The following is an 85,431-nucleotide window of genomic DNA, read 5'->3' as shown; positions in this document are numbered from 1 at the left end:
CGATAAAATTCCACAACAGAATGCTTGAAAGCAGTGCTGTGCCTGGACATGAAAAACCCCCGAAGGTTGACATCCAACTTTCGGGGGTCAGTTCAGCTATGCCGGGCTTTCTCGTGGTTGGTATTTTACCCAGGGATCAAGGACCCTCGCTGGTGTTTTCATGCAGTAGCCTTATGGAATAAGGCCCATTACCATCGCAGCGAGAAACGCAAATGCTGCACAGATCATCAGGACATTGAGCGAACGTGTAAGTCCCATCGGTCTGCCTCCTTCAGACGCCACGGCTCCTTGTGGCGTTGGGTTAACGATGGGAATGTATGCTCAATCATGCCGTAAAAAAAGCCGAATTCGTGTTGCGAAATAGCGACGATGAGGAAAATTTTTTGCCATTTTGTTCTAAACTATTGAAAAACAACACTTCCTTCATTCATTCACTTTTTATGAACCGTAACCCGTAAAGAGCTCGAATGCCGAATTTTGCCATTTTCAAAAGCATCGCATACGTCCATTCCGCCCAAGACCGTCCGACTCGCATGACATTTCCATGACGGCGCATTTAAGGCCTTCGTAATGCACATTGCCTAGAGTTCGCATGAACGGCGCACGGTCACCCGCATGATTTCCCGGCTTCCGGAAAATCTGGCATTCCATTGCAACGGTGCTCGCGCGAGGCATGACGCCGCCCTGCCAAGCCGAATTCCGTCGGCATGTCCCACGATTCTCCCTTTTCAGACCGTCAGGTTGATCGCTTTCCAGCACGATACCCGGACGAGGAATTGCCATGTCTCATTCCCGAAGAGAACCAACGCCATCCCAGCCTGAGGAAGCGATCAATCTTCCGACGGAGTTCGAGGATGTGCGCTACATGCTGCATTGCTGGCAGGCGGCGCGCATCAACACGCCGCTGCCGTCCTATGAGGACTTTACGCTGGGCAATATGGGGCGCTTCGCCGATGAGATCGCGGTGATCCATTGCCTGCCCGGCAAGCCGCCACGGATGCTGCGCGCGGGAAAGCTGGTGCGTTCCATTATTGGCTTGCGCGAGGGTGCGTCGCCCGATCTTCTGGATATGCCGTTCGTTTTCCGCCAGGCAATTGCCTCGGCCATTGGCCGCTCGCGCCATGCCGGATCCCCAAGCCTTGCGCTCTGCCGCTGGCTGATCGAAAACATGGTATCGACGGTGGAGATCGTCGCCTTTCCCTTGTCCTGCCGCTGGAATGGGGAATATTTCCTTCTCACGATGCGCCAGCGCAAGGCGCAACTGGATCTTCCCAGATTGCTGATCAATGCCTCGCAGCAGGGCATTGTGGGCCTGAGCCCGGTAACGGGCGAAGACGGAATTCCGAGCGATTTCTATATCCTGAGCATCAACGATGCCGCCGCGCGCTTTCTGGGCGCGCCGCCAGAACATTTGCAGTTCACGCTCCTCTCGCAAACCTTCATGCGGCTGCGTATCGGCGACATGCCGGAGCGGCTGCTGCGGGCGGCCCGGGGCGAACTGAGTGAACCGTTCGAGCTTACCTATGAGCTAGAAGGGAATTCGCTCGCCTTGCAGGCCGGCGTGAATTCGGCGGACGGTATTCTCACCGTCACGCTGACCGATATTCGTGAGCTTAAATCCAGGGTGACGTTGTTCCGTTCGCTCTTCGACGACAATCCAGCGCCGATGTATGTGCGCGCTCTTGGCGAAGAGGCGTTTCTCAACGTCAACGATGCGGCCTTGCGGCTTTACGGCTATGAGCGCGAAGCATTCCTGAACCTTGGCATGTCGGATATCACGGTTGAGGCTTCGGAGAGTGGAGCGGAGGCAGCCTTGCCCGAAACGGCTCTGCGCCACCGCACGGCCAATGGCCGGGTGCTGGAAGTCATCGAATATTCCAGCGAGGTCATGGTGGAAGGCAGGCCGGCCACGCTTTCGACCATCATGGATATCACCGAGCGGCGCCGTGCGGAGGCGCATGTCACCTATCTCGCCCATCACGATCCGCTGACTGGAGCAGCCAACCGGACCGTGTTTACCCGCGAGATCGAGCGGGCGGCGGCGAAGCTCAGCGATGGCGGGCGCGCCTTCGGGGTGCTGATGATCGACCTCGACGATTTCAAGGTGGTCAACGACACGCTCGGCCATGCCGCGGGCGATGCCGTGCTGGTGGAAGTGACCAAGCGACTGAAAACACGTCTGCGCGAGGCGGATATCGTCGCCCGGCTTGGCGGCGATGAGTTCGCCATTCTCGCGCCAGGGCTTGAATCGCGGGAGCAGATCGAGGTGCTTGCCCACCGCATCGGCCAGGAACTGGCGCTTATCGCCAGCGTCAAGGGCAGGCCAGTCCGCATCGGCGCCAGTATCGGCGGAGCGGTTGCGCCGATCGATGCGACGGAGGCCGACGATCTCCTGCGCTGCGCCGATCTCGCGCTCTATCGCGCCAAAAGCTCCAGCAAAGGCGTCGTGCGCTTTTTCGAGCCGGAAATGGACGTGCAGGTTTCGAACCGCCGTTCGCTGGAGATGGATATGCGAAATGCCGATGTCGCCAGCCAGTTTGAGGCGCATTTCCAGCCGATCCTATCGGTGCAATCAGGCAAATTGTGCGGCTTCGAAGCGCTGATGCGCTGGCGTCACCCAACGCGCGGCATGGTGTCGCCGGCGGAGTTCATTCCGATTGCCGAAGAAACCGGCCAGATCGACCGGCTCGGACGCTGGATGCTCCGCGAGGCCTGTGTCCAAGCCGCGTCCTGGCCTGATCCGCTGATGGTGGCTGTGAATGTCTCTCCGGTCCAGTTTCGCAGCGGCGGCCTGTTTGAGGCCATCGAAGATGCGCTGCGGTTGAGCGGGCTTGCGCCCAGCCGGCTCGAAGTTGAAATCACGGAATCGGTGCTGCTTGCTGACAGCGCGGCCAATCTGGGGCTTCTGCGCCAGCTGCGCGATCATGGCGTACGCATCGCGCTTGACGATTTCGGCACCGGCTATTCCAGCCTGCACTATCTCAAGCAGTTTCCCTTCAATCGGCTGAAGATTGATCGCTCCTTCGTGCGGGAGATAGACAACAGTCCGGAGTCGCTCGCCATCGTGCGCGCGATCATCGGGCTTGGCGCGAGCCTTGGCATCGACACCACGGCGGAAGGTGTGGAAACGACCACCCAGCTCGAACGGCTCCGCGCCGAACAGTGCGGCGAGCTGCAAGGCTTCCTGTTCAGCCCGCCGGTGGCGCCGGGAAATGTCGCTGATATCATCGGCGAGTTCTTCGGTGAGCGGTGAGCAGTGAGCCGTGAGCAGTAAATATAGCTAGTTAAGTTGTTGTATTAATGTATGTTTTACCAATTCCTCACCGCTCACCGCTCACCGCTCACCGCTCACCGCTCACTTTACAGCTTATTCAACAATTCCACCGTCGGCCATGAATCCGCAGGCATGCCGAGGCGTTGCTGTTCGGTGCGCACGGCGTCGCGTGTTGCCAGGCCATAGACGCCGTCGATCTTGCCCATGGCGTAGCCGCGCGCGGCAAGCTTGGTCTGCAATTCTTTCATCTGATCGGTGCTGAGGCCGGGATCGGGATTGCCCAATTCGAAGGCCGGGGCGCCGGCGAGGCGGGTGGCGAAATAGGCGACTGTGGTCGCGTAGACGATCGACTTGTTCCATTCAACGAACACATCGAAATTCGGGTAGGAGAGGAAGGCCGGCCCCTTGCGCCCCATCGGCAGGAGGAGCGAGGCATTGCCGTCATCAGGGCCGAGCGGGCCGTTCATTCCTTCCACGCCCCATGCCGCCCATTTGGAATGGGGGAGGCGGTTGGTGCGGATCGCCTGTTCCCAGGGGAGGTCCTTCGTCAGCCGCACCTCTTCCAGCCAGGGCTGGCCCTTCTGCCAGCCGAGGTCGCTAATCATCCGCGCTGCCGTCATGATTGCGTCGGGCGCGCTGTTCTGCAAATCCACGCGACCGTCGCCATCGCCATCGGTGCCGCGCTCCAGATAATCGAGCGGCAGCATCTGCATCTGGCCGATCTCGCCGGCCCAGGCGCCTGTGGTCTGCGCATTGACGACGCCCTGATCGAAGAGCTTCAGAAGCGCGATCAATTGCGGGCGAAACAGTTCCGGGCGGCGGCAGTCGTGCGAAAGCGTCACCAGCGCATTCAACGTATCGAAATTGCCCTGGATTGCGCCATAATCGGTCTCAAGCCCCCAGAAAGCGGCGATGACGGGACCCGGAACGCCGTAAGTTTCCTCGGCTTTTTTGAAGACATCGGCATATTTGACCAGCATTTCCCGGCCTTTTTTCAGCCGCGCATCGGAAATGAGTTTCCTGGAGAAATCGGCGAAGGTCTGGTTGAACGTGGCGCCCTGCGAGGTATCACGGGCGAGCACCTTTGGGTCGATTTGGGCCTGATAAAGCTCGTTGATGCCCTTGTCGCCAATACCGTCGGCACGAGCTTCGGCGGCTACGCCATCAAGCCACGTTTTCAGGTCACCGCCGCAAGCCGGCTTTGGTGTCGCGGGAGCTTCGGTCGAAGTCGTGGAAGAGGAAGTCGTGGGGGAGGCGGGGGCTTGCTGTGCAACCGCAAGTGCGGTGGAGGCAAGGAACGACGCTGCCAGCAGCAGGGCGGATTTCTTCATTTACAAACTTCTTTCGGGGCCATTGGCTTTTCAGCAAAGCACGATGCGCGCAAATGAGACTATTCTGGGACTACGGTTTCAATCGCCTGCTTCTGCCTTATCGCCATGCAGAAATGAAGTGAAAGTTTGGAAAGGTTCGTTCTCGAGGTAATGGACGGATTAGCGCTTCCGGCGCCCCGCCACCAGGGTGCGCCATTCGTCCGGCGTGCCGGCGAAGACGTTGATATCGGCGTCCCCATCGATGCCCGGTACCTTACCGGTTCCGGTATATTGCCAGAATGTCCAGGGGTGGTTGCCGTATCGCTCGCTCGGATGTCCGGCGACGGAGCGGAGCCAGAAGGGATAGTCCTTCATGCGGCTGAGTTCATTATCCTCGAAGAAATCGATTGCCGTATAGATGATCGGGCGCTTGCCGTAATGGCGTTCAACCGTGTCGAGAAATATCTGCATTTCGCCACGCACGGTCTCGGGGGCCGGACGTCGCTTGCAGGTGGGTGATAACGGGTTCCACTCCATGTCGAGGACCGGCGGCAAGGCATCCGGGTGACGCGGCACATTGCGGATGTACCATTGCGCCTGCTCGATGGCCGGGCGGCAGAAATAATAAAAATGATAGGCGCCGCGCGGCATGTTCACGGCGCCTGCCGCCGCCCAATGTTCGGCGAAGCGATCATCCACCCGGTCGCCGCCCTCCGTCGCTTTGATGAAGACGAAGGAAATGCCGCTTTTATGCGCCGTTTTCCAATCGACGCGGCTTTGGTATTTGGAAACGTCGGTACCATGCACGGTATAGTGCCACGGCGTCTTGCCTTTCCATTCGTGCGGGTCGCGATCGCCGAATTTAGGCGCGCGGACGGCGGGATAGGCGAAGGTCGATTGCTTTTCGATCCTGACGGTGCTTGCCACCGAGGATAAATCATAGTCGACCGACGTGCACGCCGACAGGAGTGGGGCGGACAAAAAGAGGGACATGAGGACAGGGACGATGCGCTTCATGAACCACGCCATAATGGAAACAGGGTTTATGAAGCGTTACGTGATTCGGGGAATAGTGAGATAGGGAATAGTGAGCAGTGAGACAGTGAGCAGTGAGCGGTGAGCGGTGAGATAGAGTTTTCTGCTCACTGCTCACCGCTCACTGTCTCACTATTTTAGATATCCAGGCAAATCCGCGATAGAGCACGCGCGCCTGGGCCTTGGAGCCGGTCTCAGCCGCTATCTTGCCTGCCACCTCGAAGAGATCGTTGCGCGGGGTGACGTGGAACCATTCGAGCCATTGGTAGAGCGCGGCGCGGAACCAGCGCGGCAGCCGTTTCTGGTCGCCGAAATCGACGATGTGGAGTTCGCCGCCGGGGGCGAGATGGCCCACCGCCTCGCGCATGACGGCCTGCCATTGGGGGATCATCGACACCGCGTAGGAGATGAAGATGCGGTCGAAATCCTTGCGTCCGAACAGCGCTTCAGGATCGAAACAGGCGGCATCGGCGTAGGCGAGCTGAAGCCGGTCGGATATTCCAGCCCGCGCAGCCGCCTTTTGCGCCGTATCGAGCATTTCGCGGGAGATATCAATGCCGTAGAGTTTGGCGCTGGGGAATTGATTCATCGTCTTGATGAGGTTTCTTCCCGTGCCGCAACCGATTTCGAGTACGCTGCCGCCGGGCGGGACATGAAGCCCCGCGATCATCTGGTCGCGTCCGAGAAGGTAATATTTGCGCGTTGCGTCATAGACATGCCGCTGGCGGCGATAGACGCGGTCCATCAGGCTGCCGTGATCGATGCCTTTTACATTGCCGGACATGTCAGGCGCCCTTTAGGCAATAGAGGTGAAACCCGCCATAGATGGAGGAGCGATCGCGCGCGTGGAGCGCTAGGGATTGTTCCTCGCGGTAGTCCCAGCGACCCAGAATGGCCGGATCGACGCGGTCGGGCAGGATACTCGGCTCGGCGGCGGTGCGGAAGATGACGCGCGCGCCGGGTGCCGCCGTGCGGGTAATCTCGCGCCAGACGTCATTCAACTGCGTGTCGTTCATCCAATCCTGCGCGTCGAGCAGGATAAAGCGATCGACCGTGCTATCTGCCTTGGCGGCGAGGAGTTCGGTATAGGAGGCGTTGACGACGCTCATGCGGGCTACGCGAGCGCGAACCGTGTCGAAGTTTGCGCGGGAGAGATAGGGCGGGAGCGGGCCGGTCTCGGCGTCACTGCTATAGCCGCGCCCGAAAGCCTGCCAGGCGAAGTAATTATCGGCCAGCGGAAAACCGCAGGCGAGCTTTTCCAGCCTTCCGCGCAGGATCGTCGCCATGTCGCCATTGCCTGATGTCGCCAGCGCATCATATTGCTGCGGCGGAATGCCCAGGCCGAAAAGTGAGGATTTGCGCGTCGTCGCCCAGCGGATCATGCGTTTATCGAAAAGGGGGGCAAGCGCGGTATCGAAGAAGGTGCGCTGCTCCTCGATGGTCCGGGCTTTCAGGATATCGCGCGGGTCGATGCCATAGAGGCGGGCGACGCGGTGGCCCATGCCGATGAACACGCCGAGCAGGCCGTGGCGATAGAGATCGCGCCAGAAGATGGAGATGCGGCGGCGGCCGGAGAGCATCCGCTTTTCCCAATAGGCGCGGCTTTGCGGGTCGAGATGCGGGCGGATGAAACGTTCATAGGCCTGCAAATTGGTCTTGTCATCCGCCGTGCCGTAGAAGCGGTAGAAGGCGTCATAATTGGGCAGATGGGCAAGCGCCGCGAGCTTCAGCCTGTTAAAGGCCACATGCGCCGGGTTCAAATCGACCGCCTCGACGCTAGCCGGATCGGCGGTGAGATAGGACAGCGCGTTGCATCCGCCGGACGCGATGGTGACGATGCGATGGCCGGGGCCGATTTCCAGCGCCTCCATATCGACTTCGGGGTCTTCCCATATTTGCGGATAGACCAGCCCCTTGAACAGATGGGCGAAGAGCCGTTCCGACATGCCGGATTTCGAGAAGAGCGAATTGCGCTGCATGGCGCGTTTCACCTTTTCATTGCCGGGCTGTTTGATCCTGATTGCGGGCATGTCGCGCGAATCCCTTGGTTAAGAGAATTCGCACCGGGTAGCACCGGCGTGTAACAGGCTCGTGACGGCGCCGCCGGGGCCGAAGCTCCGACGGCGCTGGATTTGTCCAGCTTATGTTTCGAGCCGGCGGTTGCGGTCCTGCCATAGTTGCAGGGCGGCGATCAGCGCGACGAGCACACCGAGCGCGATATGCCATGTGCGCAACGGGTCCATATAGCCGATGACATAGGGCGAAGCGATCGTCCACAAGCCGGCGAGAAAGGCCAGCGCCTCCTCCCAGCGGCGCAGGATTGCCACTTCCATGATGCCGAGAGCCACGATGACGGCGCCGGTGAGCATGGTATTGACCACAACAGCCATGCTGTCGGTTACCGAGAAGAACAGCGACGACAGAAAAATGATGGCTCCGAGCGCCATAATGGCGCTATCCTCCCAGCCCGGATGCCGGACCAGTCGTATGCGGCCAATGTTTTTGGCGCCTATGTGATGGGTGATAGCCATGATAGCTCCTCCTTCAGGCTGCGTCATGCGTAACCGGGTACCCGCGAGGAGTGTCTGGTGCGAATGGCTCGAACTCCTCGGACGGATGCTCTACGCACAACCAGCAATATATAATATACCGGACAATGGGATTTTTTACAATGATTTCAGGGGTAGATTGGCCTCCATCGATGTTGGCAAAAGTCATATCAGCTAATCTTCCTTCCAGGGGAGATGGCCGGCAAGCCAGAGGGGGCACCTGGAACCGGTATTTCAACGCCGCCACCCATCCAAAACAAAATACAATCCCAAAAGCATACTTAATGAAATCTAAGTTATTCAATATTAATTAGTAATAATTTCTAATTATACTATGTAAACTTAAATTTGTTCATGAGGGCAGGCCCAAATGCGCCGGAAATATATGATATTGTCTCCCCCCCCCCCGCGCGCTATTGACGCTGATTGTTGTCCTCGCCAGTTCTGTCTCGAACGCCTCGGCTCAGGTTAGCTGGACCGGCGCGGATGCCGCTGATCCTACCAACTGGCTGGAGGACGGGAACTGGTCAACGGGGAACCGCCCGACCAGTAGCACAAATACGACGATCAACGTGGTGAACAAACCGACTGTACTGGGCCTTTCGGGCGCGGATCAGGGGGAGACGGCGGACATAATGGTTGGCCCCGCCGGCAATCTGACACTTCAGAACGGAAGCACTTTGTCGTCAACGCCTACGGGGGCGGCGGTGGGGGGCGGTATCTCTATTCAGGGCAGCGCGACCGTGACGAGCGGGGCGACCTGGAATGCGACGACGGACAACAACATCGACACGGTGTTTGGCGTCGATGGTACATTGACCGTTTCCAACGGAGGCATCATTGCTGTAACTGGGACTGGTGGTGCCGTGGTTGGCAATTATAGCCCAGGAACGGCAACGGTGACGGGCCAAGGATCGCAGTGGAACGCTTCCATTTTTGTCATTGGATGGAATCCGGGGGCAAGCGGCCAACTCAACATCGAGGATCACGGAGTTGTCACCACAGCCGAGATGGATCTAACCAATCCGGCAGGCAGTGCGATACTGAACATTAATGGCAGCGGCGTACTGGCAACAGCCAGGCTGGAAAACTGGAAAGGAGGCGCGGTCCAGGTCAATTTCGACGGCGGCATTTTGCGTGCGAGCGGCAAGAGCTTAGCGATCGTTGGCTTTTCGGGAACAGAGCTCAACATCGATGCAGGCGGCCTGACAATTGATAGTGCCGGTTTCGGAGCTGACACCGATACGACTTCGGCTTTTACAGGTGCGGGAGCCCTGACCAAAATCGGCGGTGGGACACTCACCTTAGCGGCCAATAACATGTATCAAGGCGGCACTTTCATCCGAGGCGGGACCGTATCGATCTCCGTGGATGGCAATCTCGGCGCGGCGATCGGCGGGATTACATTTGATGGCGGCACGCTCGAAAACACCGCCGCCATCACCAATATGGCGCGCGCGGTCACCGTGAATGCGGGCGGCGGTACGTTTGAGACCGATGCCGACCTGACACTTTCCGGCGCGATCACCGATGGCGCTTCCGGTACGGGCCCGCTCACCAAGTCGGGCAGCGGCGGCAATCTGATCCTTACCGGCAGCAATACCGGCTATACTGGCCAGATGACGATCGCAGCGGGAGAGTTGCAGGTCGGCAATGGCGGCGCAACAGGCACGCTCGGCGGCATAGGCAGTCGCGTCGAAATCGACAGCGGCGCCAAGCTGGTCTTCAACCGCTCCGATGCCTATGTTTATGATGGCGTCATCAGCGGCGATGGCGCGCTGACGCAGGCAGGCGGTACGGGCAGCAAGATCACGCTGACGGGCGCCAACGACCTATTCAAGGGCACGACCACGATTTCCGACGGTACGCTGCAGGTGGGTGATGGCGGCACGAGCGGTAATCTTGGCACCAGCCAGGTCAATCTTGCGGGCGGCGCGCTGGCGTTCAACCGCACAGACACGTTCAACTTCGGTAACGACATCAGCGGGGACGGCAATGTCGAGCAGGATGGCTCCGGCATTACGGTGCTGTCGGGCGTCAACACTTATACGGGCAACACGGCGGTGAATGCGGGCACGCTTGCGGCGGGCGCGGCCAATGTCTTCAGCCAATCTTCCGCCTTCTCCGTGGCAAACGGAGCGACACTGGACCTCCAGGGGCATGACCAGACGATCTCTAGCCTTGCCAATGCCGGCAATGTGCGGCTTCCCGGCGCCATGCCCGGCACCACGCTCACCGTCACTGGCGATTACGCCGGGCAGGGCGGCACGGTCTATCTGGCCGGCACGCTGGGCGGCGATAATACCGTCATCGACAATCTGCACGTCAAAAGGCGGCACATCGGGCAATTCGAACCTCGCTGTCATCAATCTCGATCCAAACAGCGGCGCGCAGACCACCAATGGCATCAGGGTCGTTACCGTCGATGGCGCCTCGGATGGCGACTTTACCCTCAAAGGTCAATTTATCTTTCAGGGCGATCAGGCGGTGGTGGGCGGCGCCTATGCCTACCGGCTCTACAAGGGCGGTCTCGGCGATCCTAATGATGGCGACTGGTACCTGCGTTCGGAACTGACCAATCCGCCGTGCCATGGCAGCAATTGCCCGCCACCTCCGCCTCCACCACCTCCGCCTCCGCATTACCAGCCCGGCGTGCCGGTCTATGAGGCCTATTCCCAGGTGCTGCAGGAGTTGAACGGTGTGGGAACCTTGCGCCAGCGCGTTGGCAACCGTTATTGGCGCGGCGCGACCAACCCTCAACTCAATGAGGGCGACGGGCCCGGTACATCGGCACCGCCTGCGGAGGCCGGTGCGGCGGTCGATGCGGGCACGAATATCTGGGGCCGGATCGAAAGCGCGCATGGCCGCTTCAAGCCCCGCTATTCCACCAGCGCCACGCGGTATGATACCAATACCTATAAAGTAGAGGCGGGGCTCGACGGCAAGCTCTACGAGGATGAAATGGGCAGCGTGATCGGCGGGCTGACCGCGCACTACGGCTATGCCAAGGCCACCATGGGCTCGGTGCACGGACAAGGCGGCGTCGATGCCAATGGCTACGGATTGGGCGGTACGCTCACCTGGTACGGCGATAATGGAATCTATGCCGATGCGCAGGCGAAGACCACCTGGTATGGCAATGACCTGACCTCGGACACGGCGCGGCGCACGCTTGCCGATGACAATGACGCCTTCGGCTATGTGCTGAGCCTGGAAGCAGGCAAGCGGATCGCCGTCAATCCCAACTGGACGGTCACACCGCAGGCACAGATATCCTGGTCGCAGGTGAAGTTCGATGGCTTCACTGACACTTTCGGCGCGCATGTCATCCACGACGAGACAAACAGCCTGAAAGGCCGGCTTGGACTTTCCGCCGATTACGGCCAGGCCTGGCGCGATGCCCAGGGCCGGTTGACCAGGGCCGAGGTCTACACCATCGCCAATCTGAGTTATGAGTTCAGCAAGGCGAGCAAGATCGTGGTGGCAGGCGTTCCCTTCGCCTCGCAGAACGAACGTCTCTGGGGCGGCGTCGGCGTCGGCGGCACCTATAACTGGGCTGATGGCAAATATGCGCTCTATGGCGAGGTTTCCGTCGACACCAGCCTCGAACACTTCGCCGACAGCTACAAGCTTAATGGCAACCTCGGACTCAAGGTGAGGTGGTGAGGTGTAAGTTCATGTAACAGAATGTAACGCAAGTTGAGTGAACCATTCACGAGATTGCCTGTTTTGTAGGCGACGCTACTCTGCCTTGGGGACAACCAAGGAATGGATGAATAGGAGAGTGCCATGAAGAAGTTTCTGATCGCATCGGTTGCCGTACTTTCGGTGCTAGGGCTTTCGGCATGCAATGACAGCGGCAAAAACAACGCCACGCCGCCGGCAGAGCAGCCTCCGGCAACCCAGCCAAGCACGCCGGCACAGCCGCCAGCAAACGATACCGCGCCGTCAACGCCAGCGCAGCCAGGCACGACGACGCCAAGCCAGTAACATTCAAGCCAGTAATAGTTCGTAGAAATACCGTATAGAAAGAGCGCCCAAGTCTAATGGCTTGGGCGTTTTCTTTTGTAAATTTAAATATTTCGCGGTGAAATTAAATATTGCCTTAGAATTATACTTTAATACAAAGCCGATTTCCCGCGTTTCTTGGAAGAACAGACTGCGGAAAATTTAGGAAACCAATTTCGGAGTTGTATCATGAAGAAGATAATTCTTGCGATGGCCGCAGTTTCATTTGTGTTTCTTGCTGGTTGCAGCGAGAGCGAGACGGGCGCGGGCGGCAACACGGCGGCGGCGGTTGCCAACGACGTGACCAAGACCGCCGAGGAGCTGGCAAATTCGATGACACCGGAGCAGAAGGCTTCCGCCGTCAACGATGCGCGCACAGCGGCGGAAGCCGCCGCGAAGGCCGCCGGCCAGAGCGATGCCCTGATCCAGCAGGCCGGTGATGCCGCTGCCGCCGAGGCCAAGAAGGCGCTGGGCGTGCAGTAATAAGCGTTTTGACTTGGTCGCCAGTCACACGGCTGGCGGCTTGACCAGATCTAAAAAATGCAGCATCGCGACGAACGCTTTCAGGCGTTTGTCGCGATAAGCGTTTATATCCATGCCTTCATAATTGAGGAAGCCTTGCTTCGTCTTCAGGCCGATACGGCCTTCAGTCATGTTGCGCCTGATGATTTCGGGGGAGGCGTAGCACGGGCTGTTCAGTTCCTTGGCCAGATCGTTACCGGCATAGAACAGGATGTCGCCCCCGCCCCAATCGATAAATTCCAGCATGCCCAGCACGGCGAAGCGGAGGCCGATGCCGTATTTGGTCGCCGTGTCGACATCGTCGGCGCTGGCGACGCCTTGCTCCACCATGCGCGCCGCTTCGTTCATTGCCAAGGTCTGGATACGCGGCACGATGTAGCCTGGTTTGGCCGCGCAGATGACGGGCATCTTGCCGATGGCTTGAAGCAGCGCCTTCAGGCGCACGGTCACGGCCGGGTCGGTCTGCTTGCCGGGCGACATTTCGACCAATGGCATGAGGTAGGCGGGGTTCAGCCAATGCGCGTTGAGGAAGCGCTCGGGGTGCAAAACGGCGCTGGAGATATCATCCACCAGAATGGTCGATGTCGTTGATGCTATGATCGGCGAGGGGCCGGCGAGTTCAGAAGCGCGCGCCAAGGCTTGCCGCTTGATATCAAGTATTTCAGGCAGGGCCTCGAAGATTGCGGTGGCCGATGAGAGCGCATCTTTTGCATCCTGCATGGGCACGAGGCTGACCCGTGACAGGATTATTCAAGAACTTCCCTGCCTCGTGGTGCTCGCATCTCGATGTGGCGGATGTCGCCGCGCGCCTGCTCACGGATACCAAGATTACGGGCCTCGTGGGCGTCGGCCAGCTTCCGGGCCTCAGAGGGCCGCAATTGGCGGATGGTTTTGCGAAACAGCTTGGGCACGATGTGTCATTCAAAACCATAACCCCGGATGAATTCGGCTCCCTGATGGCGCCCTTACTCGGCGATGGTGCGGCGGCGGGCATAGTCAAGTTCTACAACACCCTGGCAGGTGTGTCCGAAGACATCATCGCAGAGAAGACCAGCGCGCAGCGCCAATTGAACATCGAGCCACGTACTGTCGCAGAGTGGCTAGGTGAGAAGCTGGACCGGACTGGAACTTCTGCCAAGAAGGCTGCGGCTTAGGCGCCGCGTTCAGCTTGGGGTACATCATGCGCTCATCCTGAAAACATTATTCCCGAAATCGGACTCCCGCTTTTTCCCAGCCTCATTTATAGATGAATCGTTCCGTTCTGGTGATTGTCTCGCCATTTCCTTTTAGCAGAAAGCCCCAATGTCGATCTGGGTTCGCGTCGGTGATTTCGTGGCCACTCTGGCGTCGAGTGCTCTCACCAGCCTCGTCGAGGCCGTGCGCACGGCGTTCGAGGGCGATCCTGAGACGCGGCGCCGGGTTTCCTTCTCCATCGCCATGATCGCGCTTTCGGCCAAGATGGCGAAGGCGGACGGGATAGTCACCGATCACGAGATCAGGGCGTTTCAGCAGATATTCTCAATCCCCGAATCTGAACGCACCCATGTGGCGCGCCTCTATAATCTGGCGAAGCAGGATATTGCGGGATACGAGAGCTATGCGGCGCAGATGGCGTCGCTTTGCGGGTCGGGACACCAGAACTGCGCTTGTCTGCAGGATATTCTCGACGGGCTGTTCCATATCGCCAAGGCAGACGGCTATGTGCACGAGAAGGAACTGGCGTTCCTGTCCAGCGTCGGGGAAATATTCGGTTTCGACGAGGCGCATTTCGAGGCCATAGCCGCGAGGCATGTCCATCTGGGCGAGGCCGATCCCTATACGGTGCTGGGGCTTCCGCGCGGGACGAGCTTCGACGAGGCCCGCCGGCGCTATCGCCAACTGGCAAGCGAGAACCATCCGGATCGGCTGGTCGCCCGCGGCGTGCCAAGGGAGTTTCTCATCATCGCCAACGACCGCATCGCGGCGATCAATGGCGCGTGGGAAAAGATCGAGAAAGCGCTGAAAGCGGCATGAGCGGTTTCATTCCCGATTATAAAGGGGCTTCTGTCCGCCCGTCACCCAATTTCGGCCCGCGCAAGGACGGCAAGCGGGTTTCCATCCTGATCATGCATTATACGGGCATGGAAAGCGGGGAGGCGGCGGAGGCGCTGCTGGCAAGCCCCGAGAGCGAGGTTTCCGCGCATTACGTCGTATATGAGGATGGCCGCATCGTGCAGATGGTGGCGGAAAGCGAGCGCGCCTGGCATGCGGGAAAGAGCTTCTGGCAGGGCGAGACCGACATTAATTCCTGTTCGATCGGCATCGAAATCGTCAATCCGGGACCGCTGCGCGATTTTCCTGAATTCGCAGACAAGCAGATCGAGGCGGTGATTGAACTGGGCAAGGATATCTGCGCCCGCCATTCGATCCGTCCGGAACGGGTTCTGGCCCACTCCGATATCGCGCCCATGCGTAAGATCGATCCGGGCGAAAAGTTCCCGTGGCGGCGGTTACATCGCGCTGGGCTCGGCCATTTGGTCGAGCCGTCGCCGATCCGGGGAGGGCGCTTTCTTGCCGCTGGCGACAGGGGGCAACCGGTCGAGGCGCTGCAGTCCATGCTGGCGCTCTATGGCTACCAGACGCCGCTTGACGGCGTGCTCGGAATAGAGACGGAAGCTGCCTTAAAGGCCTTCCAGCGCCATTTTCGCGCCGGCAAAGTGGACGGCGTAGCCGATGTTTCGACCATCGAAACGCTGCATCGGCTTCTTTCTGCCCTTCCGGTATATTCAGCTTAAGCTATTGAAAATTATACGGTTACCGTTCCGCTTGGTTGGCGGATTCGGGCTGTTTGTTACATAGGTTAATGGAAAGTTACTTGGCGGGCCAATCTCTGGCTGCATTTCGCCGTCACATCAACGGGCAGTTTCCTGTGGCATTTTGTCATGCAGGGACAAGCCGGGCCGGCGTTTTTAAGAAAGGGGCGGTCCACTACCGAAAACAGTGAAAACGGTTAGGGTATGAGTAAAAAAATTAATTTTGTGTGCGCCGTTGTTGGCGCAATGGGAATGCTTGGCCTCAATGCGGCCCATAGTGCTCCAATTCACGAGAAGCATCACGTGGCCCAGAAGCGGCACGTTCTCGCAAACAAGAAGACCCAGAGAGAGGGAGTGGCGCACATCGTCAGAACCTCCGAGGTCAAAACGGAACCGCACCGCGCGAAAACACGCGTTGCTTTGCGCAAATCGACTGTGCGGAAAACGGAAAAAGCGCGGGTTGAACCTGTTTCCGACAGGAAGGTTCGCGTGTCCAGGTCGGAAAGGGGCCGGGTCGAGCACGTTTCCTGGGGCAGGATCCCGGTGAATATCAAGGTGCGCGACGATGTCGTGACGCAGAAGGATTCCGATAGCGGACTCTTTGGCAAGCTGTTTCATGCGTCAGCGAAGGTTCCCGCCGCGGCGGAAGACAAGCCTTACTCGGGCATTATCAACCATTACGCCGAAACCTATGGCGTTCCGGTATCGCTCGCTCACGCAGTGGTTCACCATGAGAGCGATTACAACGCGGATGTGCGCGGTTCGGCAGGCGAGATCGGCCTGATGCAGGTCAAGCTCTCGACGGCTCGCAGCCTCGGCTATACCGGAACGGCGCGCGGACTTTATAACCCCGTGACCAATGTGCAGTATGGCATGAAGTATCTTGCCATGGCGCAGCGGCTCTCCGGCGGATCGGTCTGCGGCACGATCCTGAAATACAATGCCGGCCATGGCGCGACGCGCATGAACCCGATCTCGGCCCGGTATTGCAACCAGGTGAAGGTCTATATGCGCTCCTTCTAAGCGTATAATACCAAGATTGTTGGAAAAGCCGGGTTCTCGCCCGGCTTTTTTATTGCATTTCGGGCGCGAAGCACCTTTATACCATCATGTCAGTTGGCCGGGCAGCCGCGCTTGTCATATGCCGAAAGGCGGCAGGCGAGGAAAGTCCGGGCTCCATGGAAACACGATGCCGGGTAACGCCCGGCGGGGGCGACCCCAGGGAAAGTGCCACAGAAAGCAGACCGCCCCGTCTTCCGTCGCGTCTCAGAGGCATGATCCCGAAAAGTTGCAGACTTTTCGGATAAGATCATGCACATAAAAAAGACGCGAGGGATGACGGGGTAAGGGTGAAAGGGTGGGGTAAGAGCCCACCGCGTCTCCGGCAACGGCGACGGCACGGTAAACCCCATCGGGAGCAAGACCGAATAGGGACGGCGTGCCGGGTGAAAGCCCGGCGATCAGTTTCCGGATCAGCCGTCCGGGTAGGTTGCAAGAGGCGGGTGGCGACATCCGTCCCAGATGAATGGCTGCCACGTTGGGCGCAAGCCCAGCCATACAGAACCCGGCTTACAGGCCAACTGACATTTTTATATTTCGGCCTCTACATCTTCTCGCCCGGCAGCAGGCTTGCCTGCTTCACCCAATCGGTGAACCGGGCTTCGTCGAATTCGCCCTCATGGATATCGAGGTAGCGCACTTCCTTTTGCCTGGAGGTGCCCGGAGGGATGGGATCGAGCGATGCGCCCTTGAAGAAGCTCACCTTGATGTATTTCGTGAAGCAATGGATGCCGAGGAACCAGTGGTCTTCGGCGCCGACCCCGTAGAGCGGCGAGTTCCATTTGACCGCCTTGCGAACGCCGGGGACGGTGCGCACGATGATCTCGTCGATCCGGCGTCCGATGGCGCTTTTCCAGCCCGGCATGGCCGCGATATAGGCTTGAACCGGGGCATCGCCATAGCCTTTCGCAATTTGCGGGTTGCCGCCGGAAAGAAGCTTCGGTTGCTCGGGCGTGGTCATGGCTTCTTCTTCCCCTCCAGGTTCAGCGCCACCGCCGCGCGGATGAGATCGGCAAGGGCTGCCTCGTCAATCTTCCCGCCTTCGTGGATATCGATGGCACGCCGGACCTTGCCCTCAAGGCTGGAATTGAACAGACCCATGGGGTCGTCGAGCGACGCCCCTTTGGGGAAGGTCAGCTTGACGGCTTTCTTATAGGCCTCTCCGGTGCAGATAATGCCGCCCCGCGACCAGACCGGGGTTTCCCACTTCCATTCCTCGATGATTTCAGGATCGGCTGACCGGACGATCTCTCGAACCTTTGCGAGAGTCTCGCCCCGCCAGCCGCCCAGTTCCTTTATCCGTCCATCGATCAGCGCTGAAGCCGGATTCTCCTCGCCAGCCATTTGAACCTCCTCCTTGGCGTGTTGGGTCTCACCCCGCACCATAACCCATGACGAAATCGAAGAGGAGCTTCATGTTCAGCACCACGATGATTGCCGCGGTGATGGCGGCGAGAACCGTGATCCAGCGCGAGGCAACGAACGTGCCCATCTTGGCGCGGTTGGCGGTGAACATCACCAGCGGAATGACGGCGAAGGGCAGTTGCAGGCTCAAGATCACCTGCGAAAAAATAAGAAGCTTCGCCGTTCCGCTTTCACCATAGAGCACGGTGATGACGGCGGCAGGCACGATGGCTATGACACGGGTGATAAGGCGCCGCAGCCAGGGAACGAGGCGGATATGCAGGAAGCCTTCCATGACGATCTGCCCCGCCATGGTTGCCGTGACGGTGGAGTTCAGCCCGCAGCACAGAAGCGCAATGGCGAAGAGGCTGGGCGCGATTGCCGAGCCGAGCAAGGGGCTTAGAAGCGTGTGCGCATCGCCCAGTTCCTCGACATTGGTATGGCCAGTGGCGTTGAAGCTGGCGGCGGCGAGAATGAGGATCGAGGCGTTGATGGCGAGCGCGAAGGTGAGCGCGATTGTGGAATCGAGCGTTGCGTAGCGGATGGCGGAGCGCTTTTCTTCCTCCGTCTCGCCGTAGTCGCGTGTCTGGACGATGCCCGAATGGAGATAGAGATTGTGCGGCATGACCGTCGCGCCGATGATGCCAAGCGCGAGATAGAGCATGTCCGGATTGGTGAAGAGGTTCGTCGTCGGCGCGAAGCCGCGTATGACTCCGCCCCATACCGGATTTGCCATAACGATCTGGATGACGAAGCACACCGCGATGACGCCCAGAAGGGTGATGATGAGCGCCTCGACCCGGCGGAAACCCTTGTTCTGCAGGTAAAGCACGAGGAACACGTCGAGCGCCGTGATCACCACGCCGATTTCCAGCGGAATGCCGAAAAGCAGGTTGAGGCCGATCGCCGTGCCGATCACTTCGGCAAGATCGGTGGCGCAGATGGCGATTTCCGCCAAGAACCAGAGCGGCCAGGCCACCCAGTTCGGATAGGCGTCGCGGCAGGCTTGCGCCAGATCGCGGCCCGTGGCGATGCCGAGGCGGGCGCAGAGCGACTGCAGGATCACCGCCATGATGTTGGAGAGAAGGACGACGAACAGGAGCGCATAGCCGAAGCGCGAACCGCCGGCGAGCGAGGTGGCCCAATTGCCGGGATCCATATAGCCGACGGCAACGAGATAGCCCGGACCGAAGAACGCAAGCGCCTTGCGCCAGTTCGGGCCGGTCTTGCGCACGGCAATCGACCGGTGGACTTCCGACAGCGAGGCATCCCCGCGCTCCCGTCGCCACCCCATAAGCGTCATCTCGCGAGGCGGCTCACCCGACGCGTGTTTCACCGGTCCCGATACGTGCTGATCCATGCTGCTCGATCCTGAAAATGCAATTGCAAATTATTTGCAATTAATAATGGGGCGAGGATGGAGTCAAGAGGGTAGGGAGCAGGACGAGGACGATGGATTACAAGCTGCGATGTCTTGCTTAAACGTATATTCAGTCTAGAATGCTTGCATATGCGAGAAGGAGAAAGCCCAATGCCACTCTATATACGCGACGATGAAGTGGATGCGCTGGCACGAAAGGTGCAGGAACTAACCAAGGCCCCGAATAAAACCGAGGCTGTCAGGCGTGCTTTGGAAAACGAACTCACGCGCGCGCGGGAAGCAATACCGCTCGAAGAGCGCATAAAGATAATTCAGGATAGGGTTCAGGCGCGTATGGGACCGCATAAAGTTGATTTCGACATGAAAGCCTTCATGGATGAAGGGTGGGAAATCTGATGTTTTTGGATGCATCGGCAATCGTAGCTGTTCTTGCAAGAGAAAATGATGCCAACTATTTCGCCACTAAAATCAAAAATACCGAGGAAGCCATTTATTATTCTTCATTAACGGTATTCGAAGCGGTCGTGAGCATAGCGAGGATCACGTCCATTCGGCGAAATGGCAATAATTCTCCTACCCCGCCTGAGTTGATCGCTGAAGTGCAGAAGGACGTTGAAGCGTTTCTCGACGATATCGGTGCGCAAGATATCGCCGTAAGCGGCTTGCTATATAATAAGGCGCTTGAGGCGGCGCGGACCTTCGGCCGCTTCGTTGGACATCCGGCGCGGCTCAATTTCGGTGATTGTTTTGCCTATGCTTGCGCGAAAGAACATGGCCTCCCGCTGCTCTTCAAAGGCGATGATTTTTCTCGCACCGATATCCAGCCCGCCTAAACCGCCAGCGCGATGTGGTAGACGATGAACGACGCTACATAAGCCAGCGCGAGCATGTAGCCGAAGGATAGCCACATCCAGCGCGCGCCGCCGGCCTCGCGCTTGATAACCGCCAGCGTCGAGGTGCACTGCGGGGCGAAAATGTACCAGGCCAGGAAGGAAAGGGCGGTGGGCAGGGTCCATTGGCTGGCCAGCACATGGCCCACTTGCAGCGCCGCATCGGCGCCGCCCTGAATGGAATAGACGGTGCCCAGCGCCGCGACGACAACCTCCCGGGCGGCCATACCGGGAACCAGCGCAACGCTCATTTGCCAGGTAAAGCCGATAGGGGCGAGCAAAGGCTCGATCAGGTGGCCGATCATGGCGGCGAAACTATAGAAAATCGCCGGTTGCGTGGCGTTCGCGGGCGCCATCGGAAACGTCGCCAAAAACCAGATGACCACCGTCATGGTGAAGATCGTCGTGCCCGCGCGATGAAGGAACATCTTGACGCGTGTCATCAAGGCGATGAGGACGTTTTTCAGTCGCGGCAGCTTGTAATCGGGAAGTTCCAGCATGAAGGGCGGGGCAGGCTGGTTGCGCCAGAAGATGAGCTTGGCAACCAAGGATACGCCGAGCGCACTGACGATGCCCACCGCATAAAGGCCGAACATGACCAGCCCCTGCAGGCTGAGGAAGCCTGCAACCCGGTGAGCCGGAATGAACGCCGCGATAATGAGGGTGTAGATGGGGATGCGGGCCGAACAGGTCATCAATGGGGCGACCAGAATGGTGGTCATCCGGTCGCGCCGGTTATCGATCACGCGCGCCGCCATGATGCCGGGAATGGCGCAGGCGAAGCTCGATAGAAGTGGGATGAACGCGCGGCCATGCAGGCCGACGCCGCCCATGATCCTGTCCATGAGGAAGGCCGCCCGCGCCATATAGCCCAGGTCTTCCAGCAACAGGATGAACAGGAACATGATGAGGATCTGCGGCAGGAAACTGACCACGCTGCCGACCCCCGCGATGGCGCCGTCCACCAGGAAACTTTCCACCAATCCCGGTCCGAGCAGGTGCTGGATCAGGGTGCCAATGGTATCGAATCCTGATGTAATCAGGTCCATTGGCGGTTGCGCCCAATCGAACACCGCCTGAAACATCAAGAAGAGCACCGTCAGGAGAACGAGCAGACCGGCGACGGGATGCAGCAGCACGGAATCGATCCGTGTCGTCAAATTATCGGGCTTTTCGGGATAGCGAACCGCTTGCGCGATCAGTCGATCGGCTTCGCGTTGCAAATTGCGTAATTGCGTGGCCGACGGCTCGGACCAGTTGTTCTCGCGTTTGGCAAATGTATGCGTCTCGGACAGTTGGTCGAGCAACTGCCACAAATCCGCCATCTGGGCGCGACGGACCGCGCAGGCGGCGACGACGGGAATTCCAAGCTGCCGGGAAAGCGCGTCCGTCTCGATCTCGATGCCACGGTGGCGCGCAATGTCGATCATATTCAGCACCAGCACTAGCGGCTTGCCGGTCTGGACGAGTTCGCATACCAGCCGGAAGGCGGAGCGCAAGTTTGTGGCATCGGCGACGGCGAGCAGCAGGTCCGGCGTATCGGCCGGTCTGCGGTCAAGCACCACGTCGCGGGTGATTTCCTCATCGGGGCTGCGCGCGCGCAGCGAGTAGGTGCCCGGAAGATCGACGATTTCGAGGGAACGGCCACCGGGTGTCAAGGCGACGCCCTTTTTCCGCTCGACGGTCACACCGGCATAGTTGCCGACCTTCTGCCGACTGCCCGTCAGTGCATTGAACAATGCCGTCTTGCCGCAATTCGGCGCTCCGACAAGCGCGATGCGGCGTACAGCCTGCTTCGTCGTATCAAGCATGGTATGGGCTTTCGTGGGTGAGAATGGCCATAGCCTCCTGCCGGCGGAGCGCGACGACTACGCAGCCGACGCGCACGGCAATGGGATCGCGGGCAATGGGGCCTTCGTGCAGCACCAGGACTTCCGCTCCCTCGCTGAAGCCAAGCTCAAGCAGGCGGCGCTCGATTTCATCCGCCGGCAAACTGGAGGTGTTTGCGGAAGGTTCGATGCGATGAATGACGCCGCGATAGCCGCGGGGCGCCGACCCTAGAGGCGTCAGTTCTTGCCGGTCCATGTACAAGGTCCTGTTTACGTTGCGGAACAGGGGCGCACTACAAGCACAAATTAACTTGAACAAAGAAATCAGGTTTTTGTGAGGAGTCGGAGAGCAGCGCTTCAGGCAGGCGGCGGGAGTTCAGGCTAACGGTTCCTTAAGCTTAATATTCGATAAATCAGGAAAGGGGAAAATGCCGCCTTCCGTGGGTGGCCATTCCCGTATCCTGCACCCACATCCCGTTGACGCCCATATCAGCCCATGATACCCATTCGTAACGTCAGAAATTTTCGTTCGTTAGCGCGTTTCCCGGCATCGCCGTGGACGGTGGTTATTCGCGCGCTTACCGGCGAGCCTTTTGCGGCGGAAATGGCGGTAGTCAGTGGTGGACCGGTTTCTGGGTCATGTAACGAACAGGATCGATGCGAAGGGGCGGGTCTCCGTTCCGGCGCAATTCCGGTCATTGATACAGAAGACTGGGATACAGAATGCTGGGATACAGAATGCCGGTCATGTGGAGCTTTACGCATTGCGCTCGCTCCATCTTCCGGCGTTGGACGTCGGTGGGCCGGATTTCCTGACGCGCTACGACGGGCGGCTGACAAACGAGGATCCTTTTGCGGAAACGGCGGACGACATGTCTTTTTATCTCCATGCGGACGGCACGTTTCTCAAGCTCGACCAGGATGGGCGCATCACGATGACGGATTTCATCCGGGAGCATACGGGCATCGCATCGGAGGTGACGTTCGCGGGCGCGAACACGCATTTCCAGATGTGGCAGCCGGAGCGTTTCGAGGAACACCGCGCGCGGGTGCGGGCGAGATTGGCCGACAGGCGGCAAGCCGAGCGGCAAACGGCAGGCGGGGCGGGTATCTACCCGTCCCCAGGGGGAGCGGAATGATGGCGGGCCACGGCGGGGATAATTCTCAGGCCGATGGCGGACCGGCCCGTCACATTCCGGTTCTTCTCGACGAGGTCATTATAGCGCTGCAGCCCGAAGCGGGCAAGCGCATCGTGGACGGCACGTTCGGCGCGGGCGGTTATACGCGGCGCATTCTGGATAGCGGCGCTTCCGTCATAGCGATCGACCGCGATCCCACCGCGATTGCGGCGGGCCGCGCCATGGAACGGGAGTTTCCGGGCAGGCTGACGCTTGTGCAAGGGCGCTTTTCGCAGCTTGATACGCTGGTCGAGGGTGTTACTGACGGCATCGTGCTCGATATCGGCGTTTCCTCAATGCAGATCGATGAGGCGGAACGCGGCTTTTCCTTCCAGAAAGACGGGCCGCTCGACATGCGCATGTCGAGCGAGGGCGTCACGGCTGCCGATGTGGTCAATCGGCTGAAGATGGGTGATCTCGCCCGCATCTTCAATTTTCTCGGCGATGAGAAAAATGCCGGCCGCATCGCCCGGATGATCGAGAAGCGCCGGGTGAGCGAACCGTTCACGCGTACCCGCGATCTCGCCAATGCCATCGAGGCGCTGGTGGGGCGGCATCCGAAGGACCGGATTCATCCGGCGACGCGGGTGTTCCAGGCGCTGCGCATCTTCGTCAACGATGAGCTGGGCGAGTTGGCGCGGGCACTCTTCGCCGCTGAGCGTGTGCTTCAGCCGGGCGGGCGACTGGTGGTCGTCACCTTCCACTCGCTGGAGGACCGCATCGTCAAGCGCTTCTTCACCGACCGGCTGGGCGGCAGCGGCGGGTCGCGCCATCTGCCGCAGGTGGTGGAGCGTCTGCCGAGTTTCACGCCGCTTGGCAAGGGCGTGGTTGGCCCTTCACAAGAGGAAGAGGAGCGCAATCCGCGCGCGCGCTCGGCCAAGTTGCGCGCCGGCATCAGAACCACCAATCCGCCGCTTGCCGCGGATTTTTCCATTTTCGGGCTGCCGAAGCTGCCCGACGCCCACGATTTGAACAGGGGCTGACCAGTGCTGCGTACCTTCGACATAATCCTGATCACGATCATGCTGGCGGCGGCGACCGTGACCTATAAGATAAAGTATGACGCGGAGAAGCGGATGGCCGACATCCGCACGCTGCAGCGCAAGATCAATGCGGAAAAGGATACGATCACGCTGCTCAAGGCGGACTGGAGCCTGCTTACCCAGCCGAACCGCTTGCAGAGACTGACGGAAATCTATCAGTCCGAACTCAACCTTGCGCCGATCGACGCGAAGCAGATCGTCAGCGTCGGTGAAGTGCCGGAACGTCCCGCTGATGATATCCAGAACATCATCTCGTCGAGCGACGAACTTCTGGCAATCATCAACAATGCCGGCACTGACACTATCTCCACCGGCAGCGTGGAGCAGGGCCAGTGAGCGCGCCCGTCCAGAAGAACCTGGCCATCGAGGGCGTTCGCAAGAAGAGCGGCAACCGTGCCCGCAATCGCCTGATCATGGCGATGAGCTGCTTCATCGGCATTTATGCCGTCATCGGCGGGCGGCTCGTCTATTATGCCATGCAGAGCGGCGAGGATGCCGGCTACAGCGGGCCGGCGGTGCAGAACCTTGCGTCGCGGCCCGATATCGTAGACCGCAACGGCGAAGTGCTGGCGACGGATATCAAGACGTTCTCGCTCTATGCCGAGCCGAAGCGCATCGTCGACCCTGATGAGACCATCGAGCTTCTCTCGACGGTGCTGCCCGATCTCGACTGGGAGGCGACCTATCGCAAGCTAAAGGGGGGTGCGGGCTTCATCTGGATCAAGCGCGGGCTGACGCCGAAGCAGCAGAGCCAGGTGATGGCGCTGGGGCTTCCCGGCGTCGGCTTCCGCACCGAAAAGACGCGTTTCTATCCCGGCGGCCCCACCGCCTCGCACATTCTCGGCCTTGTCAATATCGACAATCAGGGCATCGCGGGAATGGAGAAATATATCGACAGCCAAGGGCTGACCGATCTCCAGTCGACGGGCCTTGCCGCGCAGGAATCGCTGGAGCCGGTGCGGCTCTCCATCGATCTGCGCGTGCAGCATATCGTTCGCGACGAACTCGTCCAGGCCTTGCAGCGCTATCGCGCCATCGCGGCGGGCGCCGTGGTCCTGAACGTCAAGACCGGCGAAGTGCTCGCCATGGGGTCGGTGCCGGACTTCGATCCCAACAACCCCGTCAACGCGCTCGACAAGGACCATCTGAATCGCATGTCGGCGGGCACCTACGAGATGGGATCGACGATCAAGAGCTTTACGACCGCCATGGCGCTCGATGCCGGGGCGACATTGAAAACCGTGTTCGATGCATCGCGGCCGTTGCGGTTCGGCCGCCAGACCATCCGTGATTTTCACGGCAAGGGACGCCCGCTGACGCTGACGGAGGTTTTCCTTTATTCTTCCAATATCGGTTCCGGCCATGAGGCGCAGCTTGTCGGCGTCGATGGGCACCGCGCCTTCCTCAAGCGGATGGGGCTTCTCGACCGCATGGAGACGGAACTGCCGGAGATCGCCCGTCCGGTGGAGCCGAAGGTCTGGAAGAAGGTCCATTCCATGACCATCTCGTTCGGTCACGGCATGATGACCACGCCGCTGCAGACGGCGGTGGGCGCGGCGGCGCTCATGAATGGCGGCAAGCTCATCCAGCCGACCTTCCTGCCGCGTACGCAGGAGCAAGCGGCACAGGTCGCCATGCAGGTGGTCAACCCTCAAGTGTCGGAGGACATGCGCTATCTTTACCGCCTGAATGCAAACGCGCAGGGTGGTTCGGGCAAGCGCGCCACGGTTCAGGGCTACCGCGTCGGCGGCAAGACCGGCACGGCGGAAAAGGTGGTGGGGGGGCGCTATTCCAAGGATGTGCGGTTCAATGCCTTCGTCGCGGCCTTTCCGATGGACGATCCGACCTATATCGTGCTCACCATCGTGGACGAGCCGAAGCCGGAACCGGGGCAGGCCGCGGCCACCGCTGGCCTCAACGCCGCGCCGATGGTCGCCAATATTATCCGCCGTTCCGCATCATTTCTGGGGGTAAAGCCCGATTTTAGCCAAGAAGCGGCCCCCATGCTGGTTTCATACGATGCCGCTATCAACGATTGATTCGCGGCGGCGCGGCTAGTGAAGAGCCGCATGATCTTCTCCCAAAAGCCTGCAATTTTTGGGGATCATGCTTATAGAGAACATGTCTGGACCTGATATGAAATTGAAGGATATCGCCGATCTCGTCCCTCTTGCCGGCCAGGCTGCCGGGGAGATGGAGATCGCCGGGCTCACCTCGGATTCGCGTAAAGTCCAGCCGGGCTATCTCTTCGCCGCGCTGAAAGGGGTGAAAGCCGATGGCGGCGCGTTTGCGGCTGACGCTGTTGCCAAGGGCGCTGTCGCGATCATTGCTCCGCGCGATGCGGACATCGGTGTTCCCGACGTGCCGGTCATCCGCGTGGAAGACCCGCGCCGCACGCTGGCGCTTGCCGCCGCCGCCTTTCATGGAAAACAGCCAGAGATGATGGTCGCCGTCACCGGCACCAGCGGCAAGACGTCCATCGCTTCTTTCACCCGGCAAATCTGGGCGGATGCGGGATTTTCCGCCGCCAATATCGGCACGACGGGCGTGTTCTCGCCGACGCGCAGCGATTACGGCTCGCTGACGACACCCGATCCGGTGGAACTGCATCGCATCCTGCGCGAACTGGCGGAAGAGGGCGTCACCCATGCGGCGATGGAAGCTTCCTCGCACGGTCTCGATCAGCGCCGTCTCGATGGGGTGAAGCTCGCCGCCGGGGCGTTCACCAATCTCGGACGCGACCACATGGATTATCATCCGACGGTCGAGGATTATCTCGCCGCCAAGATGCGCCTGTTCGATACGCTCCTGCCCAAGGGCGCGCCGGCGATCATCTTCGCCGATAACGAGTTTTCGCAGCAGGCTATCGAAGCGGCGAAGGCGGCGGGCAATGAGGTTCTGACCGTCGGGCGCAAGGGCACGTTCCTTGCGCTCAAGCGTGTCGAGCATGAACGCTCCCGCCAGCACGCAGAGGTGAGGATCGGCGACGATATCCACGAGATTGCACTACCGCTCGCCGGGGATTTCCAGGTTGCCAACGCGCTGGTCGCGGCGGGGCTTGCCATCGTGACGGGCGTTCCGGCGGCGGCTGCGATGCGGGCGCTGGAGCGGCTGAAGGGCGCGCCGGGGCGCCTCGATCTCGTCGGGGCGACCGAGGATGGCGCGCCCGCCTATGTCGATTACGCGCACAAGCCGGACGCGCTGGAAAACGTGCTCGCTTCCGTGCGCCCGTTCACCACGGGCCGCGTCATCGTGGTTTTCGGCTGCGGCGGCGACCGCGACACCGGCAAGCGCCCGATGATGGGCGAAATCGCCACGCGGCTTGCCGATGTGGTCATCGTCACCGACGACAATCCGCGCTCGGAAGTGCCGGCGGCGATCCGCGCGGAGATTCTGGCGGCGGCGCCCCGCGCTATTGAAATCGGCGACCGGCGCGAGGCGATCCGCACGGCGGTCAATATGGCGAAGTCAGGCGACACGCTGATCATCGCCGGCAAGGGGCATGAGGAGGGGCAAACTATTGGCGGTGTGACCCATCCCTTCTCTGATCACTCGGAAGTCGCGCAGGCATTGAAGGAGCGGCTGAAATGAGCTGGCTTTGGACCTCATCCGACATGGTGGCGGCGATGGGAGGCAGGCCCGTAGGCGCCTTGCCGGAAGGCATATCAGGAATTTCCATCGATACGCGCACGTTGAAGCCGGGTGAGGCGTTCTTCGCCATCAAGGGCGATCAGTTCGACGGCCATGATTTCATAACCGCAGCCATGGTGGCGGGAGCCGGGCTGATCGTGGTGGCGGAGGCGAAGCTTCCGGCGCTGGGCAAGCTGCAGGTGCCGATGATCGTGGTGGACGACGTGCTGGAAGGTCTGACGCGGCTTGGCATCGCCTCGCGGGCTAGGAGCAAGGCTCAGATCATCGCGGTGACGGGTTCCGTCGGCAAGACGACGACCAAGGAGGCGCTCCGGCATGTGCTGTCCGAAGTGGGCAAGGTGCATGCCTCTGCCGCTTCCTTCAACAATCACTGGGGCGTGCCGCTGACGTTGGCGCGGATGCCTGATGATACGGAATACGGCGTGTTCGAGATCGGCATGAACCATGCCGATGAAATTCGGCCATTGGTCAAGATGGTGCGCCCGCATGTCGCGATCATAACACTGATCGCGCCGGCTCATCTTGGCCATTTCAAAAATCTGGAAGAGATCGCGGCGGCCAAGGCGGAAATATTCGAAGGGATCGAGCCCGGTGGCACCGCGCTTCTCAACCGGGACGACGAGCGTTTCGAGCTCCTGATGCAGATGGCGGAAGAGGCGGGCGTGATCCACATCCGCAGCTTTGGCGAGGGGGCCGACGCCGACTATCGCGCGGACAAGACCAAGCTTCTGCCCACCTGCTCCTGCCTGACCGCATCGCTGGCAGGGCAGGAGGCGGTGCTGAAAATCGGCGCTCCGGGACGGCATATCGTGCAGAACGCGCTGGCGGTGCTGGGAGCCGCGCATCTCGCCGATGCGGACATGGCGAAGGTGGCGATGGCGCTCGCGACGCTCACGCCGGAAGACGGACGCGGCGCGCGCCACAGGCTGCGCCATCCCCATGGGGATATCACGCTGATCGACGAGAGCTATAACGCCAATCCCGCCTCGATGCGGGCGGCGCTCGAACTTCTCCATGCGGCGAAGCCGGAAGGCGAGGGGCGCCGCATCGCGGTTCTGGGTGATATGCTGGAGCTGGGCAACCACGCGCCCAAACTGCACCGCGACCTTGCCAGGCCGGTGGCGGAGGCGGATGTGGATGCGCTTTTCATCGGCGGACCGGAAATGTCGGTGCTTGCTTCCGCTTTGCCGGTTGAAATTCATACGGAATACAGGCAGAGCGTCGAAGAATTGCAGCCGCTTGTGATCAAGGCGCTCCGTCCTGGCGATGTCGTTATGGTAAAATCGTCAAAAGGAATCGGGTTCTCCAGAATCGTCAAGGCTCTGATGACCAAATATCCGCCTGCCGAGCCGCGAGAAGCGGCTGAGTAGGATTTTTTGTTATTTAGTCGCATGATCCAGTTTGAAAAAGTGTGCCAACTTTTTCGGATCATGCGCTGAGGGGGCATACCTATGCTGACGCTTCTGACCCATTTCTCCGACCTGATGCCGGGGTTGAACGTATTCCGCTATATCACGTTCCGCACCGGCGGGGCGTTGATCACTTCCGCGCTTCTGGTATTCCTGTTTGGGCCGACGATCATCAATTCGCTGCGCATCCGGCAGGGCAAGGGTCAGCCGATCCGCGCCGATGGGCCGCAGACGCATTTCAAGAAGGCGGGTACGCCGACCATGGGCGGCCTGATGATCCTGTTCGGCATCCTGGTTTCGTCCTTCCTTTGGGCCAATCTCGCCAGTGTCTATGTCTGGGTGGCGCTGCTCGTCTCGGTCGGCTTCGGCGCCATCGGCTTCTATGACGATTATCTGAAAGTCACCAAGCAGTCGGAAAAGGGCTTTTCCGGCAAGGCTCGGCTCGGCATCGAGTTTCTTATCGCGGCGATTGCCGGATGGTTCATCATGCGCGCGGGGCAGGAGCCTTTCTCCTCGTCGCTGACCTTTCCGTTTCTCAAGCAGTTCGTGCTCAATCTCGGGCTGTTCTTCATTCCCGTCGCCGCCTTCGTCATGGTCGGCGCCGGCAATGCGGTCAATCTGACTGATGGCCTCGACGGGCTGGCGATCGTGCCTGTCATGGTCGCCGCCGCCTCCTTCGGCGTCATCGCCTATCTCTCGGGCAACGCGATCTTCGCCGATTACCTGCAAATCCACTTCGTTCCCGGCACCGGCGAACTATCGGTCGTGCTCGGCGCGGTGATTGGCGCGAGCCTCGGCTTCCTCTGGTTCAACGCGCCTCCCGCCGCCATCTTCATGGGCGATACGGGGTCGCTGGCGCTGGGCGGATTGCTCGGCGCGGTGGCCGTCGCCACCAAGCACGAGATCGTGCTCGCCATCATCGGCGGCCTGTTCGTGGTCGAGGCGCTCTCGGTCATCATCCAGGTCGCCTGGTTCAAGCGGACGGGCAGGCGCGTGTTCCTGATGGCGCCGATCCATCATCATTTCGAAAAGATGGGCTGGACGGAAAGCCAGGTCGTGATCCGATTCTGGATCGTATCGATCATCCTGGCGCTGATCGGCCTTTCCACGCTGAAGCTGAGATAAAGAGATGATCGCCGCCCATTCCCTCAAGGACAAGACCGTCGCGCTGTTCGGGCTCGGCGGCTCGGGCATCGCTACCGCACAGGCGATCATGGCTGGCGGGGCGCGTGTGCTTGCGTGGGACGACAATCCGGCGAGCGTGGAGCGCGCTAATGCGGCTGGCATCCCGACGGGTGACCTGAGGCAGGCGGATTGGAAAGATTTTTCCTCGTTCGTGCTTTCGCCCGGTGTGCCGCTCACCCATCCGCGCCCGCACTGGACGGTGGATATTGCGCGCGCGGCGGGTGTCGAGATCATCGGCGACATCGAAATGTTTGTTCGGGAGCGTACTCGATCCGCGCCGGATAGCCCGTTCATCGCCATTACCGGCACCAATGGTAAATCGACGACGACGGCGCTGATTGCGCATATCGTCAAATCCTCGGACCGCGATGTGCAACTGGGCGGCAATATCGGCACGGCGGTGATGACGCTCGATCCACCGGCGCGTGACAAATATTATGTCGTCGAATGCTCGTCCTACCAGATTGATCTTGCGCCATCGATCAACCCCACCGCCGGGATACTGCTCAATCTGACGCCGGATCATCTCGACCGGCACGGCACCATGCAGCATTATGCCGATATCAAGGAGAGGCTGGTCGCGGGGAGCGATACGGCTATCGTAGGCGTCGATGACAGCTACTGCGCGGGAATAGCCGACCGGCTGGAGCGCGCCGGGAAAACCATCATCCGCATTTCCAAGCGCCAAACTTTGGCCGACGGTCTTTTTGCCAATGGGCCGAAGCTGATGCGCTCCGGCGGGGGTACGGTAGAGGAACTCGTTTCGCTTGAAGGCATTGGCTCGCTGCGCGGCGAGCACAATGCGCAGAACGCGCTTGCAGCGATTGCCGCCTGCTTGGCTGTTGGTTTAGGTGTTGAGGAAATCCGCGACGGGCTCAAATCCTTCCCAGGCCTCGCGCACCGCATGGAGCAGGTGGCGCGGCGCGGCAAGGTGCTCTTCGTCAATGATTCCAAGGCGACCAATGCGGACGCCGCCGCGCCGGCGCTGTCGTCCTTCGAGCGCATCTACTGGATCGCCGGTGGCCTGCCCAAGGAAGGCGGCATCGCCTCGCTCTCAGGCTTTTTCCCGCGCATCGCCAAGGCGTATCTGATCGGCGAAGCCGCGCCGCAATTCGCCGCGACGCTGGGCGAGGCTGCGCCCTATGAAATTTCCGGCACGATTGCCGCAGCCGTCCAACATGCCGCGCGCGATGCGGCGGAGGATGGTGTAGCGGAGCCGGTGGTGCTGTTGTCGCCGGCCTGTGCCAGCTTCGACCAGTTCCAGAATTTTGAGAAACGAGGGGAGGCGTTTCGCGAGGCGGTGATGGCGGTTGGGACGGGGAGCGATTAAATGAGCCACGCATCTCTCCCTAGAGCATGTCGCGTTGAAACGGTGACGTTGGTGCGAGGCGCCCCCCTCTGTCCTGCCGGACATCTCCCTTTGTCCCCGTCGTCATCCTCGGGCTTGACCCGAGGATCCACGGCTAGGGAGCACGGAAGTCGCCGCTCCTCAAACGCATTCCAGCGAGTAGAGACGGTATTGGTTCCGCGACCAATATTTCGTTTTGTGATTAATGATCCCGTTGCTGGTGATAGTGCCGTATTCGCCTCCTTGCCGTGGATCCTCGGGTCAAGCCCGAGGATGACGACGGGGGGGCGGGGAGACGGACGGAAGGCAAAGGGGGCGCTGCCCCGCCACCGCTTCCATTTGGGAATCAATCACCCCATCAAAGGAGCCCACCCATGGTAAGCCGCGTCGATCGGGGGCCGGTGGCCAATTGGTGGTGGACGATCGACCGCTTTTTTCTCGCGGCCTGCCTGGCGCTGATGGGGCTGGGTATTCTGTTATCCTTCGCCGCGAGCCCGGCGGTGGCGCAGCGCATCGGCCTGTCGAGCTTTCATTTCGTCGAGCGGCAGATTGTGTTCATGCTGCCCGCGCTTGGCGTAATGATTGGGGTCTCCTTTCTGGGGCAGCGGGATATAAGGCGGTTCGCGCTGATCCTGCTTGGCGTGTCGATGCTGGCGATGGTCGCGGCGCTCTTCTTCGGCATTGAGGTGAAGGGCGCGCGGAGGTGGATTTCGCTTCTCGGCATATCGATCCAGCCGTCGGAATTCATGAAGCCTGCTTTCGTTGTCATCTGCGCCTGGCTTTTCGCCGAGCATGAGCGGCGTCCGGGCATTCCGGGCAATCTGCTGGCCATGCTGCTGTTCGCGCTCGTCGCGGCGCTGCTTGTGGCGCAGCCCGATCTGGGGCAGACGATGCTGACAGCGGCGACATGGGGCGCGATGTTCTTCATGGCCGGGATGCCGTGGTTCTGGATCGTTGTTCTCGCCGGATGCGCGGTCGGCGGCGCCTTTGGCGCTTACACCTTTTTCCCGCATGTCGCGGGCCGTATCGACCGCTTTCTGACCGGTGAAGGCGACACGTTTCAGGTGGATGCCGGACGCGAGGCAATCGTACGTGGCGGCTGGTTCGGGCAGGGGCCGGGCGAGGGCACGATCAAGCGCATCATCCCGGACAGCCATACGGACTTCATCTTCTCGGTGGCGGCGGAGGAGTACGGCATCATACTTTGCCTGCTGATCATGCTGCTGTTCGCCTTCATCGTGGTGCGCGGGCTGGCGATTGCGCTGAAAGAGCGTGACGAGTTCACGCGGCTTGCGGTTTCCGGCATCGTCATCCTGTTCGGCTTCCAGTCGATCATCAACATGGCGGTTAATCTGCACCTGATGCCGGCCAAGGGCATGACGCTGCCGTTCATCTCCTATGGCGGCTCATCGCTGATCGCGGTGGCGATCACGATGGGCATTCTGCTGGCGCTGACGCGGCGCAGGCCGGAGGCGCGCATGTCGGCATCGCTCGATTTTAGCGCAGGCCGTCGCCTTACGCTTGGAAGGTCATAATGTCGAAGGGGGTTATCGTCCTGTGCGCGGGGGGGACCGGGGGGCATCTGTTTCCGGCGGAAGCGCTCGCGCATGAGCTTTCCGCGCGGGGTTGGGAGGTGCATCTCGCCACCGACACGCGGGCGCAGCGCTTCGCGGGTACGTTTCCGGCGAAGGCGGTGCATGTCATTCGCTCAGCGACGATTTCCGGGCGCAATCCCATAGCGCTGGCCAAAACGATGTGGCGGCTGTGGCAGGGAAATCTCGATTCGAGGCAACTCTTCCGCCGATTGAAACCAAAGCTCGTTGCCGGCTTCGGCGGCTATCCGACTTTGCCGCCGCTTTATGCGGCGACGCGAATGGGAATTCCCACCCTCATCCATGAGCAGAACGCGGTGATGGGGCGGGCGAACAGGGGGCTCGCCCCCCGTGTCGATGCGATCGCAGGGGGCTTTTTGCCTGAGACAGGGGGGAACTTTTCCGCCAAAACGGTACAGACGGGCAACCCGGTGCGCCCGGCGGTGCTGAATGAGATCGGCAAACCGTACCAGCCGGTACTATCAGGCGAACCATTCCGCCTATTGGTGTTCGGCGGCAGCCAGGGCGCGGGGTTCTTCTCCACCGCCATCCCGGCGGCGATCCGGCTGCTGCCGGAAAAGCTTCGGGCGCAGCTGAAGCTCACCCAGCAAGCCCGTTCGGATGATGAGCGCCAAGTCAAGGCGGCGTATAAGGAAATCGGGTTCGAGGCGGAGGTAGCGCCGTTCTTCACCGACATGCCGGCACGTATCGCCAATGCGCATTTCGTCATCTCGCGCTCCGGCGCTTCCACCGTCTCGGAAATCGCGGCCATCGGGCGTCCGGCGGTGCTGGTGCCGTTTCCCCATGCGCTCGATCACGACCAGGCGGCCAACGCGGCGGCGCTGGAAGCCGCTGGCGGGGCGCAGGTTATCCGCCAGTCGGAACTGGACCCGGCGCGGCTTGCGCAGATCATCACCGATGCCATGAACCAGCCGGAGCGGCTGGCGGCGATGGCGAAGGCGGCGCAGGGCGCGGGCAGGCCGGAGGCCACGCGGTTGCTTGCCGATCTCGCAGAGGCTATTGCGTCGGGCAAAACAATTCAGGAATTCAAGGAAGGAAACCGGCCATGAAGATGCCGCTGAATATCGGGCTTGTGCATTTCATCGGCATAGGCGGCATCGGCATGAGCGGCATCGCGGAAGCCTTGCACAGCCTTGGCTACCGGGTGCAGGGTTCGGACCAGTCCGACGGGGCGAATGTGCAGCGCCTGCGCGACAAGGGTATCGAGGTGTTCGTCGGTCACAATGCCGAAAACTTGGGCGATGCCGAGGTCGTGGTCGTCTCGACCGCGATCCGCAAGAACAATCCCGAACTGGTGGCCGCGCGGGAGCGCTTGCTGCCGGTCGTGCGGCGCGCCGAAATGCTGGCCGAGCTGATGCGCTTCCGCCAGGCGGTGGCCATCGGCGGCACGCACGGCAAGACGACCACGACCTCGATGGTCGCGGCGCTGCTGGAAGCGGGCAATTTCGATCCGACCGTCATCAATGGCGGCATCATCAACGCCTATGGCACCAATGCGCGGATGGGCGCGGGCGACTGGATGGTGGTGGAGGCGGATGAGAGCGACGGCACCTTCCTGAAGCTGCCCGCCGATGTCGCCGTCGTCACCAATATCGACCCGGAACATCTCGACCATTACGGCTCCTTCGACAATGTGCGGGAGGCTTTCCGACAGTTCGTCGAGAACGTGCCGTTCTACGGTTTCGGCGTGATGTGCCTCGACCACCCGGAAGTGCAGGCGCTGGTCAGCCGCATCGAGGACCGCCGCGTCGTCACCTATGGCGAGAACCCGCAGGCCGACGTGCGTTTCGTCAACCATGCCTTCAAGGGCGCCTCTTCCACCTTCGACGTGATCATCCGTTCGCGCAAGGGCGGCGATCTCATTGAAATCCCTGGGCTCACCCTGCCGATGCCGGGACGGCATAATGTCTCCAATGCGACGGCGGCCATCGCGGTCGCGCATGAGCTCGGCATTTCGGACGAAGACATCAAAAAGGGGCTTTCGTCCTTTGGCGGCGTCAAGCGGCGCTTCACCCATACGGGTACATGGAACGGCGTCGAGATATTCGATGATTACGGCCATCACCCCGTCGAGATCAGGGCGGTGCTTCGGGCGGCGCGGGAGGCGACGCAGGGGCGCGTCATCGCCATCGTCCAGCCGCACCGCTATACGCGGCTTGCGAGCCTCTTCGACGATTTCGCCGCCTGCTTCAACGATGCCGATATCGTCGCCGTCGCGCCGGTCTATACGGCGGGCGAGGAGCCTATCGAGGGTATCGATTCCGAGACGCTGGTCAGCCGGATCAAGACGGCGGGACATCGGGATGCGCGCTATGTCACCGGTCCAGAGGCGCTGGCGCCGCTGGTTGCTTCGGTGGGCGAGCCGGGCGATTTCGTCGTTTGTCTCGGCGCGGGAAATATTACGCAATGGGCGTATGCGCTGCCGAAGGAACTGGCCAATCTCTAGCGCCGGAGAGCAGACGGTGTTTTGATGGAAGCGCCAGGCACCCCCTCTGGCTTGCCTTATCTCCCCCACAAGGGGGGAGATCACGCTGCTATGAACGCCGCTGCTGGTCGCAAACATTGCAGAGTAAGTGCCGTCATCGATGCAGGCCAATCTCCCTCCTTGTGGGGGAGATGCCCGGGAGGGCAGAGGGGGTGCTGTCCCGCCAGCCTTTCCATTTGAAAAGAGAAAACGCCAGGGCGTGGTACTTACAGGAGAAAGTTGATGATCGGTGACGGCGAAGCGCTGATAGCGAAGCTGGGTGACAGGTTTTCCGGGCTGCGGGGCCGGATCACGCCCAATGCTGAGATGGACAAGATCACTTGGTTCCGCGCCGGCGGGTTGGCGGAGGTGCTGTTTCAGCCTGCGGACGAGGAGGATCTGGCGGCGTTTCTAAGGGCGGTGCCGGAGGAAATTCCGGTCATGGTGGTCGGCATCGGCTCCAATCTGCTGGTGCGCGATGGTGGCATTCCGGGCTTTGTCGTGCGGCTTTCGGCCAAGGGTTTCGGCGAGATCGAACGCGTGTCGGAAACGCGGCTTCGCGCTGGGACGGCTGCGCCGGACAAGCGGCTGGCGGCGGCGGCGCTGGAAGCAAACATTGCCGGCTTTCATTTCTATCACGGCATCCCCGGCGGCATCGGCGGCGCGCTGCGCATGAATGCTGGGGCAAATGGCGTGGAGACGCGCGAGCGGGTGGTGGAGGTCAGAGCGCTTGATCGCAAGGGCGACCTGCACGTCCTCTCCAATGCCGATTTGGGCTATGCCTATCGCCATTCCTCCGTGCCGCCAGAACTGATCTTCACCTCGGCGCTTTTCGAGGGAATGCCGGGCGAGCATGACGAAATCCGGGCGGCGATGGATGCTGTGCAGCACCACCGCGAGACGGTGCAGCCAATCCGCGAGAAGACCGGGGGGTCGACCTTCAAGAACCCGGAAGGTTCATCTGCCTGGAAGGAAATCGACAAGGCCGGCTGCCGCGGGAAAATGGTCGGCGGGGCGCAGATGTCCGAGATGCACTGCAATTTCATGATCAACATCGGTAATGCGACCGGGTATGACCTGGAGACACTGGGCGAGACGGTGAGGGCGCGTGTGCTGGAGAATTCAGGCATCCGGCTGCATTGGGAAATCAAGCGGCTGGGGCTGTTCGAGCGGGGGCGGGAAGTGCGGGAGTTTTTAGGGGGAAGTTAAAATGAGTAAGTCTGCAGTCCAGAAGTCCGAAGAACCGCGCACCTTGAAAACAGGCGGCGGTGATGGCACATTCAACGGTATGGAAGAACGTGTATCGGCCCTTGAGAAGAAGCTCGACAAGATGGACTTCAAGCTGGATAGGCTTGTAAGCGACGTCTCCAAGCTCGACAAGGACGTATCCAAGATCGACCAGCTTGTGAGCGACGTCTCCAAACTCGATAAGGACGTCTCCAAGCTGGGTGCCGACGTCTCCAAGCTAGATAGGGACGTCTCCAAGCTGGATAAGCTTGTGAGCGATGTCGCCGAACTTAAAGGGCGCGTTTCCGCCATGCCTACGACATTCCAGCTTTTGGGCATGGTGATGGCTATTATGGGTGCAACGTTTGCGTTCATCAGATTCGGTCTGGCTGGCCTTTAAATCCGCTTCATTTGCGTAAGTTGCTCCGGTAGTTCCTGCCGTAATGATGAGGAAGACAGTGTGAAGGCTTTGCTTATCATCGACATGCAGATGGAGATGCAGCGTCGGATCGAGGGCGGCAGGGATCATGTCAATCCCGATGCTCCGGCCAAGATCGCGGAGCTTTCCGATGCCTTCCGTCAGAAGGGTTTGCCGGTCATTCATATTCGGCATCGCGATGAGGACCCAGCGTCGCCATTCCATTTCGATGCGGCGGGTTATTCGCCTATGCGATGTGCGGAAGCGCTTGATGATGAGCCTGTTTTCTTTAAACGGACTTCATCGGGTTTCGCCTCGACCGATCTTGCAGCCCATCTGCATGACAAAGGCATAGTCGACCTGGTCGTTACCGGCGCGGTAGCCGGGTTTTGCGTTAACTCGACGGTTCGGGCGGGGGCCGATCTCGGCTTCAATATGATGGCTGTGCGAGATGCCGTAATTGGCTTCGATTTGCCTTCAGCCGGCCTATCGGCCCGCACGATCTTTGATGTGACAATGGCTCACCTTGAGGCGGGGTTTGCGAAGGTTGTCAACGCTTCGCCGGTGCTGGCTGGATAATTTCCCTCCACGACAAAAATCGCTCCCTAACGAAAAGGGTTGCCACGGAATCGACTCTCTGATTCTTATAGGTCCAAGCGTTAACTGATTTGAGTCGGCGGGTGATTTGCCTGTCACGGGTGCTTGCGGTTTCTCCGTGGGTGGCCGGTTGGTTGCATTTCGGTGTGCTGAACTCAAAATCTTAAACGCAGAGGGGATTTCTCGCATGGCGAAGAAGCATGTCGCGGTTTTGATGGGTGGATTTTCATCGGAGCGCCCGGTGAGCCTCTCGTCGGGTGCCGCGTGCGCCGAGGCCCTGGAGGCCGAAGGTTATGCCGTGACGCGGGTCGATGTCGGCAGCGATGTTGCGCACGTGCTGGCTGATTTGAAGCCCGATGTCGCCTTCAATGCCCTGCATGGCCCCTTTGGCGAGGATGGTTCGATTCAGGGTATTCTCGAATATTTGCGCATTCCCTACACGCATTCCGGTGTGCTCGCCTCGGCGCTTGCCATGGATAAGGAGCGGGCGAAGATCGTCGCTTCTGCGGCCGGTGTTTCGGTTGCCGATTCGAAGGTGATGAATCGATTCGATTTCACCTCCAGCCATCCGATGAAGCCGCCTTATGTGGTGAAGCCGGTGCGCGAGGGGTCAAGCTTCGGCGTGGTGATCGTCAAGGAAGATCAGTCGCATCCGCCGCAGATCATCACCTCGTCTGAATGGGGGTATGGCGATTCGGTCATGGTCGAGCGCTATGTCGCCGGGCGGGAGCTGACCTGCGCCGTGATGGGCGATGTGGCGTTGGGCGTCTGCGAGATCATTCCGGTCGGTCACCAATTCTATGATTACGATTCGAAGTATGTCGTTGGCGCATCAAAACACGAATGCCCGGCAAAAATTTTACCGAAAATTTACCAAAAAATACAAACAATGGCACTCAAGGCGCATCAGGCGATTGGCTGCAAGGGCGTGAGCCGTTCCGACTTCCGATACGATGATCGTTTTTCGGAAGATGGGGAGCTTGTCTGGCTGGAAATCAATACCCAGCCCGGCATGACGCCAACATCGCTGGTGCCGGATATTGCCAGAGCCGCGGGGCATTCCTTCGGTGATTTGTTGAGTTGGATAGTGGAGGACGCATCGTGCCTGCGTTGAACGGTAGAGCTTATAGCGCCGACAGGGCTGCTGCGATGCGTCATGCATCGGCGGCTCAGAGCGCGTTCGTTCTGCCGAAATTCCTCCGCAAGCCTTTTCGTCTTGTCATGCGCTTGGCAGAGGGCAATGTCGCGGTGCCGCGCTATTTCGGAACCGTCGGCGCGATGGGTTTTCTCGGTCTCACCGGCCTCTACGGCATGACGCTTGGCGGCCATACGCCTGAGGTCGTCAAGGCAACCACCTCCACATTGGGCTTCGCGATCGAGAAGGTCGATGTGGCGGGCAATCGTGAGACGTCGGAGATCGATGTGCTGGGCGCGCTGGCTCTTGACGGCGAGACTTCGCTGATCGGCATGAGCGCGGAAGAAGCGCGCGGAGCAATCGCCCTTCTGCCGTGGATCGAAGCTGTCGATGTGCGCAAGATCTATCCTGGAACGGTTCATGTCGCCATCGGCGAGCGCAAGGCGTTTGCGATCTGGCAGCGCGACAAGGATTTGTCGCTCGTCGACGATGCCGGCAAGCCGATCGTTCCTTTTTCCGGCCGTCATGCGGATTTGCCGCTGGTGGTAGGCGAGGGGGCAGGCCCGGCGGCAAAGGATTTTGTCGCCAAGGTCGCGGCCTTCCCGCATCTGGCCGGCAAGGCGCGCGCCTATATTCGCGTCGCGGATCGCCGCTGGGACATTCTGCTCGAAAACGGCGTCCGGATCATGCTTCCCGAGAATGACGCGGAAGCGACGCTTGCCGCGATCGACAAGCTCGATCAGGAAAATGGGCTTTTGTCGCGCGATATTCTCGCCGTCGACATGCGCTTGCAGGACCGGGTGAGCGTCCGCCTGACGCCCGGGGCGATGGAGCGCCGTGAGCAGACGCTCAAGGAGCGCGACAAGCAATTGGCCCAGGCGAGGAAACGCGTATGAGTATTCTCGGCGGCAAAAATACATCCCAAGCCGGGTCTTCAGGGCGTCGCGTACGTCTGCTGACCGTTCTGGATGTCGGCTCCAGCAAGGTTTCCTGCCTGATCGCACGGCTCAGGCCGCGCGAGGAGAGCACGCTGCTGCCTGGCCGCACGCATCGCATGGAGGTGCTCGGCATCGGGCACCAGAAATCGCGCGGCGTGAAGTCGGGCGTCATCACCGATCTCGACGCGGCGGAGCAGTCGATTCGGCTCGCGGTCGATGCGGCAGAGCGCATGGCCGGGCTGACGGTCGAGTCGCTCATCGTCAACATTTCCGCCGGGCGGCTCAGGAGCGAAACGTTCGGCGCCAGCGTCAGCCTCGGCGGCCACGAAATCGACAAGGCGGATATTCGCCGTGTGCTGACCGCCGGCGCCAAGCAGGCGCTTGCGGCGGAGCGCCATGTCATCCATGCGCTGCCCGTCGGCTATACGCTCGACGGCGAGCGCGGCATCCGTGATCCGCTCGGTATGCTGGGCGACGCGCTGGGCGTCGACATGCACGTGCTGACGGCGGACAATGTTCCGCTGCGCAATCTGGAGCTTTGCATCAACCGTTGCCACCTCTCGGTCGAGGCGATTGTCGCTACACCCTATGCGAGCGGCCTTTCGGTTCTTGTCGACGACGAGGCGGAGATGGGCGCGGCCTGCATCGACATGGGCGGCGGCACGACCACGATTTCGGTTTTCTCCGAGGGGAAATTCATCCATGCGGACGCCATCGCCATCGGCGGCAATCACGTGACGATGGATGTGGCCAAAGCCTTTTCCGCGCGCATGGACGATGCGGAACGGCTCAAGGTCATGTACGGCTCGGCGTTGCCGAGTGGTGCCGATGACCGCGATATGATCAGCGTTCCGCCCATCGGCGAGGACGATCACGACGTGCCGAACCAATATCCGCGTTCGGTGCTGACACGCATCATCCGCGCGCGGGTTGAGGAGACGCTGGAACTGGTGCGCGACCGGCTCAACCAATCCGGTCTTGGCCATATCGTCGGCAAACGGGTGGTGCTGACGGGCGGCGCGAGCCAGCTTGCCGGAATGCCTGAAGCAGCGCGGCGCATTCTGGCGCGCAATGTCAGGATCGGTCGTCCTCTCGGGGTGGCGGGGCTTCCCGAGGCGGCCAAGGGAGCAGCTTTCGCGGCGACCATCGGGCTTTTGATCTATCCGCAGATCGCAGGCATCGATGAGCGTTCCGTGAGCGCGATGAACCGCATGACGGGGACGGGCGGTCCCATCTATCGCATGGGGCAATGGCTGAGAGAGAGCTTCTGAACCAGGCACAACGGACGACCGGGCAATAACAACTTTATTCGGCACCGCGGCGGCGAAGCGGTGGAAAGGCAAAAGGACGAGGAACGATGACTATCAATCTGCACAAGCCGGACATCACCGAGCTTAAGCCGCGCATCACCGTATTTGGTGTGGGTGGCGGCGGCGGCAACGCTGTTAACAACATGATCAATGCGGGTCTGCGCGGCGTCGATTTCGTGGTGGCGAACACCGATGCGCAGGCGTTGGCCATGTCCAAGTCGGAGCGCCTCATCCAGCTCGGTACTGCCGTCACGGAAGGCCTTGGCGCCGGATCGCAGCCTGAGGTCGGCCGCGCTGCCGCCGAGGAGTGCATTGACGAGATCATCGATCATCTGTCGGGTACGCATATGTGCTTCGTCACCGCCGGCATGGGCGGCGGCACGGGCACGGGTGCTGCTCCCGTGGTGGCGCGCGCGGCGCGTGAAAAGGGTATTCTCACCGTCGGCGTCGTGACGAAGCCGTTCCATTTCGAGGGCGCTCGGCGGATGAAGACCGCCGAGATGGGCATCGAGGAGCTGCAGAAGAACGTTGACACTCTTATTGTCATCCCGAACCAAAACCTTTTCCGTATCGCCAACGACAAGACGACCTTCGCGGATGCCTTCGCGATGGCCGACCAGGTGCTCTATTCGGGCGTTGCCTGCATCACCGACCTGATGGTGAAGGAAGGCCTCATCAATCTCGACTTCGCCGACGTGCGTTCGGTGATGCGCGAGATGGGCAAGGCAATGATGGGCACGGGCGAGGCTTCCGGCGAAGGCCGTGCGATGGCTGCCGCCGAAGCTGCTATCGCCAACCCGCTGCTCGACGAGACTTCGATGCGCGGCGCGCGGGGCCTGCTGATCTCGATCACCGGCGGACGCGACATGACGCTGTTCGAGGTGGACGAGGCGGCGACCCGTATTCGCGAGGAAGTGGATCAGGACGCCAACATCATCCTTGGCGCGACTTTCGACGAAGGACTGGAAGGCGTTATCCGCGTTTCGGTTGTGGCAACTGGCATCGACAAGCAGATTGGAGACGCGGCGCCTGCGCCGCTGGAATTTCGCCAGGCGATGAAGCCTGCCGTCAAGCCCGTCGCGCAAGCTCCGCTGCAGCGTCCGGTTCAACAGCCCGCCCCGCAGCCGGATCCGGTTGCCCAGGCGATCCACGCCGCTGAGGCCGATCTTTCGCAGCAGCTGATGGAATCGCTCGCGCAAGAGCAGGATTTCCGCCCGCAGAGCCGGATATTCCATGCGCCCGCGCCTGAGGCCTTTGACAACCGCGCACCGGCACCCGCGCCCGCACCGCGACCGCAGGCACCGCAATTCACGGCTGCTCCGCAGCATCAGCCGCAGCCGATGCAGAGCGCGCCTGCTCCGCGCCCCGCGCCCCGGATGCCGAATGTTGCCGACTTGCCGCCGGTGGCGCAGGCGGCGCTGAACGCACAGCATACCCCGCCCGCGGAAGATCGCGGTCCGCGTGGTCTGCTTAACCGCCTGACGCGCGGTTTGTCCTCGCGCCGCGAGGAAGAGCCGCAGGCACGGCTCGAGCCCGCGCAGCACCGCGAACCGGCGATGCGTCCGGCGGAACCGCGCCGTCCGCTCTCGCAGGATGCGTCGATCTACGCGCCGCGTCAGGGCCAGCTCGACGGCCAGGGCCGTCCGCAGCCACGCCAGGTTTCGGAAGAGGACCAGCTGGAAATCCCGGCCTTCCTGCGTCGCCAGGCGAACTGAACATTCACGACTTGGTTATAATGCAATCCCCGTCCGTGCTTGTCACTGGCGGGGATTTCTTTATCTAATTGAAACAATGGAATAATTTATTGTCCGCCCTTGATGGCGGCGTAACAATCGTTAAAGAAGCGTGATTTTGACGGCCAAGGAGCGAATACTATCTTCTGCTTAAACAGAGCGCCTCCCGATTTCCGCTTGGGGACAAGGGTTTCCTGGGGCATATAAGCGCTGGACATGGCTGTCATGTCCGTCAAATATAATAAAACGCAAGGTGGGCCGTCCATGGGGATCGTTTCGGGATATCAGAAAACGCTCGCAAATCCGATCACGCTTGCCGGAATTGGCGTCCATAGCGGCGATCCGGCAACGGTTCATTTTCTCCCCGCAGATCCGGATACGGGTATTGTTTTTCATCGCGCCGACGCAGATGGCAAAGTGCATGAAATAAGGGCGCTTGCCTCGGAGATCGGCGCGACGGATTTCTGCACGTCGCTTGGGATCCATGGCGTCAAGGTCGATACGGTCGAGCATCTGATGGCGGCGGTGATGGCGATGGAGATCGACAATCTCGTCATCGAGATCGATGGACCGGAAGTGCCGATTCTCGACGGCGCTTCTATCCGTTTCATAGAGGCCTTTGACGAAGCAGGCATTGTCGCTCAAGCGGCCAATCGCCGTTTCATTCGCGTCTTGAAAACAGTGCGCGTTGAAGCAGGGGGCTCCTGGGCAGAGTTTCGTCCACACGATAATATGCGTTTCGAGGTGGAGATCGATTACGATTGTCCGCTGATCGGACGCCAGCGCTTCGCCAGTGACATGAATTCGGAGATTTTTCGCCGCGAGATTGCCCGCGCGCGTACATTCGGCTTCATGAAGGATGTCGAAAAGCTCTGGGCTTCCGGCCATGCGCTGGGTTCCTCGCTCGACAATTCGGTAGTGATCGGCGACGACAATGCGGTTATCAATCCCGGTGGCTTGCGTTTCCCCGATGAGTTCGTCCGTCACAAGACGCTCGATGCCGTGGGTGATCTGGCGCTTGCGGGCAGCCCGTTCATCGGCTGCTTCCGTTCCTATCGCAGCGGCCATCGCCTCAACACGGCCACGCTACGGGCGCTGCTGGCGGATCGTTCAGCCTTTGAGATTGCGGAAACCGCCGGCCAACGGCCACGTGAGCGGCCCGCGGCAAGTCTGGCTCGATAAGGCCGCGTCTGTCGCTGGTCGTCATATCGGGCTTGTCCCGAGAATGATGGCAGAACAAGCGGTCTTGTCCTGCCGGCGTGTCAATCAAGACAATCTCTAAGCTAAATTTTCATGATTATTTTGTGGATTGTTCCTGCCGCAATGATTTGTGGCGGTCCAGCCATAATTGAGCCGTCAACAAATGGCGGAATGATGTGCGCGGAATCATAAAATCAGGGTTAATCGCCGGTTACAGCGTTGCCGATTTTCCTCCGCTGTGGTTTATGGGCGACCGACGCTATCAGAGTTGCGAGCGCCGAAGGGGTAGGACAGCATGACGAGTTCGAATTTGCCGGTGAACATTATGCTTGAAATGCAAATCCGTCCCGATCCCGCTCGACTCGCCATACTGCGCAAGGCGGTTCTCACCGGCCTTATCGCGCTCGCGATCCCGCTTGCTGGTTGCGCCAGCAAGGACGATGATCTCGACCTCTCCAAATATGTCGAGACGATCGATCCCGCTGATACGCTTTACAATCAGGGCCTTGCCAACCTCGAAGCCGGTCGCTTGAGCGAGGCGGCGAAGAAGTTCGCGGCGATCGACCGCCAGCATCCCTATACGGATTGGGCCCGCAAGGCACTGGTGATGGCTGCCTTCACCAACTACCGGCAGGGCAATTACGACGAAGCCATCAGCATGGGGAAGCGCTACACAACGCTTTACCCGACGTCGAAGGAAGCGGCATACGCCTATTATATCATCGGCCTTTCCTATTTCCGGCAGATACCGGACGTGACGCGCGATCAGGCGGCGACGCGCAGGGCTATTGCCGCGATGAACGAAGTTGTCGAGCGCTATCCGCAATCCGAATATGTGGATGACGCCAAGGCGAAGATCCGCTTCGCTCGCGACCAGCTGGCCGGCAAGGAAATGCAGGTCGGACGCTATTATCTGGAACGCAAGGAATATCTGGCGGCGGTAAAGCGGTTCCGCACCGTGGTGGAGGAATATTCCAACACCCGCCACGTGGAAGAGGCGCTGGCGCGTCTGGTCGAGGCCTATTATGCGCTGGGTCTTGCTTCGGAAGCGCAAACGGCGGCGGCGGTGCTCGGCCAGAATTTCCCGGACAGCCAGTGGTACAAGGATTCCTACAAGCTGCTGCAGGGCGGCGGCCTTGAGCCGCGGCAGAATTCCGGATCGTGGTTGGCGAAGGCGTCTGCGCTGATCACCGGCGGCGGATCGTAAGCTTCGCGCCATGCTGTCGCACCTGTCGATCCGCGATATCGTCCTGATCGAGAGGCTCGATCTGGAATTTCGTAGCGGCCTTACGGTATTGACCGGCGAGACCGGCGCGGGAAAATCAATCCTGCTCGATGCGCTTTCGCTAGCCCTTGGCGCCAGGGGCGATGCCTCGCTGGTGCGCCATGGCGCGGAGCAGGGGCAGGTAATCGCCGCCTTCGATGTGCCGGGCAACCATCCGGCCCGGCTTTTCTTGCGTGAAAACGAAATCGATGACGATGGCGATATCATCCTGCGCCGCGTGCAGACGGGAGATGGGCGCAGCCGCGTCTTCATCAACGATCAGGCGGCGAGCGTATCGCTGTTGCGCGAGCTTGGACGAAGGCTGGTGGAAATCCATGGCCAGCATGACGACCGGGCGCTGATCGATACCGACATTCACCGCGCGCTCATCGATGCCTTTGGCGGACTGGAGGCAGAAGTCTCACTTGTTCGCGGACGGTATCGCGTTTGGCGTGATGCTGATCAGGCGCTTGTCCGGCACCGGGCGAAGGTGGAGCTTGCCGCCCGCGAGGCGGATTACTTACGCGCTTCAGCGGATGAACTCTCCAAGCTTGATCCGCAGCCGGACGAAGAAGAGACGCTGGCTGAACGGCGCGCGACGATGATGAAATCGGAAAAGATCGCGACCGACGTCAACGAGGCGGCGGAAATCCTGTCGGGCTCAGCATCGCCCGTGCCGTCGCTGGCGAGCCTGGTGCGGCGGCTGGAGCGAAAGGCGAGCGAAGCGCCGCAATTGCTGGAGCCGGTAATCAAGGCGATAGATCAGGCGCTGGATGCCTTAAGCGACGCGCAAAGCGGCATCGAGGCGGCAATGCGGGCGATCGATTTCGACCCGCGCGTGCTGGAGCAGGTGGAAGAGCGGCTTTTTGCGCTCCGTGCGGCGGCAAGAAAATTCTCCGTGCCGGTCGACGGGCTGGCGGCGTTGCGTGACAAGATGGATGCTGATCTCCTTGATCTCGACGCCGGGTCGGAGCGTCTGGGCAGCTTGGAAAAAGAGGCCGTTGCAGCCCGCGTCGCTTATGACGAGGCAGCCAAGAAGCTTTCCGTGAGCAGGCAGGCGACGGCAGCGCATTTGAAAGCCGCGGTCATGGCCGAACTGCCGGCGCTCAAGCTGGAGCGGGCCGAATTCATCGTGGAGATGAAGAGCGAGGCAGAGGCGCGTGGGCCGGAAGGTATCGACACGGTCGAATATTGGGTGCGCACCAATCCCGGCACGCGGGCGGGGCCGATGATGAAGGTCGCCTCTGGCGGCGAATTGTCGCGCTTCCTGCTGGCGCTGAAGGTAGCGCTTGCCGATCGCGGCTCTGCGCCGACGCTGGTTTTCGACGAGATCGACACCGGCGTAGGCGGCGCGGTGGCAGATGCTATCGGCCAAAGGCTTGCCCGGCTTTCGGCCAATGTGCAGGTGCTCTCGGTCACCCATGCGCCGCAGGTGGCGGCGCGGGCCGGAACGCATATGCTGATTTCCAAGGGGCCGTCGGGCGAGGCATCGGAGATGATCGTCACCCGCGTGGCGCATATGGAGCACGAAGCGCGCAAGGAAGAGATTGCGCGTATGCTGGCGGGCGCTTCCGTCACGGATGAGGCCCGAGCGGCGGCGGCGAGGCTGTTGAGCGGGGCGGGGTGAGCGCTGTCTAAGAACGATTCATGGTTTAACGGAATCACGAGACATACCCCCCTCTGGCTTGCCAGCCATCTCCCCCACAAGGGGGGAGATTAGCCTGCATCGACGACGGCACTTATTCTGGGAATGTTGATGATTGGCGGAAGCGGCAATGACAGCGTAATCTCCCCCCTTGTGGGGGAGATGGCTGGAAGCCAGAGGGGGTGAGATGACGAGCGCTATCCGTCTTTGTCATTCCACCATTTTCGACTAAAACGATTCCGAAATATCGGAGTCTCCAAGCATGTCCACTGATCAAAAGCCCGTTGCCGCTTTGAGCGAAGCGGAAGCCGTTGAGGAACTTGCCTTTCTTGCCGGCGAGCTGGCGCGGCATGATGCGCTTTATCATGGCAAGGACGCGCCGGAGATAACGGACGCGGAATATGATGCGCTGAAACGGCGTAATGACGCCATCGAGGTGCGGTTTCCGGCGCTGGTCCGGCCGGATAGCCCTTCGCGCAAGGTGGGGGCGGCGCCGTCAGGGCAGTTCGCGCCCATCGTCCATTCCCGCCCGATGCTGTCGCTTGAGAATACATTCTCCGATGAGGACGTGCGCGATTTCGTGGGTAGCGTCTACCGGTTCCTGGGCAAGATGCCGGATGGTTCCATCGCGTTTACGGCAGAGCCGAAGATCGATGGGCTTTCAATGTCGCTTCGCTATGAGCGCGGGCGGCTGGTCAGCGCGGCGACGCGCGGCGACGGCACGACGGGCGAGAACGTGACGGCCAATATCCGCACGATCCGGCAAATACCGGAAGTGCTGCCCGCCGGGGTGCCTGAAGTGGTGGAAATTCGCGGTGAGGTCTATATGGCCAAGAGCGACTTCCTGGCACTCAACACGCAGATGGCGGCGGAGGGCAAGCAGACCTATGTCAACCCGCGCAACACGGCGGCGGGATCGCTGCGCCAGCTCGACCCGAAGGTGACGGCGAGCCGGAAGCTTCGCTTCTTCGCCTATGGGTGGGGTGAGATTTCGGTCATGCCGGCCGATACGCAACTTGGCATGGTGGAAACCTTCGGCGCATGGGGCTTTCCGGTCAATCCGCTGATGACGCGGCTCGATACGGTCGAGGAGATACTGGAGCACTATCACCATATCGAGCGGGTACGCCCCGATCTCGACTATGACATTGACGGGGTGGTCTACAAGGTCGACAGGCTGGATCTGCAGACTCGCCTTGGCTTTCGCTCGCGCTCGCCCCGCTGGGCGACGGCGCATAAATTCGCAGCCGAGCAGGCTTTCACGCGGCTGACGGGCATCGACATTCAGGTGGGGCGCACCGGGGCGTTGACGCCGGTGGCGCGGCTGGAGCCGATCACCGTCGGCGGCGTGGTTGTGACGAACGCGACGCTGCACAATGAGGATTATATCAAGGGCATCGGCAATAACGGCCAGCCGCTGCGCGAGGGGCGGGATATCCGTGTCGGCGACATGGTCATCGTGCAGCGGGCGGGGGATGTCATCCCGCAGATCGTCGATGTGGTGCTGGACGAGCGCCCGGCATCGGCGGCGCCTTACGCCTTTCCGCATACCTGCCCGGTTTGCGGCAGCCATGCGGTGCGCGAGGAGGGGGAGTCCGTGCGTCGCTGCACCGGCGGCCTCATCTGCCCGGCGCAGGCGGTGGAGCGCATCCGCCATTTCGTCTCGCGCAATGCCTTCGATATCGAGGGGCTGGGCGAAAAGCAGGTGGAGTTCTTTTTCCATGCCTCGGACCCGGCTTTGCGGGTGCGTTCTCCTGCGGACATCTTCACGCTCAAGGAGCGGCAGAGCCGCTCGCTGACCAAGCTTGAGAACATCGATGGTTTCGGCGCGGTTTCGGTGAAAAAGCTGTTCGACGCCATCGACGAGCGCCGGAACATTGCGCTCTCGCGGTTCCTGTTCGGGCTTGGGATGCGGCATGTGGGCGAGGTCAACGCCAAGCGGCTGGCGCGGGCCTATCGCTCCTACGAAGCTTTCGAACGCGCCGCGCGCGAGGCGAGGCCGCCTCGGGACAAGGCCGACAAGGGCAACGAGGCCTGGGCGGAGCTCAACGATATCGAGGGGATCGGCGCAATCGTCGCGGAGGCGGTCGTGGATTTCTACAACGAGCCGCATAACACGCAAGTTCTTGCCGCGCTGCTGAAAGAAGTGACGCCGCTGGACGAGGAGGTGCGTATCGCCGCCGGCTCACCCGTGGCAGGCAAGACGGTGGTGTTTACCGGCTCGCTCGAAAAGATGTCGCGCGACGAGGCCAAGGCCATGGCGGAGCGCTATGGCGCCAAGGTGTCGGGTTCGGTGTCGAAGAAGACCGATCTGGTGGTGGCGGGGCCGGGCGCCGGCTCGAAGCTCGCGAAGGCGCAGGAATTCGGGGTGGAAGTGATCGATGAAGATGCGTGGCTGGCGTTGGTAGGGGAAAAAGCATGATCCCGAAAAGTTGCAGACTTTTCGGACAAGATCATGCGTGGAGAGAGAAAATATGAGTCGGTTCAAAGGCTTTGGTGAAAAGGCTCTCCCTTTCCTAAAGGCGCTCGATTTTCATCAGAATCGCGAATGGTTTCAGGAAAACAAGGATCTGTTCGAGAGCCAACTGAAGGAGCCGCTGGGCGATCTCGTCGAGGACCTGACGGAACGCTTCGCCGAGGCCGGTCTTCCATTCCGGGGCGACCGGGTGAAATCGCAGTTCCGCATCTATCGCGATGCGCGCTTTTCCAAAGACAAGAGCCCCTATAACCGGCATCTCTCGGCGCTGCTTTCCGCTGATGGCAGCAAGCGGACCGAGAGCGGCTGCTTCTATGTCTGCATCGGCTTGCCCGGCATACGCGATTGCTATGCGGGCGTTGCCTGGTGGCAGGGGCGGCCGGAACTGCTTCTGGCGATGCGCCGGGCGATTGCGGAGAGGCCGGAGGAGTACCGCGCAATGGTCAAGGAGTTGAAGCGCAATGGGCTGGAATTGCGCGATACGGACCGGCTGAAGCGGCTGCCGCGCGGGTTTGAGCATGTCGAGGAGGCGGATATCGCCGAGGCGGTCAAGAACCGGCATTTCTTCGTGCGCATGGAGATCGACCCCGACAGCATCTCCTCGCCGGACCTCGCCGACCGGCTGTTCGATTTCGCGATGCGGGGGAAACCGCTGATCGATTGGGGGAAGAAGATTGAGAAGACGGTGGGGTAGATAAGTAGAATAAAATTCTACCCCGCGTGTCTTCCACGCCAAGCGGTTTCTTACCTGCCGCGCCCAGCGCTTGTAGTTTCGCATGATATTTGCGGCGGCTGCCATTTGCCGCCGGTTTTCATACGAGAGTGCGAACATGTCTCACGCTGCGACAAAATCATCCCCCAAGCCGTTTTACGCGTCGTTTGGATTTCAGGTGCTGGCGGCGATGGTCGTTGGGCTGGTGCTCGGCCTCATCGCTCGCAACATGGGCGTGGATGCGGCCGGCAATCCGAACTGGCTCACCGTTACGCTCCAGACCATAGGCTCCATCTTCGTCCAGCTTTTGCGCGCGCTGGTTCCGCCGCTGGTCTTCACCGCCATCGTCGCTTCTATCGCCAATCTGGCAACGCTGCAGAACGCTGCCAAGCTGGTCTGGCAGACGCTGCTCTGGTTCGCCATCACTTCGTTGATCGCCGTTGTCATCGGCATCGCGCTTGGTCTCATCATCCAGCCGGGTATCGGCTCCGGCGTGGCGCAAGAAGCCGCCAAGGCGCCATCCTATACCGGTTCGTGGCTCGATTTTCTGAAAGGCCTCGTGCCGGCCAACATGCTCGGCCTTGAAGCGAGCACCAAGCTAGCGAATGGCAGCGCCAGCACGTCGCTTAATTTCAACGTGCTGCAACTCCTTGTCGTTTCCATCGTCTTCGGCGTGGCGGCGCTGAAAGCCGGAGAGGCGGCCAAGCCGTTCCTTGCCTTCAACCAGTCTCTGCTCACCATCGTGCGTAAGATCCTGTGGTGGGTCATCCGGTTGACGCCGATCGGCACCGTCGGTTTGCTTGGCCGCGCGGTCGCGCAATATGGCTGGGAAACGCTGGCGCAGCTCGGCTGGTATGCCGCGGCGGTCTATATCGGCCTCGCCATCGTGCTGTTCGTGGTCTATCCGCTGCTTCTTAGCGCTCATGGCTTGAAACCTTCGCGCTTCTTTGCGGGTGCATGGCCGGCGATCCAGCTTGCTTTCGTGTCGCGCTCCTCGGTCGGCACGCTTCCCGTCACCGAGACCGTGACCGAAAAGAGCCTTGGCGTGCCGCGCGAATATGCCGCTTTCGCCGTGCCGCTCGGCGCGACCACGAAGATGGACGGCTGCGCCGCCATCTATCCGGCCATTTCGGCGATTTTCATCGCCCAGTTCTTCGGCGTGCCGCTTGGCATTCAGGAATATGTGCTGATCGTCTTCGTGGCGGTGCTTGGCTCCGCCGCGACGGCGGGCCTGACCGGCGCGACCGTGATGCTGACGCTCACGCTCTCCACGCTCGGCTTGCCGCTGGAAGGCGTCGGTCTGCTGCTTGCCATCGACCCCATCCTCGACATGGGCCGCACGGCCGTCAATGTTGCCGGGCAGGCACTGGTTCCGGCCATCGTTTCCAAGCGCGAGGGGATATTGGACGAAAGGGTCTATAATGCCGGAAAGCTGATTGGGGATGACGAACCGGTAGGAGCCGCTCCGCAGGCTGCGTGAGGATCGACCAAGGGGTCCCTTGGCCCTTGGCGCCTTCTCATTAAGTCCTACTGCGGCTTGCCCTTCTCCCACGTCACGTTGCTGTTGAAGAGCGGGATCGTCGAAATGGAGGTCTTGGCGGAGCCGTCCTGCACCTGCGCCGCGTGGACGAGGTAGACCATGGTGTCGTTCTTCTTATCGTAGATGCGGGTGATGACCAGTTCTTTCCAGATCAGGCTGGTGCGGGTGGAGAAGACGCGCTCGCCTTCCTCGCCAAGCTCGATATCGCCGACGGTGACCGGGCCGGTCTGCTGACAGGAGATGGAGGCGTTGGATGGGTTCTCGAACCAGTTGCCCTTCTGAAGCCTGTCGATGATGCTTCGGTCGAACGAGGCGAGGTAGCAGGTGATGCCCTTCACCTTCGGGTCCTGCACGGCATCGATGACGATGTCATTGCCGAACCAGTCGACGCCGACCTTGCCGATTTCCTCCGCGCCAGCCTGACCAATGAAAGCGCCGGCGAATAGAGCCGTTGCGGCGAGAATCTGCTTCATCGAAACCTCCAGTTTAAGGCAGTAGGGCAATAAGGCAGTAAGGTGCGTTTCTTTAAACATATTGCCCTACTGCCATACTGCCTTATTGCCCTTAACAATCTGGGACGCGCCCACGCACAATACAAGAGAACCCTTCACGACCACTTGTCGAGAAAAGCGGCGATATCGAGCTTCTGCATGTCGGGAATCGCCTCGTAGAGCCGGTTCGCCGGCCAGTCCCACCAGCAAAGCGAGAGAAGCCGCTCAATGATGGCGGCGTCGAAGCGCGGGCGGATGATTCGGGCGGGGCTGCCTGCGACGATCGTGTAGGCGGCCACGTCTCGCGTGACCACCGAATTGGCGCCGATTACCGCGCCATGGCCGATTGAAACGCCCGGCATGATCACCGCGCCATGGCCGATCCAGACATCATGGCCTATTGTGACCCGGCGCGCCTGACGGCGGGCGCGGAATTCGCTGTCCACGCCCAGATAGCGGAAATATTCGTTGGGGCGGTAGCTGACCTTATGCGTCGTGAGGCGCTCCATCGGGTGTTCGAGCGCATTGATGCGCACATTGGCGGCGATGGAGCAGAAACGGCCGATGTCGGCGTAAATTCCCTCACCGTTGCGCTCGAAATAGCTGAAATCGCCCACCGTCACGTCGCGCAGGATCACGCGCTCGCCGATTTCCGCATGGCGTCCGAGCTTGACGGATTTCAGTTGCGCCGTCGGATGGATACGCGGTTCGTCATTCTGGAAGCGCAGGTCGTTTTCGTTGCTCATCGTTGAAACCAATTTATTGCCGTGGCCGCTTTCCGCAGCCGTTCCGACAGCCTATAATAGAGGAATGAGGACAGCGCACGATCATAGTTCACGCAAATTCGCGCTCACTGCCCTGACGGCGTTTCTCGCCGCCGGTGCGACCGGCCTTGCCTTCGCCGGCTGGCTCAACCATGGCGAGGGCATTTTCCAGGCGATGATCCAGACCGGCCTCAGCTGGTGCCTGTGACCCTATCCTGATGCGCAAAGTTTTCCCTGTACTCGTCATCGTCCTGATCGCCATTCTCTCGGGCGCGCTTGCCTTCAATTTCTGGCGGGATCGCACAAAAGCGGAGGACGCGCCGTTCGGCGGCGCTTTCCAGCTTGTCGCCACCGATGGCAAGCCGATCACCGAAGAGGCATTCCGGGGGCATCCGTCGGCCATATTCTTCGGCTTCACCCATTGCCCCGATGTCTGCCCGACGACGCTTTTCGAGCTCGACGGCTGGCTGAAAAAGCTTGGGCCCGACGGCGAGAATATCCGCGCCTATTTCGTCACCGTCGATCCGGAGCGGGACGATGCGGCGACGTTACGGACCTATATCGGCAACGTCTCCCAGCGCATCACCGGCATCACCGGGGCGCCGGACAAGATGGCGGCGATGCTGAAATCATTCCATGTCTATGCCCGAAAGGTTCCGGGTGAGAATGGAGATTACACCATGGACCACACCGCCTCGATTTTCCTGCTGGATAGCCAGGGCCGCTTTCGCGGCACGATTGCCTATGGCGAGAACCCGGATACGGCGATTGAAAAGCTGAAGAAGTTGGCGGCTGGATGATGGAAGCCCTTTACGTTCTCACCCCCCTCTGCCTTGCCAGGCATCTCCCCCTCAAGGGGGGAGATTGGCTGATATTACCCTCTGCCGCTCGTCCTTCAACATATGCTGGTGATGGCGGCATTGATGAAGGTGTAATCTTCCCCCTTGAGGGGGAGATGTCCGGCAGGACAGAGGGGGGTACCTTTCAAACGATTCCTCCTGAATACGAAATGTCCTGAATGCCACAGATCCGCCTGTTCCTCACCGCCGGTAAAGAAGAAGCCGAGCGTATTTATGCTCTCATCGAACAGGAGTTCGAGGAGGATGGCCTGCCTGTCGCCATAGTCGAAATGGACGAGGAGCGGCAGATTTTCGAGGTTTCGCTCTATCTGGAGACGGAAGCGGATGCTGATGCTGCCACCACGCGGATCGCCGACAAGGTCGGCGCGGATGCGATAGGCCGCGAAGTGCTGCCCGATATCGACTGGGTGGTTCATTCGCTTGAAGGGCTGAAGCCGGTGCGCGCCGGGCGTTTCTTCGTCCATGGCTCGCATGACCGCGACAAGCGGCGGCCTCATGATCTTGCCATCGAGATCGATGCGGGGCAGGCTTTCGGCACCGGCCATCATGGCACCACGGCGGGTTGCCTTGAGATGATCGGCGAAATCATCCGCCGCGAGCACCCGCGCACTGCGCTCGATCTTGGAACGGGAAGCGCGGTGCTGGCCATCGGCATTGCGAAGCTCAGCCACATCCCGGTGCTCGCCACCGATATCGACCCGGTTGCCACTGCGGTGGCACAAGAGAATGTCGTGAAAAATGGCGTCGCCACGCGAGTGCGCACGGCGACCGCCATCGGATTCCATCATCCGGCGATGCGTAATGCCGCGCCGTTCGACCTGATCGTCGCCAACATTCTGGCCCGTCCGCTGATGCAGCTTGCCCCCGCCATGCGGCGGCATCTCACGCCCGGCGGCTCGCTGATCCTCTCAGGCATTCTCGATAGCCAGCGCGACAAGGTGCTGGCGGCTTACCGGACGCAGGGGATTTTTCATCAGAAGACCCTGCACCGTGAGGGATGGGTCACGTTGCATTTGAAGTGATCGAAAAAGGGAGTAAGGGAATAGGGGAATAAGTGAGTATGTTTTGTTGAGACCTACTCACTTATTCCCCTACTCACCTATTCCCTTCCTTCCTGCGAGACAAACATGTTCCAGTCCTTCGACGTCATCAGCAATCCGGCCAATGTGGCGCCGCGTGTGGCAAAGCTTCGGGTGGAGATGGAAAAGCTCGGGCTCGACGGTTTCCTTGTCCCCCGCGCGGACGAGCATCAGGGCGAATATGTGCCGCCGCGGGCGAAGCGCCTTGCCTGGCTCACCGGTTTCACCGGCTCGGCGGGCGTCGCGCTGATCTTCAAGAACGATGCCTTCATCTTCGTCGATGGGCGTTACACGCTGCAGGTGCGCGAGCAGACGGATCTCTCCATCTTCAAGATAGAGAGCCTTATCGATACGCCGCCTTCCGTCTGGCTCGCGGAGCATGGCAAGGGCCTGACTATCGGTTTCGATCCCTGGCTCACCACGATCGCGGAAGCGAAGGCGCTACGGGAGGCACTTGAGAAAATCGGTGGCAGGCTGGTGCCGGTCGTCGACAATCTGGTTGATCTCGTCTGGGGTGACCAGCCTTCCGCACCGCTGGAGCCGGTGACGATCCAGCCCATCGCCTTCGCGGGCGAGGAAGCAGCGAGCAAGCTCGATGAGTTGTCACGGGCGGTATCCAAAGCAGGCGCGACAGCCACTGTACTGACCGATCCGTCCTCCATCGCCTGGACTTTCAATATTCGCGGCAAGGATGTGAGCAACACGCCATTGCCGCTTTCCTTCGCCGTGATCGGGAAGGAAGGCGAGCCATCGCTCTTCATCGACAAGCGCAAGCTGCCCATCGAGACCGAGGCCTATCTGACGCAGTTGGCGAAGCTGCGCTCACCGGGTTCGCTGGAAGACTATCTTAGGTCATGCGGAGCGGAAGGCGATGCCATCCTGCTCGACCCGGCGCTAGCGGCGGAGAAGTTGCGCATGATCGTCGAGGACGCGGGCGGTCGGGTGATCGAAGGCACGGATCCGGCGCGCCTGCCGCGCGCGCTCAAGAACGAGGCGGAGCTTGACGGTTCGCGCCGCGCCCATGAGCGCGACGGCGTGGCCATGGTTTCGTTCCTGTCATGGCTCGATGAACAAGTGCCCGGCACGATCGATGAAATCGCCGCCGCGACCAGGCTGGAGGAAACCCGCCGCAGCGTCGCGGAAAGCTTCCAGATGCCGCTTGAGGATATCTCTTTCGATACGATCTCCTGCGCCGGGCCGAACGGCGCGATCATGCACTACCGCGTCAATACGGATACGAACCGTATGTTGAACGAAGGCGAGCTTTATCTGGTGGATTCCGGCGCGCAATATCGCGACGGCACCACGGATATCACCCGTACCGTACCGATCGGTACCGTCTCGGATGAACTGAAGCGCGCCTTCACGCTGGTGCTGAAGGGCATGATCGCCATTTCCACGGCCCGGTTCCCCAAAGGCACGCGCGGCATGGATATCGATGTGCTCGCCCGGATCGCGCTATGGAAGCATGGGCTCGATTACGCCCATGGCACCGGCCACGGCGTCGGCTCCTATCTCGCGGTGCATGAAGGGCCGCAGAATATTTCGAAGCGCGGCGCACACGAACTGATGACCGGCATGATCCTTTCCAACGAGCCCGGCTATTACAAGCCCGGCGCCTTCGGCATCCGCATCGAGAACCTCGTCGCCGTCACCGAGCCGGAAATGCTGGAAGGCGGCGATATTCCAATGATGGGTTTCGAAACGCTGACCTTTTGCCCCATCGATCGTCGGTTGATCGATACTTCGCTCTTGACGAAGGAGGAGCTTGTCTGGCTCGACGCTTATCATGCAGAGGTCCGCGAAAAGCTGCTGCCGCATGTGGAGGGTAAGGCGCGGGAGTGGCTGGTCACGGCGACGGAGACGCTGGGGTAGCTTATGATATCTAATGGGGGCGGAATAAATGAGCTTGGTATACAATGAGCGAACGAAGCTGGCGGCAAACAATCTGGATAGGCTTTCAACGGCTTTTGTCGTTGTTGGCGTCCTTGGGAATACTTACGTCTTTACGCCGGGAACAAACCTGTTCGCACCAGTACTAAGTGTGTCAGCTTGGATTGTTTCTGCTGGTGTGCTACATTTAATTGCACGAAACGTTCTAGGGAGACTGAAACAATGACATCAACTGTCTTTTTCTTATATGTTCTCCCCCTAACCGTGGCTGCCGTGGGCCTCTGCTGGCTCTGGTACGATAAGCATTATAACAATCATTCCGGTTGATCGTGGTCGTTCTGCAAATAAATTGCAAGACGTGTCCTTGAAGACTGAAATCATGACATCCGCTGTCTTTTTCTGGTATGTTTTCCCGCTGATCGGGGCTGCCGTGTGCTTCGGCTGGCTCTGGTACGACAAGCGCTATGGCAAATATTCCGATTAAATCGGGAAAAAATACCGGAGCAGAATAATACACGCCGCGCCGAGGCAGAAAGTCGGCACCATGCTCAAGCGCGTCGCGATCAGCCCGGAAAAGAGCAGCGTTGTGAACTCCTGCCAGCTGTTGGTGAAGGCGGTGGGTGCGACGAGGGTGGTCAGCACCGCTGCGGGAACGGCATTCAACCCCGCCTCCACCCGGTAGTGTATTCTCTCGAAGCGGGAGAGGATCAAATGGCCGCCCACGCGCGTGAGAAAGGTCACGATGGCGCCGGCGAGGATGATCCATGTGATCGTCGACATCATTTGGCCTCCGGTTTTTCAGGCTTCGCCAAAATTGCAGCAACCAGTATGCCCGCGATGGCGCCGAAGCTGACATGCCAGGGCGAGCCGACGGTCTTGTAGGCGAGAACCGAGGCCGCGCCGCTCGCAATCACCACCGGCAGCCAATGCTGGCGTGAGCGGAAGCTCATGACGAGGCCGAGAAAATAGACCGGCAGGATCACGTCGAGCCCTATTGCATGGGGATTGGTGATCAAATTGCCGAACATGCTGCCGACGAAGGCTTCCAGCACCCACATCAGATAGACGGGCAGCGCAAGCCCCATATACCAGGCGAAGGTGACGGGCAGGCCTGCCTCGCCTCGCTTTTCCGTCTCGGCATATTGCGGATCGACCAGCACGAAGAAGGCGGCCATTTTCTGCCAGAAGGTGAAGTGCCGAATGCGCCGCCCGACGGCTGCCGAATAGAGCACATGGCGGAAATTGACGGCGAAGATCGACAGCACGATCATCCATGGGGCGATCTTCTGGCCGAACAGTTCAAGCCCCACCATCTGGCTGGCACCGGCATAGAGCGCCGCGCTCATCAACACCGCCTCGGGCATCGTGAAACCGTTATCGATCGCCACCGCGCCGAAGAGGAGGCCGAAGGGGGCAATGGCGACGATGAGGGGGAGGCCTTTGCGAGCGCCTTCCAGGAAATCGGCGCGCATGCCGCGCTCCACGATTTCGGCGCTGACCGGCTGGTCCATGATGTTTCCTTTGATGGAGGGCCGGAAAAAGGAGACAAGCCGGCAATTCTTGAGTTGGTCTAAATCAGAGGGGAGGCGGTGTCACATCAGAACTGTTGATGGATAGGTCAAAATTTTTGAGACGGTTAAAAAGAATGGACCGGGATCGCTCGTAACATTGACCGTCATCAAAAACATCGACACATTCTGTTGTAACGCTATGGAGGTCGATCATGGCCGCAATCACAGTGACGGCGAAAAGGCAGATCATGCTCAAGAGGGACGTACTTGAGCATCTCGGCGTCAAGCCGGGGGAAAGAATCGACGTTCAGAAGTTGCCCGGCGGCGAATTGCGGATGAGGGCCGCTAGTCCGACCGGCAATGAGATCACAGCGGCGGGTAGGGCCGGTGAGATGGATGACTGAAGCACTTGGTTTGTGCCTTATGCGTATAAATCCCGTTACGGATGACAATGCCGTTCTTGCCCCTTTGCCGTGGATCCTCGGGTCAAGCCCGAGGATGACGATTGTAGGAACGGTGTCGCTAATGGCAAACGCGGTGCCAGGACATTAACGATGCCATCCCTCCCGTCGTCATCCTCGGGCTTGACCCGAGGATCCACGGCAAGGGGGCGTAGACGGTATTGTCATGCCCCGACGGGATCCAGAGGTGCAAGGGGGCTGCCATGGCGGGTTATGTCTATATCGTCACCAACCATAAGCATGGGACGCTTTATATCGGCGTGACCTCCGACCTGTCTGGCCGCATTTATGAGCATCGCGAAGGGATGACGCCGGGCTTTACCTCAAGGTATGGGTGTACACGGCTGGTCTGGTATGAAGAGCATGAGCGGATCATCGATGCCATCCAGCGTGAGAAATCGTTGAAGCGCTGGTTGCGGCAGTGGAAGATCGAACTGATCGAGAGCATCAATCCCGGTTGGGACGATCTCTACCCGAGGCTCTGGTAGACTCAAACCTTCTGCACAAAACTATCCAGCACTCGCTTCTGCCCGGCGCGGTCGAAATCGATGGTCAGTTTGTTGCCGTCGATGGAGGCGACGTTGCCGTTGCCGAACTTGGTGTGGAACACCCGGTCGCCGGGCTTGAAGGCAGAGGGCGTGTCGGAGACGGATTTTGCCACCAGTTCGCCGTCGATCATGCGGCCCTTGACCGAGCCGCGCCCCGCGCCGAAGCCGGAATCGGCTTCGCCGTAGCCGATGCGCTCGACATTGGCGCCCGAACGCGAGCCCCAGTTCGAGCGTGTCGCCTCCGAGCGGTTCGCTTGGGCGCGCTGCCAGCCGGGGGTGGAATAGCTGTTCTGGAACGGATCGGCGGCGCGGTCGAAGCGGGACTGGCCGTAGCCGCCATAGGAATTTCCTGTCTCCGCCACCTCGACATGCGCTTCGGGCAGTTCTTCCAGGAAGCGCGAGGGGATGGTCGATTGCCACAGGCCATGGATGCGGCGGTTGGAGACGAACCAGATGTGCAGGTTTTTCTTGGCCCGCGTCAGGCCGACATAGGCGAGGCGGCGCTCTTCTTCGAGGCCGGAGCGGCCGCCTTCATCGAGCGAGCGCTGGTGCGGGAAGAGGCCTTCCTCCCAGCCGGGCAGGAACACGGTCTCGAATTCCAGCCCCTTGGCGGAGTGGAGCGTCATGATGTTGACGGCGTCGAGCTCCTCGTTCTGCTCGGCATCCATCACCAGCGCCACATGCTCAAGGAAGCTGCGGAGGCTTTCATATTCCTCCATGGAGCGAATGAGCTCCTTGAGGTTCTCCAGCCGGCCCGGCGCTTCCGCCGTGCGATCATTCTGCCACATGGCCGTATAGCCGCTCTCGTCGAGGATCATCTCGGCGAGTTCGGTGTGGGGCTTGGAATCGAGCAGTGAATGCCAGCGGTTGAAATTATCGACCACTTCCTTCAGCGCCGAGCGTGGCTTGGGCTTCAGCTCTTCCGTCTGCACCAGATCGGTGGCAGCGGCGAGCATCGGGATGTCACGGGCGCGGGCGTAATCATGCACCTGCCGGATCGCGGCCTCGCCTAGCCCGCGCTTCGGCGTGTTGACGATGCGCTCGAAGGCCAGATCGTCAGCGGGCTGCGCGACGACGCGGAAATAGGCCATGGCGTCGCGGATTTCGAGCCGCTCATAGAAGCGGGGACCGCCGACGACGCGGTAATTCAAGCCTAGCGTGACGAAACGGTCTTCGAACTCACGCATCTGGAAGGAGGCGCGGACCAGGATCGCCATGTTGTTTAGAAGATGGCCCTTGCGCTGGGCCTGCTCGATCGTTTCTCCGACCGCGCGGGCTTCCTCCTCGGAATCCCAGGCTGCGTGGACATTCACCTTGCCGTCGTCGGGGTTTGGCGCTTCGGTGAAAAGCGTCTTGCCAAGCCGGCCTTCATTATGCGCGATCAGATGCGAGGCGGCGCCTAGGATATGCGCGGTGGAGCGGTAGTTGCGCTCGAGGCGGACGACGGCGGCGCCGGGGAAATCCTTGTCGAAGCGGAGGATGTTGTCCACTTCGGCGCCGCGCCAGCCGTAGATGGACTGGTCATCGTCGCCTACGCAGCAGATGTTTACGCTACTTCCCTCCCCCTTGCGGGGAGGGTGGCCCGCAGGGCCGGGTGGGGGTGGGGCAGGATGTGGTGCGACGTCGCCACCCCCATCCGCCCGCTCCGCGGGCACCTTCCCCGCAAGGGGGAAGGAGGGGCGTTGAGCCAGCAGGCGCAGCCACATATATTGCGCGGTGTTGGTGTCCTGATACTCATCGACGAGGATGTATTTGAACCGGGCGTTATATTCCCTGAGGATATCGGGATTGGCGCGCAGGATGCGGATGGGGTGGCAGAGGAGATCGCCGAAATCGCAGGCGTTCAGCGTCTTCAGCCGGTCCTGATAGGCTTGGTAAAGCTGGCGTCCCTTGCCATTGGCAAACGAGCGGGCGTCGCCTTCCGGGATTTCCGAGGGGCCGAGGCCCTTGTTCTTCCAGCCGTCGATCATATTGGCGAAGGTGCGCGCCGGCCAGCGCTTGTCGTCGAGCCCTTCGGCCTGAATAAGCTGCTTGATCAGGCGGATGACGTCATCGGTGTCGAGGATGGTGAAATCGGACCTGAGGCCGGCGAGTTCCGCATGGCGGCGCAAAATCTTGACGCCGATGGAATGGAAGGTGCCGAGCCACGGCATGCCCTCGACCGCGCCGCCGACGAGAACGCCGATGCGCTCCTTCATCTCGCGCGCGGCCTTGTTGGTGAAGGTGACGGCGAGGATCTGGCTTGGATAGGCGAGGCCCAGCGACAGGATATGGGCGATGCGGGTCGTGAGAACGCGCGTCTTGCCGGTGCCTGCTCCCGCCAGCACCAGAAGCGGGCCTTCGGTCGTCTCGACGGCGAGGCGCTGCTCGGGATTGAGGCCTTGCAGATAGTTCGGACCGGTGGCGCCTCGCGCTTTCAATGCGCGCGCGGCGATGCCGCCGGGCGCAACGGAACCGCCCGTGGCGCGGGGTGCGGCAGGGTCCTCAAAGAAAGGCATGTCGTCGGGGAAGTCTGACATTTGGTCCTGATGTAGTGATTCGGGGCCGAAACACCAGTATTGGCTTGATCAAAACGTTGGGCAGGGTATCGTGAACCATGTGTTTTGCAGAGGAGAAATGCGATGGACAAGCCTGTCATCACCCAGGCCATGATCGATGCCTATGACGAATACACCCATTTGACCCTCGACCGCCGCGGCTTCATGGACAAGCTGGTGAAGCTTGCCGGTTCAGGCGCGGCAGCCGCCGTTATCGCGCCGATGCTGGCGGCGAATGCCGCGCAGGCCGGGATCGTCCCGGCGGACGACAAGCGTATAACCGCCTCCGACATCACCTATCCCGGCGCGGACGGGAGTGAGATGAAGGGCTATCTGGTGCGTCCGGCGGACAGCGCGGCAAAGCTTCCCGCCGTCATCGTCATCCATGAAAATCGCGGGCTCAACGAGCATATCCGCGACGTGGCGCGGCGGGTGGCGCTGGAGGGGTTCGTCGCGCTTGCGCCGGATTTCCTGTCGCCTTCGGGCGGAACGCCCACCGATGAGGACAAGGCGCGCGAGATGATCGGCGCGCTCGACTCAAAAGCCACCATCGCCAATGCTGTTGCGACGGTGGCCTATCTCAAGAAGAACGACCTGACGACCGGCAAGGTCGGCGCGGTCGGCTTCTGCTGGGGCGGCGGGCTGGTCAACGATCTCGCCGTTAATGCGCCGGATCTCGATGCCGGCGTCGCCTATTACGGACGCCAGCCAAAGGCTGACGAGGTGGCGAAGATCAAGGCGCCGCTGCTTCTGCAATATGCCGGGCTGGATGAGCGCATCAATGCAGGGATTCCGGCCTACAAGGCAGCGCTGGAAAAGGACGGCAAGACATTCGAAATCTATGTCTATGAAGGCGCGAACCACGCCTTCAACAACGACACGTCGGCGGCGCGTTATGACAAGAAGGCGGCTGACCTGGCGTGGGGGCGGACGACCGCGTTTTTCAAGAAATATCTGGGGTGAGGGGCGGACTCACCCCTCCAGTTCAGTCATCCGGCGGTCGGTGAAGTTCAGCCGGTGGGCGGCGAGGGCTTCCACCAGCGGGCGCAGTTCCGGCTCGCGTGCCAGAAGGCCGTCGAGTTCCGTCATCTGGTTCATGGCGATAAGGCGCAGGATATCGTCGCGCACCGTGCCGTCGGCGCGGCGCGGCAGGTGCGCCACCGGCTGGATGAGCTCGACTTGCAAACCTTTCAGGCGCGCGCGCAAAGACCGCTCGTCGGCCTCCGTTTCCACGAAGGCATAGATGCCGACGCCCTTGGCGGGCAGTGAATAGACCGTCAGCGCCACGTCCTTGACCCTGGCGTCGGTTTTCAGCGCGGCTGTTATCGCCGGGCCTTCGCGGTCGATGCGGTCGCCGGTGCCTTCGCCATCGGACCAACGGAACAGGCCGCGGGTGATGAAATTATAGACCTTCTTGCCGGTGGCCAGCCAGATGCGCGAGGGCAGCGAGCGGCGCGCGAGAATGCGCTTTTCCGTCGGCGTCATCAGATGCGCGGCGAAGGCCCGCTTCTGCTTGATCAGATGGCGGAAATCCTCGTATGCCATCAGGCGATAGAGCGGCCCGCGACGTTTGTGCACTGAGGCGAGCTGGAAATCGATCACCGCGGCTTCGCCATCCGGCGTCATCAGCCAATTCTGTGGCTTGGCCAGATCATTGTGGGTAACGCCGAGACGGCGCAGATCGCGCAGGATGCGATGGGCGCTGCGGTACCATTTCAGGTCCGTCGGACGTGCCAGATGCAGCGGCGCGCCTTCGGTCCATGTGCGGTAGAGGCCGTGCCGGTCGGTGCCGATAAGCTGGGGTACACCCTTCAGCCCGCGCACGGTCTTGAGACCGCGTATCTCGCGCTTCGCCAGCAGCCATGCGAGCGGACGCGACCAGCGCGGCGCGGCGCTGACCAGCCGGTGGATGATCCGTTTTTCCGGATCGCCGGCGAAATAGCCGGCACGGGTTTCCGAAAACACGTCGCGCTTGAAAACGGCGGTCGCGATGAACTCCGGCAATTCCGGATTGTCGGGCAGGCGACCCTTGTATGTTCCATTCTGCATATGGCGTCACTAGCCGTAACAGGCTTATCAATCAAGTCGGAAGGGAGTAGGGGAGTATGGCAATAAGGGAATATGTTATGAGCAAAACATACTCCCTTATTGCCATAGTCCCTTAAGGAGCTGCGCATGAGCCATCGCGAAGATATCGAGAAAATCCTTGTTCAGGAGCAGATGCTGGTCTTCGACGCCTTCGATGAGGCGGTGGCGTTTGATCTGGGAAACCGGATTCGCGATGTCGCCCTGCTTGAGGGGTTAGGGATAGCCATCGAGATCGGCCTGTGGGACCGGCGGTTGTTCTTCGCGACGACGCCGGGGGCGACGGCGGATAATCAGGAATGGATACGCCGCAAGTTCAACGTGGTGCGACGCTTTCATGCCAGCAGCTATCGGCTCGTGCTGGAGCAGGACCGCGATGATCGCCTGTTTCCTCCGCACCGCGCGGTTGATGTTGAGGACTACGCGCTTGCCGGCGGCGGCTTCCCGATCCGCGTGAAGGGAGCGGGAATCATCGGCGCGGTGATCGTTTCCGGCCTGCCGCAGCGGGAGGATCATAATCTGGTGGTTCGAGCGCTTGCCACGATGCTGGGCGCGGACGCCGTGGCGCTTGCTCTTCCAGAGATGTGACCGAGGCGGACACCGCCCAGCTAAAGACCCAGTTCCGAGAGACCCGGATGGTCCAGCGGACGAGGGCCGTCGGCCCAGTGGAATTTTCTGCCCGCATTAATTGCGGAATGCAAGCTCATCCCCATCCTGACCGAGCAGGAAGAAGAACCGTTGCCGATCCACATCGTTCAACCTGAGGGGGCGGAGGGCCGCTGCCAAGACAAGATCGTTCGTGGATATCGCAACGAAGCGGCTGAGGGGAACAGGATGGTCAATCCGGCGCTGTGACCGCGTCGTATTGAGCTGCTCCCTTGCTTTTTCCGGCGTGTAAACTGCAATTTGCCTTGTTGTCGCCGGATCGATGCCATTATGTTGCGCCTTGTCACGCGGATGTGATTGGAGAGCCAAGGTTTGGGGCGCATTTTCGTATTCTTCGGCGGTTTGCTGGTGCTGCTTTTGACGGCGGCGCTGGTCGTGCCGCCTTTTATCGACTGGACGGGATATCGGGCCGACTTCGAGCGTGAGGCGAGCCGGATTCTGGGCCGTCCGGTAACGGTGGCCGGCGCCGCCAATGCCCGGCTTCTGCCGTTTCCATCCGTCACCTTCTTCGATGTCCGCGTCGGCGACAAAGGTTCCCAGCCGGCGATGACAGTCGAGAAATTTTCGATGGATGCCGAGCTCATGCCTTTCCTGCGCGGGCAAATCCTGATTTTCGACATGCGGATGGAGAAGCCCCGTGCGCTGATCGCTATCGACAAGACCGGCAGAATCGACTGGGCGATCCACCCGGCGGCATCGCTTGAGACGGCGAAGGTCAAGCTGGAGAATCTGCGGATCACCGACGGCTCGATCATCGTGCGCGATGAGGCCGGCAATCGCGAGCATCGGATTTCCGGTATCAACGCAACGATGGAGGCGGCGAGCCTCGCCGGTCCCTGGCGCTTCGACGGACGGCTGGCGCTCGATGGCCAAAAGGCCGCGTTGGAAGTGACGACGGGCGAGGTAAAGCCCGGCGGCTTGCGGTTCAGCGCCCGCATCCGTCCGGATGCGATGCCGGCGGTTTTCGAGACTGATGGCACCATGGCGCTTGCCGAGGGAAAGCTTGGCTATACGGGCAAGTTCGCTATCAAATCCTCCGATATCGCGGCAGAAAAGCTTGCCTCTGGCAGTGGTAATGCCGCCAAGCAGGCGAGGGTCACGGAGCCGCAGGAACGGCCGTTCTTCGCCAATATGCGCATCACCGGCGATTTTTCTGCCGATTATTCGAAGCTCGACATGCCGCAATTCCGCATGGAGCAGGGGCCAGCCGATGACGCCTATGTGGTGGATGGCAAGGCGCTGTTCGATTATGGCAGCGATCCGCGCTTCATGATCAGCGCCAACGGCCAGCAGGTGCTATTGGATGGCGCCGGGCAAACGGGAACGGCCAGCGAGCCGGTGGCGGCGGTTCCGCTGGTCCAGCGCATCGCAGCCTTCCGCAGGCTGATGAACGGGGCGCCGATCCCGACCATTCCCGGCAGCATCGACCTGCGCCTTCCGGCAATCATCGCCGGCGATACCACCATTCGCGACGTGATCGTCGAGGCGGAGCCGGGCGGCGATGGCTGGAACGTCAAGACGCTCAAGGCGGATCTGCCCGGGCGCACGCAAATCGAGGCGAAGGGCAAGCTTCTCGTCGGTGAAAACTTCGGCTTCGATGGCGATTTGCTGATGGCCTCGCGCCAGCCATCCGGTTTCGCCGCATGGCTTACCAAGGATGTGGGCGAGGCGATCCGGCGGCTTCCCGGCGCGGGCTTTTCCGCCAAAGTGAGCCTGCATGAGGGCGAACAGCGCGCCGACAATCTGGAACTGGCGCTGGGCGGCGCTTCGCTCAAAGGCTCCTTCCTGCGAAGGTCGGAGACAAGTATTCTGCCTTCCATGCAGCTCGCGCTGGAAGGCGGCGCGCTGGATGGTGATGCGCTGGCGGCATTCGCGGCGCTTTTCGCCAGCGATAGCGGGAGCCCGCGCCTGGCCGACCAGGATATCGACGTAAAGCTGAAGGCAGGCCCGGTTTCCCAGGGCGGCTTCGAGGCGGCGTCTGTGGATACGGCATTCCGGCTGCGTCAGGGCCGCTTCGATATCGACCGGCTGATTGTTTCGGATCTTTCAGGCGCAACGCTGACGGCGACCGCGACGCTGGAGCCGTTCAAGCCGGATCCAAGCGGATCGGTTGACGCCACCATCCTCTCCGACGATCTCGCTCCGCTGATCAGGAAGCTTGCGGCGCGCTATCCCGCCGTGCCGCTCTTCACGGCGCTGGCGAAGCGGGCGGCGGCCTATCCCGGCCTCTTCTCCGACAGCGAGCTGACGCTGGTCAGCAATGCGGTTGGGCCGGTGGCGGACAAGGCAGCGACCGTCGAGAAAAAGAGCGGCAGCGAATTTTCGTTCAGCGCCCATGGAAAAATCGGGGGCATTACGACCAGCGTTTCCGGCATGGCGCGCGGCAATCCGTGGAGTGACATCCCGCTGGAGCTCGCGCTGACGGCGGACGCGAAGACGCAAGGGGGCGAGGCGCTGATGGCGCTTATCGGCCTTCCGGCGCTGCCGCTTGGCCTTGCCGGGGAGCTCGAAAGCAATCTCTCGCTGCAGGGAGTGCCATCGGAAGGGATGAAATCGCAGTTGACGCTGAAGGCGCCGGATGGTTCCGCAACGGTCGATGGCGTCTTTACATTGCGCCCGGGTGATCTGACCGGCAGTGGCAAGGCGGTGCTGAAAGCCGCCGATCTCCAGCCTTTCATGGCTGTGACGGGCTATTCATTGCCGGGGTTCGGCTCGGGATTGCCGGTCGATCTCGCCAGCGATTTCCAGTTCGCCAAGAACATCGTGCGCCTGCCTAATTTGAGCGGCATGGTGGATGGAGAGCCCGTGACGGCAAAGATCGAGGCGAGCCTCGCCGATAATGCCGAACCGCGGCTCAAGGGCGAGGTCAAGACCGGCAGGCTCGATCTTGGTAGCCTCGCCGCTTTCATGCTGGGGCCGCAGGCGTTTGAAGACAGGGGCGGCGGCCAAGACAATGCCTGGCCCGACGGCGCGTTCGCCAAAGCGCCGGCGTTTCCGCTGCTGGCCGATCTGGCGGTCACGGCGGATATGGCCGATGCCGGGCCGCTGGGGGAGGTCACCGGCTTCTCGGCGAAGATCGCGAAGGCTGATGACGCGCTCGTTCTCAATGATCTCGCGGGTACGCTTCGTGGCGGCAAAATAGGCGGCAATTTCAGCCTGCGCAATACGGGCGGCGATGCGCTGGCCTCGACCCAGTTCACGTGGGATGGGGATATTGCCGGCCTCTATTCGCTGCCGGATAATATCGCCCCGCTGAGCGGGAAAGCCAAGCTGACCGCCTCGCTCAACGGCACGGGCAAGACCGTTGGTGAGGTGATGGCATCGATGGCGGGTTCCGGCATTCTCGGCACTGACGGGCTCTCGATTGAAGGGCTTAACCCGGACGGGTTGCGGCCAATCCTCGATGCGGCCAGTAAGGCGGATCCGAACGCGCCTGCCGCAACGCTCGATGCGATGACCGCCGAACATCTGAAATCGGGAGCGTTCAGGTCCGGTTTGGCGGAATTGGCTTTCACGGTCGCGGGGGGCACCGCGCGCGTGCCATCGTTCCAGCTGGAAACGGAAAAATCAACGCTAACCTCCGATTTGCGGCTGGATTTGTCCAAAATGACCGTTGGCGCGCAGGGGAGCTTTTTGCTCAAGCCGGGCGCGGAGGCGCTCGCCGGCGCCGAACCGGCGGTGCGCTTTACTATCGACGGGCCTTATCGCGATCCTGCCGTCACCTTCGACCGCCAGCCGCTCACCCAGTTTCTGACGCAGCGCGCCCTGGAGCGCGAACAGGATCGGGTGGAGGCGATGCAGGCGGCGCTTGTCGAAAAGCAGCGGCTGCGCCGTGAGGTGGCACTGTTCGAACACCAGGCGGAGGAACGCCGCCGCGCGGAAGAGGCGCGTAAGGTTGCGGAGCAGGAGGAAGCGGCGCGGAAGGCGACAGAAGCGGCGGCGCGCCGGGCGCAGGAAACTGGAAGTATCCCGAAGGACCGTCCGGCCACCGGCGGAAGCGAGAAGCCTTTGAAGCTCACGCCGTAGAAAGGGGTACGCGACCGTCTGATAAGTCGTCGACGGGGTGGATATGGTTTTTCACTACCGGATATGCTTCTGCCAAGCGGAGAGGTTGAAGGTTTGGCTTGCCAACAGCAAAGCAACCGTCATCCCAGTGCTTGTCATTGGGATCCATTCCTCTACCTATCCATGGCAACAACGGTTCAAAAAGCTGAATTCAAGCCATCCATCAAAACATGAACCGCTCTATAGCGGTTCATGTTTTGATGGAATCGCCAAGCGCCCTCGCCCTTCGAGGCTTCGTTACCCCTTCGACAAGCTCAGGGTCCACTACGCACCTCAGGATGAGGGCTACTGCGGCGCTGCGACCCTTCACCCTCATGGTGAGGTGCGAGCGTAGCGAGCCTCGAACCACGGGGGTGAAGGGCGCACCGTTGTTTCCATGTGGATGTGAAATGCTCTAACTCCCGCCGGATTTCACCCATTCCAGCGCATAGAGCCGCAACGCTGAGGAGAGGTTCGCGCGCTTGTCGCGCCCGTCGTCGACTTCCGCGACGAGAGCACTCAGCGAAATGCTGCGCTCGCGGGCTATTGTCTCGATGATTTCAAAGAAGGCGTCTTCCAGAGAAAAGCTGGTGGCATGGCCGTGAAGGCTGATAGAGCGTTTACGCACAATGCCGGCAGGATGGGGGCCGACAGCACGGGGGCCGGCAGAACGGGGGCCGGCAGAACGGGAACTGCCGGAGCGCGGAGGGGGATCGTCGGACGCGCTCATGCGCCATCGTCGCCGGTTTCGGGAGAGGGAGGCGGATCGAGACGATTGCGTTCTAGAAATTCGCTTGTCTTCAGCGCTTTCTCGCGCTCGAATTTCTTCTCGACACCCGTCCGCCCATGCCGGATGCGATTTTCCACAGCAGCCTGCTCTTTTTCATCGCGCTTTTTACGCTTTTTGAATTGGCGCAAATTGACGATGTCGTTCATTGGATTGGAGCCCTGTTATAGCCGCATGATCTTATCCAAAAAGCCTGCAACTTTTCGGGATCGCGCTATTTCTTGCGGAAGGCATCGAGCGAGACGACATCAGCCGATTGCTTGGCTTCGTCGGTCTTGTCCTTGTCGCCGGCTTTGGCGGCGGATTTTTTCGGGGTTTTGGCGGCGGATTTCGCCTTCGGTTTCACCTTTTCCTCAGACTCGTCCAGCGCTTCGATACGGGTAACCGCGGCATCGGAATCATTGTCGCCTGCGGGTTCAAGCGCCGATACATCGAACTCCAGCTCGAAATTGACCGAGGGATCATAGAAGCCGCGGATGGCGGAGAAGGGTATTACCAAGCGTTCGGGAATGTCTCCGAAGGAGAGGCCGACTTCGAACAATTGCTCGGTCACCTGAAAATCCCAGAACTGATGCTGCAATACGATCGTCATCTGCTCGGGGTATTTCTCCTTCAGCCGCGACGAGATGCGGACACCGGGAGCTTCCGTCAGAAAGGTGATGAAGAAATGGTGATTGCCCGGAAGTCCGGCCTTGGCGACTTCCATCAGCACTTTGCGGATGACACCGCGCAGCGCTTCCTGAGCGAGAATATCGTAACGGATCAGATCCTGTACCATAAAGTGCTTATCCCACGGATTCGCGGTTTAATGTCAAGTTCGTTCTAAGGAGACGGATCACATCCGAAAAGCCGGGAGCTTTTCGGGGGCGCGCTCAAGAACGAAAGAGCCATAAACCGCATCGCCATTATGGCGCAATACCAAGCAGATGGGAATGCGTTCACGTGGCAAAGGTTTCAGGGAAGACTTGCTGTAGCAGGATAGCGGGAGAAAGCATGTCAACCAAACGCGCGCAGGAAGGTTCGCACACCATTGCGGGCAGCGTTCTCGATCTCTTTTTCCGTCGGCGTCTTGCCCATCAGCCCGCAGAACTGGAGGTCGGCATTGACGAGCGCCAGGAATTGGCGAACCGCCAAATCCGGATCGTCGATATCGAGCGCGCCGCTTTTCGCCAGCCGGGCAAGCTTGTCCGAGACGGTGGACCAAACCCTGGCGGGTCCAATCTCGCGCCAAGCGGCGAATAGCTCAGGATAGCGTTCTCCCTCAGCCTGGATCAGCTTGCGCAAAAATTCGCCATCCCGGTTGCAGGTGCAGTTCTTGCCCAGCCTGATAGCGAAGAGGGTGAGTTCCTGTTCCAGATTGTCCGGCTTTTCAGGGAAGGTGGTGAGAATGCCGGAAAGCGCGGCGTTCATACGCTCCATGATTTCGCCCACGACCGCGCCGAACAACATTTCCTTGTCACGATAATGATTGTAGATAGTCTGGCGCGAAACGCTTGCCTCGGCGGCAATGAGATCGATGCTCGCACCGGCGAAGCCATCGCGGCAGAAGGCGCGCGCCGCGGCATCGAGGATGGTATCACGCTTCATGCATTGGCCGCTGCCGGGCCGGGTGAAAGACAGACCCGTTTCGGCCGTGCCAAAATCGGAACAGGCGAATGCCCGGCTGGCTATGACAGCAGATTTGTCAGCATGTTTCATGGAGCGAACATAAGGCAGCTTGACGGTTTAGACAATACTGTCTAATTTGACACCACTGTCCAATTCGGACCAATGACTCCTTTTGCAACAAAAGGGGTGCTTAAGAATTCTCTCATTTCGGACGATCGGTCTGGCGGAACCCCGTATCCTCCCAAGACGCGCTGCCTGACCGGTCCTCTCTTTCGAAAGTTTCGATGATGACATCAAGATTTTTTCACACTGCGGTCATTCTTGGACTGGTATCGGCGATTGGACCCTTTGCGATCGACATGTATCTGCCGGCGTTGCCGACGATCGGCGCCGATCTTCAGGCGGAGACGAGCGCGGTGCAAATGAGCCTGCTCGCCTTCTTTATCTCGATGGGGTTGGCGCAGCTTTTCGTCGGACCACTATCGGATATGCTGGGCCGTAAAATGCCGCTTTATGCCGGCCTTGTGCTCTTCGCCATCGGCAGCATCGGGTCAGCGCTTGCGGGAGATATCGATACGCTCGTCGCCTTTCGCTTCCTGCAAGGCATCGGCGCCAGCGCGGGCATGGTCATTCCGCGCGCCGTGGTGCGCGATCTGCACACCGGCGTGGACGCGGCGCGACTGATGTCGATGCTGATGCTGGTCTTTAGCATATCGCCCATTCTCGCGCCCCTGACAGGAACGGCGATCATCAGCTTCTTCGGCTGGCGCGGCGTGTTCTGGGCGGTGCTGATTGCGGCGCTCATCGGCATGGTGCTGCTCGCCACATCGCTGAAGGAAACGCGGCCCAAATCGGCGCGGGTTGAAAGCAGCCTCGGCAGCGCGCTCGGCGCCTACCGGCTGTTGCTTAAGGACGGCAATTTTCTTGGCCTCACCTTCATTGGCGGCCTGGGCCTGTCGTCATTCTTCGTCTATCTCGCCAGTTCGTCCTTCGTGCTGATCGACCATTACGGCCTGACGCCGACGCAATACAGCATCGCGTTTTCGATCAATGCCGTGTCGTTTTTCAGCGTGTCGCAACTCTCCGGCTGGCTGGCGGACCGATATGGCCTGGTGCGGGTGGTGCGCATGGCAGTCACCGGTTATGCAGTGGCGATGGCGTTGATGGTGGCTGTGATGATGTCGGGCTTCCAGTCTCTCTACGTGATGGCGGCGTTCCTGTTCGTCGGCTACGGCTTCCTCGGCCTGGTGCTCCCGACGACATCGGTGCTGGCGCTTGAGGAGCATGGCCAGATCGCGGGGACGGCATCGGCTTTGATGGGAACGCTGCAATTCGTCGCCGGAGCAATCGCCATGGGCATCGCCGGTGCGTTCTTCGACGGCACGGCGATGCCGATGGTAGTCGCCATCGCCGCCTGCGCGGTCGCGGCGTTTGTTTTGACGCAAGTTTCGCTGGGCCGCCGCCGGGCGAAAATGACGGTGGAAGCGCCTGCGGAATAATAGAGAATATTTATAAAGGCGGGCGGCTGTATCGGCAGCCTGCCCTCATGAGCCTTTAGGCTCAAAGCAGCCCCGCCTTTTTGAGTACAAAGCGCACGCGCTCTTCGACGGTCACGCGCGGCACGGTGATTAATTCATAGCCGCACGCCATATAGGCTGCCGACACCGCCTCGAAGGTTCGTCGCGCCTCGTCCAAATCCTGCTTGCGTTCAGCATCTCGCTTGAAGATTTCCGGCCAGGGCGGAAGTACAAAGACCATGCGATTGTAGCGAAATCTCTCCGCCGCTTTTGCAGTGTGCTCTGGCACGGGCAGCCCCTCAAGTGCCAGACGCAATATCGGGCAAACCGCGGTCGAAGAAGACGATCCCATCTTCCTGCCGCGCGATCTCATATGAGCGCATTTCCCAAACCAGCATAGTCTCGGCAAAAAGCGCCGGGTTCGCCCAAGGAAGCGCGGGACCTGAGATTGCCATTTGCCGCTGAATTATGCCGCGACCCGCTTCGGCAGACGAAGCATAGCCCGACTCGCGCAGAACTTCAATCAAGGTGTTTTTGCCAGAACCGGGGCCTCCGGTGAGCACGAAGAAACGGTCGGTATCCTTTGACATTAGAATCCTCACGCGAATACAACCATGAAGACGGCAAGTATGCGGTGATGAAGTAATGAGGGGGAATTTCTGGCTTTAGGCCGTGAATTATTCGCCCGGATGCAAGCGATTGTGGCGGCGATCGTTCCAGTCATTGAGAAGCGCGATACCCCAACCCGCCGCCGCAATGAGGAAAGGCAGGATAAACCAGAAGAAAAAAGATGCCGAATTCACGGGGGACTATTCGCCGGGGCGAAGGTGATCGCCACTGCCGCGTTTTGCAATAACCAGCGTGACCAGACCTATTGCCAGAAGAATCGCTGGTACGCCGAAAACAGCAAAGACTTGAAGCATTGTCATTCCTTCAGTCTCCCGAGAATGGCTCTTGCCACCATATGTAACATAATTCCCACCGAAATCCAAACGAACGGCAATGCGACGATAAGCCAGGCGGGAAACAAAGCAGCCGCTGTCGGCAATCCATAGGTAGTGGCGACCAGAGGCGATAAGCTCCCGGCAATTATGGTACCGGCGGCAACAGTATTTAGCCAATTGGCCGTCAGTTTCCAGCGCTCATTGTGAATCATTGCCATTGCGCCCCCGCGATAAATCCATCGCCGCGATTTCTTCCATGAAAATCGCGTCATGGGAACAGCAATTTAGGGGTGCCGAGGAAGTGGAGGTTTCTGTTGCCAGGTACCTCCGAACCCCGCCTCAAGGTGCTAACCAGAAGGACTTAGATCGGAATTCTGGAACCGCCATTAGGCAGCTACAGCATATCCCTTAGCGTTGTTGTCGTTTGCAACTACACTTTTGACCCGATAACGGTGGTATCATGCCGAGCAAAAGAGCGATCTTTACACCCTTGTCGATCCTATTTCGCCCCCGCCACAAGGCAGCATGGATATGCAAGCTGCATTGTGGTGGAGGCGCCGGGTACCGCCCCCGGGTCCAATAGGTTTATTACATCGTCCGTTTATCACCATAGCCGGTCGAAACCGGCAGGTCGTATATAAGCGCTTTTGCTGAAAAATGGAAGAGGGTAGCGGGTGCGAAATGACATGCGGATTTGCAGGCGCTTTTACGATCTATTAATCGATTTTTCATGAGCTTATACGTGATATACGGTGTAAATACTATGTTAATGGATGGATATGCCGCCGGGAAATGCCGCTGTTCTTCCAGCGTAGCGGGCATTGACAGGCAGTTTTCGCTGGTCGATGTTTCGGCGGGGGCTATCGCAGATTCCATTCAATCCGGCTGGCTTTACGCAGCCGTTGGCCGGGTTGGCCAGAGCCGAAGGAGAATTCTCATGAGTGAATATATCGAAGACGTCCGCCGTTACGATGCTGGTGCTGATCCGGCAGTCGTGGACAAGATCGTAAAGCATCTGGGCATCGCCTTGCGCAACAAGGATTCCTCGCTGGTCGCTGCTTCCGATGCGGACGAGGTTGAGCGCGTGCGTAAAAGCTGGGTCGAGAAGAAGCTTGGCATCACCGATGCCGACAAAGGCAAGGAAGTCATCAAGAGTGTCGGCGAATTGATGAAGGGTGATCGCAACAAGCAGCGCGTCACCTTCTATTATCTGACTGCCAAGGCGCTCGGAAAACTCGCTACCCTCTGATTTTGGATGTTTGAGCAAAACTCCGGTGCATGCGCCGGAGTTTTGCTATTTTTGCGGGCCGTTCTTCCATATAAAGCGCGGGTTGGAGACGAAATCATGCCGCGGCATCCGGAATATCAATATCTCGACCTGCTGAGCCATATCCTCGAAAAGGGCGACAGGCGCATCGACCGCACGGGGGTGGGCACACTCTCCACCTTCGGCGCGATGCTGCGCTTCGATCTTTCGGACGGCACCGTGCCGATCCTGACCTCAAAGCGGGTCTATTGGAAGCTGGCGGTCAAGGAGATGCTCTGGTTTCTGACCGGCGAGACGAATATCCAGGCGCTACTCAGGGAAAACGTGCGCATCTGGACCGACTGGCCGCTCGACAAATACCGCAAGGCGACTGGCGAGACTATTTCTCAAGCCGAATTCGAGAAGCGCATTCTGGAAGACGATGATTTCGCGCTGGAATGGGGCGATCTCGGGCCGGTCTATGGCAAGCAGTGGCGCCGGTGGCTGGGCGCGGACGGCAAGGAATACGACCAGATCGCCAGTGTTATCGAGACGTTGAAGACCAACCCGTCGAGCCGGCGGATGCTCTTCCATGGCTGGAATGTGCCGGAACTGCCCGAAATGGCATTGCCGCCCTGCCATATGGTCTATCAATTCCACGTCACCGGCGGAAACCGGCTCAATCTGCTGATCTACCAGCGCAGCTGCGACATGGAACTCGGCGCGCCGTTCAATTTCGTCGGCGGCGCGGCATTGCTGATGATGGTGGCGCAGCAGACCGATCTTGAGCCGGGCGAGCTGATCTGGATGGGCGGCGACGTGCATCTTTATCTCAATCATCTGGAGCAGGCGCGCGAACAGGTGTCGCGGGAGCCAAGGCAGTTTCCCAAGATGCGGCTCTTACGCAAGCCGGCGAGTATCGATGATTACCGGATCGATGATTTCGAAGTGATGGGGTATGAGCCCCACGCGGCGATCAAGGCGGATGTGGCGGTGTAGTAAGCATTTTTAATTGGTATATGAAACATTTTAGTACTGAAGGACAGTGCGCGCTCTGGGTAAAGTTGATATTGCAAGTCACCGTTTTTGTTATTACAATTCTGTAATTACGGAGGGGGCTATGCATGAACGAACGCGAATTTATCTGGAGTGAAAGCAAGAACCGTTCCAATCAACAAAAGCATAAGATCAGTTTCGAGCTAGCGCGGCGTGCATTTGCCGATCCGTTTGCAACCATCGAGCAAGATCGTATCGATGATGGCGAATATCGTTGGCAGACCATAGGTCTTGTGGATGGTCATATGCTGCTCATCGTAGCCCACATGATATGGGATGAGGAGGATGGCACGGAAATTATTCGTATCATTTCGGCCCGCCATGCCGACCCGAAAGAAAGGAAACGCTATGAGCGACGACGTTCGTACTAAATTCGACTTGAACAATCCTCCGCCACTCTCCGAAAAGGAGAAAGCGGAGCTCAAGGCACTGGCCGAAATGCCGGATAGCGAAATTGATTTCAGTGACATTCCGCCGCTCACCGAAAAGTTTTGGGAAAATGCTATACGCAACCCGTTTCTCAAGCCGACCAAGACCTCTACGACAGTCCGGATTGACTCCGATGTGCTGGCTTGGCTCAAGTCGCAAGGCAAAGGCTATCAAACGCGGATGAATGGAATCCTGCGCCGTGAAATGCTGGCGAGCATCAAGCGGGCGTCGCGTTGAGCGCGGTTTCCCCCACCATCTCCATCATCGTCGCCGTCGCGCAAAACGGGGTCATCGGGCGCGACAATGGGCTGCCGTGGCGGCTTTCGACGGATATGAAGCGGTTCAAGGCGATTACCATGGGCAAGCCGGTTATCATGGGCCGCAAGACCTGGGAATCAATCGGGAAGCCGTTGCCGGGGCGGGCCAATATCGTTGTTACCCGCGATGCGGATTTCGCGGTGGATGGCATCGATGTTGCCTGTTCGGTGGAAGATGCGCTGGTGATTGCTCGCAGGCGCGCGGACGAGGCGGGGGCGAACGAGATTTGCGTGATCGGCGGCGGCGAGATTTATCGCCAGACCCTGCCGCTGGCGGACCGGCTGCACGTGACCGAGGTCAAGGGCGAGGTGGAAGGCGACACGCATTTTCCGCCGATCGATCCGGCGCTGTGGCGCATGGCTTCGATGGAAGAAGTGCCGACCGGCGAGAAGGACAGCCACGCCACGCGTTATATTATTTATGAGCGCGCCGACCTGTAGGACCAGTCGCGGCTGCGTCATAACAGCTGATTTATCGGAAAGATCACTGAAAACTCTCCACAAATTGCCGAAAACTTGTCGCTTGCGTTGAAAGCGGCCTTTACCATCCCTATAAACGGGAAACATCAATTGATGCCGGGAGGCCGCACGCTCCCTCTTGCGTGCGAAACGAGAGGTAAGAATGCCCTGGAGCAATCAGAATGGCGGCGGCGGCCCGTGGGGCGGCGGCGGCAACAATAATGGCGGCCCGTGGGGCGGCGGCGGAAAAGGCCCGCGCAATCCTGGCACGCCACCTGATCTGGAAGATATCTTGCGCAAAGGGCAGGATCGGCTGAAACAGGTTTTCCCCGGCGGCGGCGGTCGTAACAATTACGCCATCTATGCGCTGATTGCAGCGCTGCTTCTGGGCTTCTGGCTTTTCAAATGCGTCTATACGGTGCAGCCGGATGAGCTTGCCGTTGAATCGCGCTTCGGTATACCCAAGGAAGAAATCGCGGGTCCGGGCCTTCATTTCCACTTCTGGCCGATCGAGACCTATGAAAAGGCGTCGATCGCCGAAAAGCAGATCAATATCGGCGGACAGGGCACGCGCGGCGCCACGCAGGGGCTGATGCTGACCGGCGACCAGAACATCGTCAACGTCCAGTTCTCGGTGCTTTATCAGGTCACATCGCCACGCGATTATCTGTTCAACGTGGAAAATCCCGACAGCATGGTGCAGCAGGTTTCTGAAAGCGCCATCCGCGAGGTCGTAGGCCGGCGTCCGGCGCAGGACGTGTTCCGTGATAATCGCGCCCAGATTGCCAATGAGGTGCGCGCCATCGTGCAGGGCGCGCTCGACGAATACAAGACGGGCATTCAGATCAACGCCGTTTCGATCGAGGACGCCGCGCCGCCGCCGGAAGTAGCGGATGCGTTCGACGAGGTGCAACGCGCCGAACAGGATGAGGACCGCTTCGTCGAGGAATCCAACCAGTATTCGAACCAGAAGCTGGGCGCGGCGCGCGGTCAGGCCGCGCAAATTCGCGAGGAGGCAGCGGCCTACAAGAACCAGATCGTGCAGGAAGCCGAAGGCGAGGCGCAGCGCTTCACCTCCGTCTACGATCAATATGCCAAGGCGCCGGATGTGACGCGCAAGCGTCTGTTCCTGGAGGCGATGGAAAAGGTGCTTAAAGGCTCGAACAAGGTGATCATCGATCAGGGAACGGGTGTGATGCCTTACCTGCCGCTCAACGAACTGACGAAGCAGCGGCCCGCGCCAAGCGGCCCAAGCGTCTTCCAGAATAACACAAGCGGCGGCAGTACCTCCGGGACCAGCAGCGCGACGGGAGCCAGCCAGTGATGAACCAGAATCGTCTACCCTTCATCGTAGGGCTCATCGCGATTGTCGCTTTCCTGCTTTATTCCTCAATATTCATCGTCTCGGAGCGCCAGCAGGCCATCGTTCAGCGCTTCGGCAAGATCGTGAATGTGGAGAGCAAGCCGGGCCTTTATTTCAAGCTGCCGTTTGCCTTCTTCGACGCGGACGTGGTCAAGATCATCGACGACCGCCTGCTGCGCTTCGATCTGGACGATATTCGCGTCCAGGTTTCGGGCGGCAAGTTTTATGATGTCGATGCCTTCCTCGTTTATCGCATCACCGACGCGCGGAAGTTCATGCAGACGGTTTCGGGCGAGACGACCTTGGCCGAGCAGCGGCTGCGTACGCGTCTCGATGCGGCGCTTCGCGGGGTCTACGGCCAGCGCGGCTTTGAAGCGGCGCTGTCGGATGGGCGAGGCGACATGATGCGCGAGGTGCGCGATCAGCTGCGGCCAGACGCCACCTCGCTGGGCCTCACCATCGAGGACGTGCGTATTCGCCGCACGGATCTGACCGCGGAAGTTTCGCAACAGACCTATGACCGGATGAAGGCGGAGCGGCTTTCGGAAGCCGAGCGCCTGCGCGCCCGTGGCCGTGAGGCGGCACAGCGCATCCGCGCCGTGGCTGACCGCAAGGTCGTGGAAATCCTGGCGGAAGCGCGCAAGGAATCGGAAATCCTGCGTGGGCAGGGCGAGGCGGAGCGAAGCAGCATCTTCGCCAATGTCTCGCGCAAGGACCCGGACTTCTTCGCGTTCTACCGTTCGATGGCGGCCTATCAGCAGGCGCTGGAGAATTCCGGCACGACGATGGTGCTCTCGCCGAACTCGGAATTCTTCCGCTACTTCCAGAACGCGGAAGGGACGACGCCAGCCAAGCCGGCAAGCCCGGCACCGGCGCGATGACCGGAATGTTCGTTCATGAGTGACTTTCTTGCCGCCGTAGGCCTGCTCTTCGTCTTCGAGGGGCTGATCTATGGCGGCTTTCCTTCTCTGGCAAAGCGCTTTGCCAAGGATGTGGCTGAGATGCCGGAGACCGTGCTGCGGATTGCCGGTATTCTCGCGATTGCGGCGGGCGTCGCCATCGTCTGGCTGGTGCGCGGATAATTGAGGTCCTGCCGTCATTCTCGTGACAAGCGCGGGAATGACGGCAGGAGAAGCTTTTCAAGGCCGCAAACAAACCGTATTTTCTGAGGTAAGCTGAGAATCAGGCGATTGCTTCAATCGCTTCCTGCCATCGGTGCGGTTCCACGCCCGGCGTCATCGATTATTCATATTAGCGGAGTTGCGCTCATGGCCTTCGGGAATCGATCCGGTTATCTTCGCGCTGGCGTTGCCGCGCTTGCCATTGGAGCAATGCCGGTTTCCGCGATTGCGCAAGTATCCGCACAGCCAGCTCCGACCCCGGCTCCTGCGGTGGCAGGCCCTAAGTCGGTGGCGGATCTGGCGGGGAAGCTGATCGATTCGGTAGTGAACGTCTCCACCGCGCAGAATGTGAAGACACCCGGAGCTGATCAGCAGGCGCCTGTGCCGCAACTGCCGGAAGATTCGCCGTTCCAGGAATTCTTCAATGATTTCTTCGGCCCGAAGGGCAAGGGCGGCGAGGAATCGCGCCGGGTGCAGTCGCTCGGTTCCGGCTTCGTCATCGATGCGGAGAAGGGGATCGTCGTCACCAACAACCACGTCATCGCGGATGCCGATGAGGTCGAGGTCGTTTTCAACGACGGGACGAAGCTGAAGGCGGAAGTTCTCGGCAAGGACACCAAGACCGATCTGGCCGTGCTGAAGATCGATCCGAAGAAACATAAGCTCACAGCGGTGAAGTTCGGCAATTCATCGAAGGCGCGCATCGGCGACTGGGTCATGGCCATCGGCAATCCCTTCGGCCTCGGCGGTACGGTGACGCTCGGCATTATTTCGGCGATCAACCGCAACATCAATTCCGGCCCCTATGACAGCTTCATCCAGACTGATGCAGCAATCAACCGGGGCAATTCCGGCGGCCCGTTGTTCAACATGGAAGGCGAGGTTGTTGGCGTGAACACCGCGATCATCTCGCCATCCGGCGGCTCGATCGGCATCGGCTTTGCCATTCCATCCGAAATGGCGGTGCCGGTTATCGACCAGTTGAAGGAATTCGGCGAGACGCGCCGCGGTTGGCTTGGCGTGCGGATCCAGCCCGTCACGGACGAGCTTGCGGAAAGTCTTGGCCTCGCCTCCACCAAGGGGGCGCTGGTGTCCGGCCTGGTGGAAGGCAGCAATGTCGACAACAAGGAAATCAAGCCGGGCGACGTGATCATCAAGTTCGACGGCAAGCCGGTCGATAGCGCGCGCGACCTGCCGCGCGTCGTGGCTGAAAGCCCTGTCGGCAAGGAGGTCGAGGTCGTCGTCATCCGCAAGGGCAAGGAAGAGATCGTCAAGGTGAAGCTTGGCCGCCTTGAGGAGTTTGAAAAGACGGAATCGAAGGATGGCAGCAAGGACAAGGGCGCCGACAAGAAGAAGGACGAGGCGGAAAAGCCCGCTGCCACGGCTGTGCTGGGCATGAAGCTGGCCGCGCTGGACGACGCGACGCGCGCGAAATTCGAGATCGCGCCCGATGTGCAGGGCGTGGTGGTAACCGAGGTTGCGCCGGGTTCGGCGGCAGCCGAAAAGCGCATCGCCCCCGGCGAAGTGATTGTCGACATCGGCCAGGAAACCGTTACCTCGCCGGAGGACGTGCAGAAGCGCGTCGACAAGCTGCGCCAGGATGGCCGCAAGAACGCGCTGCTTATGCTGGCGTCGAAGACTGGGGAATTGCGGTTTGTTACGGTGCGGGTGGAATGAGGGTAAATCGCCTAGAGCAATTTAATGGAAGCAACTGTGTGCCCTTCACCCCCGTGGTTCGAGGCTCGCTACGCTCGCACCTCACCATGAGGGTGAAGGGTTGCAGCGCCGCAGTAGCCCTCATCCTGAGGTGCATAGTGGAGCGAAGCGGAACGAAGCCTCGAAGGGCGAGGGCGCTTGGCGATGCCATCAAAACAAGAACCGCTCTAGCTATACCGTTTGTACCCAATCCTCTCGCCTAAGACTATAAACCACATGTCGCTTCAGATGCGGCGTCGCGTCGCCAATCTTCGGATGATCGAAATCGCGGGCCGGATCGCGTTTCATGCCGAGGCGTTCCATGACTGCGGTGGAGCGGTGGTTGTTGAAGACGGCGAAGGAGACGATTTCGTTTAAGCCTCGCTCGTCGAAGCCCAACGCAAGCAGGCGGCGTCCGGCTTCCGTCACGTAGCCCTTGCCCCAATGGCGCCTTGCCAGCCGCCAGCCGATTTCGACGGTGCCTTTGGTGAAATACGGTTCGAGGTCGGTGAGGGCTAGGCCTGCGAAGCCGATGCAAGCGCCGGTCGTCCGCTCTTCCAGTGCATAGAAACCGTATCCAGTCGTGTCGATATCGCGCTTGAGCCTGTCGAACAGTTCATCCGATTGCGCCCGGTCGCGAGTGAAGCCTAAGAACTCCATCACCTTTGGGTCGGAATTGATTTCGTGAAAGAGTTAGCGGTCGCATTTCTGCCAGTTGCGGATTATGAGCCGCTCGGTTTCCGCTATGATCATGTGACAAAATCCGTCTTGCGATACCCTTGCATATAGAGCAGCGCGGAGAGGTCGCTATGGTCGATGCGGACCTTGGCCTCAGCGGCGACGACCGGCTTGGCATGGAGCGCGACGCCGGTTCCGGCGAGTTGCAACATGCCGAGGTCGTTAGCGCCGTCGCCAACCGCAATTGCATCGTCGGTCGTTATGCCGAGCCTTGTGCAGATATCGAGCAGCTTTTCCACCTTGGCCTCGCGTCCGAGGATGGGTTCAGCCACTTCGCCGGTCAGTCGCTCGCCATCGTCGAGCAGCAGATTGGCGCGGTCTTCGTTGAAGCCGATCATCCGGGCGATGCGGCGGGTGAAGACCGTGAAGCCGCCGGAGACAAGCGCGGTGTAGGCGCCGTGCTTTTTCATCGTGCGCACCAGTTCGACGCCGCCCGGCGTCAGCGTGATGCGGCTGGCGATCACCTTGTCGATGACGGAAAGCGGCAGGTCCCTCAGGAGCGCCACGCGCTCGCGCAGCGCGGGCTCGAAGGCGATTTCGCCGTTCATGGCGCGGGCGGTGATGACTGAGACGGCATCGCGCAGGCCTGCTTCCTCGGCCAGTTCATCGATGCATTCCTGGCCGATCATGGTGGAATCCATGTCGGCGATCAGCACTTTCTTGCGCCGCCCGTCCTGTTCCTGCACGACGATATCGACCGGCTCGCCGTCGATAGCCTCGCGCAGAAGAGTTGCGGTCTCAAGGATATCGGCGCCGTCCTTCAAGGCCAGATCACAGGCGACGCCGTCGGCCAGCCAATAAAGTCCGGTTGCATTCACCGCCGCGGAGGCTTTAATCCCCAGCGACGAGGTTAGAACAGGACGAGCCGGATTGGCGATGAGCGTGGCGACCAGTGACATGAGGCAATTCCCGGCATGGTGGATGATGTGACAATCAAGAACGCAATCCTGATAGCCGGACCGACGGCAAGCGGCAAGTCGGCGCTGGCGTTGCGTCTGGCCAAGGAGCGGGACGGGTTCATCGTCAACACCGATTCCATGCAGGTTTACGGCGTTCTCGACCAGCTGACGGCGCGGCCGCAGGCCGGTGACCTGGCTATGGCTCCGCATTATCTTTACGGCCATGTGCCGCCATCGCAACTCTATTCGACCGGGCGCTGGCTGGCGGACGTGGAAGCGGTGCTGGAGCGGCCGGAACTGCGGGGCCGCGCGCCGGTTTTCGTCGGCGGCACGGGGCTTTATTTTCGCGCGCTCACCGGCGGCCTGTCCGACATGCCTGAAGTGCCGGACATCGTACGCGAGCACTGGCGGGCGCGGCTGGCGGCGGAAGGCGCACCGGCACTGCATCGGGTGCTTGGCCGCATGGATACCATTGCCGCCGGCATCCTCCGACCAACCGATGGACAGAGAATTGTCCGGGCGCTGGAGGTGATCGAGACCTCCGGCCGGTCGATCTATGACTGGCAGAAAGAAAAGGGCAGGGCGCTGGTGGATGCTGATGCCGCGCGGAAAATTGTCATTTTGCCGGATCGGGCATGGCTTGCGGCACGCATTTCGCAACGCTTCGACATGATGATGCAGGGCGGCGCGGTGGATGAGGTCAAGGCATTGCTCGCGCTCGAGCTTTCTACGCAGCTACCGGCTATGAAGGCCATCGGTGTGCGCGAGATCGGCGCGGCGCTGGCAGGGGAGATTACATTCGATGAGGCGGCGGAGCTGGCGAAGATCGCGACGCGGCAATATGCCAAGCGGCAGATGACCTGGTTCCGCAATCAGCTCGATTCCAACTGGCGGATTTTACGCAACGTAAACCAGGCCGACGCTTTTTCCTGACAGCACGCCAAACAAGTATTATTCGGTGGCGCAATTAACGGGCTGGAAACGCCCGTAGGTTGTATATGGCGTCAGCGGGGGCTGCGTGCACATGCGATTTTACAAGTCGGAAACATCATTCTTTATTTTGATCGTCTTTCTGGGCGGCGTGGGTATCATGCTTTACCGCGTTCAGACGGCGCTGGGCATGTTGACGCCGCTCTCGATGGGCCCTGACATCGCCATGCTGGTCGATTATGTCGCCCAGGCCAATGGGTTTGCGCTGCTCTTTCTGGCTGCGGCGCTGTTGTCAGGGATTTTTCTTATCTATCCGCTCATCCGCATCCAGGCGCAGGACCATGGCAAGCTGCAGCAGATGACGCAGATACTCTCCGCCCGGTCCGAGACGCTGGCGCAGGCGGCGCTGACCGACGGTCTGACCGGAATGCAGAACAGGCGCTATTTCGACGAGGCGCTCAAGGAATATCTCGTGCAGTTCGGGCGTATCGACAAACCGGTGGGGCTGATGATCCTGGATCTGGATCATTTCAAATCGGTCAACGATACCTATGGGCATGATATGGGCGACGCGGTGCTGCGGGAAGTTGCACATTGCTTGAAGGATTACACACGCTATCATGACGTGGTGGCGCGGCTTGGCGGCGAGGAGTTCGCCATCGTCGTCTCCAACATGGAGAAGGAATATCTGGCAAAGCTTGCCGAGCGCATCCGCAAGGCGGTTTCGGAAATCGCGCTCACGGTGGACGATGTGCCGATAAAGGTGACAACGAGCATTGGCGTTGCGGAATGGGACCGGCAGGAAAGCTGGCAGGATTTTTATCGCCGCGCGGACCAGCTGCTTTATCAAGCCAAGAATATGGGCCGCAACCGGGTCTGTACCTGAGATCGGAACCTTTGTTCCGATAAAGAGTTTATCGCTATAGAGAGGCCGGCTCTCAAGCCGGCCTCCGTAGTTGTTAGCTTAGTGATTTAGCGTTTTGATCCGCCGCTGCTTCTGCCCATAGACCCATGGGTGGAAGCGCCGGCGATCGAACCACCGCTTACCGTGACTCCCTCGCCAATGGAGGAATTACCCCCCGTTACGCCGGAACCGATATGCGGATGCGTCCGGTTGGGGCCCTCGATCGCCGGGCGGCCGTTGCCGTCTACCGGCGGGTTGCCGATATGCGGATGCGTCCGGTTGGGGCCCTCGATCGCCGGGCGGCCGTTGCCGTCTACCGGCGGGGTGCCGATATGCGGAT

General features: G+C 60.4%; 80 protein-coding genes, 2 other RNA genes and 4 pseudogenes. 59 read left to right on the top strand and 27 right to left on the bottom strand.

Annotated elements, in window-relative coordinates:
- Together C7477_RS19075 and C7477_RS02995 are read left to right on the top strand one after the other, a co-directional pair.
- Positions 1 to 182: hypothetical protein (locus C7477_RS19075; RefSeq protein ID WP_210206129.1), on the top strand; the 182-nt coding region annotated here is incomplete at its 5' end.
- 599 nt (positions 183 to 781) lie between these two features.
- On the top strand, positions 782 to 3,253 hold the full coding sequence (locus C7477_RS02995) for a putative bifunctional diguanylate cyclase/phosphodiesterase (RefSeq protein WP_110748791.1): 2,472 nt from the start codon (positions 782 to 784) through the stop codon (positions 3,251 to 3,253).
- Positions 3,254 to 3,360: 107 nt separating this feature from the next.
- On the opposite strand, the gene C7477_RS02990 is transcribed toward C7477_RS02995, so the two are convergent.
- The 5 genes from C7477_RS02990 to C7477_RS02970 form a co-directional block, all read right to left on the bottom strand.
- On the bottom strand, positions 3,361 to 4,605 hold the full coding sequence (locus C7477_RS02990) for a lytic murein transglycosylase (protein ID WP_110748789.1): 1,245 nt from the start codon (positions 4,603 to 4,605) through the stop codon (positions 3,361 to 3,363).
- A gap of 159 nt (positions 4,606 to 4,764) precedes the next feature.
- Positions 4,765 to 5,613: a glycoside hydrolase family 25 protein gene (locus C7477_RS02985; protein ID WP_425373497.1), complete on the bottom strand. Its 849-nt coding sequence runs from the start codon at positions 5,611 to 5,613 to the stop codon at positions 4,765 to 4,767.
- Positions 5,614 to 5,740: 127 nt separating this feature from the next.
- Positions 5,741 to 6,403: a class I SAM-dependent methyltransferase gene (locus C7477_RS02980; protein ID WP_110748787.1), complete on the bottom strand. Its 663-nt coding sequence runs from the start codon at positions 6,401 to 6,403 to the stop codon at positions 5,741 to 5,743.
- 1 nt (position 6,404) lies between these two features.
- A complete protein-coding gene (locus C7477_RS02975; protein ID WP_425373499.1) occupies positions 6,405 to 7,598 on the bottom strand; it encodes a BtaA family protein in 1,194 nt (397 codons plus the stop codon).
- A 162-nt stretch (positions 7,599 to 7,760) separates the two neighbouring features.
- Entirely contained in the window at positions 7,761 to 8,150 is a 390-nt protein-coding gene (locus C7477_RS02970) for an SPW repeat domain-containing protein (RefSeq protein ID WP_110748783.1), read from the bottom strand.
- 653 nt (positions 8,151 to 8,803) lie between these two features.
- Here C7477_RS02970 and C7477_RS02965 point away from each other — a divergent pair.
- The 4 genes and pseudogenes from C7477_RS02965 to C7477_RS02950 all read left to right on the top strand — a co-directional run.
- A pseudogene (locus C7477_RS02965) lies at positions 8,804 to 10,246 on the top strand (autotransporter outer membrane beta-barrel domain-containing protein); the annotation flags it as partial.
- Positions 10,236 to 11,834: an autotransporter outer membrane beta-barrel domain-containing protein gene (locus tag C7477_RS02960; RefSeq protein ID WP_110748778.1), complete on the top strand. Its 1,599-nt coding sequence runs from the start codon at positions 10,236 to 10,238 to the stop codon at positions 11,832 to 11,834. The pseudogene C7477_RS02965 and the gene C7477_RS02960, both read left to right, overlap by 11 nt.
- Positions 11,835 to 11,957: 123 nt before the next feature.
- Entirely contained in the window at positions 11,958 to 12,158 is a 201-nt protein-coding gene (locus C7477_RS02955) for a hypothetical protein (protein WP_110748776.1), read from the top strand.
- Positions 12,159 to 12,365: 207 nt separating this feature from the next.
- Entirely contained in the window at positions 12,366 to 12,659 is a 294-nt protein-coding gene (locus C7477_RS02950) for a hypothetical protein (protein ID WP_110748774.1), read from the top strand.
- A 24-nt stretch (positions 12,660 to 12,683) separates the two neighbouring features.
- Here C7477_RS02950 and C7477_RS02945 read toward each other — a convergent pair.
- A pseudogene (locus C7477_RS02945) lies at positions 12,684 to 13,445 on the bottom strand (3-hydroxyacyl-CoA dehydrogenase NAD-binding domain-containing protein); the annotation flags it as partial.
- Here C7477_RS02945 and C7477_RS02940 point away from each other — a divergent pair.
- From C7477_RS02940 to rnpB, 5 genes and pseudogenes are all read left to right on the top strand, one after another.
- Positions 13,436 to 13,852, top strand: a complete 417-nt coding sequence (locus tag C7477_RS02940) for a Rossmann-fold NAD(P)-binding domain-containing protein (RefSeq protein WP_146226053.1) — start codon at positions 13,436 to 13,438, stop codon at positions 13,850 to 13,852. The pseudogene C7477_RS02945 and the gene C7477_RS02940 sit on opposite strands and share 10 nt — an antisense overlap.
- Positions 13,853 to 14,000: 148 nt before the next feature.
- Positions 14,001 to 14,711, top strand: a complete 711-nt coding sequence (locus tag C7477_RS02935; protein ID WP_110748768.1) for a J domain-containing protein — start codon at positions 14,001 to 14,003, stop codon at positions 14,709 to 14,711.
- Positions 14,708 to 15,472, top strand: coding sequence for a peptidoglycan recognition protein family protein (locus C7477_RS02930; RefSeq protein WP_110748765.1), 765 nt, complete (start codon positions 14,708 to 14,710; stop codon positions 15,470 to 15,472). Before C7477_RS02935 ends, C7477_RS02930 begins: the two co-directional genes overlap by 4 nt.
- A 675-nt stretch (positions 15,473 to 16,147) precedes the next feature.
- Positions 16,148 to 16,513: pseudogene (locus C7477_RS19465) on the top strand (lytic transglycosylase domain-containing protein); the annotation flags it as partial.
- Positions 16,514 to 16,602: 89 nt separating this feature from the next.
- Positions 16,603 to 17,078: RNase P RNA component class A (gene rnpB / locus C7477_RS02920), an RNA gene on the top strand.
- Between the two features lie 15 nt (positions 17,079 to 17,093).
- Here the strand turns inward: rnpB and C7477_RS02915 are convergent.
- From C7477_RS02915 to C7477_RS02905, 3 genes are read right to left on the bottom strand one after another with little or no spacing between them, the layout of a single operon-like run.
- Complete coding sequence (locus tag C7477_RS02915) at positions 17,094 to 17,510, bottom strand: DUF1801 domain-containing protein (RefSeq protein WP_110748761.1); 417 nt, start codon at positions 17,508 to 17,510, stop codon at positions 17,094 to 17,096.
- Positions 17,507 to 17,893, bottom strand: a complete 387-nt coding sequence (locus tag C7477_RS02910) for a DUF1801 domain-containing protein (RefSeq protein WP_210206128.1) — start codon at positions 17,891 to 17,893, stop codon at positions 17,507 to 17,509. Before C7477_RS02910 ends, C7477_RS02915 begins: the two co-directional genes overlap by 4 nt.
- 28 nt (positions 17,894 to 17,921) lie before the next feature.
- A complete protein-coding gene (locus C7477_RS02905; protein WP_181418321.1) occupies positions 17,922 to 19,256 on the bottom strand; it encodes an Nramp family divalent metal transporter in 1,335 nt (444 codons plus the stop codon).
- Between the two features lie 228 nt (positions 19,257 to 19,484).
- On the opposite strand from C7477_RS02905, the gene C7477_RS02900 reads away from it, so the two are divergent.
- A complete protein-coding gene (locus C7477_RS02900; RefSeq protein ID WP_110748755.1) occupies positions 19,485 to 19,730 on the top strand; it encodes a type II toxin-antitoxin system VapB family antitoxin in 246 nt (81 codons plus the stop codon).
- Positions 19,730 to 20,167 carry a type II toxin-antitoxin system VapC family toxin gene (locus tag C7477_RS02895; protein ID WP_110748753.1) on the top strand — a complete coding sequence of 146 codons (438 nt, stop codon included), beginning with the start codon at positions 19,730 to 19,732 and terminating at the stop codon, positions 20,165 to 20,167. The genes C7477_RS02900 and C7477_RS02895 overlap by 1 nt, the downstream gene beginning before the upstream one ends.
- Here the strand turns inward: C7477_RS02895 and feoB are convergent.
- Complete coding sequence (gene feoB, locus C7477_RS02890; protein WP_110748751.1) at positions 20,164 to 22,035, bottom strand: ferrous iron transporter B; 1,872 nt, start codon at positions 22,033 to 22,035, stop codon at positions 20,164 to 20,166. The genes C7477_RS02895 and feoB overlap by 4 nt on opposite strands.
- Positions 22,028 to 22,309 carry a FeoA family protein gene (locus tag C7477_RS02885; RefSeq protein ID WP_110748749.1) on the bottom strand — a complete coding sequence of 94 codons (282 nt, stop codon included), beginning with the start codon at positions 22,307 to 22,309 and terminating at the stop codon, positions 22,028 to 22,030. The genes feoB and C7477_RS02885 overlap by 8 nt, the downstream gene beginning before the upstream one ends.
- 364 nt (positions 22,310 to 22,673) lie before the next feature.
- On the opposite strand from C7477_RS02885, the gene mraZ reads away from it, so the two are divergent.
- From mraZ to C7477_RS02765, 24 genes are all read left to right on the top strand, one after another.
- On the top strand, positions 22,674 to 23,192 hold the full coding sequence (gene mraZ, locus C7477_RS02880; protein WP_110748864.1) for a division/cell wall cluster transcriptional repressor MraZ: 519 nt from the start codon (positions 22,674 to 22,676) through the stop codon (positions 23,190 to 23,192).
- Positions 23,189 to 24,214, top strand: a complete 1,026-nt coding sequence (gene rsmH, locus C7477_RS02875) for a 16S rRNA (cytosine(1402)-N(4))-methyltransferase RsmH (protein WP_181418319.1) — start codon at positions 23,189 to 23,191, stop codon at positions 24,212 to 24,214. Before mraZ ends, rsmH begins: the two co-directional genes overlap by 4 nt.
- Positions 24,215 to 24,217: 3 nt before the next feature.
- Positions 24,218 to 24,610 (top strand): cell division protein FtsL, encoded by a 393-nt coding sequence (ftsL, locus tag C7477_RS02870; protein ID WP_110748747.1) that lies wholly within the window; start codon positions 24,218 to 24,220, stop codon positions 24,608 to 24,610.
- A complete protein-coding gene (locus tag C7477_RS02865) occupies positions 24,607 to 26,313 on the top strand; it encodes a peptidoglycan D,D-transpeptidase FtsI family protein (RefSeq protein WP_245411693.1) in 1,707 nt (568 codons plus the stop codon). Before ftsL ends, C7477_RS02865 begins: the two co-directional genes overlap by 4 nt.
- Positions 26,314 to 26,410: 97 nt before the next feature.
- Positions 26,411 to 27,865 (top strand): UDP-N-acetylmuramoyl-L-alanyl-D-glutamate--2,6-diaminopimelate ligase, encoded by a 1,455-nt coding sequence (locus tag C7477_RS02860; RefSeq protein WP_110748745.1) that lies wholly within the window; start codon positions 26,411 to 26,413, stop codon positions 27,863 to 27,865.
- Complete coding sequence (locus C7477_RS02855) at positions 27,862 to 29,295, top strand: UDP-N-acetylmuramoylalanyl-D-glutamyl-2,6-diaminopimelate--D-alanyl-D-alanine ligase (protein WP_110748743.1); 1,434 nt, start codon at positions 27,862 to 27,864, stop codon at positions 29,293 to 29,295. The genes C7477_RS02860 and C7477_RS02855 overlap by 4 nt, the downstream gene beginning before the upstream one ends.
- A gap of 81 nt (positions 29,296 to 29,376) precedes the next feature.
- Positions 29,377 to 30,459: a phospho-N-acetylmuramoyl-pentapeptide-transferase gene (gene mraY / locus C7477_RS02850; protein WP_110748741.1), complete on the top strand. Its 1,083-nt coding sequence runs from the start codon at positions 29,377 to 29,379 to the stop codon at positions 30,457 to 30,459.
- A gap of 4 nt (positions 30,460 to 30,463) precedes the next feature.
- The gene (murD, locus tag C7477_RS02845; protein ID WP_110748738.1) at positions 30,464 to 31,849 is read left to right on the top strand and encodes a UDP-N-acetylmuramoyl-L-alanine--D-glutamate ligase; all 1,386 of its coding nucleotides are present in this window, start codon (positions 30,464 to 30,466) and stop codon (positions 31,847 to 31,849) included.
- 392 nt (positions 31,850 to 32,241) lie between these two features.
- Positions 32,242 to 33,402 carry a putative lipid II flippase FtsW gene (gene ftsW, locus C7477_RS02840; protein ID WP_110748736.1) on the top strand — a complete coding sequence of 387 codons (1,161 nt, stop codon included), beginning with the start codon at positions 32,242 to 32,244 and terminating at the stop codon, positions 33,400 to 33,402.
- Complete coding sequence (gene murG / locus C7477_RS02835) at positions 33,402 to 34,529, top strand: undecaprenyldiphospho-muramoylpentapeptide beta-N-acetylglucosaminyltransferase (RefSeq protein WP_110748734.1); 1,128 nt, start codon at positions 33,402 to 33,404, stop codon at positions 34,527 to 34,529. The genes ftsW and murG overlap by 1 nt, the downstream gene beginning before the upstream one ends.
- Entirely contained in the window at positions 34,526 to 35,926 is a 1,401-nt protein-coding gene (gene murC / locus C7477_RS02830; RefSeq protein WP_110748732.1) for a UDP-N-acetylmuramate--L-alanine ligase, read from the top strand. The genes murG and murC overlap by 4 nt, the downstream gene beginning before the upstream one ends.
- 261 nt (positions 35,927 to 36,187) lie before the next feature.
- A complete protein-coding gene (gene murB / locus C7477_RS02825; RefSeq protein WP_110748730.1) occupies positions 36,188 to 37,153 on the top strand; it encodes a UDP-N-acetylmuramate dehydrogenase in 966 nt (321 codons plus the stop codon).
- Position 37,154: 1 nt separating this feature from the next.
- Positions 37,155 to 37,571 (top strand): coiled-coil domain-containing protein, encoded by a 417-nt coding sequence (locus tag C7477_RS02820; protein ID WP_110748727.1) that lies wholly within the window; start codon positions 37,155 to 37,157, stop codon positions 37,569 to 37,571.
- A gap of 60 nt (positions 37,572 to 37,631) precedes the next feature.
- Positions 37,632 to 38,168, top strand: a complete 537-nt coding sequence (locus C7477_RS02815) for an isochorismatase family protein (RefSeq protein ID WP_245411692.1) — start codon at positions 37,632 to 37,634, stop codon at positions 38,166 to 38,168.
- A gap of 205 nt (positions 38,169 to 38,373) precedes the next feature.
- Positions 38,374 to 39,300 (top strand): D-alanine--D-alanine ligase, encoded by a 927-nt coding sequence (locus tag C7477_RS02810; protein ID WP_110748725.1) that lies wholly within the window; start codon positions 38,374 to 38,376, stop codon positions 39,298 to 39,300.
- Positions 39,288 to 40,217 (top strand): cell division protein FtsQ/DivIB, encoded by a 930-nt coding sequence (locus C7477_RS02805; protein WP_110748723.1) that lies wholly within the window; start codon positions 39,288 to 39,290, stop codon positions 40,215 to 40,217. The genes C7477_RS02810 and C7477_RS02805 overlap by 13 nt, the downstream gene beginning before the upstream one ends.
- Positions 40,214 to 41,530, top strand: coding sequence for a cell division protein FtsA (ftsA, locus tag C7477_RS02800; RefSeq protein ID WP_110748720.1), 1,317 nt, complete (start codon positions 40,214 to 40,216; stop codon positions 41,528 to 41,530). The genes C7477_RS02805 and ftsA overlap by 4 nt, the downstream gene beginning before the upstream one ends.
- 86 nt (positions 41,531 to 41,616) lie before the next feature.
- Positions 41,617 to 43,284 (top strand): cell division protein FtsZ, encoded by a 1,668-nt coding sequence (gene ftsZ / locus C7477_RS02795; protein WP_110748718.1) that lies wholly within the window; start codon positions 41,617 to 41,619, stop codon positions 43,282 to 43,284.
- Between the two features lie 282 nt (positions 43,285 to 43,566).
- Positions 43,567 to 44,484, top strand: coding sequence for a UDP-3-O-acyl-N-acetylglucosamine deacetylase (gene lpxC / locus C7477_RS02790; RefSeq protein ID WP_110748856.1), 918 nt, complete (start codon positions 43,567 to 43,569; stop codon positions 44,482 to 44,484).
- A 352-nt stretch (positions 44,485 to 44,836) separates the two neighbouring features.
- Positions 44,837 to 45,709 carry an outer membrane protein assembly factor BamD gene (locus C7477_RS02785; protein ID WP_110748854.1) on the top strand — a complete coding sequence of 291 codons (873 nt, stop codon included), beginning with the start codon at positions 44,837 to 44,839 and terminating at the stop codon, positions 45,707 to 45,709.
- Between the two features lie 10 nt (positions 45,710 to 45,719).
- Positions 45,720 to 47,393, top strand: coding sequence for a DNA repair protein RecN (gene recN / locus C7477_RS02780; protein ID WP_110748716.1), 1,674 nt, complete (start codon positions 45,720 to 45,722; stop codon positions 47,391 to 47,393).
- Between the two features lie 280 nt (positions 47,394 to 47,673).
- Positions 47,674 to 49,833: an NAD-dependent DNA ligase LigA gene (gene ligA / locus C7477_RS02775; protein WP_110748714.1), complete on the top strand. Its 2,160-nt coding sequence runs from the start codon at positions 47,674 to 47,676 to the stop codon at positions 49,831 to 49,833.
- 52 nt (positions 49,834 to 49,885) lie between these two features.
- The gene (locus C7477_RS02770) at positions 49,886 to 50,581 is read left to right on the top strand and encodes a DUF2461 domain-containing protein (RefSeq protein WP_110748712.1); all 696 of its coding nucleotides are present in this window, start codon (positions 49,886 to 49,888) and stop codon (positions 50,579 to 50,581) included.
- A gap of 136 nt (positions 50,582 to 50,717) precedes the next feature.
- Positions 50,718 to 52,079: a dicarboxylate/amino acid:cation symporter gene (locus C7477_RS02765; protein ID WP_110748710.1), complete on the top strand. Its 1,362-nt coding sequence runs from the start codon at positions 50,718 to 50,720 to the stop codon at positions 52,077 to 52,079.
- A 47-nt stretch (positions 52,080 to 52,126) separates the two neighbouring features.
- On the opposite strand, the gene C7477_RS02760 is transcribed toward C7477_RS02765, so the two are convergent.
- Complete coding sequence (locus C7477_RS02760; RefSeq protein WP_110748708.1) at positions 52,127 to 52,612, bottom strand: CreA family protein; 486 nt, start codon at positions 52,610 to 52,612, stop codon at positions 52,127 to 52,129.
- A 134-nt stretch (positions 52,613 to 52,746) separates the two neighbouring features.
- Positions 52,747 to 53,376 carry a DapH/DapD/GlmU-related protein gene (locus tag C7477_RS02755; protein WP_110748706.1) on the bottom strand — a complete coding sequence of 210 codons (630 nt, stop codon included), beginning with the start codon at positions 53,374 to 53,376 and terminating at the stop codon, positions 52,747 to 52,749.
- Between the two features lie 64 nt (positions 53,377 to 53,440).
- On the opposite strand from C7477_RS02755, the gene C7477_RS18870 reads away from it, so the two are divergent.
- From C7477_RS18870 to C7477_RS02730, 4 genes are all read left to right on the top strand, one after another.
- Entirely contained in the window at positions 53,441 to 53,602 is a 162-nt protein-coding gene (locus C7477_RS18870) for a hypothetical protein (RefSeq protein ID WP_181418318.1), read from the top strand.
- A 10-nt stretch (positions 53,603 to 53,612) separates the two neighbouring features.
- Entirely contained in the window at positions 53,613 to 54,194 is a 582-nt protein-coding gene (locus C7477_RS02745) for an SCO family protein (RefSeq protein ID WP_110748702.1), read from the top strand.
- Positions 54,195 to 54,412: 218 nt separating this feature from the next.
- On the top strand, positions 54,413 to 55,276 hold the full coding sequence (locus C7477_RS02735) for a 50S ribosomal protein L11 methyltransferase (RefSeq protein WP_110748700.1): 864 nt from the start codon (positions 54,413 to 54,415) through the stop codon (positions 55,274 to 55,276).
- 105 nt (positions 55,277 to 55,381) lie between these two features.
- The gene (locus tag C7477_RS02730; protein ID WP_110748698.1) at positions 55,382 to 57,208 is read left to right on the top strand and encodes an aminopeptidase P family protein; all 1,827 of its coding nucleotides are present in this window, start codon (positions 55,382 to 55,384) and stop codon (positions 57,206 to 57,208) included.
- A 498-nt stretch (positions 57,209 to 57,706) separates the two neighbouring features.
- Here the strand turns inward: C7477_RS02730 and C7477_RS02720 are convergent, their stop codons facing one another.
- A complete protein-coding gene (locus tag C7477_RS02720; protein WP_110748849.1) occupies positions 57,707 to 58,006 on the bottom strand; it encodes an AzlD family protein in 300 nt (99 codons plus the stop codon).
- Complete coding sequence (locus C7477_RS02715) at positions 58,006 to 58,737, bottom strand: AzlC family ABC transporter permease (protein WP_110748694.1); 732 nt, start codon at positions 58,735 to 58,737, stop codon at positions 58,006 to 58,008. The genes C7477_RS02720 and C7477_RS02715 overlap by 1 nt, the downstream gene beginning before the upstream one ends.
- A 212-nt stretch (positions 58,738 to 58,949) precedes the next feature.
- Between C7477_RS02715 and C7477_RS02710 the strand changes: the two genes are divergently transcribed.
- Positions 58,950 to 59,141 carry an AbrB/MazE/SpoVT family DNA-binding domain-containing protein gene (locus C7477_RS02710; RefSeq protein WP_110748692.1) on the top strand — a complete coding sequence of 64 codons (192 nt, stop codon included), beginning with the start codon at positions 58,950 to 58,952 and terminating at the stop codon, positions 59,139 to 59,141.
- Between the two features lie 260 nt (positions 59,142 to 59,401).
- Entirely contained in the window at positions 59,402 to 59,686 is a 285-nt protein-coding gene (locus tag C7477_RS02705) for a GIY-YIG nuclease family protein (RefSeq protein ID WP_110748690.1), read from the top strand.
- Positions 59,687 to 59,688: 2 nt separating this feature from the next.
- Here the strand turns inward: C7477_RS02705 and C7477_RS02700 are convergent, their stop codons facing one another.
- A complete protein-coding gene (locus tag C7477_RS02700) occupies positions 59,689 to 62,244 on the bottom strand; it encodes an ATP-dependent helicase (RefSeq protein ID WP_425373498.1) in 2,556 nt (851 codons plus the stop codon).
- A 123-nt stretch (positions 62,245 to 62,367) separates the two neighbouring features.
- Between C7477_RS02700 and C7477_RS02695 the strand changes: the two genes are divergently transcribed.
- Complete coding sequence (locus tag C7477_RS02695) at positions 62,368 to 63,246, top strand: dienelactone hydrolase family protein (protein WP_110748685.1); 879 nt, start codon at positions 62,368 to 62,370, stop codon at positions 63,244 to 63,246.
- A 9-nt stretch (positions 63,247 to 63,255) separates the two neighbouring features.
- Here C7477_RS02695 and C7477_RS02690 read toward each other — a convergent pair whose 3' ends face one another.
- Complete coding sequence (locus C7477_RS02690; RefSeq protein WP_110748683.1) at positions 63,256 to 64,332, bottom strand: serine/threonine protein kinase; 1,077 nt, start codon at positions 64,330 to 64,332, stop codon at positions 63,256 to 63,258.
- A gap of 126 nt (positions 64,333 to 64,458) precedes the next feature.
- Here C7477_RS02690 and C7477_RS02685 point away from each other — a divergent pair, with 126 nt between their 5' ends.
- Entirely contained in the window at positions 64,459 to 64,956 is a 498-nt protein-coding gene (locus C7477_RS02685) for a heme-degrading domain-containing protein (RefSeq protein ID WP_110748681.1), read from the top strand.
- Between the two features lie 390 nt (positions 64,957 to 65,346).
- Positions 65,347 to 69,060, top strand: coding sequence for an AsmA family protein (locus C7477_RS02675; protein WP_181418317.1), 3,714 nt, complete (start codon positions 65,347 to 65,349; stop codon positions 69,058 to 69,060).
- Positions 69,061 to 69,493: 433 nt separating this feature from the next.
- Here the strand turns inward: C7477_RS02675 and C7477_RS02670 are convergent, their stop codons facing one another.
- The 4 genes from C7477_RS02670 to C7477_RS02655 form a co-directional block, all read right to left on the bottom strand.
- Complete coding sequence (locus C7477_RS02670) at positions 69,494 to 69,709, bottom strand: ribbon-helix-helix domain-containing protein (RefSeq protein WP_110748847.1); 216 nt, start codon at positions 69,707 to 69,709, stop codon at positions 69,494 to 69,496.
- Between the two features lie 95 nt (positions 69,710 to 69,804).
- Complete coding sequence (locus tag C7477_RS02665; protein ID WP_110748677.1) at positions 69,805 to 70,014, bottom strand: DUF4169 family protein; 210 nt, start codon at positions 70,012 to 70,014, stop codon at positions 69,805 to 69,807.
- A 65-nt stretch (positions 70,015 to 70,079) separates the two neighbouring features.
- The gene (locus C7477_RS02660; protein WP_110748675.1) at positions 70,080 to 70,643 is read right to left on the bottom strand and encodes an SspB family protein; all 564 of its coding nucleotides are present in this window, start codon (positions 70,641 to 70,643) and stop codon (positions 70,080 to 70,082) included.
- A gap of 218 nt (positions 70,644 to 70,861) precedes the next feature.
- Positions 70,862 to 71,452: a TetR/AcrR family transcriptional regulator gene (locus tag C7477_RS02655; protein ID WP_245411698.1), complete on the bottom strand. Its 591-nt coding sequence runs from the start codon at positions 71,450 to 71,452 to the stop codon at positions 70,862 to 70,864.
- A gap of 308 nt (positions 71,453 to 71,760) precedes the next feature.
- Between C7477_RS02655 and C7477_RS02650 the strand changes: the two genes are divergently transcribed.
- Entirely contained in the window at positions 71,761 to 72,972 is a 1,212-nt protein-coding gene (locus C7477_RS02650; RefSeq protein WP_110748845.1) for a multidrug effflux MFS transporter, read from the top strand.
- A gap of 61 nt (positions 72,973 to 73,033) precedes the next feature.
- On the opposite strand, the gene C7477_RS19415 is transcribed toward C7477_RS02650, so the two are convergent.
- Together C7477_RS19415 and C7477_RS19410 are read right to left on the bottom strand one after the other, a co-directional pair.
- A complete protein-coding gene (locus C7477_RS19415; RefSeq protein ID WP_342633258.1) occupies positions 73,034 to 73,363 on the bottom strand; it encodes an AAA family ATPase in 330 nt (109 codons plus the stop codon).
- Positions 73,290 to 73,580: an AAA family ATPase gene (locus tag C7477_RS19410; RefSeq protein WP_342633257.1), complete on the bottom strand. Its 291-nt coding sequence runs from the start codon at positions 73,578 to 73,580 to the stop codon at positions 73,290 to 73,292. The genes C7477_RS19415 and C7477_RS19410 overlap by 74 nt, the downstream gene beginning before the upstream one ends.
- A gap of 111 nt (positions 73,581 to 73,691) precedes the next feature.
- Here C7477_RS19410 and C7477_RS18695 point away from each other — a divergent pair, with 111 nt between their 5' ends.
- Positions 73,692 to 74,045: a hypothetical protein gene (locus tag C7477_RS18695; RefSeq protein ID WP_146226052.1), complete on the top strand. Its 354-nt coding sequence runs from the start codon at positions 73,692 to 73,694 to the stop codon at positions 74,043 to 74,045.
- Between the two features lie 189 nt (positions 74,046 to 74,234).
- Here C7477_RS18695 and ssrA read toward each other — a convergent pair.
- Positions 74,235 to 74,601: a transfer-messenger RNA gene (ssrA, locus tag C7477_RS02635) on the bottom strand.
- Positions 74,602 to 74,871: 270 nt separating this feature from the next.
- Here ssrA and C7477_RS02630 point away from each other — a divergent pair.
- The 9 genes from C7477_RS02630 to C7477_RS02590 all read left to right on the top strand — a co-directional run bounded on the left by C7477_RS02630 (position 74,872) and on the right by C7477_RS02590 (position 81,602).
- Positions 74,872 to 75,183, top strand: a complete 312-nt coding sequence (locus C7477_RS02630; protein WP_110748669.1) for a DUF2853 family protein — start codon at positions 74,872 to 74,874, stop codon at positions 75,181 to 75,183.
- Positions 75,184 to 75,279: 96 nt separating this feature from the next.
- Positions 75,280 to 76,179: a thymidylate synthase gene (locus tag C7477_RS02625; RefSeq protein WP_181418316.1), complete on the top strand. Its 900-nt coding sequence runs from the start codon at positions 75,280 to 75,282 to the stop codon at positions 76,177 to 76,179.
- 125 nt (positions 76,180 to 76,304) lie between these two features.
- Entirely contained in the window at positions 76,305 to 76,607 is a 303-nt protein-coding gene (locus C7477_RS02620; RefSeq protein ID WP_110748667.1) for a BrnT family toxin, read from the top strand.
- The gene (locus C7477_RS02615) at positions 76,585 to 76,902 is read left to right on the top strand and encodes a BrnA antitoxin family protein (RefSeq protein WP_110748665.1); all 318 of its coding nucleotides are present in this window, start codon (positions 76,585 to 76,587) and stop codon (positions 76,900 to 76,902) included. The genes C7477_RS02620 and C7477_RS02615 overlap by 23 nt, the downstream gene beginning before the upstream one ends.
- Positions 76,899 to 77,423 carry a dihydrofolate reductase gene (locus C7477_RS02610; protein ID WP_110748663.1) on the top strand — a complete coding sequence of 175 codons (525 nt, stop codon included), beginning with the start codon at positions 76,899 to 76,901 and terminating at the stop codon, positions 77,421 to 77,423. The genes C7477_RS02615 and C7477_RS02610 overlap by 4 nt, the downstream gene beginning before the upstream one ends.
- Before the next feature lie 181 nt (positions 77,424 to 77,604).
- A complete protein-coding gene (gene hflK, locus C7477_RS02605; RefSeq protein WP_110748660.1) occupies positions 77,605 to 78,765 on the top strand; it encodes an FtsH protease activity modulator HflK in 1,161 nt (386 codons plus the stop codon).
- Positions 78,765 to 79,685 carry a protease modulator HflC gene (hflC, locus tag C7477_RS02600; protein ID WP_110748658.1) on the top strand — a complete coding sequence of 307 codons (921 nt, stop codon included), beginning with the start codon at positions 78,765 to 78,767 and terminating at the stop codon, positions 79,683 to 79,685. The genes hflK and hflC overlap by 1 nt, the downstream gene beginning before the upstream one ends.
- A 15-nt stretch (positions 79,686 to 79,700) precedes the next feature.
- Positions 79,701 to 79,886 carry a DUF2065 domain-containing protein gene (locus C7477_RS02595; protein ID WP_110748655.1) on the top strand — a complete coding sequence of 62 codons (186 nt, stop codon included), beginning with the start codon at positions 79,701 to 79,703 and terminating at the stop codon, positions 79,884 to 79,886.
- A 186-nt stretch (positions 79,887 to 80,072) separates the two neighbouring features.
- Positions 80,073 to 81,602, top strand: a complete 1,530-nt coding sequence (locus tag C7477_RS02590) for a DegQ family serine endoprotease (protein ID WP_110748653.1) — start codon at positions 80,073 to 80,075, stop codon at positions 81,600 to 81,602.
- A 210-nt stretch (positions 81,603 to 81,812) separates the two neighbouring features.
- Here the strand turns inward: C7477_RS02590 and C7477_RS02585 are convergent.
- Both C7477_RS02585 and serB read right to left on the bottom strand, forming a co-directional pair.
- Positions 81,813 to 82,373, bottom strand: a pseudogene (locus C7477_RS02585) (GNAT family N-acetyltransferase).
- Entirely contained in the window at positions 82,370 to 83,257 is an 888-nt protein-coding gene (gene serB, locus C7477_RS02580; protein ID WP_110748650.1) for a phosphoserine phosphatase SerB, read from the bottom strand. Before serB ends, C7477_RS02585 begins: the two are co-directional and overlap by 4 nt.
- A 15-nt stretch (positions 83,258 to 83,272) precedes the next feature.
- On the opposite strand from serB, the gene miaA reads away from it, so the two are divergent.
- The gene (gene miaA, locus C7477_RS02575; protein WP_425373495.1) at positions 83,273 to 84,190 is read left to right on the top strand and encodes a tRNA (adenosine(37)-N6)-dimethylallyltransferase MiaA; all 918 of its coding nucleotides are present in this window, start codon (positions 83,273 to 83,275) and stop codon (positions 84,188 to 84,190) included.
- Between the two features lie 91 nt (positions 84,191 to 84,281).
- On the top strand, positions 84,282 to 85,073 hold the full coding sequence (locus tag C7477_RS02570) for a GGDEF domain-containing protein (RefSeq protein WP_110748647.1): 792 nt from the start codon (positions 84,282 to 84,284) through the stop codon (positions 85,071 to 85,073).
- A gap of 86 nt (positions 85,074 to 85,159) precedes the next feature.
- On the opposite strand, the gene C7477_RS18865 is transcribed toward C7477_RS02570, so the two are convergent.
- The coding region (locus C7477_RS18865; RefSeq protein ID WP_210206127.1) for a hypothetical protein at positions 85,160 to 85,431 on the bottom strand (272 nt) is incomplete at its 5' end.

This window comes from Paramesorhizobium leguminum, from assembly GCF_003217235.1.
In the GTDB taxonomy this organism is placed as follows: domain Bacteria; phylum Pseudomonadota; class Alphaproteobacteria; order Rhizobiales; family Rhizobiaceae; genus Paramesorhizobium; species Paramesorhizobium leguminum.
This window is presented reverse-complemented; position numbering and strand designations above follow the sequence as displayed.

What these genes read in the sequence shown, in the direction of transcription:
- C7477_RS02620 (WP_110748667.1), top strand. Translation starts at nt 76,305, where the DNA reads ATGAACGAACGCGAATTTATCTGGAGTGAAAGCAAGAACCGTTCCAAT.
- C7477_RS02770 (WP_110748712.1), top strand. Translation starts at nt 49,886, where the DNA reads ATGAGTCGGTTCAAAGGCTTTGGTGAAAAGGCTCTCCCTTTCCTAAAG.
- C7477_RS02615 (WP_110748665.1), top strand. Translation starts at nt 76,585, where the DNA reads ATGAGCGACGACGTTCGTACTAAATTCGACTTGAACAATCCTCCGCCA.
- lpxC (WP_110748856.1), top strand. Translation starts at nt 43,567, where the DNA reads ATGGGGATCGTTTCGGGATATCAGAAAACGCTCGCAAATCCGATCACG.
- C7477_RS02810 (WP_110748725.1), top strand. Translation starts at nt 38,374, where the DNA reads ATGGCGAAGAAGCATGTCGCGGTTTTGATGGGTGGATTTTCATCGGAG.
- C7477_RS02985 (WP_425373497.1), bottom strand. Translation starts at nt 5,613, where the DNA reads ATGGCGTGGTTCATGAAGCGCATCGTCCCTGTCCTCATGTCCCTCTTT.
- C7477_RS02995 (WP_110748791.1), top strand. Translation starts at nt 782, where the DNA reads ATGTCTCATTCCCGAAGAGAACCAACGCCATCCCAGCCTGAGGAAGCG.
- C7477_RS02910 (WP_210206128.1), bottom strand. Translation starts at nt 17,893, where the DNA reads ATGGCTGGCGAGGAGAATCCGGCTTCAGCGCTGATCGATGGACGGATA.
- C7477_RS02935 (WP_110748768.1), top strand. Translation starts at nt 14,001, where the DNA reads ATGTCGATCTGGGTTCGCGTCGGTGATTTCGTGGCCACTCTGGCGTCG.
- C7477_RS18870 (WP_181418318.1), top strand. Translation starts at nt 53,441, where the DNA reads ATGAGGACAGCGCACGATCATAGTTCACGCAAATTCGCGCTCACTGCC.
- C7477_RS19415 (WP_342633258.1), bottom strand. Translation starts at nt 73,363, where the DNA reads ATGAGATCGCGCGGCAGGAAGATGGGATCGTCTTCTTCGACCGCGGTT.
- C7477_RS02660 (WP_110748675.1), bottom strand. Translation starts at nt 70,643, where the DNA reads ATGGTACAGGATCTGATCCGTTACGATATTCTCGCTCAGGAAGCGCTG.
- C7477_RS02975 (WP_425373499.1), bottom strand. Translation starts at nt 7,598, where the DNA reads ATGCAGCGCAATTCGCTCTTCTCGAAATCCGGCATGTCGGAACGGCTC.
- recN (WP_110748716.1), top strand. Translation starts at nt 45,720, where the DNA reads ATGCTGTCGCACCTGTCGATCCGCGATATCGTCCTGATCGAGAGGCTC.
- C7477_RS02690 (WP_110748683.1), bottom strand. Translation starts at nt 64,332, where the DNA reads ATGCAGAATGGAACATACAAGGGTCGCCTGCCCGACAATCCGGAATTG.
- C7477_RS02950 (WP_110748774.1), top strand. Translation starts at nt 12,366, where the DNA reads ATGAAGAAGATAATTCTTGCGATGGCCGCAGTTTCATTTGTGTTTCTT.
- C7477_RS02655 (WP_245411698.1), bottom strand. Translation starts at nt 71,452, where the DNA reads ATGAAGCGTGATACCATCCTCGATGCCGCGGCGCGCGCCTTCTGCCGC.
- C7477_RS02685 (WP_110748681.1), top strand. Translation starts at nt 64,459, where the DNA reads ATGAGCCATCGCGAAGATATCGAGAAAATCCTTGTTCAGGAGCAGATG.
- C7477_RS02590 (WP_110748653.1), top strand. Translation starts at nt 80,073, where the DNA reads ATGGCCTTCGGGAATCGATCCGGTTATCTTCGCGCTGGCGTTGCCGCG.
- C7477_RS02895 (WP_110748753.1), top strand. Translation starts at nt 19,730, where the DNA reads ATGTTTTTGGATGCATCGGCAATCGTAGCTGTTCTTGCAAGAGAAAAT.
- C7477_RS02960 (WP_110748778.1), top strand. Translation starts at nt 10,236, where the DNA reads ATGCGGGCACGCTTGCGGCGGGCGCGGCCAATGTCTTCAGCCAATCTT.
- feoB (WP_110748751.1), bottom strand. Translation starts at nt 22,035, where the DNA reads ATGCTTGATACGACGAAGCAGGCTGTACGCCGCATCGCGCTTGTCGGA.
- rsmH (WP_181418319.1), top strand. Translation starts at nt 23,189, where the DNA reads ATGATGGCGGGCCACGGCGGGGATAATTCTCAGGCCGATGGCGGACCG.
- ftsA (WP_110748720.1), top strand. Translation starts at nt 40,214, where the DNA reads ATGAGTATTCTCGGCGGCAAAAATACATCCCAAGCCGGGTCTTCAGGG.
- C7477_RS02990 (WP_110748789.1), bottom strand. Translation starts at nt 4,605, where the DNA reads ATGAAGAAATCCGCCCTGCTGCTGGCAGCGTCGTTCCTTGCCTCCACC.
- C7477_RS02715 (WP_110748694.1), bottom strand. Translation starts at nt 58,737, where the DNA reads ATGGACCAGCCGGTCAGCGCCGAAATCGTGGAGCGCGGCATGCGCGCC.
- murC (WP_110748732.1), top strand. Translation starts at nt 34,526, where the DNA reads ATGAAGATGCCGCTGAATATCGGGCTTGTGCATTTCATCGGCATAGGC.
- miaA (WP_425373495.1), top strand. Translation starts at nt 83,273, where the DNA reads ATGGTGGATGATGTGACAATCAAGAACGCAATCCTGATAGCCGGACCG.
- C7477_RS02905 (WP_181418321.1), bottom strand. Translation starts at nt 19,256, where the DNA reads ATGACGCTTATGGGGTGGCGACGGGAGCGCGGGGATGCCTCGCTGTCG.
- murB (WP_110748730.1), top strand. Translation starts at nt 36,188, where the DNA reads ATGATCGGTGACGGCGAAGCGCTGATAGCGAAGCTGGGTGACAGGTTT.
- hflK (WP_110748660.1), top strand. Translation starts at nt 77,605, where the DNA reads ATGCCCTGGAGCAATCAGAATGGCGGCGGCGGCCCGTGGGGCGGCGGC.
- C7477_RS02970 (WP_110748783.1), bottom strand. Translation starts at nt 8,150, where the DNA reads ATGGCTATCACCCATCACATAGGCGCCAAAAACATTGGCCGCATACGA.
- C7477_RS02885 (WP_110748749.1), bottom strand. Translation starts at nt 22,309, where the DNA reads ATGGACCGGCAAGAACTGACGCCTCTAGGGTCGGCGCCCCGCGGCTAT.
- C7477_RS02820 (WP_110748727.1), top strand. Translation starts at nt 37,155, where the DNA reads ATGAGTAAGTCTGCAGTCCAGAAGTCCGAAGAACCGCGCACCTTGAAA.
- C7477_RS02650 (WP_110748845.1), top strand. Translation starts at nt 71,761, where the DNA reads ATGACATCAAGATTTTTTCACACTGCGGTCATTCTTGGACTGGTATCG.
- C7477_RS02705 (WP_110748690.1), top strand. Translation starts at nt 59,402, where the DNA reads ATGGCGGGTTATGTCTATATCGTCACCAACCATAAGCATGGGACGCTT.
- mraY (WP_110748741.1), top strand. Translation starts at nt 29,377, where the DNA reads ATGCTGACGCTTCTGACCCATTTCTCCGACCTGATGCCGGGGTTGAAC.
- C7477_RS02700 (WP_425373498.1), bottom strand. Translation starts at nt 62,244, where the DNA reads ATGCCTTTCTTTGAGGACCCTGCCGCACCCCGCGCCACGGGCGGTTCC.
- C7477_RS02785 (WP_110748854.1), top strand. Translation starts at nt 44,837, where the DNA reads ATGCAAATCCGTCCCGATCCCGCTCGACTCGCCATACTGCGCAAGGCG.
- C7477_RS02855 (WP_110748743.1), top strand. Translation starts at nt 27,862, where the DNA reads ATGAGCTGGCTTTGGACCTCATCCGACATGGTGGCGGCGATGGGAGGC.
- C7477_RS02665 (WP_110748677.1), bottom strand. Translation starts at nt 70,014, where the DNA reads ATGAACGACATCGTCAATTTGCGCCAATTCAAAAAGCGTAAAAAGCGC.
- serB (WP_110748650.1), bottom strand. Translation starts at nt 83,257, where the DNA reads ATGTCACTGGTCGCCACGCTCATCGCCAATCCGGCTCGTCCTGTTCTA.
- C7477_RS02860 (WP_110748745.1), top strand. Translation starts at nt 26,411, where the DNA reads ATGAAATTGAAGGATATCGCCGATCTCGTCCCTCTTGCCGGCCAGGCT.
- C7477_RS02745 (WP_110748702.1), top strand. Translation starts at nt 53,613, where the DNA reads ATGCGCAAAGTTTTCCCTGTACTCGTCATCGTCCTGATCGCCATTCTC.
- C7477_RS02570 (WP_110748647.1), top strand. Translation starts at nt 84,282, where the DNA reads ATGCGATTTTACAAGTCGGAAACATCATTCTTTATTTTGATCGTCTTT.
- C7477_RS02765 (WP_110748710.1), top strand. Translation starts at nt 50,718, where the DNA reads ATGTCTCACGCTGCGACAAAATCATCCCCCAAGCCGTTTTACGCGTCG.
- C7477_RS02915 (WP_110748761.1), bottom strand. Translation starts at nt 17,510, where the DNA reads ATGACCACGCCCGAGCAACCGAAGCTTCTTTCCGGCGGCAACCCGCAA.
- ftsW (WP_110748736.1), top strand. Translation starts at nt 32,242, where the DNA reads ATGGTAAGCCGCGTCGATCGGGGGCCGGTGGCCAATTGGTGGTGGACG.
- C7477_RS02625 (WP_181418316.1), top strand. Translation starts at nt 75,280, where the DNA reads ATGCCGCGGCATCCGGAATATCAATATCTCGACCTGCTGAGCCATATC.
- ftsZ (WP_110748718.1), top strand. Translation starts at nt 41,617, where the DNA reads ATGACTATCAATCTGCACAAGCCGGACATCACCGAGCTTAAGCCGCGC.
- C7477_RS02980 (WP_110748787.1), bottom strand. Translation starts at nt 6,403, where the DNA reads ATGTCCGGCAATGTAAAAGGCATCGATCACGGCAGCCTGATGGACCGC.
- murG (WP_110748734.1), top strand. Translation starts at nt 33,402, where the DNA reads ATGTCGAAGGGGGTTATCGTCCTGTGCGCGGGGGGGACCGGGGGGCAT.
- C7477_RS02710 (WP_110748692.1), top strand. Translation starts at nt 58,950, where the DNA reads ATGGCCGCAATCACAGTGACGGCGAAAAGGCAGATCATGCTCAAGAGG.
- C7477_RS02595 (WP_110748655.1), top strand. Translation starts at nt 79,701, where the DNA reads ATGAGTGACTTTCTTGCCGCCGTAGGCCTGCTCTTCGTCTTCGAGGGG.
- C7477_RS02900 (WP_110748755.1), top strand. Translation starts at nt 19,485, where the DNA reads ATGCCACTCTATATACGCGACGATGAAGTGGATGCGCTGGCACGAAAG.
- C7477_RS02735 (WP_110748700.1), top strand. Translation starts at nt 54,413, where the DNA reads ATGCCACAGATCCGCCTGTTCCTCACCGCCGGTAAAGAAGAAGCCGAG.
- C7477_RS02630 (WP_110748669.1), top strand. Translation starts at nt 74,872, where the DNA reads ATGAGTGAATATATCGAAGACGTCCGCCGTTACGATGCTGGTGCTGAT.
- C7477_RS02720 (WP_110748849.1), bottom strand. Translation starts at nt 58,006, where the DNA reads ATGTCGACGATCACATGGATCATCCTCGCCGGCGCCATCGTGACCTTT.
- C7477_RS02930 (WP_110748765.1), top strand. Translation starts at nt 14,708, where the DNA reads ATGAGCGGTTTCATTCCCGATTATAAAGGGGCTTCTGTCCGCCCGTCA.
- hflC (WP_110748658.1), top strand. Translation starts at nt 78,765, where the DNA reads ATGAACCAGAATCGTCTACCCTTCATCGTAGGGCTCATCGCGATTGTC.
- C7477_RS02730 (WP_110748698.1), top strand. Translation starts at nt 55,382, where the DNA reads ATGTTCCAGTCCTTCGACGTCATCAGCAATCCGGCCAATGTGGCGCCG.
- murD (WP_110748738.1), top strand. Translation starts at nt 30,464, where the DNA reads ATGATCGCCGCCCATTCCCTCAAGGACAAGACCGTCGCGCTGTTCGGG.
- C7477_RS02755 (WP_110748706.1), bottom strand. Translation starts at nt 53,376, where the DNA reads ATGAGCAACGAAAACGACCTGCGCTTCCAGAATGACGAACCGCGTATC.
- ligA (WP_110748714.1), top strand. Translation starts at nt 47,674, where the DNA reads ATGTCCACTGATCAAAAGCCCGTTGCCGCTTTGAGCGAAGCGGAAGCC.
- C7477_RS02760 (WP_110748708.1), bottom strand. Translation starts at nt 52,612, where the DNA reads ATGAAGCAGATTCTCGCCGCAACGGCTCTATTCGCCGGCGCTTTCATT.
- C7477_RS19410 (WP_342633257.1), bottom strand. Translation starts at nt 73,580, where the DNA reads ATGTCAAAGGATACCGACCGTTTCTTCGTGCTCACCGGAGGCCCCGGT.
- C7477_RS02695 (WP_110748685.1), top strand. Translation starts at nt 62,368, where the DNA reads ATGGACAAGCCTGTCATCACCCAGGCCATGATCGATGCCTATGACGAA.
- C7477_RS02955 (WP_110748776.1), top strand. Translation starts at nt 11,958, where the DNA reads ATGAAGAAGTTTCTGATCGCATCGGTTGCCGTACTTTCGGTGCTAGGG.